Below are 114,210 nucleotides of genomic sequence, written 5' to 3'. Positions count from 1 at the left end.
CGGCCGGCGTAGAATACGGGCCCATCCTACCGGGTAGCGGTGTTTGGATTTCGCCGATTTGCCCGCATTCTGGGCACACCGCAATCGCTCCCGGCCCGAGAAGAAAACAGGTGCCATCGTGTCCGTCCTTACGATCCTCGAATTCCCCGATCCCCGCCTGCGCACCGTCGCGGCGCCGGTGACCGTGTTCGACGACAAGCTGAAGCAGTTCGTCGACGACATGTACCAGACCATGTACGAGGCCAATGGCGTCGGCCTGGCCGCGACCCAGGTCGATGTCCACCAGCGTGTGCTGGTTGCCGACATGAGCGACGACCGCAACGAGCCGCTTGTACTGATCAATCCCGAAATCGTCGAGAAGGACGGCAGCCAGGTTTACCAGGAGGGCTGCCTGTCGTTCCCCGGCGTCTATGCCGACGTGACCCGCGCCCTCAGCGTGAAAGTCCGTGCGCAGGACGTCACGGGCAAGGAAATCGTCGTCGAGGCGGAAGGCCCCCTCGCCGTGTGCATCCAGCACGAGATGGACCATCTCGCGGGCAAGGTCTTCGTCGATTACCTCTCCCCGTTAAAGCGCGGCATGCTGCTCAAGCGGATGGAAAAACAGCGTCGGGCAAGCGCCTGACCGATGACCGACCGCCCTCTGCGCCTGGTATTCGCGGGCACGCCCGATTTCGCTGTCCCTTGTCTCGAAGCCTGCCGCGCCTCCGGCGCTGACGTCGTCGCGGTCTACACGCAACCCGACCGCCCCGCGGGCCGCGGGCGCAAACTGACCGCCAGCCCGGTCAAGGAAGCGGCGATCGCAGCGGGTATAGCGGTCGAACAACCCGAATCCTTCAAGGCCGAGACCGAGCGCGACACCCTCGCCGCCTATGCTCCCGATCTGATGGTGGTCGTAGCCTACGGTCTGATCCTGCCGCGCAAGGTACTCGCCATTCCGCGTCTGGGCTGCTGGAACGTGCACGCCTCGCTGCTGCCGCGCTGGCGCGGCGCGGCTCCGATTCAGCGGGCCATTCTCGCGGGCGACACCGAGTCGGGTGTCGACCTCATGCAGATGGAAGCCGGCCTGGATACCGGCCCCATGCTTGTCGAACGCCGCACGCCGATATCGGCGGACGACACCGGCGGTAGTCTGCACGACCGCCTCTCCGTACTGGGTGCCGATGCCCTGGCCGAGGGGCTGCGCCGGATCACGGCCGGCGAAACCCTGGTCGCCACGCCGCAGGCCGACACCGGCGTCGAATACGCGCACAAGCTCGACAAAGCCGAAGCGCTGCTCGACTTCGCGCGGCCGGCCATCGAACTGGAACGCAAGGTACGTGCCTTCGATCCCTGGCCCGTCGCCGAAGCCGAGGTCGCGGGCGAACGCCTGCGTATCTGGTCGGCCGTCGCCATCGCGGGCGAGCCCGGCGCCGTGCCGGGTTCGCTTCTCGCAGCCCGTCGCGACGGGCTGGATATCGCTTGTGCCGAAGGCGCACTGCGCCTGCTCGCCGTACAACGCGCGGGTGGAAGACGGATCGGTGTCGGCGACTATCTCAACGCGCGGCCGGAACTACGGCAGGCCTGTTCATGAGCACGATGTCGACCCGGGCGCTCGCGGCCGAAGCACTGGCCGACATCGCGCTTGCGGGTCACTCGTTGCGCGAGGTCGCCGACCGGGCGACCAGAAAACTTCCCGACTCCCGCGATCGTGCATTGCTGACGGCGCTGCTCAATGAAGGCGCGCGCTGGTGGCCTCGATACGACGCCGCGATCGACCGCCTACTGGACAAATCGCTGCGGCGTAACGAACCGGCGATCCATGCACTGCTCGTCCTGGGCTTGATCCAGATCGAGGTCCTGGAAATGCCGGGATACGCCGCCGTGGCCGCCACGGTCGAAGCCACACGCGAATTGCGCCGCCCGCGATTCGCGGGACTGGTCAATGCCGTGCTGCGTCGCTGGCAACGAGAGCGCGTATCGCTGATCGAAGCACTCGATGCGACACCGGCGACACGTCACGCCCATCCCGCATGGCTCGCAAAGACCATCGCCGGGGACTGGCCGGGCAGGGCCGACAGCGTGTTCGCCGCCAACAATCAGGAACCGCCGCTGATGTTGCGGGTGAACCGTCGACGCGCCACGCGCGAGACGGTGGCCGAAGCATTGCGGGCGGCGGGCCAGAACGTGACATTGCATCCATGGCTGGTCGACGGGCTCGTCCTGCCGCACAGCACCGACATTACCCGGCTGCCCGGCTTTCCCGAAGGTCACTTCGCGGTACAGGACGGCGCGGCGCAGGTGCCCGCCGACCTGCTCGACGTTGCCGACGGCCAACGTGTGCTGGACGCATGCGCCGCACCCGGCGGCAAAGCCTGCCACGTGCTGGAGCGCGCCGATATCTCGCTGATCGCCGTGGAATCGGAAGCGGGACGCGCACCACGCATCCAGCAGAATCTCGACCGCCTGGGCCTCGCCGCGACGATCGCCGTCGGCGATGCGGGCAACCCCGATAGCTGGTGGGACGGGCATCCTTTCGACCGGATCATGATCGACGCCCCGTGCTCCGCGACGGGCGTGATTCGCCGTCGGCCGGATGTACGCCTCCATCGTCGTGCTACCGATATCGACAACCTCGTCACACAGCAGAAGCGCATCCTCGAAGCGCTCTGGCCGCTGCTGGCCCCGGGTGGAAAGTTGCTGTACGTGACGTGTTCGCTGCTGCGAAGGGAGAACGAAGGCGTGGTGAGTGCTTTCATCGACTCCCACACCGATGTCGTCGCGGCACCGCTCTCGTTGCCCGTGGGACAGGCGGCCGGCATCGGCTGGCAGATCCTTCCCGGCGATGGCGATCTGGACGGTATGTATTACGCGCTCGTCGAGAAGCGCAGCACACCTTAAGGCTGTTCTCAGCTGTATTATTTCTACTGAAGCCCCACCATGCGCCGCACTAGCGGTAGCCGTCGAGCCAATCGAGATATGGACGCAGTACACGATTCGCAGGAGCGCCGCTATTTCTGGTTTCTGATGATTGCCGCATTCGTGGTGATCGGCGCAGGAATCGGATGGCGCGATCCCTGGCCCTCGGACGAACCGCGATTCACGCTGGTCGCGCGGCAGATGTTCGAAAGCGGGGACTGGCTGTTCCCTCGCCGCGGCATCGAGCTATACGCCGACAAGCCTCCGATGCTGATGTGGCTGGAAGCGGGCTTCTACGCCTTGCTGCGCAACTGGCGTGTGGCGTTTCTCCTGCCATCCCTGCTCGCGTCGGTCGGAACGATTGCCCTGGTCTACGATCTCGGCCGTCGCCTCTGGACCCGCCAGGCGGGTCTTTATGCGGGCGCCGCGCTGCTCATCACTTTCCAGTTCGCGTACCAGACCAAACGCGCGCAGATCGACCCGCTGGTGATGTTCTTCATCACCCTTGGCAATTACGGACTCCTTCGACATTTCCTGCGCGGCCCCGACTGGCGGGCGTTCTGGCTCGGCTGTTTTGCCGCGGGGCTCGGCGTCATCACCAAGGGCGTCGGCATCTTGTCGCTGTTCCTGTTCATTCCCTATGTCGTCGCTCTCGTCGCGCGCTTCGATGGCGTCACGCGGGTGCGTGGGCATGTCGGCCACTGGCTGCTGGGGCCGGTTGCGTTCCTGCTCGCCATCGCCTTATGGCTGGTGCCAATGCTGCTGACCGCGCAGGCCCATTCGAGCGATCCCGCGTATGCCGCCTATGTCAACGACATCCTGTTCCAGCAGACAGCGAAGCGGTACGCCCATTCCTGGGATCACGGCCAGAGCGTCTTTTATTTCCTGCCCGTCATCATCGGCACGTGGCTACCGCTGTCCCTTACCTACTTCGGTACCTTCCCGCGCTGGTGGGCGAAGCTGAAAGCCCGCGACGCCCGATACCTCCTGCCCCTGGGCTGGATCGTGCTCGTACTTATTTTCTTCAGCATTCCCCACGGCAAGCGGGACGTCTATGTGATGCCGGCGCTACCCATGCTGGCCCTGGTCACCGCGCCGCTGCTCGACGAACTCCTCGGCAAACCGTGGTTGCGACGCCTGGGGCTGGCAACGCTGACGGTCATCGGCGCCGCCCTCGTCGCCGGCGGCGTGCTGGCTCTCACGACCCATCCGAAATTCGCCGTGAACTTCATCGAGCAGCGCGGCCTGGAACAGGGCGATACGTCGATCTGGTGGATGGCGATCACGATCGGTGTCATTCAGCTTGCCCTTGTCGCGACGATGCGCATGAAACGCGCCGTTACCGCGGTCGTGGCGGGCATGGTGTCGTTATGGCTGGTGTTCTCGCTATGGGGTTACCCGGCGCTCAACGCATCCAGTTCGTCGGTCGAAGTCATGCAGCGTACGCGTGAGCTGGTACCCCAGGGCGACCAGTTGGCCATGGCGGGATGGAAAGAGCAGAACATGCTGATGTACCCGGGCCACGCCACCGACTTTGGCTTCACGGTGCCCTGGAACGAACAGTTCGCCGCAGCGGCGGCATGGCTCCAGCAGGACCCGGATCGGCGCTGGGTATTCATCCAGGATGCCGTCATGGGAAACTGCGTCGACGTGGCAAAAGCCACATTCGTCGGTACGGCGAACCGTCGTGGGTGGTATCTCATCCGTGCCGGCTCACTCGTTCCGGGTTGCAAGCCCGGCGAGGATGTCAACGAAAACGGGTCCTCGAGCGATTCGTAACGAGTCGGGCTGGTTCAGGTTCGTGATGTACCATTCGGTCGGATAATGCACCAATCAAGCACCCGCCCGTCCCGGAGCCCCTCCAGGAGACGGGCAGTACGGCGACAGGACTGACCCGCTTCAATGACCGACACCACGCCGTCCAAAGACAACCGAGCCTCCTGGCGCAGCCTCGCCCTTAGTGCGCTGGTGGCCATCACACCGTTCAGCGTGGCGGTGCCCTCGAAAATGAAAGCGCTGTCCATGCTGGCGCTCCTCATCGTCGGGCTGGTCCTGCTTATCACCCGTACCGAAACGCGGCAGCGCTATCGCGTGGCCATCGCCATTGTGATCGTCTGCCTGCTGCGGTTCGCGCTTGCCGCGACCAACATCGCCTGGCACGGCCTTGGCTGGACCGAACTGGACCTTCCCGCCCAGACGCTGATGTTCCTGGGAATCGCCGGGGTCTTCACCGTCCCACTTAACTGGCGCTTCATCTGGTGCGGCTTTGCCGTTACCGCCATGGTGTTCGGCAGCGCCTGCATCGTGCAGCACTTCTTTTTGGGCGCCGACCGGGCATATGGCCTCAATGGCGGCCCATGGAGCGCCATCGAATTCACCATGATCACGCTGACGATGGTGCTCTTCAGCATCATTCAGTTGATGGCTCGCGAGCCGTCCATGCCGGAGCGCTGGCTCCACGGTGCCGCGATCGCCATCGGTCTTTACGGTGCCTTGCTGACCCAGAGTCGCGGCCCACTGCTGGCTTTCCTGCCGGCGCTGGCCATCGCGATGATCGTGACCGTGCGGCGAACGGGACGCCTGCGCCAGGCCATCGCCTTCGTCGTCATCCTCATCGCAGGGGCAAGCGTGGCCACGTTCAGCCTGCACCGCGAGCTCGTCGACCGCTTCGGTCAGGTACAAGGCGAAGTCGCCACATTCAGCCGGGACAATGCGCAGGGCCCGGTACGCGAGCGCCTCGAAATGTGGATTACTGCCTGGCAGGCGTTCGAGGAACATCCGGTGATGGGCGTCGGGCTGGATAAATTCGGCCAATATGCGCGCGATCAGATCGCCCAGGGCCAGGTCAGCCCCGTCATCGAGAAGTACGACCATCCGCATAACGAATACCTGGAAGCGGCCGCAACTGGCGGTGTTCCCAGCCTGATCGTCCTGCTTCTGCTGTTCGCCGTGCCCATCGTGTATTTCGCGCGACGGGTAAGCCAGCCCGACGAGCAACGCGCCCTCATCGCGACCGCGGGACTCGTCCTGGTCGTTACGTATTCGCTCTGCGCGTTGACCGACAACGTGTTCTACCGAGCCATGCCGCAGTCGGTTTTCCTGTTCCTTATGCTCGGCTTCACCCTGGCGACCGCCTATCCCGTCAGGCGTATCGATACGACCGCGCCGCCGGTCTGACATGGCTCGTATTCACCTGATCGCGTGGGACAACCAGCGCGGACTGAGCCACGACATCCGGGTGATGGCCGATGCGCTGGCCATTCTCGGTCACGACGTGCACATCAGCCGACTGGGCTCCAAACGGCGCGACGGAACGTGGACCCTGCACGCCCTGCGCCTGCGCCGGTGGCTGGGCTGGCTGTTCAGCGGCGGACGGCAACCGGCGAGGTTCGATATGAACCTGTCGCTGGAACACGTGCGACCTGCCAGCTTCGGACTGGCGCGCATCGACGTCCTCATGCCCAACCCCGAATGGATGTCGCTCCGCAGCCAGCGCTATCTGCCGCGGTTCGATGCGTTGCTGACCAAGACCGCCGAGGCCAGTCGCATCTTCTCGTCGCGAGGCCTGCGCACGCTGCATGTCGGATTTCGCAGTCGAGACTGCTACGACCCCGACGTCACGCGCACGCCGCTTGCGTTTCTGCACGTCGCCGGCGCCAGCGACCTGAAGGGTACGGCGCGCCTCATCGCGGTCTGGAAGCGTCACCCGGAATGGCCACGCCTGCGTGTACTGCGCGCGGGCGCCAGCGAGGAAGACGCGCAGACCGGATCCGCGAACATCGAGGTGGTGCGGACGTATCTGCCTGCCGACGAAGTGCGCCGTCTTCAGAACGAGTATGCGTTCCATATATGCCTGTCCGAAACCGAAGGCTGGGGCCACTACCTCGTCGAGGCCATGAGTTGCGCCGCCGTAGCGATCACCTGCGACGCGCCCCCCATGAATGAACTGGTCACCGCGGATCGGGGGCTGCTGGTCGCGGTCGGCGAGCCCCGGCCGTTCAACGCCGCGCTGGCCTATCCGTTCGACGAAGCTTCGCTGGAACGCACGATAGCGCGCGCCATCGCCATGCCGGACGACGAACGGGAACGACTGGGCGCGAATGCCCGGGCATGGTTCCTCGACAACGACGCCGGATTCACCGATCGCCTCGACCGCGCGTTACGCGATCTGCTCTGAGTTCCGCGGCCGGATATCGGCGGGCGGTTCGGAGAATTCCGCCAGATGCCGGTCCACGCCGTTGTCGCAACGGACGAGCTGCCGCTGGCGCGTATCTTCCAGAAACCGGTCGTTGGGATTGTCGACGACATTCTTGCGCGTGCGGTGATACAGATGAGTGGCCAGCGCGCTGAAACGCAGATCGCGGCGACGGATCCCGGCGTGGAAAGCGCGCGCCACCAGTTCGGTGTCTTCGCGCCCCCAACCCGTCATGCTCTCGTTGAAGCCATTCAGCCGAAGCAGGTCGTCGCGCCAGAAACCCATGTTGCAGCTTTTGATACCACGCGTTTTCTGCGAAGGCTTCGCGTACCAGCGCGCCAGCGCGGGTAGCCGCAACGTGTGCCGGCGGCGCTCGATGCCCGGGGTGAAGAACGAGGCGCGCACCGTGCCGTCCCCCAGCATGCGCCGGGTCAGGGTCTCGTCGCTGAGCACGCGGGAACCCTGCACATAGCAATCGGCCATGGCGAATGCCTCGTGGTCGGCGATGAAGTGCGGCTCGGCAACCATGTCGCCATCGAGCAGGATGATGTAGTCGCCGGTAGCCGCCGCGATGGCCCGGTTACGTGCGCGGCTCATACGGGCACCATCGTCGGGCTGCCAGAGATGGACCAGTCTTACCGGAAACCAGGCGGCCACACGGTGCATGACCTCGGCCGTAGCCTCGCCGGAACCGTCGTCGGTCACGATGACCTCGTCGGGCAGACGCGTCTGCCGGGCCAGCGACTCCAGCACGCGTTCCAGCGCGGCGGGCCAGTTATAGGTGAGGATCGCAACCGTGATACGCATAGCGAAAGTCTAACCGAATCGCCGGAAATACCCGCCACGAACCGGGCTCCGTGGCGATTCGGTTAGACTTTCACGATGGCGAACCTCCCCCTCTCCCTTGTGGTCATCACCTATAACGAGGCGCATACGATCGCCCGTTGCCTGGACAGCGTGCCTTTCGCCGCGGAGAAGATCGTCGTCGACAGCGGGAGTACCGACGACACCGTCGCGATCGCGATCGCCCATGGCGCCCGCGTGGTGCATCAGGACTGGCTTGGCTTTGGCCCCCAGCGCAACTTCGCCACCGGTCAGGCCAGCCACGACTGGCTGCTGGCACTGGATGCCGACGAGTTCCTTTCGCCCGAACTCGCCGCCGAACTCAGCCAGGCTTTGCCGGGCATCATGGCCAGTTCCGCGCCCGCCGCCTGGCTGCGCCGCCGGACCATCTACATGGGCCGCCCCATGCGCTGGTACCGCCCGGCCGTCGGCGAAAAGATGGCGCGTCTGTGGCATCGCGACCGTGCCCGCTGGACCGACGCGCGCGTACACGAGTCGCTGCGTTTCGAAGGCTCGGCGCCGACGCTTCGCGCGCCCTTCGACCACGTGAACAATCCCAGTCTGGCCGAGAAACAGCTCAAGGTCCTGCGCTACGCCGAACTGAAGTGCCGCGACTGGCTCGACAAGAACAAGCCCGTGCGCATGTGGCAAACCCCGTTCGTGTTCGCGCTGGCCTTCATCAAGGATTACATCTTCCGGCTAGCGTTCCTCGATGGCTGGCGCGGCTACGCTATCGCACAGACCGCCGCGAGCTACGCCGTTTACAAACGGATGCGCTACTACGAAATGCGCAACAACCCCCTGTCGCGCGATACCGCCGCGACAGCCCTCCATCGACACGGACTCGACCGTTGAAAAAGCACTATCTTCTCTACGGCTCCGAGCGCTACGCGCTGGCCATCCTGCGACCGCTACAGGAAGCGATCCGCGCGCGTGGCGACGAAGCGGCGTGGTTCTTCGACGGTCCGGGCGGCGAAGACCTGGTCTCGGGCGAAACCTGGCTGCGCACGACACAGGAGGTTCGCCGTTTCGACCCGATCGCCGTGGTGACCTCCAGCAACGCCGTGCCGCATTTTTTCCCCGGCGTGAAAGTCGAAACCTTCCATGGTTTCGATGCGGGTAAGCCGCGCCATATCTATATCCGCGGGTTCTTCGACCTGTACTGCACCACCGGCCCGAAAGACACCCGCGCGTTCGGCGAGATCGCCGCGCGCCTCGGCCACTTCGCCGTCAAGGAAACGGGCTGGCCCAAGCTCGATCCGTTCCTGAAGGACATCGGCGAAGGTCCGGTGCCCCCCGTGCGCCAGCCTCCGACGATCCTTTACCACTCGACGTTCTCGCCGTCGTGGAGCGCCGCGGAAACCCTTTACGACAAGGTGCGCGAACTGTCGCGCGACGGCCGCTATCGCTGGATCGTGACCTTCCATCCGAAGATGAACCCGGAAACGACGGCGAAGTACCGCGCACTGCAGAACGATCACCTGCGCTTCGCCGACGACGACAATATTCTGGATCTCTTCGGCCAGGTCGACATGATGTGCTCGGACACGTCCTCCGCGTTGAGCGAGTTCCTGCTCACCGGAAAACCGGTGGTCACGTTCAAGAACCGCCGGCCGGGTCCGCAGCTGATCGACATCGACGACGCTGCCGACTTCGAGCCGGCGATCGAGCGCGCGCTGTCGCGTCCGCCCGAACTGATGCGTGCGATCCGCGAATACGCCGACTCGATCCATCCCTACCGCGACGGCCGCTCAAGCGAGCGGGTGCTGGACGCCATCGACCAGTTCATCGCCGAAGGCGGTCGCAGCCGCAAGCGCAAACCCCTGAATCTTTGGCGCAAGCTGAAAATCCGGCGCCGGATCGGCTACTGGGGTCCGGCCTGACGGCCAGGCTCCACGCCAGCTCCACGCTCCGAGCTGTACGCAGGCGGTCAGCCGTACGGACCGTCATGCGTTTAGACTGACCCGACCAACGACCCGGTGAAGACAACCTTGCCTTCCAGCGCCTATACCCGTTCCGAACATCTTCGCGCCCTGTGGCCCTGGCTGCCTTTGTGGGGTGCGATGGCCTTGCTGGCCATCTTCTCGCATGGCCCGATGCCGATGTTCTCCACGCGAACCCTCGCCGTGGCATGGGAAATGTGGGCACACGGACACTGGCTGGTGCCTTACATCAACGGCCAGCCATACAGCGAGAAAGTCCCGCTGCTCTTCTGGATGATCCACGCCGGCTGGTTCGTTTTCGGCGTTACCGACGTGTGGCCGCGTTTTCTGGAGGTCCTGTTCGGGGGCATCCAGCTCGTGCTGGCCTCGGTACTCGCCTCGCGCCTGTTCCCCTCGCGCCCGTGGGTCGCCAAGGCGACTCCGTGGTTGTTGATGGGACTGACCTACGCGTTCCTGTTCGGCCAGCAGATCATGTACGAGGTGCTGCTTGCCGTCTGGGTATTGGGGGCCATCCTGTGCCTTACGCCCACGTCGCGGCGCGCCGAACCCCGCTGGTGGCTGTTCGGGCTGCTGGTCGGCGCGGGCCTTCTCACCAAAGGCCCGGTGATGCTGCTGCATGTGGTGTTCCCACTGCTGCTCGGGCCGCTCTGGAACGACTGGGCACGACGGAATCGTGCCCGCTGGTATGGATTCGGCCTCCTCGGCCTGTTGCTCGGCTTCGCCATCCTGCTTGCCTGGGCCATCCCGGCGGGTTTCGCCGGTGGCGACGAATACCGCCAGCGGCTGTTCTTCACCCAGACAGCCGGCCGCGTCGTCGATGGCGAGCACGCTCGCTCGCTGCAAAATCATGCACGCTCCGCATGGACTTACCTGGTCTGGCTGCCGCTCCTGCTGTTTCCCATCACCGGCTGGTTGCGCGCGCTGGTCGCCGTACCCCTCACACTGTTTCGCCGCCCCTGGGACCGGGCCGTCGTGCCGGCGCTCGTTATCGCCGCCGTGGCCGCATTCGCGCTGCTTGTCATTGGCAATCTCGACCTGAACGTGCCGGCCGGCATCCCGCAGTTGCTGGTCTGCCTGCTGATCGTCCCGTTGCTGGTGGCCATGCTCCGCCAGCCCCTCGAGCCCGGTCTCCGGCTGCTCGTCTGCTGGCTGCTGCCGACCCTGCTGGTGTTCTCGCTGATCACGGGCAAGCAGGGTTACTACGTGCTTCCGGAACTCGGCGGGGCCGTGATGCTGATCGCCGCCGCCATTGCGCATCTTCGCGAGCGCCATCTCAAGCTGGCGGCGCATTACGCACTCGGCACGTGGCCGCTCGCCCTGGGCGGGTTCTGCCTGGCGGCCTTCCTGTTCGCCATGCCGGCACTCGTGGCCTCCGGCCGGCTGACCAATGTCTGGATGGTCGACATGGCGCCTTACGCGCGCTTCTTCGCCGTGGTGTTCATCGTGCTTGGCGGCCTGCTGCTGCTTTCGGGACGCGGCGAAATGCGCCGGCTCGCTTTCGCGGGCCTGATCGGCACGCTCGCGGTCAATTCCCTGTGGACGCTGGGTGCGTGGCACAACTACGACTTCCAGCCGACCGCCCAATACCTCGGGCAGGCCGAAGCCGCAGGGCTCCCCATCGCCAATCTGGGACGCGGCTACAACGGCCAGTACCATTTCGCCGGGCGGCTCATGAATCCCATCGTCAGGCTCAACGAGGGAGCGGGTGCGCCTCCGGACGACGAGGATGACGACGACAATCCGGCGATCCACGATGGCGATACTCTCGACGAGTTCGCACGCAAACACCCCGATGGCGTGGTGATTTCCTATACCAGCAGCCTCACCCAGAACGATCTGCGTTATGCCCATCTCATCCAGCCGTCCTTCTCCAGCTGGCTGCTGATCTGGGACGCGCGCACCATCTCGGCGCTACGCGCCGGACGTATTCCGCCGGAACCGAAACTGCCGACCCTCATGTATCCGCGCGATTACTGGCGCTACAAGGTCGTCCGTTGAACGACGAACTCATCCAGCGGCTTCGCACACAGGTCGGCGGCGTCCGCGACGGGGCGCTGTTGCGGTTCTCCATCGGCAATGCCTTGCTGGGCGACGCGCGATACGTGGAAGCCGCTGCGGAGTTCCGCGAAGCCGTCGCCTTCGATGCCGACTATTCGGCGGCATGGAAGCTGCTGGGCAAAGCCCTGCTGGCTCTTGACGACGAAACTGGCGCCGGCGCCGCGTGGCGGTCGGGCATCGAAGCATCCGAACGCCGGGGCGACAAACAGGCCGGCAAGGAAATGACGGTCTTCCTCAACCGGCTGAGCCGTAACGCACCGTAGAAACGCTTCGTCCACTTGCAGGATTGCTCTTGAGCGCTCGTACAGACGAATTAGCGGTACGGGCTGGCGCGATCGTTCGCCGTGTATCGCTTGTAGTGCCACTGATATTGCGGGAATGCCCGCTCCACGCACGATTCCACACCACGATTGAGCGCGGCGCAGGCCACTTTCAGATCGGCATCGGCCACGCTGGCGGGCGCCGGAAGGATATGGATGCGGTAACCCGCCCCCTCCGGCAACCGCTCGGCGAAGCTGAAGAGCACCGTGGAACCCGTCCTCGCCGCAAGCCGGGGCAGCAATACGCCAGTCAAGGCATCCACGCCGAAGAACGGTGCGAACTCGCCCTCGCCCTCGCGCGGCTTCTGGTCGGGCAGGATGCCCACCGTGCCACCGGCGGCCAATCGTTTGTACAGCGTACGCACGCCGGCGCCCTCGGCGCGGACCTGCTCCGGAGCCAACGCGCCGCGGACTTTGCGCAGCAACGCCTCGATGGCCGCGATGCGCGGCGGACGGTAAAGAATCGCCATGGGCGTACGGCTGCACAGCCAGTAATTCAGCAGCTCCCAGCAGCCGAGGTGGGGCGCGGCGATGATCACGCCCTTGCCGGTCGCCAACGCCGCCTCGAAAAGTTCGCCGCCACGCACCTCGCGCACCAGTCCGAGGGCACGTTCCGCACCACCGCCCCAGATGCTGGCGATCTCGGTCAGGGATTTGCCGCTTTCTTCCATGGTCCGCGTCAGCAACGCCTTGCGGTCGTCCTCTGCAAGGTCCGGTTGCGTAAGCCGGAGGTTGACCTCGGTGTAATGCGCGGCACGCGTGCGACGGCGCAGGGAAAAACGCCCTATGGCCGCGCCGATGGCATGCACGGTACGCAGGGGCAGCAGGCTGACGAGCCGCAACAGGAGATAAACGAGATAGATATCCGGGCGCATGCCACAAGTTTAGGGCATGGACAGGTTCACCCCGTCCCCGCGGGCCAACCTTCCGTTAAGCTGTCGGCCACTCAGCCGTTACATCATCCATGATCGCACTTATCCAGCGGGCCGAATCCGCGCGAGTCGATGTCGATGGCCTCACCGTGGGTGCCATCGGAGCGGGCCTGCTTGCCCTTGTGGCCATCGAGCCCGGCGACGGAGAAGCCCAGTGCGCCCGCATGCTGGAACGTCTGCTGGGTTACCGGATCTTTTCGGACGACCAGGGCCGCATGAACCTCGGGCTGGCCGAAACCGGCGGTGGACTATTGCTGGTCAGCCAGTTCACCCTGGCCGCCGATACCCGGAAGGGCATGCGCCCCAGTTTCACCACGGCGGCGCCGCCCGAACACGGCAGGCGCTGGTTCGACCGGCTGGTCGACCTGGCTCGCGCAGCACACCCGGGGGTGGAAATCGGACAGTTCGGTGCCCATATGAAGGTTCACCTGGTCAACGATGGTCCCGTCACTTTCTGTCTGGAAGTGCGTTGAGCCACGCATGGCATCGAAGCCACCCTTTCCTCCCGCCTTCGCGGCGCGCTCCGACCGTACATGGCTGTCTGGCGCGATTCTTGCGTTGCCGCGTGGAGGCCGATCCACTTGAAAACTGGTCAAAAAATCATCAAATGACTATACTGATCGGTTCCTGTAACCCGCGGCGGTCGGCATGACTAATAAAGCTCACGAGCAGCAGTCGGAAATCAAACAGCTCATCTCCAAGGGTTTGGAGCAGGGCTACCTGACCTATGCCGAGATCAACGACCACCTCCCGGACGACATCGTCGATCCGGAGCAGATCGAAGACATCATGGCGGTGCTCAAGGGCGTCGGCATCGAGGTCCATGATTCCGCGCCCGACACAGACACTATCGCCGACGGCGCCGCCCCGGGCACCAGCACGGACGACGAGTCCGCCGCCGAGGAAGCCGTGGCCCTGTTGTCGGCCGTCGATGCCGAGGTCGGCCGCACCACCGATCCCGTCCGCATGTACATGCGCGAGATGGGCACGGTCGAGCTGCTGACGCGCGAAGGCGAAATCGCCATCGCCAAGCGCATCGAAGAAGGCCTCAACCAGGTCCAGACCGCGCTGGCCAGCTTCCCGCTGACCATCCAGCTGCTGCTCGAGGAATACGACCAGCACGTCGAGGGCAAGCGCCGCCTGAGCGAAATCCTGGCCGGCTTCGCCGATCTGGAAGAAGCCGCCGATGCCGCGCAGGCCGCCGCTGCCGAACTCCCGGCCGCCGACGCCGAAGACGCCGAAGAAGAAGAAACCGACGACACGGCCGCCGAGGAAGAGGAAGCCGGTCCCACCGGTCCCGACCCGGAAGAAGTGAAGCGTCGCATGGAAGAACTGCGCTCGCTGCACCAGAAATTCCAGAAGGCGGCACCGAAGGCCGAAATCAACGACAAGAAGGTCACGAAAATCCGTGAGCAGATGTCGGAAGCCTTCCTCAAGCTCAAGCTGCCTTCCGCACTGATCGACAGCTTCGTGCGCAAGCTGCGCGAAGTGGTGAACGACATCCGTCACCACGAGCGTCTGCTGATGGATATCTTCGTCAAGCAGGTGAAGATGCCGCGCGCCGAATTCCTGAAGACGTTCCCCAGCAACGAGGGCAACCTCGAGTGGGCCGCCGACCTGTCGCGCAAGCGCCAGAAGTGGTCGCCGAACATCAAGAACTTCCGTGAAGTCATCGATGGCGAGCAGGAAAAGCTGGCGCAGATCGAGCGCACGCTGTACCTGCCGCTTACCGACATCAAGGAAATCAATCGCGCCATGTCGGTCGGCGAGGCGAAAGCCCGTCGCGCCAAGAAGGAAATGGTCGAGGCCAACCTGCGTCTCGTCATCTCCATTGCCAAGAAGTACACCAACCGCGGCCTGCAGTTCCTCGACCTCATCCAGGAAGGCAACATCGGCCTGATGAAGGCGGTCGACAAGTTCGAGTACCGTCGCGGTTACAAGTTCTCGACGTACGCCACATGGTGGATCCGTCAGGCCATCACGCGCTCCATCGCCGATCAGGCCCGCACCATCCGTATCCCGGTGCATATGATCGAGACGATCAACAAGCTCAACCGCATCTCCCGCCAGATGCTCCAGCAGTTCGGCCGCGAGCCGACGCCGGAAGAACTGGCTAAGGAAATGGAGATGCCGGAAGACAAGATCCGCAAGGTCCTGAAGATCGCGAAGGAACCGATCTCCATGGAAACCCCGATCGGCGACGACGAAGATTCGCATCTTGGCGACTTCATCGAAGACACCAACGCCAGCTCGCCCGTCGAGTCGGCCACGGAAACCGGTCTCATGGAAACGGTGCGCGACGTACTCGCCGGCCTCACGCCGCGCGAAGCGAAGGTGCTGCGCATGCGCTTCGGTATCGACATGAACACGGATCACACGCTGGAAGAAGTCGGCAAGCAGTTCGACGTCACCCGCGAGCGCATCCGCCAGATCGAAGCCAAGGCCCTGCGCAAGCTGCGTCACCCGAGCCGCTCGGAAACACTGCGCTCGTTCCTCGATATCGATTGATCGGGGTTACCACGCAGAAGTGAAAACGCCCGCGAAAGCGGGCGTTTTTTTGGCTCTTCCCGCATTAGCGGGGACGGCGTGAGGTGTCTTGTCGAGCTTCGGTCGAGGACAGCCGCCTCACGGTCGTGGCTTGAGGAAGCCGCGACCGGGTTGGCCCTTGGGGCCTTCGGCGCCGTCCCTGCGGGAGCGGGCCGTAGTGCCGCTTTCGCTCCAACTAGTCATCGCGGCCCTCGGCTAAGGCGGCCCCAAGGACCAACCCGGCCACGGCACCGTCGGTTGCGGTTTGTTGTGGGGAGAGCGCAAGCCGAGCAGGTGATGGGACCGGACCAGATACGGTCACCACCGGTCATGCGTCACGCGCTGCCTTCCTCCACGTAACCGCAACACCCGGAAGAGCCGTCGGCCACCGCCCTCGACGCGACTTGCGGAACCGAGCGCGGCGGGCGGAAAAGGCCCGAAGGGGGCGGACCCGGACGGTCCGCCGTTTTCGCTGAGGCAGGAGCCGAATCGAAAACCCCCGCCCGCCGCGCGGGCGCGACGGGGCGCAGCCATTAAAACACCAGCCGCGCAGCGGCTATCCCTTCCCGAGCGACGGTGAAGCCGGAGCGTCGAGGGCGGTGGCCGACGGCTCTCCCCGTAACGTCCGAGCGCGAACGCGATGGCAAAGCCGAGCCCTCCCCGACAATGCGTGAAGAACCTTTTTTTGCGTGTGTTTCAGAGCGTGGTCGTGCGCGTCAAAGATGCTCCGGCCCAGACGCAATCGACCACGACCGATCAGCGTCGAAACAGCCAAGAAATTTCTCAGCACATACCGTGACCACGCGCGCACAACGCGAGCGACACACCCCGTATCCTCGCCGGCCCGCGTTCACCGGAAGAACGATGCTCGTCCCCATTACACCGACCTCGCGCCAGTACCTCGAGCACACCCTGCGAATGTTGGATGCGCAATCGATGGGCGGCCTCTGTCAGGGTGCAACGGCGCACTGGCTGATGGATGTCATGTCGGGAAGGTTGGCGACATTCGACCTGGCCAGGCTACCCCGGGCACTTCTGTACCAACGGCATTACGAAGCACTGGTAGATCCGTACGCCGCCATCCGGGCCGTCTACGCCGCCATTGCGTATTACCTCGATAGCTTCCGCTGTACGACGTCATTCGAAAGAAGCACCCGGAAAATCGGCGGTGCGTTCAGTTCACCGTGCAATGTCGCCGCCATGCTCGGCATGGATGCTCCGACAGGAGGCAGCCATTCCATCGTTCTCTTCAAGGCAAAAAGCGGACGACGGTTTGTGTATTGTTCCAACGCAGGAATCTACGAGTGGGCATGCTCGCCTCACAACGCCATCGGTGTGCTTCTGTCTGAATACAACACGCGCTTCGGCACCAACTACGACAAGATCAGCGAAGCGATCATATCCACGACGCCGCACGATCTTCCCATCAATGCCTACGCCTGACGCCCGACCTCGTCGCTCAGCGAGCGCGCTTCAGGCGGATCAATGCCGAAATATCGTCGTCGCCATAACCTTGCGACATCAGTTCGGCGAAGTCGGCGAGCGACTTCTCGATCACACCGCGATCCGTGCCGGCTTCCTCGGCGATACCCCGCACGATGCCCAGGTCCTTGTGCAGCAGTGCCAGCTTGAACCCGACCGAAAATTCGTTGCGCAACATCGTCGCGCCACGTTTGTCGAGGAACCAGTTGCCCGCGGCACCGGCGGCCAGCGTGGGAATGAGGCGGTCGGCTTCGAGGCCCAGCGCATCGCCCAGCGCGAGACCTTCCGTCACCGCCTGCGCGATGCCGGCGACCAGCACCTGATTCACCGCTTTCGTTGCCTGCCCCGAACCCACCGGACCCATATGCGTGATGCGCGCGCCATAGGCTTCCAGAACCTGTCGCGCACGTTCGAGCACGTCCGCTTCGCCGCCGACCATCACGGATAGCTTGCCGTTCCTCGCGCCTTCCACGCCACCCGAAACCGGTGCGTCGAGGAAATGCGCGCCCACTTCGGCGAGGCGACGTGCGACACGCTTCGCCGTGGCGGGTGCCACCGTCGAGTGGTCGATGACAATCGCGCCTTTACGCAACGAAGGGGCCATCGCGTCGACGACGCCGATCACATCGGCATCGGCACTGACACAAAGGGCAATCACATCGCACGACGCCGCGATACCGGCGAGGTCCGGCGCGGCGACCTTCAGCTCGGCGGCGAGCGCGTCGGCTTTCGCCTGGGAGCGGTTGCCGACGGCCGCGAGCAGGCCCTTATCGTTCAGATGTCCGGCCATGGGAGCGCCCATGGCGCCGAGACCGATAAAGGCTGCTTTGATCGACATGTGCTTTCCCGTAGAGGAGATCAGTCGCCGGTGTTTTCGGCGAGGTAGGTGTAACCGGTCAGGCCCGCATCCAGCGCGGCATACAGACGCTCGCCTTCCGCGCCCGCGATACCCGCGGCCGCAAGCCGGTCGGTATAGGACTGACGCAGTGCCTTCAGGTCGTAGCCGACGTAGTCCAGCATCAGATCGGTGGTATCGCCACGACGGATATGGGCGAACTCGTAGCCGTCCGCAGTCGCGCGGACATTCACCGCATCGGTGTCGCCGAACAGGTTGTGGATGTCGCCAAGCGTTTCCTGATAAGCGCCGACCATGAAGATGCCCAACCGGTACGACTCGCCCGAGCGCAGCTCGTGCAGCGGCAGGCTGACGTCGACACCCTCGGCGTCCACGTAGTGATCGATGCGGCCATCGGAATCGCAGGTCAGATCCGCGATGACGCCGCGGCGCGTCGGCTCTTCATCCAGGCGCGCGATCGGCACGATCGGAAAAATCTGGTCGATCGCCCAGATATCCGGTACCGATTCGAATACCGAGAAGTTGACGAAGTACTTGTCGACCAGCTTCTCGTCCAGATCGTCCAGCGCCTGACGATGCGCGCGCTCGGCGGGCAACAGGCGGGGACGCACGGCATTGGCGATGGCGTAGAACAGTTCGTCGAGACGTGCGCGGTCTTCCAGGTGCAGCTGGCCCAGCGCGTACAGCGCCTGGCCCTCGGCGAAATGATGCTGCGCCTCGTGGAAGAGTTCCAGCGCCGGGCGGCTGTCCAGTTCGGCATGCGTCTCGCGCAGATGCCGCAATACCGTCGGTTCGCCTTCGCGCTCCGGCGGAATCGCACCCGTCGGCACGGCCTCGACCTCGCTGACATTCACCACCATCACGGCGTGGTGCGCCGTCATGGCGCGGCCGGACTCGGTGAAGATCACGGGTGCGGCCATGCCGTATTCGGTCACGGCCTCGGCCAGCGGTTGAACGATGCTGGCGGCGTACTGACCCAGGCTGTAATTGATGGAGTTGTAGCTGCGCGAACGGGTGCCTTCGTAGTCGACGCCCAGACCACCGCCCACGTCGACTATCTCGATACCGACACCGAGGCGGTGCAGTTCGACGAAGTAACGTACGGCTTCGCGCATGCCCGCCGCGATGTCGCGCACATTCGAAATCTGCGAACCCATGTGGAAGTGCTGAAGCTTCAATGTGTGCTTGAGGCCGGCCGCGTCGAGGCGAGCGATCAGTTCCAGCACCTGGCCCGGGCTAAGACCGAACTTACCCTTGTCGCCACCCGTGTTCTGCCATTTACCGGCGCCGATCGAGGCAAGACGGACACGCACGCCGAGCAGCGGCTCCACGTCCAGCGCTTTCGCCTCGGCGAACACGTGATCCAGCTCGGACAGCTTCTCGATAACGATATGCACGCGCAGGCCAAGCTTCAGGCCGATCAGCGCCAGGCGTACGTATTCGCGATCCTTGTAGCCGTTGCACACGACCATGCTGCCCGGACGGGCATGCGCCAGCACCGCCATCAGCTCGGGTTTGGAACCCGCTTCCAGCCCGAAACCCTGTTCGCCGGCCGCAACCAGCTCGCTGACGACGCCGCGCTGCTGGTTCACCTTGATCGGGTAGATAGCCGTATAGCTGCCGGCGTAGTGGGCATCGTCGATGGCGCGGGCGAATGCTTCCTGCAGCCGGGCAAGCCGGTCGGCAAGGATGTCCGGGAAGCGGACAAGCAGGGGAAGGCGCAAACCCTGCGCCTTGGCCTCGTCCACGATGGCCGACAGGTCCAGCGCGGGGCCTTCGCTGCCGCGCGGACGCATCAGCAGGTTGCCATTGCCGGCCACATCCACGTAGCCGTTGCTCCAGTGCGGGATAGCGTAAGTCTGTCGCGCACGTTCGATGTTCCAGGTCGCCATGGGCGTCCGATCTCCTCGTCGATAGTCGTGCCCCCTCGGGGGCCAGAAGCAGTCGCAGCGGCGAACCTTGACCTGAAGCGTGTCTGGCGGCCGGGAGCCTCGCACGCCGCGGGGCCGGTCAGACAGGGCCTGACCGCGGCCATGGCAACGGACAGACCGCCTATTGTAATAGCCGTTCGTGACGCGTGCGTATCGTCCCAGCCCTGGGTGTCATAGCGCCGGCAGGACGGCGTGCGCCCGCGATAGCCGGTACAATCACGGTTTTCCGTCCTTACACGATTCCCAGGAACAGCGTCATGTCGCAGCTCAGCTGGTTCACCGAAGCTCATCAGGCTTCCGGCTCCTCCATCGGTTTCCGCGTCGAGCGACTGCTGCATGCCGAAAAAACGCCCTTCCAGACGATCGAGATCTACCAGACGACCGACTGGGGCAACCTGATGGTGATCGACGGCTGCGTCATGCTGACGGCCCGGGACAACTTCCTGTATCACGAAATGATGACCCACCCGGCGCTGTTCACGCACGCCCGCGCCAAGCGCGTCGTGGTCATCGGCGGCGGCGACTGCGGCACGCTGCGCGAAGTGCTCAAGCACGAGGAAGTCGAATCGGCCGTGCAGGTCGAGATCGACGAGCGCGTCACCCGCCTCGCCGAGGAATACTTCCCGGAACTGTGCGAGTCGAACAACGATCCGCGCGCCGAGCTGCTCTTCATCGACGGCATCAAGTACATGGCCGAAGCCGAGCCCGAGTCGCTCGACCTGATCATCGTCGACTCCACCGACCCGGTCGGTCCGGCCGAAGGCCTGTTCAACGCGGCCTTCTACGCCAGTTGCTACAAAGCCTTGCGCCACGGCGGCATCCTGGTCCAGCAGTCCGAATCCCCGCTGGCCCACATCGAACTCATCAAGGCGATGCGTTCGGCCATGCGCACCTCGGGCTTCCAGGCCGTGAAGACCCTGCCGTTCCCGCAGCCGTGCTATCCCACCGGCTGGTGGAGCTGCACCATGGCCCGCAAGGGTGGCGACCTGTCGGGCTTCCGCGAGCGCGGCGCCCTCAGCAAGAACTTCCCGACCCGCTACTACAACGCAGACATCCACAAGGGTGCACTCGCCCAGCCGGAATTCATGCGCGAAGCCCTGGGCGAATAACCAAAGCAAAAGCAGCGCGCTCTCTACTGTGGGAGCGCACGCTGCGCGCGAAAGCCAACGAAGCAAGAAAGCCGCAAGCCCCTTAGAGCGTGCGGAGTCCGGACATCACTCAGTCCGCACCCTCAAAACATCTTCGCCCGCACCTTCGGCAGCACGACCAGAATCAGCGTCGCGATCGGCCCGAGCAGCGCCGACAGCAGAAACCACAGCAGACCGCTGCGATTCTTGCCCTGGGCGAGTCCCGCGTTAATCAACATCAACGTGCCCCATCCGGCAAGCCAGCCACCACGATCGCTGGCAATAAGCGCGAATTGTTCCATCGTATTCTCCTGTTCTGTCGCAGGATTGGTATGAGCGTGGGGTACGAATACGCAGCACGCCCCCGACGTGAACGCCGATAGTAGCAAGACCCTGCGACACTGGACGTTTTGTCGCCCACGTTCCGTTCATGCAGAAGCCGTATCCTTACCCTTTTGTGACGGAGACGGATCCATGCGCGGATGGCGCCTTACGACCCTGGCCCTGATGGCCACGTTATCGCTTCCCGCACTGGCCGCCCCGACCAAGGCGCCGCCAGCCGCCTCGAAAGCCGAGGCGAAGGACCAGACCAAGGCCCTGCTCCAGTTCCAGCGCGATCTGGCCAGCGTCCTGGCCCTGCGCACGGACGCCGAGCCGCTGCTGGCCGCCGCCCTGCTTGCACGCCCCCTCCCGGATGCCCCGGAAGTACTCAGCTACCACGCGCTACTTGAGCGCGCCGCCCGTAACGAGGACGCCGGCCCCGCCGTGTCCTGGGCCCAGCTGGCCGATTGCAGCCGCAAGAGCGGCGACTGCCCCAATATCGATGCCCTGACGAAACTGGAACAGCAGGCGCCGGACAATGCCGCCGTATGGCTGCTGAAGCTTGCCGTCGACGACCACCAGGGCAAGAAGGACGGCGTGCGCGCCGACCTCGGCCGTGCCGCGAACGCCAAGGCCTACGACGACTATCTCGGTAACAGCCTGAAAGCCCTGGCCAACTCGGTCAGCCAGCTTCCGCCGCCGCCCGCGACCTTCAGCCCGCTGGCGGGTGCCGGCGCCGCAGGCGTCCAGATGGTCCTCGTCTTCGGCCTGGGCAGTGCGCAGCCGATGCCCGGCTTCCAGGTCACGGCCCGGTTCTGCGAGGAAAACAAATCCGACCAGGGTGTCGTCGACGACTGCCTGAAGCTGGCGAAAGTCCTCGAGTGGGGCAGCAGCCCGCTCGGTCGCTCGCTGGGGCTGCACCTGCGCGAAACGCTGTCGCCGGACGCCACGCAGCAGCAGGGTGCGAAGACCGCCCGCCTGAACCTCATCTGGCAGATGCAGCGCTTCGCCCAGTTGAACATGCAGGGTCAGGGCGACAAGGTAACGGCGCAGAAACTGCTCGCGCTGGCCCGTACGGGCGGCACGGAAATGAGCGTCATCCTTTCGGCCCTGCGCACCTACGGCATCCCCGCCGAGGCGCCGGCAGGCTGGGAGCCGGCGAAAGCCGAGAGCTGATAACCGCCCGTCATGCGGAAGCGCCCCCAGGCGCGCTCCCGCATGACGATTGCGCCTCGCGTTAGGCCACCTGCGTGGGTTAGCCTTGACCCATCCTTCGGGCAGGTGACGACGTATGCTCACGACGCTTGTGGCAAGCAGCAAGGGCGGATGCGGTAAGTCCACGGTGGTAACCCAGCTGGCGGCTTACTGGACCCAGGCGGGCAAACGCACCGCCGTCATCGACGCCGACCGGCAGCATTCCAGCCTGCGCTGGGCGGGAAGACGACCGGACAACGTCCCGGCCGTCGCCGCCATCGAAGGTAGCCGCAAGGCCCTCGATCGCGTACCGGAACAAACCGAGCGGGTCATCGTCGATACGCCGGCGGGTGTCACCGAGCGCGACCTCGAGCCATACATCGAGAAAGCCGACGTCCTCCTCGTGCCGGTGCTCCCGTCCAGCTTCGACCTCGACGCCACCCTCGATTTCCTGCACATGCTCCGGAACATCCCGCGTATCAAACGCGGCAAGTTGCCGGTCGGCCTGGTAGGCAACCGCCTCAAGCCCTGGACCAACGCCAGCCAGAGCGCCATCGCCGAACTCGCCGAGCGCGCGCCCTTTCCGGTGGTTGCGGAACTTCGCGACTCCCAGGCGTACGTCTTGCTCACGGCGCTCGGTAAGGGCATCTTCGACTACAACTCGGAAAACGTACGCGGACACCAGGACGACTGGACGAAACTGTTGCGCTGGATAAAACGTAACGGTTGAGCCTTAGGCTGGCGACGCGCGACACGATCCCGCCACGCTTGCGTGGCACGTAGGAGGCAACAACCATGCACGAACTCATCCTGTTGCGTCACGCCGAGGCCGAGCCTCCCGAGAAGGCGAAAGACGACCGTTCGCGAACCCTGACAGAACACGGCAAGCGCGAAGCCCGCGATACGGCGAAGTGGTTCGCCGACCACCACATCGAATATGACCGGATCCTCTGTTCGCCCGCAACGCGAACCAAAGAAACCGCCATGCTCGCCCTCACCCACGGCGAGCCCCAGTTTGTCGAAGAAATCTACGATGCCACCCCCGGCGACCTGATGGCCGTGCTCGACAAGCACCACGGTGTCGGACGCGTCGTTTTGGTCGGTCATAACCCCGGCATCGAACAGCTCGTCGCCTTGCTGGTAGACGGCCGCTCGGACGACTATCGCGGCATGCCCCCTGGCGGCGTGGCTCGACTGACGCTCCAGAAGAAGGGCTCCATCGAGCCCGGCATCGCGAAACTGGAAGCGTTCTGGTCGCCTAGTTTCAAAGAGTCGAAAGCTTCCTGATCACCTTGAAACGGGCCCTCCGCCACATTATCCCGGCGGCTATCTTTCTGTTCACGACGGCGCCGGCCGGCGCCGCCGATCTTCGTATCGATCCTGTGAAGTCGCACGCCGAATTCGGTGTGCGACTTCTTTGGGTGAGCACGGTATCGGGCGTTTTCGACAATATCCGCGGCGACATCGCCATCGACCGGATCAACCAGACCGCCGTAGTCGATGCCGTTATCGACGCGGACAGCATCCGCATGGAGTCGGCACGGCTGCGTCGCTGGGTGCTCGCTCCCGAATTCTTCGACTCGGTGCACTATCCGCAGATCCAGTTCGTATCGACGCCCACGCCGCTGGAATCGCTGACCCACGGCGGCACATTGCAAGGCCGGCTCACAATCCGCGGTATCACCCGCGACGTCGACTTCCGCCTGCTTCCCAGCCCATGTCCCACGGAATCGATGGACGGCTGCGTCGTACAGGTGCAAGGCACCATCGACCGCACGGATTTCGACATGCTCGGTCGTCGTGGCGCATTGTCCGATCGTGTGAGCCTCGGCCTGATCATCGTACTGGCGACGCCCGAGGCGAACTGACTCCACCTGTCGCGGCGTCCTCTCCCCTATCATGTCCGGATATGCGTCGCCTCGCGTTTGTCCTCATCCTGACCGCCACCGCACTCGTGCAGGGGTGTTCCCTGTCACGCGCCCATATCCAACGGGCGGACGTCATCGTGGCGCAGACCATCGACAGGGAATCGACCTGCGCCAGCGCCGATCATTGCGCGACCTCGTCGCCGCTTATCGCCGCCGCCGAGGAAGCGAATTCGGCATCCACCGCGGATAAGCCCGTACACGTGGCCACGCTGCTCGACGACGGCGAGGCGGCCATGGCTGCCCGGATCAACCTCATCCACGCGGCGCGCAGGACCATCGACGTCCAGACCTACATCTGGGAGCAGGACGATGCGGGCAACCTGGTACTGAATGAGCTGATCAAGGCCGCCCGGCGCGGCGTACAGGTCCGCATCCTGGCCGACCAGTTGTTCTCTTTCCGCGACCCGGAATTGCTTGCGAAGCTCGCGCGCGCGAACGAGAACTTCCAGATCCGCCTGTACAACCCGACCTTCCAGAGCGCGAAGACGCCGCCGCTGGAATTCGCCGCCGGCATTCTGTGCTGCTTCTACAAGTTCAACCAACGCATGCACAACAAGCTGTTCCTCGTGGACGATCTCGTCGGCATCGCCGGCGGCCGCAACTACGAGGATCGCTACTTCGACTGGGACAACACCTTCGATTACGTGGATCGCGACGTGATGATCGGCGGCCCCGTCGCGAAAACCATGGCGGCCAGCTTCGACCTCTTCTGGGCACACAAGCGTTCCGCTCCCCTTACCCATCTGCGCGACGTGAACCAGGCCATCGTCGCGGACGACGAGGGAAAGCAGCGCTGGACCGAGCCGGCATACGAAAAACCCGATCGTGTCGAACAACTGCTGTGGGAAGCGGACGATCCCGACTGGCTCGATCAACATATCGGCCGCGAAACGCTGCGAATGAACCGGGTCGAATACCAGTCCGATCTTCCGGGCAAGACCGACAACCCGAAGCGTCGTGAAGTCCGTGCGCTCACGCGGCACCTGATGGGGCTGATGCGCAACGCGAAAAGCGAAATCGTGCTGCAGACGCCTTACCTCGTCATGAGCAAACCCGCCCGCCGGATCTTCAAGGAGATTCACAAACGCGAGCAGCCGCCCCGGGTCATCGTGTCCACCAACTCGCTGGCATCGACGGACGCGTTCGCGGTGTATGCCGTGTCGTACAAGCACCGTAAACGCTACCTCATCGACTACGGTTTCGAGATTTACGAAATGAAGCCGCGTCCGGGCAACACCGATGGCGATGGGCTCGACAGGCGTCCCGAAGCCGGCACGCTCCCGCCTTACATGGCGACCGCCGGCGGTGGCAGCGGTAGCGGCAGCCGGGGCCGCCGTGGCGAGCGCGCAGGTGCGCCCAGCGAGGCCATCGATCCGTTCGCCTTGGGCAGCCGTTCTCGCAAGGGCGCGCGCAATCGACCCGCGCCGCTGATCACCGAGGGCGTCCGCTTCGGACTGCACGCCAAGTCGATCGTCATCGACGATACCTTCGCGATGGTCGGCTCGCACAACTTCGATCCGCGCTCGGACCACTACAACACCGAATCGGGCGTGATCGTCTACGACAAGCGCTTCGCCGATCGCCTGCGCCAGTCGATCATGCAGGACACGCTACCCGGCAACGCCTGGGTCATCGGTCCGCGGGAGAAAACGCTCGGCGTCCTCTCGGAGGTCAACGAGGCGATCGGAGACGTGTCCGAACGCCTGCCGTTCTTCGACCTGTGGCCCTTCCGCTATGCGACCAGCTACGACCTGAAACCCGGCTGCATTCCTATGCGCTGGACCGATCCGCGGTTCTTCGAATGCTACGAACCCGTCGGCGACTTCCCGGAAGTCGACGTATCGCTGAAACTCATCTACACCCGCATGATCACGGCCTTCGGCGCATCGGCAGCCGGCATCCTGTAGCTGCCACAAATGCCCGGCAACCCTGTGGGAGCGCGCTTGCGCGCGAAAAGCCAACGGAGCGGTGTAGCCAGGCCCTTCCTAGAGCGAGCCCGCACAGCGGGCGGCTGAAGGTCTCCTCTCGTCATAACGAAGCGCTCTTAAGAGCATGTCGATGTAGCGAGGTGAGACCTTCAGCCGCCGCTACGCGGCTCGCCCTAGGCGGTCTCCCGCACACCGCTCCGTTGGCTTTTCGCGCGCAAGCGCGCTCCCACCGAGCCCTCTCCGTCAGGGAATCTGAGGAAATCTCGCCAGAGCCCGTTACAAACCGCGCGTCAGTTCGAACCTGATCGGCAGTTCCGCCGTATACGAGGCGGGTCGCGACTCGACCTGCGCAAAACGCCAGGTACGGACCGCCTGCTCCGCCGCACGATCCAGCTCGATGTCGCCGCTGGACCTTCCCACGGCGACATGGGTGACATCGCCACTGGGCGTCACCGTGACACTCAACACGACCTGGCCCTCGCGCTGCGCGCGCAACGCCGACATCGGATAGCGCGGCGAAGGCATGTACACCGGCACCAGCGCGGGCACATCGGCCACTTTCGGTCCGGCGGCAACCACGGGGGTGGCCGTCGATGAAACCCTGGCGGCGGAACGTGACGGATCGTCGACGGCGTGCCGCGGCGACGTAGCGGCAGCGGCATGCCGGGTCGCGAGCGGCTCGCGATCGTAGGTAAGCGCCGTGAGCCAGGTCGTGCCGGCGATGCCGACTACCAGCCCCAGCAAGCTCAAGGCCGTCGTGCTGCGCATGGAAACCATGAAACCCTCTATAACGAAGACGCCCCACACGAGAACGCATGGGGCGCCGCATTAGCGAAGCGAAGAAGATCAGGGACGTTCGAGAATCGCCGTCACGCCCATGCCGCCAGCCGTGCAGATGGAAATCAGACCGCGGCCGGAGCCCTTCTGTTCCAGCATCTTCGCCAACGTCGCGACGATGCGTGCGCCGGTCGCCGCGAACGGATGACCCGTGGCGAGACTGGACCCAAGCACATTGAGCTTCGCCGGATCGATGCTGCCCAGCGGGGCGTCGAGGCCGAGGCGGTTGCGGCAATATTCTTCCGACTCCCATGCACGCAGCGTGCATAGCACCTGCGCGGCAAAGGCTTCGTGGATTTCGTAGAAGTCGAAATCCTGCAACGTCAGGCCCGCCTGCTTCAGCATGCGGGGCACGGCGACGGTAGGCGCCATCAGCAGGCCCTCGCCGTGCACGAAGTCGACCGCCGCCACCTGCGCGTAAGTGAGGTAGGCCTGGATGCCGAGTCCGCGAGCCGCCGCCCACTCGTCGCTGGCGAGCAACACCGCCGCCGCGCCGTCGGAAAGGCCGGTGGAATTGCCGGCGGTCAGCGTGCCCTGGCCCGATGTCTTATCGAACGCGGGCTTCAGCGAGCCGAGCTTTTCGAGCGTGGAGTCGGGACGCAGGAATCCATCGCGCTTCAGACCGCGAAACGGAACGACGAGGTCGTCGAAAAAACCGGACTCGTACGCCGCGCCCAGCTTCCGATGGCTCTCCATCGCGAGCTGGTCCTGCGCCTGACGGCCGATATGCCATTCCTTCGCCATCGTCTCGCAGTGATCGCCCATCGACTTGCCAGTGCGCGGTTCGGCCACGCCGGGGAACGACGGCTTCAGTTCCTTGAACGAGAACCCGCGCGTGGCCGCAGTGAACTTTTCCTTGAACGTCTTCGCGCGATTCATCGCCAGCAAGCGCTTACGCAGCCGCTGGCCATACACGATGGGTACGTCGCTGGTCGTGTCCGAGCCGCCCGCGATGCCGGCGTCGATCTGGCCCGTCGCGATCTTGTTCGCGACGATGATCGCGTTATCGAGCGAGGTGCCGCAGGCGCGTGCCGTGGTGATGCCGGGCGTCGTGGGCGCCAGACCGGACGAAAGCAGGGCTTCGCGCGCCAGGTTCCATTCCGAGGAATGCTTGATGACCGCACCCATGGCCACTTCGCCGAGTTCCACGCCATGCAGCCCGAACTTCTCGACCAGGGCGCCAAGCACCTTGACCGACATGCCGAAGTTACCTACGTCGGCGTAAGCCGTGTTGTTGCGACAGAAAGGGATGCGGACGCCACCCACTACACCCACGCGCTTTTGCGTCTTTTCCATGCTCAAGGACAATCCGAAACCGATAGGGGGCCGTTACCGGCCAAAAGGAGCCCGGACGCCGACGATCGCCGACGAACGCGTATCGGCAAGGCTAACCCGCATCACCCTACGACGAAAGCCCTGCGCGACGCACGGCAGTACTTTATTCAGGCGTCGTGAAATCCAGCGCACATCCGGCCCGATGCTAGACTTGTCCTCCTTTGCCGTTCGGAAACCGCGTCGTGAACGAGTCCCTTATTGCCTGCCCCGCCGTTCTGGCGCTGGAACTGGCCGAGGGCGAACGGCCTTCGCGGCTGGAGCTCACGCGCGACGAGGCACAGACCCTGGCCGCCCTGATCGCCGACGACCTCCGTGCCCTGCTACCCGGCGTCGAAGACTCGCGCTTTGCGCTGGCCGGCGCCCTGTTCGACGGCGTGGAACTGCTGCGCCCCGGCTTTCCGGTATTCGCGACGCTGGAGGAGCTCGCCCGCCGCGTTCCGCGCGTCACCACCGCGGGCGGCATCGTCTCGTTCGGCACCCATGAAGGCCACATGCCCGCCCAACCGCTGGTACCGGACATGGTTTACGCCGACGGCCCCATGCGCCTGATGCCGTGGATGCTGCTGGCCCCGGCCGATCTGGCCGAGTCGCTGACCGAGCGGATGGAAGTGGAGCTGGTGGGCCGGGGCGAAGCGAGCGCGGCCACGGCCGACTTCATCATGCGGACCCTTGGCATCCGCCTGGAGCACGCGCGCTATCTCAGCCGCGACGACCTGCTCGCGCTGACCTGCGTGCAATACGAACACGTGAACCTGGCGCCGCTGTGGACGGTGCTGGAAGCCGCCCTGCTCACGCCGTACCGCGAGGAAACCGCGCTCGGCTCGCGCGGCCTCCCCCTGCATTACGCCGATGGCCGCATCGGCATCCCCGGTCCTGCCGCCTGGTTCGCTGCGTCCGGCAGCCGTCGCGACAATCCGGCGCACGAGTTCGCGGGCACGATCTTCGAACTTCGCCAGTACGCGGCGCTGCTGGCCGCACACCACGTACCGCTTCATCTGGAGGGCGCCCCCGCCAGCACGGCCGGTTATCTGGTCGAAGCACTGGCCGAGCCCGATGCCAGCCTCCCCGCGCCCCAGTTCTACGCCCACGAAGCGATGGGTCTTGGCATCGCCGCAATCACGGTCGCGCAGCCAGTACCCGGCCACGCCCGCGTGCTGGCCCACGGTTATCCCCTGGCACCGGATGCGCTGGGCCCCATGCTCGACGCCCTGGCCGAACGGTATGGCTGCGCCCCGGACATACATGCGCTCGGCCGTGTTTTGCTCGACGATCGGGCAACACTGACGGCACCGGCACCCGCCCTGCACTGAATGCCGTCCATTCGGCGACGGAATTCGTGTCCTTAGCGATATACGGCCGCCGCCCCACAGATTAGAGTGCGTCATCGTCACGACGGCGTTTCCATGCACGATCCGGTAAACCTCCAGCGCGAGCCCATCGAAGGATGGCCGGCCTATGTACTGGCGCGCGCCCCCGCGCTCGTCGCCTACGTCGACGCCAATCTTCGTTACCGGTACGCCAACGACCGCTACCTGGAATGGATGGGCGTCGACTGGAGCTTTGCGCTCGGCTCCCATCTGGCCGATGTCCTCTCTCCCACCCTCTATGCCGGCATCGAACCCGATCTGCGCGCCGCGCTGTCCGGCCGCACCGTCGTGTCGGACCACGAAATCGGCGAGGGCGACAACACGCGCTACGCGCAGGCCACGTTCAACCCGGACGTCGCCGAAGACGGCACGATCCGCGGCGTCATCATTGCCGTCATCGACATCTCCGAACGGCGCGAGCTGGAAAACCGGCTGCTCGAAAGCCAGCGAAGGTTCTCGCAAGCCTTCCGCTACGCCGCCATCGGCATGGCGTTGGTGTATCCGGACGGGCGCTGGCTTCAGGTCAACGATGCCATCTGCTCGATGCTCGGCTATAGCGAAGACGACCTGCTGTCCTCGACCTTCCAGGACATCACCCATCCGGACGATCTCGCCGCCGACCTGGCGCTGGTGGGCAGGCTACTAGGCGGCGAACTCATGTCGTACCACATGGAAAAGCGCTACCTGCATCGCGACGGGCACGTGGTCCATGCACTGCTCAGCGTTTCGCTGGTGCGCGACGAAGCCAATCAGCCCCTGTACTTCGTATCGCAGTTGCAGGACATCACCGAGCGCAAGGCATTTGAGGACGCACTGTTCCGCGAGCGCGAGCTGGCCGAAGTCACGCTGAAATCGATCGGCGACGCGGTGATCACCACCGATCCGAACATGATCGTCACGTCGCTCAACCCCATCGCCGAGGCCATGACTGGCTGGTCCAACCACGAAGCCGTCGGCCGTCCGATGGACGAAGTGTTCCATCTGCGCGATCCCGTGACGCGCCAGCCCATTCCTAACCCGCTGATTTCCGCCGTTACCAAGAACGCGATCGTCGGACTGACCACCGATGCCATCCTCGTTCACCGCAATGGCTTCGACAGCCCGATCGAGGATTCCGCGGCACCGATCCACGACCACGCCGGCAACGTGGTGGGTGGCGTGGTCGTGTTTCACGACGTCAGCGAGACGCGCGCACTCGCCCTGAAGATGGCGCACCTGGCGCACCACGACACACTGACCGGCCTGCCCAATCGCGCCCTGTTGCAGTCACGCATCGAACTCGCGGTCACCGTGGCCACGCGTCGCGCGCAACGCACCGCCGTACTCTTCGTCGACATCGATCATTTCAAACAGATCAACGACACGCTAGGCCATGCCGCCGGCGATGCCATGCTTCAGGAAGTCGCACGCCGCATACGCATGAGCGTGCGCAGCGACGATACGGTAAGCCGCCTGGGCGGCGACGAATTCGTCGTCCTCCTGCCGCATATCGAATCGCAGCGCGATGCCGCCTCCGTCGCGGAAAAGGTGCTCGAAGTCTGCAGCCAGGCCGTCGCCGTCGAAGGTTCCGAGCTGGCCATCAGTTTCAGTATCGGCATCAGCGTTTTCCCGGACGACGCCCGCGACGCCGACGCGCTGATGCGAAATGCCGACACCGCGATGTACGAGGCGAAGATGCAGGGCCGTAACGGCTTTCGCTTCTTCAACGCGGCCATGAACGAACGCAACGCCGCGCGCGTGCGCATCGAAGTCGAACTTCGCAAAGCGCTGGCACGCAACGAACTGAGCCTGCACTACCAGCCCAAGGTGGACACCAGGCTCGGCATCATCATCGGCGCCGAAGCGCTGTTGCGCTGGCAGGTCGACGGCCAGGACGTGTACACACCCGAACAGTTCATACCGGTAGCGGAAGACTGCGGCCTCATCATTCCCATTGGCGAATGGGCCCTTCGCGAAGCCTGCCGGCAGACGCAGGAATGGCACACGATGTATCGGCCGCTTTCCGTATCGGTCAACGTGTCGCCATTGCAGTTTCAGCAAACGCGCTTCTTCGAAACGCTGCGCGACGCACTGGCCGAAAGCCAGTTGCATCCCACGCTGCTGGAACTCGAACTGACCGAGCGCATGGTAATGGAGGGGGGCGACCACATCGCCAGCCTGTTACGTCGCATCAAGGAACTGGGTGTCGTCCTCAGCCTGGACGACTTCGGCACGGGCTATTGCAGCCTTTCGTATCTGAAGCACTTCCCGATCGACACGCTGAAGATCGATCGCGCCTTCGTTCGCGACATCGCCTGGGACACCGACAGCGCGGCGATCACCAGCGCCATCATCGCTATGGCGCACAGCCTCAACAAAAACGTGCTGGCCGAAGGCGTCGAAACCATGGAACAGGCCACCTTCCTCGGCGCCGCGGGCTGCCCGCAGATGCAGGGGTTCCTGTTCGGCAAAGCGGTATCGGCGAAGGAGTTCGAGGCACGCATCGCGGCGATAAACACGGGCGACCTGACAGTCTGAATGCCTCACGATCCCGTCAGTCCAGCATCGCCTCGTACATGTAGTAATGACAACGCGCCATGCCCAGGCCCGCATACGTCGCCTGCGCCCGCTCGTTCTCCGTTTCGACGTAAAGTCTGATTCCCACGGCACCGGCACCCTCAGCCATGGCTTTCACATGGACGTACAGCTCACGAAACACGCCCGAGCGACGCGCGACCGGCACGACATACACGCTTTGGATCCACCAGAAATCGCCGTTGCGCCAGTCGCTCCATTCGTACGTGACCATCAGACAGCCCACCGGCACGCCGTCCATTTCGGCGACCAGATAGAACCCGCGACGCGGTTCGTCGAAGATCGCCGCGACGCCCTTCGCCAATACGTCGTCGTCGAGGCGCTTCGCCTCGGTCTCCCACGCCATCGCGGCATTCCACGCAGCGATATGGGCGGCATCGGCCGATTCGGCGCGACGAACGTAGAGGGTATTCAGCGGCATGATGTTATTCCGTCGAAGGACGCCGCTTGCGCGACGCACCGAGTTTGCGGGTAAGCGTATTGCGACCGACCCCAAGCGCCGCCGCGGCGTGCTGGCGATGGCCGTCATTGGCGATAAGCGCCGCCTGAAGAAGCGTGCGATCCAACGCATCGCGTGCACGCGCATGCACCTCCGTCTCACCCTGGGCCAGGGCATCCTCGACCCACCGGCGGAGCGCGTCGGTCCAGTCGGCATCGCGCGTGTCGCGCGCCGCCACGTCGCCGAGATCGGTCGCGAGAATTTCGGGGCCGGGCGCAATCACCGCCAGCCGTCTGCACAGATTTTCAAGCTCGCGAACATTGCCCGGATAATCGCGCTGCTCGATCAATTTCATCGCCCCACGGGAGAAACGCTTGGGCGGCAACTTCAGCTCGTTCGCGGCAGCCGCGAGAAAATGTCGCGCCAGCAGCGGAATATCGGCGCGGCGCTGACGCAGCGATGGCAGCGCGATGCGCACGACATCGAGCCGGTGTTTCAGATCGGCGCGGAAATGCCCACTTGCCACGCGTGCATCCAGGTCCTGATGCGTCGCCGCGATAATGCGCACATTCCCGCGCATCAACTCCCGGCCACCCACCCGATAAAACTCGCCGCCCGCCAGCACGCGCAACAGGCGCGTCTGCAAGGCGATGGGCATGTCGCCTATTTCATCGAGGAACAGCGTGCCGCCATCGGCCTGTTCGAAGCGACCGGCATGACGGCGCGTCGCACCCGTGAACGCACCCGCTTCATGGCCGAACAATTCGCTTTCCAGCAATTCGGAAGGAATGGCCGCCGTGTTGAGCGCCACGTAGGGATGTCCGCGTCGCGCACTTTCGTCGTGCAGCGCACGCGCCACCAACTCCTTGCCGGTGCCGGTTTCACCCGTGATCAATACATTCAGATCGCTTGCCGCCACGCGCCCGATCAGGCGAAACACTTCGCGCATCGCCGGACTCTCGCCGAGCAGCGCATGCCCATCCGTCGCTGCAACAGCCGGGGTCTCGACATCCGCAAGCGTCGCAAGCGCCCGCTCGACGGCCTCCACCGCCTGATCCAGATCGAATGGCTTGGCGATGTAATCGGCCGCGCCGGCACGATACGCCGCCGCGGTCGTGGCCACATCGGTGTACGCACTCATGACGATCACCGGACCGATACCGCGCGATGTCAGGTCTTCAAGCAGACGCAATCCATCCTCGCCCGGCATGCGCACATCCGTCAGCAACAACCCCGGCCGTCCTTCGGACAGCGCCGCGCGCACCGCATCGCCCGACCCGAATTCGCGCACGCCATGCCCCGCATCGCGCAACGCCTCGGCCAGCACGAAACGTACCCCACGATCGTCGTCCGCGATCCATATCTCAGTCATGGTGACGCTCCATGGGCAGGAACAACGAGAAAACCGTTTCGCCCGGTCGACTGGTGTAACGCAACTCGCCACCGTGTTCGCGCGCTATTTCGCGCGACAGCGCAAGACCGAGCCCCGTACCGTCCGGACGGCCGGAAACCAGCGGCTGGAACAACGAGTCGCGTATGGCATCGGGCACGCCGGGACCGTCGTCGACGATATCGACGCGCAACGCGCTACGCACCGTGCGCTCGCCAAGTCGCGCCCCGTGCTCCACACGCGTGCGCAACGTAATGCAACTCGCACCGGCCTCCGTCGCATTGCGCGCCAGATTCAGCAGCACCTGCAACAGACGATCCGCGTCGCCCGTCGAATCGGGAAGGCTCGGATCGAAATCGTGTTTCAGACGCGGCGCGTCCGGCTGCGCTTCAATCAGCGCCTCCAGACGTTCGAGCAATTCGTGCACATTGACCGGCGCGATGCGCGCCGCACCACCGTGCCGCAGCAGGCCATCGGCCAGAGCCGCCAGACGATCCGCCTCCGCAATCACCATCGCAGCCAACTGCTTCAGGTCCGCCTCCGCGACGCGACGCTCCAGCAACTGCGCCGCACCGCGTAAACCCGCGAGCGGATTCTTCACCTCGTGCGCGAAACCGCGCAGCGTCGCCGACAACGGCGTAGCCGCGGCATCGAGCCCCGCCGCCAACGGATGCAATTCCAGCAGGAGCTGCGAGTCGTCGAGCGGCTGCACCGCCAGATCGGCGGTCACCTCGCGACCACGCGCGATCCCGAACGTCACATTGCGCAGATTGAACGCACGCCGCTCACCCAATGCCCGAGCCAGTTGCCCCGGCAGCGAGGGTTCGCGCATCAGCAAACCCACGTCCTGCCCGACCGCCGTACGCGGCCCCACATCCAGCATTTCGCCCAGCGCGGGATTCAGCCAGACCACCCGCAACCCCGCATCGAGCACAGCCAGTCCCGTGCCCATCAAGGTCGTCAGGTCGTTCGGATCGGGTGCATGCATTGCACCAATGTAGGGATTTCCAGGTAAGGGTGCAAACTGGGAAAGGGGCCAATTTTTTGGACGGAATTGCATAGTTCCAGTTTGAACGAGCACTATGGTGAACGCGCCCGCGTAAATGCGAAGCGCACTTGGTCAGGGACGCGAGCTCAACTCGCGCCACCCCCATCAAACCGCGGCTGATTATAGTGCAACTCATTGATATGCCGCTTCTTTTTTGCGGGATGAGAATGCCCGAAACGCCCTTCCCTAGGTGTCGTTTTCGCCGTCGCCTGTGCTTGCCCGACAGAGAGGCCCGCTCTGGGCCAGGTCTTTGCCTTTTTGGCAAAGGCCACACGCGCTTAACTTCGGCGAGATGCAGTCCCGGCGCGCGTACCGCCAGAAAGCACATTGCCAAGGACCATAGAGCGCTGAGTCCTAAGATCGGGTGGGGCGAAGCGGATTGATCGAGTTGTAACGCGCGAGCGGTGGTCCGCAGGAGATGGCCGCCACTTGCATGCAAAAGGCAAGTGCGCTAGCGTTTTATGTATACCAGCGACCAGGAGTAGCTCCGGTCTAATGTCTGGTCCCTAGGGCGTTTCATCTATTTACGTATGCCCGGCCGCAGGTCTCCACCCGGCCGGGCATTTCGTATCCGCAGATCGCCAAGAGCAATCGGGTAGGCTTCCCGGCAACACTGCCCTTCCAAGGACGACTGATTCATGAGCCCCAGACCGTTACATGAGCTCTTTGACGCCATGTTTCATGGGAAGTATCGGTTTGATGAATTTTTGGAGCTTGATGCCAGCCAGCATTGCTCGCCGGTGCGATGGAACAGTCGGACCATCTACAAGGCTTCGCAGCAACTTCGCGAATTCCACTTCTTTCTAAACGGATTTTTATTGGATCACCTTCCAGTGAATGAAAGGGTGTCGTTTGCCTATCGAAAAGGTGCAGCGCTTCATCATGCAGTCGAACCTCATGCACATAGCCGTGCCTTCTATCGAACGGATCTCGAAAAATTCTTTGACAGCATCACTTCGGACCTGATTAAAACCACGCTGGAAAGCGCTGCGACGCCCATTACAGATCTACTGGTACACCTCGATCACATCATCGAACTGATGACAGTTGACGGCACTCTTCCTATCGGGTTTTCGACGTCTCCGGCGTTGAGCAACGCTTGCATGATTCGCTTCGACGACAAGCTGGAAGTGGCGAGCGCTGAGCGGCAGTGGATTTACACACGTTATGCCGACGACATCATGATCTCGGCACAAGGACGCGCAAGCCTGGGCGAAGTGGTCCACGTGATCGAAGATTGCCTGACCAACGAGCTCGGACCCGGCTTTCGTCTAAATCAAGACAAGAGCAAGCTAACGACGATTGGCAGGAAGGTAAAGATGCTCGGCCTCGTGATCATGCCGACTGGCCAAGTCACGATTGATCGGGAGGTGAGGTCAAAGATTGAATATCAACTCCACTTCTACGTGAAAGACCGCAACCGACTCGCCAAGATCTTTGAGGAAGACGCGAACGAGGGCATGCAGGAAGGGCTCGAAAGGCTGAGTGGGTTAATCAGTTACGCTCATTCAGCGGACCCTGCCTATCTGGCAAAATTGCGAGGCAAGTTTGGCATCACGGTGATCGATGGATTTCTGCACAGGTCGGTCTCATGAACAAGCTCACGGTGAGCCTCAGGTCCATCCAGCACATCGATAGCTTGACGTTCGAGGTGAACCTGACCACACATGGGTTGATTTGCCTTGTAGGTCGAAATGGCGTGGGCAAAACCACCCTCGTAAGAGCGCTAAGGAACCTGTCGAACTCAGACACGTTCCTGAAAACGGCGAGCCCAAGGGCCTTCACCGCCGTGAGTGAGATCACCTATGAGCTGGACGCCCATACCATTACATTTTCCTACGATCCTGCTCTGCGCTCCTTGAACTGCAAAGCGAACATCCCAAAACAGGCCCGACAACTCATATCTGCGGAACTGTCCATACCTCACGGTGCCCGGTTCCACTACTTCCAGAGCGCCAGCGAAGCAGATCTCGATATCAGAAAGGCTATCGCTCTTCGTAGCTATAAAAGCCCCGAGGAATTGATCGATTTCCTCGCCGCCGTCTATGATTCAGACAAGTATCAAAGCATGGCGGAGGTCAGGGTTAAGGGGAAAAACTATTACGCCATCGTCAAGGACGACGGCACCTACATCCGAGAGGACTACCTGAGTTCGGGAGAGTATTTTCTCGTCAATCTGTATCGCGCAATCAAGGGCTCGGCAAAGCTCATTGTCATCGATGAAATTGACCTTTCGCTCGACGCCGCGGCACAAGCTAAGGTTACCGCGTGGCTTCGCGAATTCTGCATCAGATATCAGTGCAAGGTGGTGTTCACGACGCACTCGCTAGCGGTGATGCAAACCCTCGGCGAGGGTGAGCTGTTCTATGTGGAAGGACTCGATGGCCACGTCTCAATCACAGAAGCATCGTTTAGCTATGTCAAAGCTAGGCTCTTCGGATTCACTGGCTGGGACAGATACATCCTCACGGAAGACGAAGTGTTACTTGGCTTCATTGAAGCGATCATTTCTGAATATTGCCCGAACCTTTTCTTCTCCTACAAAATCATCTTCGTTGGTGGTGGCTCGCAAGTCGTGAGCCTGATGAGGCATAACGAGAATGAGAACTTCTTGGCACCCCCCGAACAGGTGATTTCCATACTCGATGGCGACCAACGTGATGAAGCATTTGCCTCCTCGCCGGGCGTTCACCTGATTCCGATCGACAGCGTGGAAAAGGCACTTTTTTCCGACAGACAGTCCGATGCCAATTTCCCGTTCATGACCACACGAACCAACTTCAGTCGCCCGAAAGAGTTCTACAATCATCTCTGGCAAGCGCGCATCGCGTCCCAAAGTCAGATCTATCAATATCTGATGACGAAGAACACCGAGTCTTTGCAGCCCTTGGTTGAGATCTTTCGGTCATTTCTATACAACCCGGGACGGGAAGGCTAGTCGTAGGCACCTTCATGCGGAGCAGGTGAGAAAGTGACCGTCATGGCTTATTCCCCACTGATCGCCTATGCGGCCGCGCCAGCACCAGCGCCCGCCCACGATTACACTGTGCTGATTTCGATCATCACCGTCGTCCTTACCCAGGCAGTAGCACTCTTTATTTTCTGGCGCAGCGGTCGGCAGGCGAAGATCGCCGATAGGGAGAAGCGCGCCAAAGATGCCAAGAAGGACGTGCTGCTGGAAGTAGCGCCCTTGATCCAACAGATCTACGTGTCACTGGCTGAACTTACTGAGCCGACTGCGCGTGTAGATCAGTGGACCCAACGGTTGACCGAAGCCAACGGCGCGATCGCCAAACTTACGGCCGTGGCTAATGATGACACTCTGGCGGCTGCCCGCGCAGCGATGACGGCCATGGGCGTCGCGATGGTGAGACTCATGAAGAGCCGCATTGAACTTGCGTCCGACCCGAATGCTTATAAGAAGTTGATCGCCTGCTGGCATGCGCAAACCGCTCCCATCCCGGATCTGTTGGCGGACTTCTCGGATAAAGCCCGCAGGGAGATCGACCTGAGCTTGGACCAGAAACGGTTCGCCGACGGTTTGAAGAAGTCTCGCGACGACATGCATCAGGAGATCCAGGCGTTGATCCAAACCGTAGAGACCTTACAACCCGGTGACGCTCAAAATCAGGCGCCGGAGCAGCCTAACCACTTGATCAGTCTACCCTCCCTGCAGCCTCAGAACGCTGACACCATCCAGCCTGCTGACTTGGCATCGGGACAGCCCACGGCACCTGCGGTCAGCGAGCTCGTGCAACTGCGCCAACGCTCACTCTTCTGGGAATACAAATTCCTCAACATGTTCCTGGTTTATCGCACCCAATGGATGTTGGGGTGGCTCATAGACCAACAAGCCCGCGGACAACAAACGCCTCTGGCGGCATTCGATGCAGAACTGGCCGGACAACATGTCGCAATGGAGGAACGCGTCGCCGTGCTCCAAGCCCTTGAAGCCCATCTACTGGTGACACGGGAGAATGACCTTTTGAGAGTCACGGACAAGGGACTGGATTACGCTCGTTGGCGGGGGCCTTTGGCTCAACCTTCTGCCTCAGCGTGATGGTCAACCCGACGTTCCCCCAGATTTGAGTAGCACCCCGGTTTCGAGTTCAATCCCCCACGAGAAGGAGATTGGACGTGAAGAAGCGTTTTTCCGAAGAGCAGATCATTGGTTTCCTGCGTGAAGCCGAGGCCGGCATGCCGATCAAGGATCTGTGCCGCAAGCACGGCTTCAGCGAGGCCTCGTACTACCTGTGGCGAAGCAAGTTCGGCGGCATGAGCGTGCCCGAGGCCAAGCGGCTGAAGGACCTGGAGTCGGAGAACGGCCGCCTTAAGAGGCTGCTGGCCGAGCAGCTTCTGGAAAATGAGGTCATCAGGGAAGCTCTGCGAAAAAAATGGTGAGCGCACCGGACCGGCGCGAGCTGGTGCGTTATCTGATCGGCAAGGAACTGAGTGAACGCCGGTCGCTGGCGATCGCCGGCATGAGCGCAAGCGCTTACCGATACGAACCGCGGCCCGACCCCAACGTCGAGCTGCGCGAGACGATCTGCGCGCTGGCTAATCGCCATAAACGCTACGGCGTCGGCATGATCTACCTCAAGCTCCGCCAGGCCGGACAGATGGTCAATTACAAGCGAGTTGAGCGCCTGTACCAGGAGGCGAACCTGCCGGTGCGTCGGCGCAAAAGGAAAAAGGTGCCTCCGGCCGAAAGGCAGCCACTGCTCCGGCCCGCGGCCGCGAACGAGGTTTGGTCCATCGATTTCGTCTTCGATCGCACCGCCGAAGGGCGCGTCTTGAAATGCCTGACGATCGTCGATGACGCCACGCATGAAGCTGTCGCCATCGAGATTGAGCGGGCGATCTCAGGTATCGGCGTAACGCGTGTCATGGATCGCCTGGCCGTCACTCGGGGGCTGCCGAAAATCATTCGCAGCGACAACGGAAAAGAGTTCTGCGGCAAGGCCATGGTCGCATGGGCGCACGAACGCGGTGTGCAGCTGCGATTGATCGAGCCTGGCAAGCCAAACCAGAACGCATACATCGAATCGTTCAACGGAAGGCTTCGCGATGAATGCCTCAACGAACATTGGTTTCCCAGCCTGCTGCATGCCCGAACCGAGATCGAAAACTGGCGACGGGAATACAATGAAGAGCGACCGAAGAAGGCACTCGGCGGACTGACTCCCGCTGCTTACGCGAAACAGTTACATTAATCCCGGACTCAAAATCGGACCGCTACTGAAGGCGGGGGGACGTCGAACCTACCCCCTGATCAAGCCGAGAACAACAACGAGCGCCGGTTCTCGTCAGAGCGTGCAATGGGACCCGCATCCGTGACCGCCCCCGGCTTGCGCCATGTCCGTGATGAGAGGATCGCCGGATGAGATGCCAGGCTCGCGGAATCGAGAATTCGTTCTCCGGGGTGCGGGGTCCGAGGATATCTCGACCGATCAATTCAGCGGCGCACGCTAGCTGACCGGCGGACAAAAATCCGCCGCATAACGCTCCAGGAACTCGCGCCCGACTGCACCGCTCATATGCGCCGCAAAACCTTGGATATCGTCGTTCTTCGATGCGTCAGCAAAGTCGCAAACCGCCTTGATGCCACATACCAGTGGACGGGGCCAAGATGCGGATGCTGCCGCGCAAAAAACGCCATACAGCTCCATTTCAATCGCCAAGGTCTTTCTTTGTTGCTTAAGAATCTCTTGTACGATGGCGTCATCGGCCAATACTGCCGATCCACTACCAACCGGTCCCCGCCGCAGGCGCGGAGCTGCCCTGCGTTCCCCCTGCCACGTCATGGTCAGGTCCTGGATTTTCACCGCATCGCGAGCCAACAGATCCCAGCGCGACATAAGGGCGGGCTCGGCGCTCAAAAAATGCGGATCCATCGCAAAGCCAGACGCATTGGCACCGCCAGTGTGCTTGCCGCTTTGATAGTCCCAGCACGCGTCGGCAAAAATGACGTCACCAAGATCGGTCTTGCCATGGACTCCCGCGCAGATTCCAGGCATCACTACGATTTTCGGACGAAGGGCCTGAATGAGCTTCGCCGAAAGCACGGCCGCGGAGACCATGCCCATCCGCAGCGCAGTTGCGCCAGCAACGCTGATCGATCGCCCTTTGCTCGAAAACTGTCCTCGAGCGTAGTAGTTGGCATCATCAAAGGGCTCATCGGATTCCCATGTCCACCCGCGTTGAAACGCTGCCATTTCCGACTCAAGCGCTGCGACCACGAGCACATCAACAGGGGCAGGAGCGGTATGGGTATTGTTCTCGCGTCCAACGAGATAGCGGACCGACGCGGCGAGCACGGGCAAGTAAGCATTGTTGACCTCGTCGGCGCGCAACACGCACCACGAGTATCGCTCGAAAAACTGAATGACCGCTTCCTTAGCATCCGCGTACGCCGTGATGCCGATGATCTGGCCCGGGCGATGCAATGCGTCGGTCTCCGTGAGTTCAACCAATAGCGCTTGGGACGTTTGCACATCTGGCTCGGATTCTGGCCTCTGTCGCAGCACCAAATCTATTATGAGCAGGTCGTAATGGGTCGCCTTGAGGCACTGCCGCGCTTCCAGCCCTGTTGTCGCAGTGTGGATAGCGTCCCGTGAAATGCCGCCATCTTTCATGAGATGGTCAATCACGCGCGCCAACCGAATGTCATTATCGTCGACGATGAGTATCTTCACTTAGAATCCCTTCAATTGATTCCTTAAGAGCGGTTCGCCAAGCAGGGCTCGTCGAGCCGCTGTAGTGAATCATGGCGCGAAAATTTTCAGGGTGTTCCAGCTGAAGACGAGCCTCTACCTTACTCACCGCCACATGCTTGCCGCCCTCAGAAAAATAACCGTACTGAGTGACAATGACCACGGGACAGCTCACTTCATAAAATTCCATGAACCGCAATACCTCCTCGCCGCCAAGATTCTGTGCCCGGCCACCCTTTTCACCCGGCCCGACATCAAAGGTCGGCAGCGACATATCGAGTACTAAGGTGGACACACCGCCTTGGCGCATACGGGTGATGGTCGAACGGACCGATCGTGTTCGTTCCAATTCCGCATGTGGGAAGCTCGCGCCGATAAACTCGGCGATGCTCTCCAGCTTAGGGCTCTCGTCGTCGGCGATGAGCAACTTCACGGCGCATCCTCCAACTCCCGATACGCGAAGGTGGGCACCTCGGCAAATACCTCAAACGTATCGGCGGTCGCACTGAACTCAACGCGGCCTCGAGCCCCCATCGTGACGATGCTCGCAATCTTGTGCAGCCCAGAGCCCTTATCGTGACGGGCACGAACTTGCTCATCGGCGATTTCGATTCGCAGCCGCTCAAGCTTCCCTTGCACCTCAGCTAGCGTACCTTTCGGCACGAAATCATTGCGCATCCGGAGAGTGATGTAACCCGTCTGCGCATTGACCCCTGTTTCGACCCATACGTCAGGGTGGTGCCCCGCCCCGGCGTGCTCGGCCACATTGCCGAAGGCCACATACAGTACGTCGATGAGATAAGGGAAGGTCTGCTCGCTGACCGTAGCCTGTAAATCGCCCGCGTGCGTGAGCTTCGGATTGAAATTACGCGTCACGGCACGCACCGATGCGTCGGCAATGGTGACCACCTCGGCGAGCGTGTAGGTCCGTGGAGCCAGGTCCGCAGGATCGAACCAAAGCGACGCGGAGGTCACCGCTGCTTGCATAGCTGCCGAGGCGGCGCCTGCTGCGGAATCGAACGCAGCGCGCTCATCATTGCTCGTCAAAATCTGACGTGCGCGCCCTCTTAAGGTCTCAAATTGCGCCGACACGAAATGCAGTAGGTCGGTTCCAATCATGTCACCGACGGCAATCAAAGACGGGCGCAACTGGCGCCGATGGAATGCCAGAAGCCAACGAATGAACAAATCCAGCGGAGGCTCGGCCTCTGCAACTGCTGCGATGGCCGCGTATTCCTTGCCCGTGAGTTTTACATCAATCATCCCGGCCGGTCGCTCCTCGCTGCGCACGTGCAACAACACATCGCGCAAGCGAATGAGGTGGTCGTCCACAGCGCGACTGAAGGAAACGATGGCATCCGTAAGCGCCGCACGCTGACTGATGTCGGAGACTGTGTCTGCCCAGGTGTCGTGCCGGAGGTACGTGCCGTCCTCCGTGCGCTGGGCAACCAGACCGTCTCGCTCCGCTGGTGAACGAATGAAGCCAACGATCGAGCCATGACGGATGCGCTTACTGAGGTAACTGTCCAAGCCGTGGGGCACGTTGAAGAGAAACTGTTGAAGAGAGCGATATGCCATCGAAATCATCAGCTCGTCGGACTCCCGAACGGATAGCGCGAGCATGTTCTTGGCCTGTGATTCGCGCTTGATGATCTCTTTGATCGCCAATTCGAACTGCTCAGACGACCGCGCGTCATTCTTGTCGAGGGACTCATAGCGCTGATAGCTCTCAGCAATTTCCTTCTTAACCACGTGGAACAGTGCATCCATGTCCACATGCACTCGACTGCCGTCAAAGGTTTGAAGCCCCTCCTGAATAGTCAGCTCCCGTGAAATCACCAGCACTTCAGACTCCCACGCCAGACTGTTTCGCGGGTCGATTGCCACCAATGCGCCGCAAATGTTTCGCCGCTCTTGCAGTACGTCAATCGTCCGCTCTAGCTCCGGCAGCATGTCCAGCATGGGCGGCGTGCAAACGCGACCGAGAAAATAGCTAATTTGCGGGTTGGCAATGTCGATGGCGGACCCGTCCAGCTGAGAAGGCATTGTTAAGCCGTTCGTTCGCAGGAAGGTTTCCAGCGCGAACCTGCGATAGGTTTTAATTCTATCGTCTGCCGTTTTGGCTGAAATCAGGGACATAGCGTTCGACAGCTCGACCGAAGCAGCGCCATCCTTCAGATCGCGCCATACCACGCCGTCGAACACCTGCTGCACAGGAAGAGCCGCCGGGTCAACGTTTTGGTCGATGACTTGAGCAGCAAGCAGGTGCGCCGCGGCGGTGATTTCGCCTTCGCCGGCTAACAAAGTGAGCACCAGGAACGCGGCTTGATTGCGCGCCCATTCGGCGCGGGCAGCCCCGCCGTCAGCCCACCTCGATTGTGCCTCCCCGACGCGACTTGTCATCGCGGCCGAAGCTACATCGGCAAACCAGCGCGCGTCGGGCATGAGCAGATCGGTATCGGACGGCAAGCCGTGGATTCGGTCGACGAACTCGAGCGTTGCTCCTGTAGGTATAGCGCGTCGAATCCGCTCATAGGTGACGTTCGTATCGGCTGCTATGGCATCAATCACCCCACTGACGGCTATGGTCAGCGCGGCAAGGCCCAATTTCCGTCGGACCTCCATGGGAACCGGGCTGTACAAGGCGGACAATAAGTGTCGGACCGCCGCGCCAGTGTCAGTGCCCGCAAAGACATGGCCGTGCTTGCGTGCATAGTCGCCCACTGCAGTGCGCTCAGCGGTCGAAGTTTGGCGCTGGCGAAGAATGCCGTAGCCCACGGCACGAACAAGATTGTATCGATGATGGCGAGGTGTCCGTGGCCGTATGGCGTGGCTGTGCCGGCGCAGCCGAGACGCGTAGACACCGCCGACGGCTAAGAGATCGTGTGTCGCGATCTGTCCCATCACGTCATTGAGTGTGAGCGACTGCCCCGCGATGACGCGCTCGAAACGGCCAGGCTCTAAGGTCGTGGCGATCGAAACCTGCTCGGGTTGTCGAATCGCAGACGCGACAAGCTTGCGCAGGCGTGGGTCATCCACGGCCCTCAACGACTCCAAACACCTGGCGAGCGTGGCTTGTTCCGCCAGGTCAATCGGATGGACGGCGACCTGCTGCATGACCCGGACCAATGTTTCGTACTGATCAATGGGGTTGTGATTTTGCTCGATGCGCAGGACGGCTGCTGCATCCTTCCGATCATCCGGAAACTCATCCAGCAGCTTGTATTTGAGATAGGTGCGAATCGCACCGCTCGGCAGTCGGGCTAAGCGCCTAGACATGTCGTCCGTGAACCAGCCGATGGACGTCGTGGGCTCCGCGCGTTGGCTCACATAGAACGCGTAGAAAGCCAACACAGATTTAGGAGAAATGTCCCGTAATGCCTTGGTGATACGCTTTTGTTCGTCCTTGCCGCTATGAGCCTGCACGACCGGCACGCGAAGGCCCGTTGACCATAGCGAGCGACCATGGACCTCTTCATGTTCGTCCAAGGCAGCTAGCGCGGCCGCCCAATCCATGGCTTCGATAAGCGCATCCAGTTGACTGCGTCGCGCCACGTGCGCGCTCAGTTGCGAAGCGTCATAAGACAGGCGCACCGCCAGCCACTGCAGTTCGCGATCAAATGTTACAGCGTTGGGTTCAACGAGGCCGCGCAAATAGGCATCGCCGATTGGGAAACGGTTAAAGCGCGCGCGCTCCAAAGCGGTGGCTTCGTGAAGCAGTCGGAAAAACCCAGCAGCCGACTCGGTGATGCGGTCGGTGCGCGACTTAAGGATCGCGTATTGCAACCCGGTGCGAAAATCGGCAGCGCGTTCCAAGTCCGAGATACCGTATTGCGAGGACCGTGCCCGGCCGATGATGCCCCGGATCTGGGCAGTCATCGCGACACCCTCGGTCCGAACTGATTGCGTGCGTTCCCCTGCCATGTGAGTCTCCTTGCCCCTGTCTTCGAAGTGTAGCCCCCCTCCCTTCTGGTCGGAAGAGAGCATCACCACAATCAACCGGACGATCCCAATGAACGCGACACCGCCCAGCCGAACCACGCTCACCCTCGTCGCGACCGGTAGGAGCGCGCGTGAAGTGACGGGGTCTACAATGCCGCCTCAAGCCACACCCTCGACGGCAAGTACGTGCCCGGCATAAGCTCGGCGCCACGGCCTTGAGGGCCCGCAGCAAGGGAGCGCCAGGCTCGTGCCCAAGTCATGCATGCTGTATTTCCCGGACAAGCGCCGACTGGCTTGCTTGCTCGTCATGACTTTCGCCGTACCCGCGATGGCCGAGCCGCCGCCATGGTTCAACGCGATGAGCGCTTATCGTTTGAGCAACGCGGGCCCGAAGGAAGTGCCGCGCGTCATACGCTACGGCGTGACTGCCCAGCCTGACAACGCGGACAGCATCCCCTGGTTGATGCGATTTACGCGCGGACCAAGCAGGCCTTTCATGGTCGTTTACGATGAAGTAACCGGGAAAGCGTGTCAGGTCGTCGAGCCTGGCGACTGCGTGGCCGCGCCAGACTCCGTCCCGGTTTCTGGAATCCGGAATACGCCCCACGATGGAGTCAATTAGGAGTTAGGCCTTAATGAAGAATGCTCCGCCCGGGTACGAGTGTCCGTTCTGCCGTATTGCTGAGACGCTTCCATCGCCTGCCCCAGAAACTGCCATTGTCTTGGTGGATGCGAACGTGTTCGCTTTGGTTCCGACTCACCACTATGCCGGAATAAAAGGCAACTGTTTGGTGGTACCCCGGAGCCACTATGAGAACGTGTTGGACATCCCGGACAACCTTGGCAGCGACTTCTTTCGTGCCACGCGTCGGCTGGCGCACGCTATGCGGAATGCCTTCCGGTGTGAAGGAATCTCCACTCGCCAACACAACGGGCCAGCCGGCGATCAAGATGTGTGGCACTTTCATCTTCATGTATTTCCTCGCAACTCAAACGACGGACTGCATGCGGGGCAGAAAGTGCTCTACACCACCGAGGAGCGCATTGAGTTGGCAGCCAGTCTCCGGGCTGCTTTGCGGTAGCGTGCGCTTGCCGACGAAAAAGCCGGGCCACCTCAATATGATTTATCACTTACCGATAAATCATATTGCCACCTTTGTTCTGCGGCCTGCCCGGCCACTGGCAAGTCAAGTTCATTGACGACGCGTGTAGCTGTAGCGCTTGCCGAGCCACTTGACTGGGGCTCCCCCGGCCGCCGTGAAGTACTGCTCCTTCATGTCATGGTCGGCGTCCTGGCGGACGATCACCTGCTCCATGCGCCACATCTGCCCGCCAGCGCCGGATCCGGCGATGCCCGTCGTCGCGAAGGGCAAGAAGCTTACGAAGATGCGCTGCTCCGGGTCGGCATCGAGGCTCCACGCAGACATCAACCCGGATGGGACACGGCTGTCCATCGACATGTACTGCCAGCGGCCCTCCAGCCGATTGAAGGTCAGAAAGTCGGCACGACTGAACGGCGCGTCTGTGGCGCCCGGACCCGGTCGAACGATCTCTTCGAGCATCGGCCCGATCATTCGGCGCTCGGCCACAAGCCCGGTCGTAACGACCGGCGCAGCGCCTGGCGCCGCCCAGCTGGTGACCGTGACGTCCCAGGTTCCGACACGTCGGGCCAGGGCCTGGGCTTCCGGGCCCGGCTGGTTCAGCCGTTCGATCAACGTCGGCGGCTCTTCAGCCGCTGCGTGCACGCCGACCAGACTCGACGACACGGCCAGAATGGCCGCAAGGGTGCGGAGAGAGCAATTGAGGTTCATAGGAAATCCAGGTGGCAATATAGATGCACTGCATCAGACAGGTGACTCGAACGTGCCCGGGCTGTTCGCGGTCGCGGACCACTCGGCGCTACGCTCTCGCCGAGCCTGTTGCAACGCTGCACGCACTCCAGCTGAGTCCAAGTCCTTCAGGTAGCCCGGCGTGCCCGGTTGCTGGCGCCAGGAGTCGGCGATCGTGCCGGCATCCACGGTGTCGAACCCGATGTCGTTAAGCAGCTTCATGACCACCGTTTTTTCGTCGGCCTCGTCGCCAGCGACCGACAGCGCAATCCGCCCTGGCGTGCCTCCGGGCTGTCCGTTCTCAAGGAGACTCTGCGCCAGGATCGAGTTGAATGCCTTGACGACGCGGTGCCCGATACGTTGCTGCACCCAGCCACTTTCGGTGGCGCCGGCTTCGATATCGCCGATACGACCATCGCGCTGACGCGGGTAGTAGTTGCCGGTGTCGATGACGATCGCGCCATGTGCCGCACGGGCAAACAGACCCGTAGGCAAGGACTCGACGTTCTTCAGAGGTATCGACAGGACCACGACCTCGGCGGTTTGCACGACCTCGTCGACCGAAGCAGCGCGTGCACCCGTCTCGCGCACCAACTCGGCCAGGGAAGCCGGGCCACGCGAGTTGGCAACGGCGACTTCGTAGCCGGCCGCGCGGAAAAGGCGCGTCAGGGCGCCGCCGATGTTGCCCGATCCGATGATTCCAATTTTCATGCCCATTCCTTCGCTGATGTCGACATGACATCCGATAGGATGGAGTCTATTGACTATATATTCGGCAATAACTCGCCAATAAAGCATCAGTCTCCCCACCCGGAGTTGTGAATGGACCGACTTGCCAGCATGGCAACATTCGTCAGGGCCGCGGATCTGGGATCGTTCGCCGCGGCCGCCTCCGCCCTGGCAATGTCGCCACAGATGGTCGCCAAACATATCGGTTACCTCGAAGCTCGCCTCGGGACGCGGCTTCTCAACCGCACGACCCGGCGCCAGAGCCTCACCGAGATCGGCAAGACCTACTACGAGCGCTGCAAGCTGGTGCTGGCAGAGGCTGAATGGGCAGATGCCGCAAGCGACAACGCCACCGGCATCCCGCGCGGGCGCCTGCGGGTCAATGCCCCGGTGTCGTTCGGCACCCACACGCTTATGCCTCTCGTGACCCGCTACCTGCGGCAGTATCCCAATGTCGAGATCGAGTTGATCCTCACCGACCGATATGTCGATCTGGTCGAGGAAGGTTTCGAGGCCGTCTTCCGGATCGGCCAGCTGGCAGACTCGTCGCTGACGGCACGCGCGCTGCGTCCATTCCGTCTGGTCGCCTGCGCATCGCCGGTGTACCTCAGTCAACGCGGAACCCCGCGCGACCCGACAGATCTGAAGGCACATGAATGTCTTGGCTATGTCAGCACACGGGTACCGTCAGCCGATTGGCGATTCTTGCGCGACGGTCGCAAAATCGACGTCCAGGCTCGCAGTCAGCTACAAGTGAACAATGCCGCTGCGTTGCTCTCGGGAGCGCTCGAAGGGTTCGGCATCGCCTTCATCGCTGAAGATCTCGCGCGAACTGCCCTCGCCAGAGGCGAGCTCGTCCGGATTCTTCCGGACTTCGACACCCCTTCGCTACCGATGCACCTGCTGTTCCACGCCGACCGGCGGCTGACCACGAAGCTTCGCAGCTTCGTGGACGTTGTCGTGCGGGAACTCGGCGCCGAGGATATTGCGAAGGCGCCTTGAGCGGGCTGGACAGTTGCTCAGCGCGCTGCCTCGTACGGCACACGTCTTCGGACAACCGTCATTCATTAAAAGGGCGCAAGTCTAAGTTAGCTTGAGCGCTTCTTTCTTACTAAGGCGCCGTGATGCACAAGCGATACATGGTTGTGCTGGCGCTATGGGTAGCGGGCCCCGCACTCGGCACTACCGGACCACTGGCAAGCGCGCCCATGTCGTCGCTCCCTCCGGCTGTCGACCGGACCTATCCCGGCACGGTGACGCTCGACGTAGATGCAACGGATACCCGGCACAAGATTTACCAGGTCCACGAGTCGATTCCCGTTGCGCCCGGGTCCGTGACGACGCTTCTGTATCCACAGTGGGAAACCGCATCGCATGCGCCAACGGGTTCGGTCAGTCGGTTGGCGGGCCTGATGATTCGCGGTGGCGGCAAGGATCTGGACTGGACGCGCGACCCACACAACACGTACGCGTTTAAAGTTCGCGTGCCTGACGACGTGCACATGCTGGATCTTCAGTTCCAGTTCCTGTCCCCGGCGACAAAACGTGAGGGTGCGTTGTCGATGACCCCGGCACTCATTAACGTGCCATGGCAATCGATGCTGCTATATCCAGCGGGATATTACGTCCGTGACATCCCGTTTATTGCCGTGCTGACACTACCGCATGGGTTTACTGCTTTCTCTGCGTTGAACACAAGCCATGTATCCGGCGACACGCTGCATTTCGACCCTGTTTCACTTGAAACGCTGGTCGATTCGCCGGTATATGCCGGGCTACATACCCGGCGCATACAGCTCACCACTGGCTCGCATCCGGTGTTCCTCGATTTGCTGGCGGACGCGCCGTCGAATCTGGCCATCGGCGATGCGGCGATCGCCCGGTTCAGTCAAACCGTCGAGGGGACCGAACGCCTTTTCGGTGCGCCGCCGTGGAAGCGATATGACATGTTGGTCAGCTTAAGCGATGTGTTTCCCGGCCCCGGCGGCACCGAGCACCTTGAGTCCGCCGAGAACAATCTCTCGGCGGATTTCTTTACGAATGAGCGAGACCATCTGCTTGATCGCGATCTGATATGGCACGAGTTAGTGCATGCGTGGAACGGGAAGCACCGCGTGCCCGAAGGCCTGTGGATGCCGGACTTCAACACACCTTCCGACGACAGCATGCTGTGGGTTTACGAAGGCCAGACGCAGTTCTGGGGCGAAGTGTTGGCGGCGCGTTTCGGTCACCGTTCGCGCCAGGACACACTGGATCAATGGGCCTTTGAGGCCGCCATGGTGCAAGCACGCAAAGGCAGGGCGTGGAAATCGTTGGCGGACAGCAGCCTCGATCCCGTCTTTGACGCCGGCCACCACGTCACCTGGACAGACTGGCAACGGCGCGAGGATTACTACCTTGAAGGTCCGCTGTTCTGGCTGGATGTCGACGCCGTCGTGCGCCGGAAAAGCGGAGGCCGGCGGTCGCTGGATGATTTGGCACGCACCTTCTTCCAGGGCGCCGACGCGACTCAGACCAGTACGTATTCGTTCGCGGACCTCTGTCGTGCGCTGGATCGCATCGCACCCAATGACTGGGCGGCCTTCCTGAAGAAAAAATTGAACAGCCATGACGATAGCGGCTTGCTGGATGGCCTATCGAAAAACGGCTATGCGCTGACGTTTACCGAAACGCCAACTCCCTATTTTTTGCAGAACGAACAGGACAATGGCACGACCGATTTCACCTTCAGCATCGGGCTTACGGTCGATGCGAAAGGCAATGTGCGTTCGCTGGCCTGGGAAGGACCGGCTTTTCGTGCCGGTCTCGGCATAGGTACGCGCATCGCCGAGGTGGATGGCAAGCCCTTTTCTCCAGAGAGCCTAAAGGCAGCGATAGCGACTTCCACGCAGAAGCCGATTCGTCTTTCCATCGACGTCGACGATGAGACATCCACGGTCGAAATCCCTTATCGGGGTCCGTTGCGTTATCCGCATTTGACGCGTGTTCCGGGCACGGCGGACGGGCTCGCTGCCGTTTTGGCGCCGAGATTAAGGTAAAGTGAAGGGAGAACCGGGACGGTGGTAGTGAATGAGCTTAACCGCCTCCGTCCCGGTTTCGCTGCCCCCTTATGTCCCTTTGCCCACATTCCCAATGTCAACGCATGAGGATTTGTCCGAGTCTCGGACAGCGCCCCGACCAGCGCGACCACGCCGCGTAAACTCTGCGCGGCGTCACACATCAATGGTCATGCGGCAGCGACACTAAGCACCGGACAATGGGGAACGTGCATATGGATTGCCCTTGCAGAATGCGGATCCGCTGGCTTCTGGTTTGCGCCCTGATGTGGCCAGCCATCAGCGTGCAGGCCGCGATACCCGACATGCGCGTACACCTTCCGACGTGTTACGCCGGGCCTGACACCTATGCCGGCGTGACTCGTCGGCGCGATCAGGGCCGTCCCATGGATACTCAGTTTCAAAAGGCCGTCTTGCCGCCACCAGGCAGCAGCGTCGATCTGTCCGCCATCCAGACCCGTGTGCATAACCGGCTGGTCCGGGAGATTTATGAGCATCCGGAATGGACACCCGATGAGGTCGCTAAGCGTTGGCTGGACCGATGCAAGGCCAACACCCAGAATCCGAACGTGCACCTGCCCCCAACTATAGGGGTCGAGACCCTGTTGTAAAAACCTCCCGCTCTCCGCGTCAGACAAGGATGAAGTGATGATGCAACGTCTTGCCTTGGTACTTTTCGGATTGGTCGCCTGGACCACTGTGACAGCTACAGCACAGGCGTTCCCCGCCCTGACTACCGGTGCGTCCAGTCAGCGGGTCAAACTCGAAGGTTCTCATCGAGCACTGCGTCCTGAACTCATCCGCCCGGTTCGTCCCGAGACCATCCTGCGCGGGGTGACACTGACCTTGAGGCGGTCGCCGGAACAGGCTGAGGCCCTCGAATCCTTACTCCAGCAACAGCACAATCCCCGCTCGCCGAATTACCGTAAGTGGGTAACCGCTGAGGCCTATGGCGAGGCCTTTGGCCCCTCGCGTCAGGACGTGGCAACACTCGCAGCGTGGGCGAAAGAATACGGTCTCACTGTCTCCTCGATCAGCAAATCAAGGAGGAGTCTTATGGTCGAGGGCACGGCGAGCGCACTCGAGCACGCCTTTGGATCGAGTATCGTTGAGGCGTCGGCGAGCCGGTTTCACGTGCGCGATTTTTCCGCAACCCCTTCAGTCCCATCATCCGTGGCAAGACTGATCGAAGGCGTTGCGCTTAGTCCACCCGTTGTCGAAGCCCAGGCCCGTCTCAGTGGCCAGCGCACCACTGTCCAAGAGGCCTTTGCACGTTCTGGAAAGGACCGGGTGCAACCGCAGCTGACCATACCTTACTCGGGCTCAATCTATACACTCGTCACCCCACACGACCTGGCACGCGTCTACAACATCGAACCGCTGTGGAATCAGGGGCTCCAGGGCAGCGGGCAGACGATTGCCGTGGTTTCGGCCTCGGATGTGCGCGACGATGACTGGCAATCGTTCAGATCGGTATTCGGACTACCACCATCCTCCCTGCAACGCGTCCATCCAGGAAACTGTACGGCGCCTTCGCTGGCCGGGGCGACCATAAATGACACCCTTGAACCGACGGTTGATGTGGAATGGGCGGGTGCCGCCGCGCCCCTGGCCACCATCCAGCTGGCATCGTGCGCCCATGTGCTCGACAGCAGTGGGAACCTCGCCTACGACGGGCGTACGGTGGCCATCCGCAATCTCGTCGATTCCCCAACGCCACCCCATATCATCAGTGTCAGCTACAGCACTTGCGAAAAGGACATCCTGCAGACCTCCTCAAGCGACATTGGCGAAGTGTGGAAGCAGGCCGCTGCGGAAGGTGTTGCTGTCATCGTCTCGTCAGGAGATTTTGGTGCGGGGATGTGCGCGGAAAACACCGCTTGGGCGACGCAGGGAAAGAGCATTAATGCCTTTGCGGCAAGTCCGCACGTGGTGGCTGTTGGCGGCGCCGAATTCTCGGACGATTTCAAGGACGTCGTATCGCAATACTGGGATGTGACGGTCGGCGGAACACCCGCAAACGGCTATCAGTCTGCGCTGTCTTATATTCCTGAGATGGCGTGGAACGCTAGCTGTATGTCACAGCAGGGATACTCTCGGTATGCCTCGACTTTCTCGACGCGTGAGCAGTTTTGCAACAGCGGGTTTGCTCCTGGGGGCACCTATGCAGGCGCGGGAGGTCCAAGCACACTGGTCAGTCGTCCACCGTGGCAGATGGGCGTACTTGGCGTCCCCGCAGGCTCAAATCGGGTAGTACCTGATGTGTCATTGTTCGCGGCTGACAGCACGTACTGGCACCACGGTCTTGTCCTATGCATCACCGATCCGAGCCAGGTCAATCCTGGATGCGAGAACAACCTCAGCTGGTCGGGCGGAACATCCTTCGCTGCGCCTGCCTATGCAGGCATTCAAGCACTCATCAACGAGCGTATTGGTGGCAGGCAAGGCAGCCCCGGATACTCGCTCTATCAAATTGGCCGTCTCCAGTACAACGGTTCGGGTACAGGGTACGGAAGTGCGGCGACTTGTGACTCGGAGCTTGGTACCAGCAGTGCTGGGGGTTGCGTGTTCCATGACATCACGCTGGGAGCAACGACGATACCCTGCTTCGTACCTTCTACTGACTGCTATGCGGGCCAGGTAAACAATCAAATGGGAAGATTGTCGGCAGACGGCGCAGGTTCGGAAGCATATTCCGCGACACCGGGTTGGGATTACGCCACCGGCCTTGGCAGCATCAACGCCGCCAACCTCGTCGCAGCAGTTGCCGTGGTGGACAATTTCGCTAGCACTTGGCATGTAGCCGGCGACATCAACGCCGATGGATTTGCTGACCTGACGCTTATCGATACGACGCGCGGCCTCGCCGGCATCCTGTCCCTACAGTCGGGCACACTCCTGAAATCACGATACGAACCGCTACCGGCAGGTTCGCTTGTGCGCGCGTTCGGCGACCTCAATGCCGACGGAAGCGCCGACTTACTTGTTGTCGATGCCAGCGGTGGCGTCTCGGTATGGTTCTCCGAGGGTGAGGGCGGCTTTAACAAGCTACCCCTGGGCGCACCTCCAGCCGGGTCGACCTTGTTCGGGTCCGCCGACTTCAATGGTGACGGGTTCGATGACCTTGTCTTCGAGAACCCTGCCACTGGCGTAGTCACCATCTGGCTGATGACCAATCTTTCCTCACAGACCATCACGCACGACATCGGTGTCGGGTCACACCTTGCCGGTCTCGGAGATCTCGATGGCGACGGCCTGGCTGACCTTGCGGTTGTCACATCCAGTGGGCAAGTGCGGGCCGTTCTCTCACTGCCAGACAATTCCACGAGGAATGTTGCGCTCGGCACGCTTCCCACCGGCAGCTCACCTATCGGCGCAGCTGACCTCAACGCGGATGGGACGAGTGACCTGCTGTTCTTCAACACAACCACGGGGGCGGTGACTGCATGGCTCATTGACGACAGTGCGGCTGTGGCCTCGACCACCTCATTAGGCCTTGTTCAAGGCTACAGCCCCGTGAGCGTCCTCAACATGGACGGAAACGGACGGGCCGCCGTTTTGGCCAGCAGCACATCGGGGGACCTCGTCGCATATCGCCGAGCAGCAAACGGCCAATGGGACAATGGAACGGACCTCGCGGGTGCAAACAATCCGTGGCTCAAAGCTGGCGTGTCCGTCGTCCCCAATCAGGCGCATCCCTGATCTCAGCCACCCCATCCCCACTGGCTGGATGGGGTGGCTGCTTATGGTGAGCACCACCAGACACGCTCTTCAGTACGCGAAGATTTCATTACTGATGAAGCACTAGCGCATGACTGGAAAGGCGGACTGCCACCAGCGTAAGACCGGTCAATCGTCCGAATCCATCCGACCTTCCATATGGATATCTTCGGGCTCCAGTGCAAACAGAGCGGGGTCCGGATGGGCGGTCGGCACGCAACCCATGGCCAGATAGAAATCGATCGTGGCCTGCGAAGGTGTCGCCGATACATACAGAAAATTCGCGCCGAGACTGCGCGCGTAAGTCTTCGCCGCGCGATACATCATGGCGCCAAGTCCGCGACCACGGCAGACGTGACTGACATGCAGGAACTTCAGTTGCAACCCGTCCGCATGCTGCCCGAGCCAGCGGTTGTCGACGATCACCGCGCCGATCAACTTCTCGCCATCGAATAGCCCCGCACACCAGCCGCCACGGTCAAAGCAGTCGAGCAGCAACGGCGTGTAGTGCCCGGCTTCGCCTTCCGGCCAGCCGTCCATATCGAAGAACGCCGGATACAGGCGCAACTCGCCTTGCTCCAGGCGGTACATCCGATGGATGACTTCGCTGCGGTCGATGCTCCAGACCTGTTCGATCTCGTCGCGCCGTAATGGCCGCAGGTGGGGCGCTGGGGTGTCGTTGTCAGGTTTCATGGGTGATGGACGGGAGAAATGAAGCAGGTGGGTCGCAGGCCGGTGCTTGCTTGTCGTCACCGGGTCGGAGAGCATCATCTCATTGCCCGGCGCCGAAGCCACCCGAAGAGGGCTAGCAGATGGACTTATGCAGATTGGTTTATTGGCCGGAAGATGTCGCTCCCAAAATCGAAGCCATGGATGGTTATCTTTTCTTCGACAGATGAAGCACAGTCCTGGATGAATATCGTTCTGTTGGATGAATTCATACCTATGTCCCCGGTCTGTACACATACGCCGGGGTGACGGTGAGGGGGTGGCGGCGGTCCGCGGGTCTTGTGTAGGAGGGCGATTGAGCGCGATGTCTTCGAGAGTGCGGGAAGTGCTGAACCACCGTTCTCGCGATAACCCACTGCACCGCACTGGCTTCCTGCCTGCGTGTATGGACCGGAGACATGGTTAACAGATGTGCCAGGACATGGTGGACACTTTATCGCGGTCGTCGCAGGTCGACGACATCGAGCCAGTGGTGAGCAAAATAGAGGTCATACACACCGTCCTGATCGGGCCGGGGCCGGGCGGCGATGAGCTGACCTTTGAGCGCTGTCGAGACCACGAGCGGCCGCGTGAGTAGTTTGATCCGGCCGCGTTGATCGACCCCGATGACGATGTCGTCGGGGCCGTACTCGGTAATCTGATCGAGCCGTTCGGGGAAGGGGCGTGGGCTGAGGCGATAGCGTGTCACCGGCGGTACCATGCCGATGGCCTGATGCGGGCGCACGTGGTTGTAAATCTCGCGCCAGTGCGCGAAGGCCCGCTCCACCTCGGTCAGATTCAGGAAGTGGCGGCCACGCAGCAGCTCGATGTCCAAGCTTCGATGGAAGCGTTCGTCCTTGCCGTTGGTTTGCGGATGAAACGGACGGCTGAAGCTCAGGTGGATGCCAAGGCGGACCAACCATACGCCGAGCGTGGACAAGTGCCGGGAGGGGCCGTTGCCCATGCCCCACGGGGTGCCGTTATCCATGTTCATGCGCCGCGGCAGGCCGTAGCGGCGGAAGGCCTCGGTGAGCCAGTGCTGCACGGTGGCGCCGGTCATGTCGGCGTTATGGCCCAGGATCAGGTTAAAGCGGGAATGATCGTCGAGCACGGTCAACGGATCGCACCGACCGCGGCCGACACGGAGGGGGCCTTTGAAGTCCATCTGCCACAGGTCGTTCGGCTCGGCATGCTCGAAGCGCTGCCAGGGATGCACGGCCGGCTCGGTGGGCGACCACAGCAGGCCATGGCGCCGAAGGATGTGGGTGATCGTGCTCGGTGCCGGAGGCGCCAGGCCCTCGCGCTGAAGCAACACAAACAGCTTGCGGCCACCCCAGTGGGGGAACTGTCGGCGCAGGGCGACCACGCGCTCTTCGAGCGACTGAGCCGTGCGCGTTGGGGTGCGATGGGGACGCCGCGAGCGGTCGGCCAGGGGCTCGTGCGCCTGATCGCGGCCTAGCCATTTGTACGCGGTGGTTCGGCTGACGCCGAACCGGCGGGCCAGCTCAGTGATCGACTGACCGGGCTGCTTGGCCACCGCGACAAGCTCAGTACGAAGTGACATGGATGAGGTTTCCTTCCAGGGCATGGGCTGGGCCTCGAGTCGCCACAACTTGGCGGTCGAGGTGTAAACCATGTCCTGGCACATCTGTTAACCATCTCTCCGGTCCATACACCTGCGCAGGAATGACGGTGAGGGGGAGTGGATGCCTTCGATTCTTTATCGCCCGGGTCAGGCGGCTTGGGCCTGAGTGTCGGCGACATGACCTTTCTCGCGCCAGATCGCCACGACGAGCTCTGCCGCTTCGTCGACCAACCGCCGCACCGACGATAGCGCCTGCGACAGCGCGGTCGCATAGAAATCAGCGTGGGTCGAAAGCGCAAGCAGACTCAGGATCGACGTCGAGGCAGTAAGTCGCATCTGTGCCGCATCGTGCAACTCGTCCACGGAAAGGGCGAGGTCGCCGCGACACACGGGACAGGAAGAAATGAGGGAAGAGGACATACACGGCTCCATGTGACCGATGAGCCGCCACCCGTATTGCACGGGGTGGCGGACGTGTCGGGGTAGAAAACCGGTCACCAAACCAAACCCGGCCAAGCCGAAGCCTGCCCGACACGCCCGCCGTAAACACGCGGAAGTGAACGCAGGCAACGTGAGTTGACCTGCGTAGTTCAATGAATCGGGTTTCTACGCCCGGCCATCGAAGGAGTCGACGGCCCGGCAAGCATCGCAACCCCTCACCCACGCATCCATCCGATTATTCCGAAAAACGCGTGCGATTTATTGAGAGCAAAAAACTGCCGCTCTTCGCTACAACAAACCCCACCGTCCGGAAGAGCCTGCCGCCACCCTCGTCGCGACCGGTAGGAGCGCGCGTGAATCTGGAAGGACGAGGCAGTGATTGCGCGACGTGGGTAGCGGCAGGCTCTGTGCCGGGCGTTCCGATGTATGTCACCGCGAAGAGCTGATCGTGCGTCATCGCGACAACCTGATGCACCGCACTGGGTCCCTGCCTGCGCAGGGACGACGGTGGGGGGGTATCGAAGCTCGGCCGCAGCGCCTCACCCAGGTCGGCGGACGCTTCTCACTTTCCCGCTGCCCCCGCCGCCGCAGAAGAACTGATCTCCGCCATCGGACTCAAGCCCCGATACGCCTGTGCCAGGCGGCATGTCGAGTGTCTCCAGAACCTCGCCCGTGAGAGGGTCGATTCGCCTCAAGTCGCTTTCGTCACCTTCCCACGTGCCGTGCCAGAGCTCTCCGTCGACCCAGGTGACCCCGGTAACGAAGCGGCTGGAATCGATGGAACGAAGAATCCTCCCTGTCTCGGGATCGACCTGATGGATTTTCCGCTCCCGATATTCCCCTACCCAGAGCGACCCTTCGGCCCATGCCAGCCCCGAGTCGCCACCACCACCGGGTGCGGGGATCGTAGCGAGCACCTGGCCGGTATCCGGGTCGATCTTCTGGATGCGATCTTCGGCGATCTGAAAAATATGCTGGCCGTCGAAGGCCGTACCCGCATGCGCGGCGACATCGATCGAGCGCAGCGTCTTACCGCTCGCCGGGTCGAAAGCGTTCAATGTATCCCCGGCGGCAAGCCAGACTTGCTTGCCGTCATAGGTGATCCCGTGCACACGGTCGACACCCGGAAAGGGCCCATATTCGCGGAGGATCTTGGCTGTCGATCGTTTCATGTTCCCATCCTAGTCCCCCGGTAATGGCGCGGGGAGTAACAAGGTCGTCGCGAATCCCGGCACCGGCGGAGTCATCCAGCGACGCGCCCGCCCGTGACCGAACGACTGCACCTTACCTGCGACCGCAAGCGAGTCGAGTGCCCGCTGCACGGTGCGCTGGCTGGTTCCAAGCGCAAGCGCCAGGGCCGAGCTCGACCACGACTCGCCATCGGCCAGGAAGGCGAGCACCGCCGCATGTTTCTCTTCGACCGGACGCAGCAGAACGACGACCTCGCGTGCGCGATGGGGCACCAGTGCGAACCCACGCTTGGTCGCGCTCACGTCGGCCAGCGCGCCAAGCATCGCGCGAAGGCGCCCCACCTCGACGCGCAGCCGCGCGCGATGCGATTCGTCGGCGCGTTTTGCCCGGAACACCCGTGCGACAAGCGCGTCCCTCGACACGTCTCCCGGCCACGCTTCGCCCAGCACGCGTGCAAGCGCGAACAATATCGGGCGTCGTGCCAGAGGGATCACCGTGCGTGCGTCGCGCACGACATGACGGCATGCGTCCACGACAAGCGCCTTCGACGCCAATAGCACCTCAACGTCCTCGAGCAGAAGGAGGCGCTCCTCGCCACGAGCCATCAGGCGAGCAGACGGCGTGTTCAGAACGAGGGATGCGCTTTCGATCTCGGACGACAGTGCGGGAATACCCGCCTGGCGTGCGGCACGCGCGGCCCGGACCAGCGCCGCGCGCGCCGCCTTCGTCCGGAGGCGGCGCATCGCGAGCCCCGCGACGAGCAGTTCGCGGGCGGCTTGCGATGCGGGCGGCAGATGCGCGGGATCGCACTCGGCAAGCTTGCGCTCGGCCTCGTCGAGGTGACCGATAAGAAGCAGGCGCCGGACGTCGAGATAACGCGCATGCGCGGCGTTCACCCGGTCGCCATGCGCCTCGAGCGTCGCCCGTGCCGCATCGAGCGCCTTCGCAGGCCAGCCCAGGTCGCGCGAAACGAGCGCGATCTCGGCTTCGGCGACGACACATCGCGCGCGGGCTACGGCTTCTTTGGAACCGAAGGCGCGCGCCGCACTGCGCATGAGCGCCTTCGCCCGAACGAAATCGCCGAGCTGGGCCATCGCGATGCCCCGAAGCGCCATCGCAGGCGCATCGTCGCGCAAGGCGACGCGATTCAGTGCGCCGAAGGGATCACCCGCGGCGAGCGCGCGTGCCGCGGCCGTGATCAGCGAGTCCATCTGAATCCCGCCACACTTGTCACTCCCACCGTTCGGGTCCCCGGTTCCAGTCTATCTCACGACCACCAACCCACAGGTCTGGAGAGAAGACGATGACGACACACACGACCGGAACTCGCGAAGAATGGCTGGCAGCGCGTATCGATCTGCTTCGGGCCGAAAAGGAACATACGCGGCACGGCGACGAGATGGCGCGGCGGCGGCAGGAACTGCCGTGGGTTCGGATCGACAAGGACTACCGATTCGAGACTTACGAAGGAAGCGTTTCGCTGGCGGACCTCTTCAGAGGATGCTCGCAGCTTCTCGTCTATCACTTCATGTTCGGGCCCGACTACACGGCGGGGTGCCCGTCCTGCTCGTCGATCGCGGACGGCCTTAACGGCGTTGCCGTTCACCTGGCGAACCACGACGTCATGGTGTCGGCGGTGTCGCGGGCGCCACTCGCGAAGTTGCAGGCGTACAAGCAGCGGATGGGATGGACGTTTCCGTGGGCGTCCTCGCTTGGCAGCGACTTCAACTTCGACTTCAATATCTCGTTTACCGAGGAGCAAGATCGCGAAGGCACTGTCGAATACAACTACCAGCGCGGTGGCCATGCCATGGACGCGAAAACCGCTCCGGAGCCCGTCGTCCGGTTGGCGGCCAGCTGCGGAACCGACGCACCCACATACGCGCGCGACAGGCCGGGCTTAAGCGCCTTTGTTCTCGAGGACGGCGTCATCTATCACACGTATTCCACCTATGCGCGCGGCGTGGATGGTTTCTGGGGCATGTATCAGTGGCTCGACCGCGCACCCAAGGGACGTAACGAAACAGGCATCTGGTGGCGCCGCCACGACGAATACGACAAGGCCTGAGCGGAAGCCATGGCTTCCGAACGAGCTTCGCGGCAAGCGTTCTTTGGCGCCTCGGCACTGCTTTTCGCTGCAAGCGCAGCGATAACGATCGGCTGCTGCGCGTCCATGTCGACGGCAGGCGAGATGCCGATGCCCGGCGGCTGGACGATGTCGATGGCGTGGATGCGGATGTGCGGACAGACGTGGCCCGGCGTCGCGACATCGTTCCTCGGCATGTGGATCGCAATGATGGCGGCGATGATGCTGCCATCCCTGGTGCCAGGGTTGTGGCGCTATCGACAGGCCGTCGGCAGCGCGGGCGTGGCGCATCCGGGCCGACTGACCGTGCTGGTGGGCATGGGGTATTTCTCCGTGTGGACTGCGTTCGGCATCGCCGCATTCGTGCTGGGCGTCGCGCTGGCAGCGCTCGAGATGCGGCTGCCGGCACTCGCGCGCGCCGTTCCGATCGCGGTCGGCGTGGTTGTCCTGATCGCCGGCGCGTTTCAGTTCACCGCATGGAAGGCACATCACCTCGCCTGCTGTCGCGAATTCCCCGAGACACGATCGTCGGTACCGGCGGATGCCGTCACGGCGTTGCGATGCGGTCTGCACCTCGGCCTTCACTGCGGTTACTGCTGCGCTGGCCTGACGGCAATCCTTCTCGTCATCGGAGTCATGGACCTGCGCGCCATGGCCGTCCTGACGGCCGCCATTACCGTCGAACGCCTTGCACCGGCACCCGCAGGCGCGCATGTCGCGCGAGCCATCGGGGCCGTCGGCGGCGGCGTGGGGTTACTTCTGATCGCGCTGGCTGCCGGGCCTGCGTGACGCATCCGCATCGAATGCGGTTTAGCAGGTCAGCTCCCGGTAGCCTCGGGCAGCCTGGCAATCACCTTGATCTCGAACTGGAAACCATAGAGCCACGTGACGCCGACGGCGGTTAACGTTGGATGCGGCGCGTTACCCCAGAACTCCGGTACAACCTTCCAGATCGTTTCGAACGTCGATTCGGGATCGACGATGAAGACGGTTATGTCGATCGCGTCGTCGAATGTGCAACCGGCAGCTATCAGGATCGCGTTCAGATGATTGAACGCGAGCCTGACCTGAGCCTCCAGGTCCGGCTCGGGCGAGCCGTCTTCGTTGCTACCGACTTGCCCCGAAACGAACAAAAAGCCATTGGACCGGATCGCTGGCGAATAGCGATTGCGCTCATAAAGCGCCTGACGTCCGGGCGGAAAAACAACATCGCGCTTTGCCATGCATTGCCTCCATCAACGGGTCGAAGTCGACCCGGAATTAACGATGAGGGGACTCTAAGGGCTTGTACTTGAGCGATAAACGAGCAACCGTAGCTATCACTGTTTGTAAAATCCAAACAATCCGACCGGTAGCTGGGGCAGAAATGGACCGTTTCGATGCGATGCAGGCATTTGTTCGGGTGGTGGAAGCAGGCAGCTTCACCAAGGCGGCCGAAACACTGCACATGAGCAAGACCAGCGTGACGCAACTGGTGCAGCAGCTGGAGGCACGGTTGCGCGTCAAATTGCTCAACCGCACGACGCGCAAGCTCAACGTAACCGCCGACGGCGCCGTCTATTACGAGCGCGCGGTACGGTTGCTGGCCGACCTGGACGATGCCGAAACCAGCCTGTCCGGTGCATCGGTGCTGCCCAGGGGCCGGCTGCGAGTGGATGTGCCCAGCCCGCTGGCCAGCATGATCCTGGTGCCGGCACTGCCTGCGTTCCACGCTCGATACCCCGACATCCAGATCGACATGGGCGTAAGCGATCGTATCGTCGATGTGATCGGTGAAAATGTAGATTGCGTTGTGCGTGGCGGCGAGCTAACCGATCAGTCTCTGATGGCACGACGGGTAGGCGACCTCCAGCTTGGCGTTTATGCCGCGCCGAGTTACCTGGAAAGCATCGGTACGCCCTCGCATCCACGGGAGCTGGAAGATTCGCATCATCGTATCGTCGGTTTCCTGTGGGCGCGCGCAGGCAAAGCGCTGCCCTATGCCATGCATAGCAACAGTGAGAGCGTCCATATCCACGGTCGCTACGTGTTGGCGGTCGACGATGGCAACGCCTACCTCGCGGCCGGACTGGCCGGACTGGGAGTTCTCTGGCTTCCGGACTACATGGCCAAAGCCCATCAGGCGCACGGCGAGTTGGTGCGCTTGTTCGACGACTGGCGACTCGATCCGATGCCGTTATACGTGGCATTTCCGCCAAACCGGCATATCAGCATCAAGCTGCGCGTGTTTATCGATTGGGTCGTTGAGCTGATGGCGCAGCATGCGCCTGTCGCAGATCGGCATGGTTCGTGACGACGAAAACCGCACCGGGGTGAAACAGGCAACGCCCTCTCCATCCCGGTTTTCCGCTAGAGGCCAACGCACTCAAGCTTCCGACCCCCGAATTGATTGTCAGGAGATCAATCGCGCCACAGCATCGGCGATCGATTGCCGGAATACGTCCGTGGGAATCGTGCCGCTCTCGGCTTCCGGCGAACCCGGCGCGCCAAGGCGGGTAAGCGCGATGATCAACATCAATACGATCTCGGGCGCCACGCGTTTGGTTACCGCACCGGCGACCTGTGCCTCGCGAATGGCTTCGATCTTGTGGGTCGTGGAAGCCATGGCCGATTCCGGTAGCGCCTTGCCTTCAAGCGCGTACCAGGCCGCCAGCCGAAGCGCTTCCGGGTGCGCCTGGAAACGATCGAACAGACGCACGGCGTAGCCCGGCAGATCAAACGCGTCGATCGGCACACTTTCCAGGAAATCGACCGCCATCGCGTCCAGCACGGCGTCGCATAGGGATTCCTTGCTTCCGAAGTAGGCGTAGATCGCTTGCTTGTTGCACTGGGCGGCGGCCGCGATGCGTTCCACCCGCGCGCCGGCAATGCCATAGGCGGCGAATTCGGCGGCGGCGGCTACCAGCAGCCGTTTACGAGTGTCTTCGGAGTTTCTGATCATGGGTGGAATTTTAACCAACCAACCGGTTGGTTGACAACGAGCATGGCTGGATTTAGATTAAACCAACTGGTTGGTTTAATAATTGACTGCCCACCGAATCTACGTAAGGGACGTATCCCTCTTCCCGAAACCAGACGCCACAGGATCCTTCCCATGAACACTCCGTTGAACCAAAGAACCGCGCTGGTAACCGGCGCATCCTCAGGCATAGGCGAGGCAACGGCGCTGCGCCTGGCCTCGATGGGTATCGCGACTTATGCGGCCGCCCGCCGGGTGGAACGAATGCGGCACTTGCAGGACAAGGGTATCCACGTGCTCCCGCTGGACGTGACCGATGCGGAGTCCATCGAACGCTGTGTCGCTGAAATCGAAGCACGCCATGGCGGTATCGACATCCTGGTCAACAACGCCGGTTACGGCTCCTACGGGTCGGTCGAAGAAGTACCGCTAGACGAGGCCCGTCGCCAGATGGAGGTCAATCTGTTCGGCCTGGCTGCGCTGACTCAACGCGCGATCCCGCACATGCGCAAGCAGCGCTGGGGCAAGATCGTCAATGTCACCTCGATCGGCGGTGTGCAAGCCGCTCCTTATGGCGGCTGGTACCACGCCACCAAGTTCGCGGTGGAGGGTTTGTCTTCATCGTTGCGCCAGGAATTGAGTCCTTTCGATGTGGACGTGATCTTGATCCGCCCTGGTGCGATCAAGACGGAATGGAGCGGCATCGCAGCCGAGAGCTTGTTGAACGTGTCCGGCAACGGACCCTATGAACCGGCCGTGCGTTCTCTCTATAAGCTGTTCACCGGTCCGAATCTGGAAAAGATGGCCAGCGATCCATCGGTCATTGCCGATACGATCGAGCAAGCGATCACCGCGCGCCGACCGAAGAGCGCCTACACCGCCCCTCGCATGGCCCGGATCATGGTTGGGCTGGGCAAGCTAATGGGTAGCGACCGCCTGCGCGATCGCTCCGCCCGCGCCTTCATGAAATTGCCCGGGAAGATGTAAGGCAGTGCCGACCCAGAAACCGGGACGGAGGTGAAACAGGCCACGCCATCTCCGCCCCGGTAACGGCTATACCCACGCGATGAATGGCGCGACAGCCTCCTGCTCCGTTATGTGCGTCGCTTCGTCCACGACGCTTTCCGGGACCCATAGCGGAAAGGGAATCTCGCGATTCACGTGCTTTCCCGATGGCGTGTGTTCCTGATGAACCCGAGCAATCCGATCGGGCACGAAGTGTTCCGCCGCACGAACGAGCGACGGCCACAGGCGCCGGTGCACCATCGTCAACTTGCCGTCGACCAACCGACAGACCAATACCTGATCGGACTCGGCCACGGCACTGAGGATGGCGAAGATACGGCGACCTTCGGGATGCGCCCACCAGCTACCTCGAATCGACTCCCCCACGATGGCCTCGGTAAGACGAGGCGCACTGCCCTTCGCCGAGACGAGCACAACGCCATGCTCTCGTACGAACGTCAGGGCGTCTTCCGTGCGGGTGATCCGGTTCATAGGTTCGACTACATAACATACCGACCCACTGGGCTGAAAATCGGGAGCGGGGGAAGGCGAGCTTCACCACCCATCCCGGTTTCGGTTCCGCACGGACTTTTACCAGGTTAAGGCACTAACAGTCATTGAGCTGGAAAACGTCCCTGATGTGGCGGCCGGAATTAGTCTGTGGCAGCGTGATATACCCGATCACATAGTTCTCGATCACCCCCTTCGCACTGCTTCGCAATACTAGCGATTACTGCCAGACGATCTGCGGGAACGGTGTCGTCGATATGACGAATGACGAATGCAATGAACAGAGGATCTGACTTCTTAAGTGCACGAAGAGACGCCATAGCACTAGGGTCTGTCGCAATCACCCGCCCGACCCTCTCACTGTAACCTTCGGCGATAGCGCCATCATCACATCCAGCGAAATGCCGATACGCAGAGCGGAGACTCGACAAAGAAGGCAACGACGAGGCTTGCTGTTCCGCCGCAATAGCCATCGCCTGATCGCACTTTTTTGCCGCTTGAGCCACTGGGACGATCAGGATCATACAGGCAAGTACGAGTTGTACTTTCATCTTAGTGCTCCACAGTAAGCGTAGTAATCGGGTCACCCCGATGCTCAAGATCGCCCATTAACGCAGTTGCTGCATCGGTAGTTCGAATACATCCATTGGTCGCAAAATTGACGCCAGATCGACCCGCGCGATCGGTACTATTGGCACGCCCAGAATGGACGCCACACCCAACGCAACCTGGTACGTTGAATACGAGATTGCCATTGGAGCCGTCGCACGATAACGAAAATGAGTTCTGCGACAAAGCAATACTGACCTAGGCACTGGTATGTGGCGTCACGCTACGACTAATGCCAGGAAAATCCAACCAGAACGCCTACTGTCGAGTCCTTCAATGGCCGCCTTCGGGATGAGTGCCCTATGAGCATGTTGCATCAGCCTTTCTCACGCTCGGGCTGTCATCGAGGCGTGGCGACTCGAATACAACGGCGAGCGCCCCAAGCGAGCGCTTGGCGGACTAACGCCATCGACCTATTTCCGACCAGTGGCTGCTGAAACGATTACGATTACTGTCAGACTCCGAAGCGAAGCGCTACTAAAAACGGGTTGAAATCGCGGCGCTATCGTCTTGCACGCGAAAGCACTTAAGAAAGCACAGAAAATACAATGGCCGAGAAGCTTATCAGCCCGTCCGGTGAGGTTAACTGTATTAATGACTTCAATGTGGAGGGCGGCGTTGCCTCATCCAATTCAAGTGCAATACAAAACCGACCACGTTCAAAGCGAAAGCAGCGACGAAAGTAATCACACCAAGGCTAGAAAATCCCGCGAGGAAAACGCCAAATGCGATAAAAGCGAGAAGAACCCCAAGGACTCCAAACCGGAAGCCCTTGAAGCGCGGCTGGTTCAATATTTCTTTCAGATCGAACTTATATTCCGGCGTCATCGGCAACTCTTTTCCGTTTTGGGCTCTGGCTCGCGCGCGCAGAGGAATTGAGTATGGCAAACAAAAGCACCTAAATAAGTCCCACCCCCTATGCCAAAGATACCTCTACTAGCCGAAACCTGACCAGTCGCCCCATCGATCTCAACTCCGGCCCCAGCAGTAAGACCACTCCCGACATCAGCAGTGATCAAAGCAGTCGTCTGGGGCCCGGAGCTAAGGGCACCGGTACCTAGGCCTCCAGCGACGGAAACGTTGGCGGCAACTCCTACTCCAGTAGCCGCCATTGCACAGAGTTTGGTGTAAAAACACATATTGGGTGTCGAATCGACAGCGATACCAAATTCGCTCTGCTCGCCCAGAAGTGCGCCGACGGCAGTTTCATTGAGACCAATAGACCCATTCGCAACAGCTGGTGCGCCCTTACCCCATCCGCACCACGAAGCGTCGATCCTACAATAGGTATCATCAAGCCCCAGGGGATCGATTTTTCGGAACGGATTTCCGGAAACGTAGCCGTAGGTACTGGGGCCGGCCAGCATCCCTATGGGATCACTCTGATGATAACGCCCTGTCGATGCCTCATAGTTGCGATTGAGGTTGTAGCTCTGCCCTGACTCGATGTCGTAGTACTGCCCCGGATTTTTTGATTGGGCGAAGGGAAGGGGCTATTACCCTAAATTTGCGAAAGATGACAATCCGACAGTCGGGCAGATTGTCTACGGCACGCGCGAAAAGCGTGCGCGGCGCAAGCACGGGTTCAAGGCGTTTCCGATAAACGATATACAGCGTCGCACGAGCCGCCCATGGGCGCCCCCTGAGTGACCGATGCGATACCGCCAAGCATGACAGCAATTGTCGTCGCGGCGATGTAGCTCTCCCCCAACACCGCAAGCGGTGCGAGGAAGAGCAGCGTGGCGATTTCCAACCCTGCGCACGTGAGGTCGAGTTTGCGACTGCTACTCAAGGAGACGACGCACTAATCGAGCTCAGGCAAGCTTTGGCCAGACCACGCCAATGACGCTCACCAAAATGAGGCACGCGATCCACATTATCCCTATGGATCTCCACATGGCTCCTCGGAGCGCCAGCCCTTCGTTGGTCAGCAAGCGGTCGATGAAAAAAGCATTGAGGGGGTTCCCCATGGTCAGTTGCTCGTATTCAGTGCTTCCCTTGGAAGCATATTTGTTACCGCCAGCAAGGAATCGAACCACGAAGAAAGACAGGCAAAGCAGCGTGGCCGCAATCGTGCCGAAAAGTAAGTAGCTGGTCATCGTTTCTGTCCCGAAAGCTGTCTCTCTAGTCAATCCTATTACCTTTGATCGGTTCCTTGTTGCTGCGCCGCACCCGCCGACGCCGCCTGATTCATGGCATTCCAGTAAAGCGAGGCTGCTGTATTGGCGGCATCGGAAACGCCGTAGGTCTGCGTCGTCGTCGTAGAGAAAGTACCGCCTCCGGGAATGCCAGCAGACCATCCTGCCGTCACCGAGCTGACCCCGCTGTCACCCGTACTGTACGTGCCCTGGACCGGCCCGACGGTGAGACTGGCGTCGTACGTGCGACCGGCAAGCCCCGAGGCAGGGCCATACAACACCCCGCCATAGACGCCACCCCCAGCGCTGAACCCTGCAGCGATGGTTTCGCTTGAGTAGACACCCACGTCGAATTTTTGTCCGCAGGTCAGGCCAGGGTTGAAGTAGAGACCCAGCGCACCGCCACCACCGCCAAGGAATGTTGCGCCGCCGTTGACACCTGCAAGGTAGGTATCCAGACCCAGCCTGTCTATCGCTGTCAGAGGCTTCGCAGTCACATACGAAAAAGTGCTCACGCCGCCAGCCAGGCCAATCGGGTCACTCTGGACGTACCGGCCTGTGGCCGCCTCATAATCCCTGTTGACGTTGTAGCTCAAGCCCGACTCGGCATCGAAGTACTGGCCGGGAAAACGAAGATTAAAAGTGTAGCCGCTGCTCGATACGGGCCGCTGCTCCCCAAACGGATTGCCCTGATAAGGCCACTGCCATTGCGTCACACCACTGGCATCACTGACAACTCGGGGCGTTCCCAGCCCATCCGCAACTACATAGTTCATTGTGCTGACGGTGCCAGTCGTGCCCACTACGGCCACAGGCAGATCAACCAACCAAATATAGTCGCGATTGTTCGTGCCATATTCGCCGATTAGCTGACTATTTTGATCGTACGCAAAGCGTTCATTGATGGTCTGCGGCAACGTGGCCGTCTTGGCAATGCGCTGACCCAAGACGTTATAGGTATAGGTTCCCACCGTGACGCCATTACGTTGTACCACCGTCAAACGGTTCCGGCCGTTGTAGCCGAAGCCAAAGGTTTCGCCACCAACCGCACTACCGGTGGTGTTGCCATTCGGATCGTAGGTATGCGCAGCATTGCCGATGGTGATTAGCCAGTGCGTGCTGCTCTGATAGCCATAGCTGCCGGTAGCCAGGCCGCCGCTCGTTTTACCCAGACGGTCGCCTGTCTTGCTATAGGTGTAAGCCTCAAGGGCCGCACCCGCCGAGTCGTTCACCGCACTGAGACGATACAGCGGATCGTAGGTGTAACTTTCGGCCGCCAGAGTAGCGCCAGCCGTCGCGCCCAATGCAATGATGTTACCCATGGCATCGCGTGCGAAATGCAGGCTAAACGCAGGACTGGTGAGATCGGTCAATTGGTAGTTTGCGTCGTAACTACGCGTGATGACCTGACCGTTGCCCAGCGTATAACTGACAATGGGACCGAATGGCAGGTAGCTGATCGCACTGACCACCGTTTGTCCTGCACCTCCTGACGGCGTCACCGAGACCCCACTGATCCTGCCGAGTCCATCGCGACTGTACTGCGTGATGGTCAAGCCCGGACTGGTGATGCCACTCAGGCGTCCAGCCAGGGTGTAGCTGTAGCTCGTGATGTCAGTTATCGCGCCCTGAATCTGTCGCTTTTGCGCGATATTGCCCTGAGCGTCATAGCAGAACACGGTCGTGACCGCCGCCTCGACGATCCGGGTCAGGCGACCCACAGGATACGAGTTGGCGCATCCCGTGGTGCCATTGGCCTCGTCGTAGGCATAGGTGACATTAAGCGCCGTGTCGGCATAACTCACCGAGGCCGCCCGATTAAGGGCATCGTAGGTAAACGTGCTGACGATGCCCTTGGCATCGGTTTGCTGTACCCGATTGCCTGCCGCATCGTACACGTAGCTCGTGGAACCGGTGTCCGGACTATGCAGCCCGGTCAGATTACCCAAACCATCGTGATCGTATACGGTGTTCAGACCATCGGGATCGCTAACACCTTCAAGATTGTCACTCGCGTCGTAGGAAGAAACAGCGTGTGCGTTCTGCGTCGCCGTATCGGTGCCGTTGTAGTTATCTATCGTACTAACCAGACGGTTCAGGGCATCGTAGCCTCGCTTGCGCTGCACGCCGGCCGCATCGGCGCTATGCGTCGGGTGACCCTCTGCGTCATAGCCGTCTGCCGTCTCGAAGGCAAGAATCGTCCGATTTAGTGCATCAACGACCGTTAGCAACTGGCCGAGACTATTGTAAGTGCGCGACACGGTTCGCCTCACCGCACCTGAAGTGTCAAGAGTCTCCTCTTTGGTCTTATTTCCCGCTGCGTCCAGGGTGTAATGAATATGGTTACCCGCGCCGTCGGTGATGTCAGTTACCCGACTCGCGCCATCGTAAGTGTATTTCGTCACAACGCCATCGGCGTCCTGACTTCGGGTGACGTTGCCGATAGCATCGTAGGCAAATGAGGTCGTCGTCGCACCACCATTCGCATCGCGTGTGGTCGTTGCAAGCCAGCCCTCGGACGTATACGTCATCGTCGTGACCACGCCGTTCGGGTCAACGATTCGGCCCGGATGCCCGTACATATCGTAGCCACCGTACGTTTCCACATGACCCAAGGCATCGGTGACCGTTGCCAATCGCCCTTGCCCGTCGTACGTGTACTTCGTCACATCCGCGACATCGGTTCTCGGACCATCAAGAGCCTCGATCAAACCATTCGCGTTATAGGCGACTGTCGAGACCCGGTCTGCGGCGGTCACTTGGGCACCTGCTGTCATCAGAGCCAGCACAAGGGATAACCAGCACAATCCCTTCTTCATGACATCACTCCTTGATCGAATGGACGTTGGTGGAAAGCAGCCGTCCCTTGGGATCGTACGAATACGTAATGATCCGATCGACGCTCGTCACGGTCGCTGGACGAAAGCTTTCGCCATCCCAAGTCGTGCTTGTAGTGCGAGCCTGACTCGAACCCTCAGCCTCGACTCGTCGCGTTTCACGTCCGAGCACATCGTAGGTGTACGAGGTTGCGTGCCCCAGCGCGTCTGTCTTTGTCGCGACCTGTCCATTCACGGTGTATGTATAACTAGAATTGGCCGCAGGGCATCCAGGTGCTGGCTCACCCTCAATGGCGGTAACACGCTTGACGCCATGCACGACGCTGTATCGATACACGACGGTATGGCCAAGCGCATTCATCACTGTGGCTGAGCCATCGTCGCCATAGACAATCGACATTTTGCCGACGCCACCGGCCAGCTCGTTCGAGAGTGCTCTGCCCCGCGAATCGTAAGTCCAGCTCGCTGAGCGGACACCTCTCTCGTCGATAAGACCGGTGATCTTATTGGGATTGGCCTCATCTTCGTACAGGTATGTACGCGTGGTGGTGTGCCCAGGCCAACTGCGCGTTACCGACGCAAGACGTGCCGATGCGTCGAACTGGTAGCTAACAACCAGATCGCCTGCGGTCATCTTCGACAGTCGGCCGCTAACATCGGCCATGAAAGTCAGCTTATGTCCACGTGAATCCGTCACCGTCGTTGTCGTGTTGTAGGCAGCGTCGGTTACGTAAACCAACGTCTGAGCCAGGCCGTTTGCGTTCTGCCACCTGATCAAGCGACCTCGGGGGTAATCGAAAGTCATTTTTTCATTAGTTGGAGCTGCGTAGGTCCACTGACCGCCCTGGTAGGTTGCCGTCCCCATTTCGCCTGGCTCAGCGGTGGCTACATTGTTCTCCAAGGCGAAGACGGCCTGCCGACCATCCGCGAAATTCATTGCAATGGAATGTGAATCCGCGGCAAGCAGCGCCGCATAACTATGGCTCCAAGCGCCTATCTCACTGTTATAGATACGACTAAAGCGGAGCTCACCATCCGTATCTTCGTAATCCACCTCCTCCTCGAATACGTTGCCTGTACCAACGTTGATCGGGTCGCCACAGGACACTACACCTACCACCGCAGGGTTACTTGGGTTGCCTAGTTCCTTATACGGCTGTTCCTGATCCGAGGTTTGGCAGGCACCGGAAACGGGGTTGTAGTACTGCCCGTCCTGGCAGTTGTTACCTTCTCGACTGATGTAGTAACCATTACTAGTCACTGAAGTCGAGGTGACATTGCCGTTGCTATCCAGGAAGGAAATTTTCGCGGAGGTATCGCACCCGTACACCAGTACTTTGGGCGGGTAGGATTGGAAAACCGCAGGAGGTTGATAGGGAAGAGGCGTGACCGGATTTTTTCCAGCTCGATTAGGGAATATGACAGATTGACTATAATCGTAGGCTGCGTGACACGCTTCATCGGCACTCGCGAAACGCGCCCCGTCCAACGGGGGAATGTTGGAGACGACATAGTAATAGTCATTGGCTGAAACAGAACCTGCGACCAACAGCAGTAATGAAAAAATCACGAGTCGCATATTGGCCCCTGGATATTTACTGTGCGATGGCATTGATTGCCCCTTATTCGCTCTCACGAATGAAAGGTGAAGCGGAATTGTCTGGACGCTAATACAGAGAGACGGGGCACATCTGTAGGTGATAACTGACAGTTGTGTAAGCGTTCCCCGGGCTTCATGGTTGCGTGACCGCGTTCACGTTCTGGCAGTAATTGTCGTCTACGCAGTTAGGTAGAGCGCAGCACAGAATGTGGTGTGGAGATAAGTAGTGGTTTAACCATCTCGGGGCGATTTACTACCACGAAGTCACCGCCCAGCCGCCGGAACCCACATCCAACGGGTAGCCGTGCCGAGACCGCCAAAAAATGCCTCGTCGTGGGAAACAACAACGATGGCACGGGGAACGTAGAACGCATATCCGGCGAAGGAGAACACCGCTCCGCCGGCACGCGCTTCATACGCACCGTGCCATTAGTCACGACATTTACCCCTCGGGAGCAATTTGCCAGACTGCGCCGATTACCCCAAAAGGCCACGCCATGCGCCCGCTGCGCCCTGCCCTGTCTTCCGTCGGAACCGCATTGTCGTTTGGCGCGGCAACGTTCCTTCTCGCACTGGTCCAGCCCGTCGCGGCGCAGGCCGTTCAGACGCCCGAACAGAAAGCCCTCGTCGCCAAGCGCAACGACATCGAGAAGCAGCTGGGGGACATCGCCGTCATCGATCGCAAGGTGATGGTGAAGATGCGCGACGGCAAGCGCATGGCGACGGACGTTTACCGTCCGAAGGACGCCACCGGAAAAGTCCCCGCGATCTTCGTTCGCACGCCGTACAACTTCAATTTCTGGGATGTAAAGATCGGCGCGCCGCGCGACATGAGCCGCGAACTGGCCGCCGTGAAACGTGGCTATGCGTACGTGGAAATGAACGAGCGCGGCCATTACTTCTCGGAAGGCAATTACGAGATCCTGGGCGCACCCGTCACCGACGGTACCGACGCGGTCCGCTGGATGACGTCGCAGCCGTGGTCGAACGGCAAGGTCGGCACCACGGGCTGCTCGTCGACCGCCGAGTGGCAACTGGCCGTGGTGGCCCAGGACGAACCGGGCCTGGCCGCGTTCAACGTGCAAGGCTTCGGTGCCGGTGTGGGTCGCGTCGGTCCCTACTACGAGCAAGGCAACTGGTATCGCGGCGGTGCCGTGCAGATGCTTTTCATCGACTGGCTGTACGGCGAGCAGAACCAGGTACGGCCCATGTTCCCGTCCAACGCATCGCAGGCGGATCTCATCCGCGCCTCGAAGGCCTTCGATCTCGATCCGGCCATGCCGCCGGTGGACTGGGACAAAGCGTTCTGGCACCTGCCCGTGAAAGACATCATGACGTCGATCGATGCGCCGAAAGGCATCTTCGCCGATGCAATGGACGTGCCCACCGGCGGCAATATGATCGCCCGCACACCCAACAGTCCGGCCTGGTACAAGGGCGGCCTGTGGCACGACAACATGCGGGTGAAGAAGCCGGGGCTGTGGTTCATGAGCTGGTTCGACGTATCCGTCTCGCCGAACCTGGCCGCTTATAACCACGTGCGCGCCACCGCACCCAAAGCCATCGCCGATCAGCAGTACGCCATCGTCGCGCCGGTACTGCACTGCGCGTACACGCGCGCCACCGAGCACACGATGATCGGCGACCTCGACGTGGGCGATGCCCGCTTCGATTACGACGGACTAGTCTACGGCTGGTTCGATCGTTTCCTGAAGGGCCAGGACAGCGACGTACTCGCGAAGCAGCCGAAGGTCATGTACTACGTGATGGGCGAGAACAAATGGCGCAACTCCCCCACTTGGCCGCCCGCGGGCGCGATCACGCGCGACCTGTTCTTTACCAGTGGCGGCAAAGCCAACACCCTCTACGGCGATGGCAAACTTGTCGCGGTCACCGGCGATACCGACCGTCCCGACACCTTCGTCTATGACCCGGCCAATCCCGTACCGACCTTCGGCGGTGGCGGCTGCTGCCAGGGCAACGCGGTAAAATTCGGCTCGTTCGACCAGACCTCGCAGGAAGCACGCAACGATGTGCTGGTCTACGACTCCGAACCCTTCAGCGAAGGCACCGAAGTCAGCGGCCCGATCACCGTGACGCTTTACGTATCGTCAAGCGCGAAGGACACCGACATCACCTTCAAGGTGATGGACGTCCATCCGGACGGCAAGGCGTTCAATCTCACCGAGAACATCCAGCGCATGCGTTACCGCGAAGGTTACGAGAAACCGCCCGTGTGGATGAAGGACGGCGAGGTCTACAAGGTGACCTTCCAACCCATCGACACGAGCAATTTCTTCTTCCCCGGTCACAAACTGCGAGTCGCCGTATCGAGCAGCAACTTCCCTCGTTTCGATCGCAATCTCAATACGGGCGGCAACAACTACGACGAGGCCAAAGGCGTCATCGCGCACAACGCGGTGCATCACGACACCGCGCATCCGTCGAAGATTACTTTTACCGTGGTTCCGCGTGCCCAACCGTAGACCCGTGCTACCACAAAAGACCTGCGCGCGAACCGCCGCCTTTCCCTCACCGTCACGCCGGGGTCCGCAGCAGCCACGTGGGGGCAAGCCCGAACGCTAAGGTTTCCGCTTGAAAACGACCATTGCTGTCGCGACCACCGACCGCCTCGCCGCGGGTTCCGGCGTACGCCGGAACGACGGTGAGGGGGAATGGACGCTTTCGGCTTGATCGAAAAAATGCGTAAAAATTAGTAAGATCGCAAGTTCATCGCTCTTTGCCACAACACGCCCCATCATCGATATATTCAGGGCTTGGGCAGCAAATCCATCAGCGGTTTAATCAGGTCCAGTGGCAGCGGAAAAACGATAGTCGAAGCCTTGCCGCTGCTGGACATATCGACCATCGTCTGCAAATAGCGCAACTGCAAAGCCTGCGGCTGCTGCGACAGCATGGCGGCGGCATCGCGTAGTTTCTCAGCCGCCTGCAATTCGCCTTCGGCATGAATCACCTTGGCGCGGCGTTCGCGCTCGGCCTCGGCCTGGCGGGCGATAGCACGCACCATCGTTTCGTTGAGGTCGACATCCTTGATCTCGACATTGGCGATCTTGATGCCCCACGGATCGGTCGCCTCGTCGAGAATCTGCTGCAGACTGCGATTGATCGAATCGCGCTGGGCCAGGATTTCGTCCAGCTCGTGCTGACCGAGCACCGAACGCAGACGCGTCTGCGCCAGCTGGCTGGTGGCCTGCAGGAAGTCCGCCACCTGCAGCACCGACTTGTCCGGTTCCATCACGCGGAAGTACACCACGGCGTTGACGCGCACCGAAACGTTATCGCGCGAGATCACATCCTGTGGCGGCACATCCATCACCGTGACGCGAAGATCCACGCGCGTCATCCGCTGCACGATCGGAGCAAGAATCACCAGGCCGGGGCCTTTGATTCCCGTATAACGACCGAGCGTCAGCACGACACCACGCTGATACTCCGGCAACACCTTGATCGACAGAAACAGCAGTGCCACCACGATGGCTACGACAACGCCAGTGAATCCGATCATGAAAGTTCTCCTTCGCGCGCCGGCACAGGTATTACCTGGAGCAACAAGCCCTGACGACTCGTCACGCGCACGCGCGTACCGGCGGGAAGCGCCGCCTCGCTATGCACGCGCCAGCTCTCGCCACCGATGCGTGCCCAGCTTTCGCCACCGGCCATGACCGCCTGCAGCAATTCGCCGGTAGCCCGCAACATCTGTTCGTCGCCGTTGAATACGTGGGCGCGGCGCGCACGCATCGCCAATCGCAACAGCAAAGCGAGCAAAACGATCGCACTGCTCGCGATGCCGGCGATCACACCCAGGTTCACCGCATAACCGGGCACACCCGTACGGAACAACATGATCGATCCCAGCACGAACGCGATCACTCCCCCGATGCCAAGCACACCCGCCATGGGCACGAATACCTCCGTCAGAAGCAACGCAATACCCAGCGCCATCAGCGCCAGTCCGGCGTAATTCACCGGCAGCAGTTGCAAGGCATACAGACCGATCAGCAAGCAGATGCCTCCGACAACGCCCGGTAAAAACGCGCCGGGATGAAACGCCTCGAGAATCAGGCCATAAATGCCGACCATCAGCAGGACGTAAGCGATGGTCGGATTGGTGATGATGGCAAGGAAACGCTCGCGCCAGTCCGGCAGATAGTCGCGCACCGGCAGGTCGCGCAGTGTCAACGTGATGGTTTGTCCGCCGGCCTGCACGCTATGGCCATCGGCCTGCGCCAGCAACGACGCGACATCGGCCGCGACGAAATCGATCACGTGCTGATCGGCCGCTTCGCTGGCGGTCAATGTGGCAGCGCCGCGCACCGCCCGTTCCGCCCAGGCGGCGTTACGGCCGTGCAGCTGAGCCAATGAACGGATAGACGCGATAGCGTCGTTGAGAACCTTTTGCGATTCGGCGTCGGTTGCCGGCTCGTGTTGCGCCGGCGCACTAGTCGATTTCGCGGGCGCCAACGGATTCTGCAACGGCGCAGGCATCGGTGAGCCGCCGCCCAGGCTGACCGGCGTCGCCGCGCCCAGATGCGTGGCCGGCGCCATCGCCGCGATCGGACAGGCATACAGGATATAAGTGCCCGCCGAGGCCGCCCGCGCACCACCCGGCGCGACATAACCAAGGACGGGCAGCTTCGCCGCGAGGATGTCGGCGACGATGCCGTCCATCGATTCGGCGAGGCCACCGGGCGTATCCATCTGCAACACAACCGCCGCGGCACCGTCTTCGGTGGCGTGCCGCAGCGCACCGTGGACATACTCTTCCGTGGCCGGCCCGATGGGCCCGGTCAGTTCGATGCGGGCAACGAAACCGGCGCCTGCACGTACCGGCACAGGGGATTCGCTGGCGAAGGCCACCAGCGAAATGCCTATCGCAACCACGCAGATGAGCCAGAGCACTCGTGACATCTCGCCCGCCTCCTGTCGTCACAGTGCGCCGTCGAGTGTTGTCGCAATGTCTAAACCCTGCCTGCTGTCGCGAACCGGGTATCAGGCGTGCCTGTCCAGGAACGGCAACATCAACGCCGCGATGTCTTCCGCATGGGTTTCCAGGGCGAAATGGCCGGTGTCCAGCAGGTGGACCTCGGCGTCGGGCAGATCGCGCCTGTATGCCTCCGCACCCGCCGGAAGAAACGCCGGATCGTGTCGGCCCCATGCCGCAAGGAAGGGTGGCCGGTGGCGACGGAAGTATTCCTGGAACGCCGGATACTTCGCCACGTTGCTTCGATAGTCCAGTATCAGGTCGAGTTGAATCTCTTCGGCATCCGATCGCGCCATGTAGGCGATATCGAGCGTATAGCCGTCCGGCGACAGGCGTTCGGGACCGGCGCCCGTGGTGTACTGCAAGGTAATGGCCTCCGGAGACAACGATCCGCGACATGCTTCGCGATGCTCCGGCGTCGGCTCGCGCCAGTACGTCTGCCACGGCTCCCACTCGTCGCTCAGGCCCTCGACGTACGCATTGCCGTTCTGACTGACAATAGCCGTGACGCGTTCGGGATGCGCCACGGCAAGCCGGAAACCTGTGGGTGCGCCGTAGTCGAACACATACAACGCATACCGCTTCAGACCGAGCGCGACCGTAAAACCATCGACGATGCGTGCCAGAGCATCGAACGTGTAGTCGAACTCGCCGCGAGGCGGCGCCTTCGTTTGCCCGAAACCCGGCAGATCGGGGGCGATCACACGATAGCGCCGAGCCAGAAGAGGGATCAGGTCGCGGAACATGTGACTTGCCGTCGGAAATCCATGCAGCAAGAGAAGGACGGGTGCGGTGGGATCGCCGGCTTCGCGGTAGAAAACGTCGACGTTCTCGACTCGCTGCGTACGATAGGACAAACGATGCTGTGTCATGGCGATCTCCTGTGACCGGTCATCATGCGGTGGGTAACCAGCGTCAACGATAGGCGCGAGGTATAAGAACGCCTATGCGCCAGCGTCGCGCTCCGTTGCCCTATCGTCTCAACCGCACTATCAAGGTCTCCGCGTCATGGATATTCTCAGCGAACTGATCGAGGCCCATCCCGGGCGAGGGAATATGGATGCCCGTTGCCAGTGGTCGGGGCATTGGTCGCTGATTCACGAGGCCGAGGCGCCGGGCACCGTGCGATATCACGTCGTCGTCGACGGCGAGCTTTACGTCGAGATCGCAGGACAGCCGCCCTTCGTCGCAGGAGCGGGTGACGTCATCGTGCTGCCGGGCGGAGACAGGCACACCCTCGCGGCGAACGCGAAAGACGAAGGCGCCGCGCCGCCGGCTTACCGGCTAAGACCCCATCCGCTGGTGCAGTGGCGCAAGGGCGACGACGAAAGCGCTCCGGCACTCGATCTGTTCTGCGGCCTCATCGACTTCGGCGAAGGCGCCACCGTGCTGCTTCGCGCACTGCCTCGCCTACTGCATCTGCCCGTGGGGGAAGGCCCCTGCGCCGAGGCCGCACGGTCGGTCGTGGCATTGATGCGTTACGAGATACAGAACCCTTCGGATGGATCGCGCGCGCTCATGGGCTCTCTCTCCCTGACGCTATTCACGCTTACCCTCCGTTACTGGTGGCGGACCGACAGCCATCTGCAAGGCATTCTCGGTTTGTTGCGCGAACCGCGCCTGCGGCCGGCCGCCGTGACGATGCTGACGCGATACATGGACGACGTGACGGTTCCCGCCCTTGCGGACGCATGCCACATGTCGCGCGCCAGCTTCATCCGTCTCTTCGAAAAGACGACACAGGACACACCGGCGGCCATGCTTACGCGCATGCGCATGGATGCCGCGGCGGTCAGGCTGTCGCGCACGAAAGAGAATGTCGGCCAGATCGCCGCGTCGGTTGGCTTCCAGTCGGACTCCGCCTTTATCCGCGCCTTCGAGCGCGAAAAGGGTCAGTCGCCCAGCGCTTATCGCCGCCAACTCAGCGGCAACGATTGAGACGAATGGGCAATCGACCGCGGCGACAAGCGATGTCGCCGGTTTCCCCACGAGTCCATAGTATCGACAGCGGCGAGCAACCCGCCCACCGCATCGCGATCGATGGAGACATCCCATGCTCGACTGGCTGACATATCGCAACGAACTGATGAGCAAGATAGGCGAGCTCGGCAAGCTCACCCCCGATACGATTGCCGGCTACCAGACGCTTTCCAGAGCTGGGCAGAAAACCGGCCATCTGGACGCCAAGACCCGTGAACTGATCGGACTGGCCGTGGCCGTGACCACGCGTTGCGACGGCTGTATCACCGTGCACACTGGCGAAGCGCTGAAGCATGGTGCCAGCCGCGAGGAAATCGCGGAGGCACTGGGTGTCGCCATCGCGCTCAACGCGGGCGCGGCGCTCGTCTATTCGGCACGCGTGATGGATGCCGTCGAGCAGCACGCCAAAGCGTGAAGCATAGCGTCAGGGGGTGAGAGACGCTCTCTCACCCCTGCGACTCGCAACCCCAACCGTCGTTGCTACCGCCAAGCGGTTCGGCGCCGTCGGCGAGCAACGTCTCGAAACCCGAGATATTTTCTACCGTCGGCAGCATGAAGGGATGAACCCGAACTTCCCACGGCAGTTCTTCGTTTTCTTCATATGCCGAGAACGACACTTTAAGATCGTTCCGAAGCAGATGAATCGCGAACTCGAGGGCAGCGCCCTCCGTCGGAAAGAGGATGGAAAAATCCATCTCGCGCGGAATGGAGAGATCGTCGCCCTGCTCCACCATCTCCCGAAGCACGGCACGGTTTTCGTCGTCGGCGGCGGACGACACAATATCGTTTGTCATAAAAGTCCCGCTTGTCGGTTCAGCGGAGCTTAGCGCGCCATCGTCAAACTCAGAAGTGCCACGAGATATTGAAGCTTGGTCCGCTCAAGCGGACTTTGCGAATGAACTTCGCATCGCTGTTCTCGTGATACTCCACGTCGCGGTAGTTCAGTGCGATATCGCCCCAGTGAAATGCATAACCGATGCCAAGCGCGTACTGCTCGGTATGATCGGAATCCCCGGTACCGATATCGAAGTAATACGGAATGAAAATCCTGTGGCTTGGAAACGGCGTCCACTGGCCACGCACGCCGACGATGCCGTCCGTGACATGCGTCTGTCCGTGAACGTGGCCACTATCGGCGATATCCAGTCGACCGCCGTTTCCCGCCAACCCGAAATCCCAGGACACATTACCCTTCAGCCACAGATAGCGCGCGCCGACCAGCAGATCGACATAGCCCTGATCGCCGTGACCCAACGTATAGATACCCGCCAGGGTGACCATGCCGCCCTTGGCATTCCAGTTGGTATCGAGGCTCCCGTTAGCGCCGATACGCTCGCCGCCGATCGAAACGACGCGGCCTTTCCTGTCGCTGAACTTCACCCAGTCGATATCGCCATAAATGCCCCAGTTGCCCTTTCTGATGTCGCCCGACAACATGAAGGCTCCGCTGAGCTTGCTGAAAATATCGCTGTCCGAATCGTTCTGCACGACAGAACCATCGGGCACGCGGAAGCGCGTCTGCCCGGTAATGCCGGGCAACCATCCATAGACGCTGATCGTCGAATGCAGGTTGCCGTCCCACGGGTCGGCCCGGTCGGCGTGGGCAGCGGGAGCCGCGAAAAAGGTCAGCGCGACGAGGCCGGCGACAGCCACACGCGACAGAAAGAATGGCGCAAAGTGGGTATGCATCTGCGTATGTCCGGGGAAGCGAAGCGGTGATCCAATGAGGCACCATCGCCACGCATCCCGGTACCGCAGTTCCACCTACGCATGGCAACGTAGAAATACGCATGCCTTCGCCGCCACGGCTCCACGTGGACGACGGTCAATTGGCGGCGAAACGTGCCCTGTAGCTGGTGGGACTGGCGCCCAGACGTTCCCGGAAATGATGACGCAACGTCATCGACGTTCCGAATCCGCTTTGCTGTGCGATCCGGTCCATCGACAGGTTCGTGGTTTCCAGCAGTTCGCGCGCGCGTTCCAGCCTCGCTTTGACGAGCCAGTCGCCCGGCGTCTCGCCTGTCGCCTGACGGAAACGGCGGAGGAACGTGCGCTCGCTCATCGTCGCGCGCGATGCCAGCGCCGCGATGGTGAGTGGTTCGACGGCGTGTCGCTGCATGTAGTCGAGTACCGAGGACATCGCATCGCGCTCGCGCGTGGCGACGGGCCGCTCCACGAACTGCGCCTGCCCGCCTTCGCGATGGGGTGGAACTACCAGTCGACGCGCCACCGCGTTCGCGATTGCAGGTCCGTGATCGCGGCGCACCAGATACAGACAAAGGTCGAGGCCCGCCGCGCTTCCCGCCGACGTCATCACCTGGCCCTCGTCGACGTACAGCACATCGGCATCCACTTCGATGGCGGGATAACGCGTGCGCAGCGCATCGGCATAACGCCAGTGCGTGGTCGCCCGGCGGCCATCGAGAAGGCCTGTCGCCGCGAGTACGAATGCTCCCGAGCAGATCGACACCAGTCGCGCGCCGCGTTCGTGCGCGGCGCGCAACGCGCGAATCAAAGCCGGAGGAACGGGAACATCGATGCCTTTCCACCCCGGCACGATGATCGTCCCGGCCTCGGGCAACAGGGAAAGGCCGTGGTCGGCCGCGATACGCATACCGTATGCCGCGCGCAGCGGTCCGGATTCCGTCGCGCAGGTCTCGAAGCGATACCAGCTCGCGTCGAGCTCGGGGCGTGGAAGTCCGAAGACCTCGGCCGCGCAAGCGAATTCAAAGTTGCACAACCCGTCGTAGACAAGGGCCATGACAAGCGGATTGGGCATCTTCGCGGGCATCGGCATGAATGGCCTGATTTGATCGAACAATGGCAATACCGCCACTGTAAGACCGAAGGGCCCGGGGGAACAATGGGCCCACATCCACTACCCGGAACCCGCCCATGCCCACCGCAGTCACCCGCGTTCCCGCCGCCCCGTCCGCACGGGCTCTGGCGCATTTCGAGGCCGGCTTCGCATTCGAAACCGACTGCTGGGATACCCACGACGCCATGGCCCGGCCGGACGCCGATTTCGTCCTGCTCGACGTACGGTCGCCCGCGCTGTACGAACGTGGCCACCTGCCCGGCGCCGTCAGTCTTCCGCACGGAAAGATCATCGCGTCTCGCATGGCCGCCTGGCCGGCCGATACGCTTTTCGTCGTCTACTGCGCGGGACCGCATTGCAATGGCGCGGCAAGAGCGGCGGTACGCCTGGCGCAACTGGGACGTCCCGTAAAACTCATGGCCGGCGGCGTGACGGGCTGGCTGGACGAGGGTTTCCCGCTGGAAGAAGCGTATTCGCCCGCGTAATTTCAGCCACCCACCGCCCCGGTGTCCGGCTCGGGATGCTTCCCCCGGCGCCAGCGCGCGAACAGGACGACCACGCCCGGCATCAACACCAGCGGAAGATTGCTGAATCCGGGCCAGAAGAAACCAAGTACGAAGGCGATGGACGCCATGATCGGCAACGCAAGGCTGCGGCGGCGGATCATGGCGATATCGGCGGCGGATACGTCGGGCTTCAGGAAAGGCTCGCGCAGTGCGCGCCGGATCAGGCGTATCTGCAACAGCCCGGCCACGATCAGCGTGAACGCATAGAAGAGTTCCGGCACTCTTTCCGCCGAGTGGGAACTCATCAATGCCGTGGAAAACGGCATGAAAGCAACCGCCATCAGAAGGACGAGGTTCGGCCAGACCAGGGTGGGATCGAGGCGCCGCAGCATCCCGAACACCCGATGATGCGCGACCCACATCGCTCCGACCACGATGAAGCTGAGTACGAAACCGGCGAAATTCGGAATGAGATTCGCGAGCGTAATGAGCCATTCCTTATCCGTGGACACCTCCGGATGCGGCACATGGATCTCGATAATCAACAAGGTGATCGCGATCGCGAACACCGCATCCGAAAAAAACGTCAGCCGCTCGAGCTGCTGATCCTGACCGGTCGACATGTATTTCCCCCAAGTGATGCTTCCCCGGTCGGCATTGTACGGCCATATAACTGTGCCGCAGATCGAATGAAAAACCGGAAGCCGACCTGCCCGATTTCCGTTGGCATGCCTCCCCCTCACCGTCATTCCTGCGCAGGAATGACGGTGAGGGGTGAGGTGCGTGAGGGAACGTCAGCGGCTCGCTTTGCTCGTCACACCCATGGCCTCACCGCTCGGCGGAACCAGCCGGCCCCCTCGCCGGGCCCGGTAGGAGGGCGAGGGGGCCGGCTGGTTCCCCACGACACCACCGCACACCGCAACGCTCTTAAAGCACAACCAATACGATATGGTTCGCTCCGAAGGAAGGCCAAGGAGACACCCACCCGTGCACATCATCGTCGTCGAGGACGACCTCCAGCTGGGCGCAGCCATTCAGCGCGCGCTGGAGCGCCTCTCCTACACGGTTACCTGGCTTCGCAACGGTGGCGAGGCGCTGATGGCGCTTCGCGACCAGACCGCCGACCTGATCCTTCTGGATCTCGGCCTGCCGGGTAAAGATGGACTGGACGTGCTGATCGAGGCCCGCCGTGCCCGGGTCGGCACGCCCGTAATCGTCATGACCGCCCGCGACGCGCTGGAATCGCGCATTCAGGGACTGGATGCCGGTGCCGACGACTACCTCGTGAAGCCCTTTCATCTCGACGAACTGGCGGCACGCATTCGTTCGCTGACCCGGCGCGCCCAGGGTCTTGCGGACAATCTGGTGGAAGCCGGTGCCCTGTCCATGAATCTCGCGACATCCGAAGTCAACTATCGCGGCCAGCGGGTGGACCTGACCCGTAGGGAGTTCTCGCTGCTGCAGATTCTGCTCGAACGGGCGGGACGGATCGTGCGGCGCGAAACGCTGGAAAATTCCATTTACGGACTCGACAGCGCCATGAGCGCGAACGCGCTCGAAGTACTGGTGCACGCCGTGCGACGCAAGCTCAGCTTCGAAGCGATCCAGACCGTGCGCGGCTTCGGATACATGATTCCGCGGGACGCCGCATGAAATCCATGAGTATTCTGACCCGCCTGCGCTGGCTGATCATTGGCCTGATGATGGTTATCGTCGTGCCGCTCGGTTTCTTCAGCTTCAAGAAAACACTGGCGGAAATCGACGAACTTTCCGACGGCCGGTTGGCCCAGGCTGCGCGAACGCTGGATGTGCTGGTCAGGCATATCGGTGTGGATGCACTGCGCGAGCAAGTGGACAGCCGGCTTCACGTGCCTATTTCCGGGGTTCGCGACAATCCGATCACGGTGCAGGGACACACGTTCGAATCGGAAGTCGGCTACCAGGTGTTCGATCGTCAAGGCCGCGCCATCCTCGCTACCGACAATCTCCTCGCGCTGCCTCGCCCGGACGGCGCCGACGCGGATGGCGATTTTCAGGACACGAGAGCCGACGACCATCTGTGGCGCGTGTATACGCTGGCCGATCCGGATGAGGGCGTCACCATTCGCGTGGGCGAGCGCTACGACAGCCGGCACGACATTACGCATGCGTTGTGGATCGAACATGGACTGCCGCCGCTGATCCTGCTGCCGTTGCTTGCCTTGCTTATCGGCTGGGCGGTCCGGCGCGGACTGCGTCCTCTCGATGCCCTGGTCGGCGCGCTGACGGCGCGCGAGCCCGGAAGCCGCGAGCCTATCGTGCTGAACGATGCGCCCCGCGAACTCGAACCGGTCGTTGCCGCACTCAACGCGCAGATCGGCAGTATCGAAGACGCACTGGAGCGCGAACGGCGTTTCAGCGCGGATGTCGCGCACGAACTGCGCACGCCGCTCTCCTCCACCATGATCAACCTCGAAAACGCCATGGCTGTGCCGCGTGGCGAGGACGCCAGTGTCGCGCTCGGCTCCGCGCGCGAATGCCTGGAATCGCTTGCGCGACGCATCGAGCAGTTGCTGGCCCTCGCCCGCCTCGAAGCCGGTGCGGCCGCGGGACCGCGCGTGGCGGTCGATCTGGGGCGCGTCGCCCGGGACACCATCGAAGAATTGTCTCCGTTGATCGCCGATAGCGACGTCGAACTCAGCGTGGCGTCGCTGCCCGAACACATTCCGATGCTGGGTTACGAGGCGGCGCTCGGGGCCATGCTGCGCAATCTGCTGGAGAACGCGCTGCGCCATGTGCAGGCGGGAGGCCAGGTGTCCCTGTCTATTGCGCAGGACGCGAAGGAAGTCACTATCGACGTCGTCGACGATGGCCCCGGCATCCCTCCGGAGCGTCGCGAGCTGGTATTCGCGCGTTTTCACCGTGAGCCGGGAACCGGCGGCGACGGATTCGGCCTGGGGCTTTCCATCGTGCAGCGTGCCGCACATTTCCACGGCGCGACGATCGATTTGCTGGATTCGCCACTGGGGCGCGGACTGCGTGTCCGCGTGCGCATTCCCAATAACGGACAGGCGGCCTGACGTCGCTTTCACGGTGCATCGGGAGATGATGTTTCGATGGACGCTTCCTGGCTTTATCGCATCGATGCCTTTGTCCTTTGCATAGGCCTTGCCGTCGCCATGCTGCTCGCTACCCTGGCGGGCACGGTACTGGCACGTCGTGCCAGAAGGCGCGGCATGCGGGATAGTTCGATCCGTGCCGTCGAAGGTGGCCTGCTGGGTCTGTTGAGCCTGCTGCTGGCGTTTACTTTTTCGGGCGCCGCATCGCGCTACGACGCACGCGGCGCGACGATGATCGATACCGCGAACGCGATACGTACGGCAATCCAGCGTACCGAACTCTATCCCGACGACGCTGGAGCGGCGATCCGGGCCGACCTGGCGCGATACGTCGACGGGCACGTGGCGCTTTATCGCGCGGAAAAGGACCCGTCGACACGCGAAGAGATCGCGGCCCGGTTGACCATGCTCGAAGACGAAATATGGAGGCGGGTGGCAACGCTCTCGCACGATCCTTCCAACACGCTGGCTACCAGCCAGATGTCCCCTGCGCTGGAGCGTATGTTCGGCCTGTCGCACATCCGGCAGGTCGCGCTCGCCATCCATATCCCCGACGTCATCGTCCTGCTGCTGTTCGTGATGGCGACGGCTACCGCCCTGACCAGCGGCTATGCCTCGGCGCTGTCCGGCGTCGTACATCCCTTTGGCCATCTTGGTTTCGCCTTGCTCACGGCGCTCGTCGTCTACGTGACGCTGGATCTGGACCGGCCCGGACGCGGCATGATTCGCCGCGATGCGCAGGAGCAGGCGTTCGTAACACTGACAAGACCCCCCTGAGACGGGCACGAGCTACAATCGGTCCCGACTCAACGAATAACGATGCAGATGCGTAACCCTTTGCAGGAACAATTACTTAAGGCCGGCCTGACGACCAAGGGCAAGGTAGCCCAGGCGGTTCGCGAACAGACGAAGCAGCGTCAGGGCAAGGCGCCTGTCCCACCGGCTGCGGAACAGGTCGATGCGCAGCGCCTGAAAACCGAGAAGGCCGAACGCGATCGGGCCATCGAAGCCGAACGCAAAACGCAGGCCCAGGCAAACGAAGTACGCGCGCAGATTCGCCAGATCATCGGCGCTCACAAGGTCAAGCGCGAGGGCGAACTGGAGTACCGCTTCACCGATGGCGACAAGATCAAGACGCTGCTGGTCAACGAAGCCCTTCGCGTACAACTGGCGAAAGGCGTCCTGGTCATTGCCCGCGACGACAGCAGCTATGCGCTGCTGCCGCGCCCCGCTGCCGACAAGATCTATGCACGCGATGCGTCCGTCATCCTGCTCGACCACGGCACACCCGGCGAAAGCACCGGCGACGAAGACGACGAGTATTACAAGCAGTTCCAGGTACCCGACGATCTGACCTGGTAACTACGCCGGCTTACGATTTCCGCGCCGCCGGCTTGCAGTCGGCGGTGACCGTATCGGGCTGCTGCGTTACGCATTGCACGAAGTCGTCGGGAAGTCCCACCAGTTTCAGATCGTCGCCCGCCGCAAGCGAGAAGGTCCGGAACGAACGGCCATTGACGAACAGCGCGTAGTGACATTGTCCCGACGCGCTGTGCAGGCAATGAAATGCCGCCGTACCAAGATCGAGATCGGTACGACTGTCGAGTGTGGTGTCGCCGTTGACGCTGGAGTTCACGACCATCGTGCGGCCGCGTCCATCCGCGCAACCCGCGAGCGACATCAGGCAATAAACGAACGCGACCAGGATGCGCATGACTTTTGCTCCCTTCGATTGGCGCCCGCGCTACATCGCACGGAACAACACCATGAACGGCTGGCTTACGCTCAGCGTTTCCGGCCGGTTGCGCAGTCGTAGCGCACCTTTGCCGGTATCGTCGCGAATCACCGAAGCAATCTGCCGGAGATTCACGATCGTCGAACGGTGGATCTGGCGGAACATTCTCGGATCGAGCTGACGCAACAGGTCGCGAAGCGGCCGCGTCAGCAGTGCCTCGCCTTCCGCCGTCGCCACCATCGTGTACTTGCTGTCCGCCCGGAAATACACAACGTCATCGATCAGGATCAGGCGCGTTTCCCGGCCTGCGCTGGCGGTGATCCAGGTCAACGGCTCATTCGCGGCATCCGGCTCCGGATCGTGCAGTTCGTTGGCAAGCGACGCCAGCGCGGCCGGGTCGCGACGCCCCTCCGCGAGCCTGGCGCGTACGCGGGCCAACGTGCGTTCCAGGCGTTCGGCTGTGACCGGTTTCAGCAGATAGTCGATGGCGCCACGATCGAACGCTTCGATGGCGTGCTGGTCGTAGGCGGTGACGAAGACGATCAACGTGGACGGACTGGCTTCCGCCGCGGCCGCGGCCACCTGCAAACCGTTCAGTCCCGGCATGCGGATATCGAGGAAGGCGATGTCGGGATGGTGCGTGGCAATGGCATCGAGTGCTTCGCCACCGTCCTCGCACGACTGTGCGATATCCAGCGAAGGCCACGCGTCGCGCAACATACTGGCGAGCGCGTCGCGCAGCAACGCTTCGTCTTCCGCGATGATGCAATCAGGCATGAACGACACCCTCCTTCGTTCCGACCGGCACCGCGATCGTCGCGGCGACGCCATTCGGGAAGTTCGCGACGATGACGAAGGTCGCCGCGGCGCCGTAAGTCAGGCGCAGACGTTCGCGCAGATTCTTCAGGCCGATGCCCGTTCCCGCACCGTCGCTGCGGAAACCCAGGCCGTCGTCCGCCACGGTAAGCGAAAGCACGCTGCCCTGCCGTGTGGCGCGAATCCACACGCCGCCACCGCCAGTCTTCGGTTCGAGACCATGTTTGATGGCGTTTTCCACCACGGTCTGCAACATCATCGAAGGCAACGGATCGCCGCGCAGATTCGCAGGTACGTCGACATGCACGGCCAGCCGGTCGCCCATGCGCAGCCGCAGGATTTCGAGATAGGCCAGCGAGCGGTCCAGCTCCTCGCCTAACGTGGACAGCGATCCGTCGACGCGAGGCAAGGAACGGCGCAGGTAGTCGATCAGGTGCCCGAGCATCTCGTCGGCGCGGGGTGGGTCGATGCGCACCAGTTGCTGGGCATTCGCCAAGGTGTTGTAGAGAAAATGTGGCTCGACCTGGGCTTGCAGCAGACCAAGCTGCGCGACGGTCAGTTCTTTTTCGGTCGCGGTCTGTCGCGCTTCGGCCTGTTCGCGACGACGCCGCTCGGCGACACGACGCGCGATGGCACGGACGATTGCTTCGGCATTCTCGAGGCTGCCGCCGCCGTCGGCGATGAACCAGTCGAACCATGCGCCATGCTCGGGTTCGCAGATAAGCGTGACGCTGCTGCTGCCGTCGCCCGGCGTGACCGTGGCCTGGAGCATGAAACGGTGCTCGCGCCGGCCTTTGCCTTTGCCAGCCGGCTGCTCGCGGCTGAAGGGTTCGACCTGACGAATGCGGGCGCGAACCTGCAGACTGTCGCGAGCGCTTTCCACATGGGTAACGCGCGGCAGTTCGCGCACGGCTGCGTCGATAATGTCGAACGCTTCGTCCGCGTCGTACGGCACCTCGATATGACGGCGCTGCCGATTCGCCAGAAGGCTGCTGTCCTTGCGGCCGGCGATCAGCTGTATGCGATGCAGGTGGCTGACCGCACGAATCAGCAGAAAGCCCAGCCACGCGAAGCCGGCGGCGAACAACACCCAGGGCGGATCGCCGAACCAGCCGATGGCCAGCCACGCGACGATCGCGATGGCCATCGCCACCGCCCATGCGAACACGATCCGTGCAAGGAAAAACAGGCCGCTCATCCGGTTAGCTCCCCGATCAATTGCCGGCGAGCATAGCGCCAGGGCCCAGGCAGGGAAGGCCTCTTCCGACGAAAGGCCCTCCAGGCGGGGCGAAACCTCGTGTAACCCGATGTCTCTGGCAACCCCCTCCTGTAGGAGCCCGCTTGCGGGCGAAAGCCAACAGGGCGACGAAGCCTGATGCTCACATCCGCCAGCCCGATATCCTGGCTGCGGATGTCGCCCACGGCATCGCCGCTCCGTTGGCTTTCGCCCGCAAGCGGGCTCCTACAAGGATTCAGCGTGGCGTTGCCGCTGACTCAATCCAGCGACGACGGCGACCCGAAGAACCCGTAACGAACCCGCGCATCCGGCACGCCCAGCTCGCGCAGCTGGGACCGGATGGCTCGCATGAATGGCCTGGGGCCGAGAACGTATACGTCGACATCGCGCGTCGACGGCATCCATGTCGCCAGCAGGGCTACATCGAGAAAGCCTGTTGCATCGGGCATAGATTTCTCGCCGTCGTGTACCTCATAGCAGTAATAGCGTTTCAACCGGGGATGACGCCCGGCAAGATCGTCGATCCAGTCGCGGAACGCATGGGCATCGCCGTGCCGTGCCGCGTGGATGAAATGAACCGGACGATCCGCGGCCAATGCCGCCTGAAGCATCGGCAGGGTCGTCGTAATGCCCACGCCACCACTGATCAGGACGAGCGGCTTCCCGCTATCTTCCAGCACGAAATCGCCGGCCGGGGGAAACAGTTCAACGGTGTCACCGGTATGCACGCCATCGTGCAGGTACTTCGATGCGACACCATCGGGGCGACGCTTCACGCTGATGCGATAGCGCTTGCCGTCCGCGATGGACGAAAGCGAATAACTGCGATGCACTTCCGCACCGTCGACGAACGCTCGCAAGCCAACGTGCTGTCCGGGCTCGTGCGCGACGACGGCATCGCCGTCCGTCGGCTCGAGCCAGAACGAAGTGATCTCGCTGCTTTCCCGGATCTTCGCCATCACGGTGAACGATCGTCCACCACGCCAGCCGCCCGGACTGTCGGCGACGCTGTCGTAAGCCGTTTTTTCCGCACCGACGAGAATGTCGGCCAGCTGGAAATACGCCGCACGCCATGCTTCGATCACCGCGTCGGTGGCGATGTCTTCACCCAGCACCTCACGCATGGCTCGCAGCAGGCAAGCCCCCACGACCGGATAGTGCTCGGCACGTACCTGCAATGACACGTGCCTGTTCACGATCGTCGTCACCAGATCGCCCAGGTGCTGCAAGCGGTCGATATGCCGGGCATACATCAGCACGCCATGGGCGAGCGCTCGCTGCTGTTCGCCGCTTTGCTGGCTGGCCTGATTGAAATAGGGCCGCAGCTCCGGGTGGTCGGTCAGAAGCATCCGGTAAAAGTGGGTCGTCAGCGCCTCGCCTCCGGCTTCGAGCAACGGAACGGTTGCCTTGACGATGGCGCGGTGTTCGGGAGAAAGCATGTCGTGATCTCAACAGATGGATACGGGGCTGTATCAACGACCATGCCAAACACGAGCTACGTATCCGCTCAATGACTTATCCGTCGACCGGGTCGTTTTGACCGGGTCAGTGGCCAGGTCGGCGAGACTCCTGACAACGTCGTTATGACCTCATCGTCGTCAGGCAACCCCGGTCACCTCGCGCTTGCCCTGTTCAAGACCCCGTCGCGGGCATCCCGCACCCTGCGAAACGCAAAGTCGCCCCTGATGTCATGGCCGGACGCAGGTCCCGACGACTGGCATAACGCATGACCTGCGGGAGCGTTGAGGGTATGGTCGTTCCTGCGCCCTGACCGTAGCGGGGACGACCTTCCGCTCAGGGGAGCCTGCGATGAAACTGTTGGGATCGGCGAGCCTGCTTCGTGCGCGTGACGGCCACGAGGCGAAAGTCTCGAACATCGAATTATTTTTCGACCTCGTCTATGTGTTCGCGGTCACCCAGCTATCGCACCATCTGCTTACGCACATGGATGCCGTCGGCGCGCTGCAGACGCTGGTCCTCTGGTTCGCCGTCTGGCTGGGCTGGCAGTACACCTCCTGGGTGACCAACTGGTTCGATCCCGAACGGCTTCCCGTCCGCGTACTGATCATCACGATCATGCTCGTCGGTCTGGTGATGGCCGCCTCCATACCGGAAGCCTTCGCCGGACGCGGCCTGGCTTTCGCCGCGTGCTACGTCACGATCCAGGTCGGACGCACGCTGTTCGTCCTGCTGCACCTGGGGCGCGATCATTCGCTCGCGGCCAATTTCCGACGCATGCTCGTCTGGTTGTGCATCGCCGCCGTGTTCTGGATTGCGGGCGCGCTCGCGACCGGGAGCACCCGCATGATGCTCTGGATCGTCGCGGTACTCTGCGAGTACATATCGCCCATGACCGGCTTCCGCGTGCCCTTTCTCGGCCGGTCGAGTACGCGCGACTGGACCATCGAAGGCGGACACCTGGCCGAACGCTGCCAGCTGTTCGTGATCGTCGCACTCGGCGAATCCGTCCTCGCCGTGGGCGCCAGCTTCGCGCATGTCGCATGGGACATGCCGATCCTGATCGCCCTGCTCACCGGCTTCATCGCCAGCGTCGCTATGTGGTGGCTGTACTTCGACACCAGCAGCGGCGACGGAAGCGAAGCCATCGTGCGCTCGACGGACCCCGGTCGCGTCGGTGCGTACTTCCACTATGTGCACGTCACGCTGGTGGGCGGCATCATCGTCGGCGCGGTGGGCAACGACCTGATCGTCGCCGAGCCCGCCGCGCATGCGGAACCCGCGGCACTCGCCGTACTGGTGGGCGGACCGGCGCTTTATCTGATGGGAAACCTTGCGTACAAGGCCGTGGTTTACGGTCGCGTACCGCTATCGCACCTCGCCGGACTCGCTGCGCTGGTGGTCGTCGCCGCACTGGGCGGACTGACCGACCATCTCATGGTCGGCGGGCTCGTTACCCTGGTTCTTGTCGGCGTCGCGATATGGGAATCGTGTTCGCGGCGAATGTTTAACCAGCAAGAAAAAACTTGACGACCACTCGCATACGGCTGTGTTAGCTTGGTGAATTCCTGCATTGCCGCCCTCGTCATTTGGCCACCCAGAACAAAAACGACAACGTTCCGGCGGCCGATCCTACCTTGACGACGCGGGATGCCGCGGAGTTACTGGGCGTGTCGGTCAGCACCGCGCAGAAGTGGATCGAAAGCGGGGATATCGCTTCGTGGAAAACGCCGGGCGGCCACCGTCGGATGCGGCGCAGCGCCGTACTCGGGCTGCTCGACGAGCGCACGGCCGGTGGCACCCAGCCAACGGACGTCCACAGACTCGCTGCCGACGTATCCACCGAACTGCATGCCCTGGACGAGCCCGACTATCCCGTGTCCGATGACGAGAAGGCACGCCTGCGCGCCGTTGCACGCACCGGATTGCTCGACACGCCCGCCGAACCCGCATTCGATCGCATCACCTGGCTGGCGGGTCTGATCGTGGGAACGCCGGTCTCGCTGCTGACCCTGCTGACCGGGCAACGGCAATGGTTCAAGTCGCGCCAGGGCACCGAGATGCATCAGACGCCGCGCGACTGGGCCTTCTGCGATCACGCCCGTTCCGACAACGGCGTACTCGTCGTCGAAGATGCACGCAAGGACATTCGTTTCGCGAACAACCCGCTGGTGACCGGCGATCAGCACATCCGTTTTTACGCGGGGTATCCGGTCCGGTCGCCCGACGGGCATACGGTGGGCGTCCTGTGTGTGCTGGATCGCAAACCGCGTTCGCTCGATGCGGTACAGGATCGCGGCATGCGCGCGCTGGCCGCCATCGCGAACGATGCGATCCGGCTGCGGATGGTCGAGCACGGGATGTCATAAGCCGCCACACAGCGCATGCACCATAATTTGGCGCACAATGCCGCGGCTACCCCCCGTCATGGAGTTCGTTATGCGCCTGAACGCTATCGCCATCCTGATCGCCCTTGCCCTGCCCGCCGCCGCCATCGCCTCGTCTCCCGCGAAAACGCCCGGCGCGGTACCGGCTTATGTCACCGCCGCCGTGAACGACCCAGACCGCAAGGACGACACCAAGAACGACGCCCGCCGCAAAGTCGCCGATCTGGCCACGTTCGCGGGCATCAAGCCCGGTCAGCGCGTCGCGGAACTGATCCCCGGCAGCGGCTATTTCACCCGCGTCTTCAGCGGCATCGTCGGATCGCAAGGCCGCGTCTTCGCCATCTGGCCCACCGAGTACGCCAAGGAAGCCCAGTCGGACGTCGACGGCTCGAAGGCCCTGGCGGCTAAGCCGCACTACGCCAATGTCGTGGTGCTCGTGCAGCCCGCGGCGGCCGTGAGCCTGCCCGAGCCGGTGGACGTCGTGTTCACCTCGCAGAACTACCACGACTATCCCGATCCCTTCATGGGCAAGGTCGACCTGACCACCTTCGACAAGCAGGTGTTCGACGCCCTGAAGCCCGGTGGCACATTCGTCATCGTCGACCATGTGGCCGAAGCCGGTTCGGGTCTTCGCGATACCAATACGCTGCATCGCATCGACCCGGCGCTGGTACGCAAACAGGTCGAATCCGTCGGCTTCGTATTCGACGGCGAGAGCAACGTGCTGCGCAACCCGGCCGACACCCACACCGTCAAGGTGTTCGACCCGTCGATCCGGGGCAAGACGGACCAGTTCGTTTACCGGTTCAAGAAGCCGGCAAAGTAACGTTTCGTCCCGCTACGACCCCGGCCAGGGGTCGTAGCTTCCGAACGACCACAGGTGGCCTTCCGGATCGCGCGCGCCATAGCCGGCGCCGCCGTAGTCCTTTTCGGCGTAGTCGTCCACGATCGTCGCGCCCGCGGCTTTCGCCGCTTCGTAATGGGCCCGACAGTCGACGACGACCACATAGGCACACTGCGTTTCCTTTCCACCGGTCTCGTCCGGCTGGACGATGCGCTGGCCGAAATCCGTATCCGGACGTACCGAGCCGAGCATGATCATGCCGGCTCCATAGGTCAGCTGGGCATGCTGCACCTCGCCTTTGTCGTCCTCGTAGACCGCCTGACGTTCGAAGCCGAACGCGTGACACAGGAAGTCGATGGCGGCATGCGCATCGCGATAGCGCAGACACGGAATGATGGTGCTGCCGTTCTTCATGGGGTTCTCCGGCTTAGGTTTCGTTGAGCCGATCCTGCGCCATGGGGCACGCGGCGTATTGTAGTTTTTCCGGGCCTCATGCCAGTGGCACGTGATTGACGTGTTCGCCCCGGCGGCGCAGGTAATCGCCAGGAGTCATCCCGGCGAAGGAACGGAACTCGTGGACCAGATGCGCCTGGTCGCAGAAACCGCCATCGGCGGCCACCCCGGCCCAGTCCACGGCGCGGCCATGGCCAAGGGTCGCAATGACGATACGGAAGCGCTGGAGCCGTGCGTACTGCTTCGCACTCAGTCCGACCTGCGCGCGGAACAGCTGCCCGAAGCGCTGTGACGACAGCCCGGTAGCGGCGACGACATCGCCGATCCGGACGACCGCCGGATCGGCGTCCAGCAGACCCAGCGCCCCGCCAATGACATCGCTCGGCCCCGTTCCTCGCGCCCGACCGATCAGCCACGCCTGCAATAACGCAATGCGTCGCGCCGGATCGACCGTGTGCAGGAGTCGCTCGCGCAGTGCCCGCGCCGATGCGCCGCAGACCGCGTCCAGCGCGACATCGTTGTTGCTCAGGACATCGAGGTCGGTACCGAAGAACGGCCACGCGCCTCCGGGCCGGAACACGATACCCATCACCCGCTGCTGTTCATGCGTGTCGATAACGAAACTGCGCGTGTACGGGCCGCTGACCACGCTACCCGCCGAGCGCGTGCATGAAACACCCAGATCGTCCGCATAAACACGGGTTTCGTCTTCCAGGAGATTGAGGATCAACGACGCGCCAGGAGCGGGAAGGATGCGTTCGAAGGCATGCGCCACGGGCGCGCAATCGTAGTCCCAGATCGATTCGATCAGCGAGTCGAAGGGCCTTGGCGGTACGTGGTGGACGAAACCCATGGCGTGGCGCGTTCCGGGTCCGGCGGATGCCCCAAGATAATCCTTCGCCATCCGGGCCGCCACGGGGGCGCGATTTGGGACGAGGACTTGTTAAGCTTCCCCCATCAGACAGGGCGGGAAACCATGAAAGTCGCCATCGTAGGCTACGGAACGGCCGGGCAAGCGGCTGCCCTGTTTTTGTCCGCTCAGGGTCACGACGTCACCGTCTTCGAAAAGAGTCCCGTACTCGGTCCGGTGGGCGCCGGATTCCTTCTCCAGCCAACGGGCCTCGCCGTGCTTGCGCGACTCGGCCTGCACGAGAAGGCGCTCGCACTCGGGCAACGCATCGACGAATTACACGGCGCCACGCCGCGCGGTCGCGCCGTCATGGCCATGCGCTACCGGGACCATCGCGACGATTGCTTCGGTGTCGGCATGACGCGCGGCGCGCTTTTCGAACTGCTCCGCGAATCGTGGCCGGGTGCCGCAAGCATACGCACCGGCGTGTACATCGATTCCTATGATGCCGATGCGCATACGCTGCGCGATAGCGATGGGTCTATCCACGGTCCGTACGAGCTCGTCGTCGCTGCCGACGGCGCGCATTCGGCGTTGCGTGCCGGCTGCGAGGGACACGTAGCCCGCGAGACCATTTATCCGTGGGGCGCCGTATGGTGCCTGCTGCCCGCCGACGACTGGCCGACACCGACGCAGCTTCAGCAGCGCTATTCCGGTACGCGCTCGATGATCGGCATGCTTCCGGTAGGCAAGCGACCGGGGCACGAGGGCCACTGGGCGACGTTCTTCTTCAGCCTGCCCGGCGAGGCGGTGGATCGTTTCGACGACGAGGCCGTTGCCGCCATGCGGGACAGCATCGCCGCCATCTGGCCCGAACTGGGGCCGCGCGTTGCCCATCTCGTCAGCGCATCGCAATTGCAGAAGGCCCGCTATCGCGATGTGGTCCTGCGCTGTCCGCACCATGCACGCTTGGTCGTGATCGGCGACGCCGCGCATGCCATGAGTCCGCAATTGGGCCAGGGCGCCAACATGGCACTGCTCGACGCGGCCGCACTTGCCGACGCACTGGGGGACCATAGCGACGTCGACAAGGCGCTCGATGCTTACCGGCGCGAACGACGCGGCCATGTGCGTACATATCAGTACATGAGTCGCTGGCTCACGCCGCTGTTCCAGTCCGACCACGGCCTTCTCGGCTGGTGGCGCGACGCGTTCTTCGGTCCGATGGGGAAGCTGCCCGGGGCGAAGTCGCCGATGCTGAAAATCCTGACGGGCGAGGCAAGTTTTCCCCGTTCGAAGCGGCGTCGATCCTGAGAGATATCCTCAGGCCCACGCCGCAACTTTCGAACGAAATTGCGACATATCAATTCATGCCCCATTAGCGCAAACGCGGTGACGATGCGCGCTGAAAGAGCCGTGCGCGTGCCGCCATCGGGCGCCGTCTTTACCTGGTAACGAACCGACTAAGGACATGGATCGATGTACGGAAAATTCTCTCGGATCGGCTTTGCCGCATCCGTTGCAATGGCGCTGACTGTCCTGATATCGGCTCCCATACATGCCCGCACTTCGGATCGAGCGGAAGGCGGCCGGGAAGAACGGACCGACAAACACGGTGCCGACACCCAGGTATTCAACCTTCAACTGCGGGGTGGCGGCTCACAGCGTGTGCTCTACACCTCCCCCGCGCGACCGCGCGCCACGCTCGTGATGCTGCCGGGCGGTTCGGGCGACGTGGGCATCGAGTCCAATGGAGACGTCCGTCATGGCGATAACTTCGTCGTGCGAACAACGCAGGACTGGGTCGATCGCGGCTTCGCGGTGCTGATACCCGACGCACTCGATCGCGACAACCTGCGCGGCTTGCGAAGCTCGCCGGAATACGCATCGCTGGTAAGCGATCTGGTCGCCGCGGCACATGATCGCGCCGATGGACCTGTCTTTCTGCTGGGAACCAGCCAGGGTTCGATTGCGGCAATGAATGGCGCGGCACATGCCCGCGAAGGAAGCGTCGCCGGTGTCGTACTCACCGAATCCGTCTCCATCATGGGCGGAAGCCACGAAACGGTATTCGATGCCGATCCCGCACGCGTGCGCATCCCCGCACTGGTCGTCGCCAACCGCAGCGACCAGTGCAACGTCGCGCCACCTGGCGAAGCACCGCACATACTTGCTTCCATGACGCATTCGCCCGACAAGCGAATCATTTACGTCGAAGGCGGAGAGAAGAAATCCAAAAAGGCATGCGGCTCCCTGACGCCGCATGGCTATTACGGCATCGAGCAGGCGGTTGTCGGCGAAATCGCGAACTGGCTTATGGCGCATGTCGAGGAGACATCCGGGAATCGCGCCAGATAACACATCCGGTAACGGCGATACAGCGCGCCCGTTCGGCGCTGGCGAAGCCAGTGCATTGGAGTGATGTCTATGCGAACATCATCCCGCCGTTCGCACAGGGGAGGACGGTCCAGCTGTCGATGTCTTCGCGCTCCGCGGTACTGAGGGAGGGTAGCGCGTGGATATCCCCTGTCGGTCGAAAACCGGATTTTCAATCAATATCGGGGGGCAGGACATGATTCATAAGTACATCGCCGCGGCAATCGTTGCCGTAGTTCTTGTCGTGAGCGGTTGCGCGAGCGTCCCCATGGCAAACAAGGGAGCCGATGCCGAAGCCAAGCAATTCGTTCCCATCGCGGATAAGGCTACTGTCTATATCTATCGCGATGAGATCCTGGGTGCGGCGATCAAGATGCATCTGCTCGTCGATGGCGCCGCCGTTGGCGATACGGCCGCGAAAACTTACGTCCAGGTCTTTCTCTCTCCCGGACAGCATGTCATTACGTCGAAAGCCGAAAACGAAAAAACACTCTCCGTCGATGTACAGGCCGGTCGTTCGTACTATGTCTGGCAAGAAGTGAAAATGGGCATCCTGTACGCTCGCAGTGCGCTGCATCTGGTCGATGAAGGCAAAGGTCAGGCGGCGGTCCGGGAATGCGACCTGGTCAGGCCCACAGATCCATCGCTGCATGCGCCCGCAAGCATTGCGCGCGTACCGGCACCGGCAACAATGCAATCCGTTACCAACGACAGTCCGTCACCCATACCGTCCGTCAGTTCGGGTGCGACGGCCCCGGCGACGGGTGGGCCCGCAAGCCTCGACCCTCGCGTCACGGTACCGATGTTCAACGCTGCGCAGGATGTCGCGGCGGTACATCAGTGCGATCGCATGATTCGCGTGGAAAGCATAGAGGGTGAGCATGCGCGATTCTTCACATCATGCCCGGCCACGACAGCTCGACTGGACATTGAGTGCAACGGCAACCGATGCACCGACGTGAACTAGCGCGGTAGATGATCGCGTGACATCCGTACTCGATGGGCGAGTCCTCATCGCGAGGCAGGAGAAAAACAAAAGTAGGATCGGACATAGTCAGGCTCTTTGAACTTCCGTCTTTCCATTTTTTGCAATCCCAGCGCACACGTCAGCGGCAGCACAAAAAAGTTGCCGTTTGTTTCTGACATGAATAAACGTGTTCGGGTGCGCCGCCGCCAGAACCTTCGGCGCCTGACGATCTGGATACCGCCAGATGATCGCGGCAACGCGCGGAAGCACCAGCACTTCGGGACAGCCTTCCGGCAACCCTGGCCGTGAACGAAACAGATAGGGAAGGCTTCGCCAGAACACCCGCCACATGCAGCGATAGCGCGGTACGTCCAGGAAGATCACGGTGTCGGCGGCGGCCAGGAGTACGTCAGAAACGCCGTCGACAATCCATGACGGAGATTGTGCGATAACGTGTTCCGCCTGGTGACGATCCTTCGCATCCGTCTTTTTCCAGCCACGCTGCCATACGATGCGATCCAGACCGATGTATGACGTACCGGTCATTGCGGCGAGCTGCTTTGCGAAGGTCGTCTTGCCCTAACCCGCATTTCCGGTAACAAGGACACGTCGCATCCGTTGAGTTCTACCTGCGTCGATGTAGGAGGGGCTAGTTACTACCGAGATTGACTATCGTCGCCCCATCGCCATTTGGGTGGCTCGCCTTTGAACCAGCACACGGCAACAAGAATGCACGTCGCCACAAAAATGCCAGCAACGAATCCGACTGTATGAATGCCCGGCTGAAAGAACCATTTGATCAGGGCTAAAGAAACGACGTAAGCGGCGATCACAAACCAACCCTGCCACCGAGTCGGAACCCCCCAACCCCATCCGTACTTCTTGGCGGGAAACCAATAGTCTTTATCGCCAAGCATGGCATCTACTCCACGGGAAGGTTCGTAACCAGCCTGAATCCAACGGTCGTAGCTTGCTGGTCCGACTGCCCGATTGCAATCTCCGCCAATGGGCAAAGAACGGGTACGGAGATAGGCAGCTCATCTATGCTACCTCCGCCCCTTTCGAAAGCACGTCCTGGAGGTCTCATGCTAATCAAGCTCGCAGGTCTTACGCCATTGCTACAGGTATTCGACATGCCGACAGCACAGGCTTTTTACTGTGACAAGCTGGGCTTCGAAGTCGTTTCGGCATCACCCTTCGTCGAAACGCCGGAAGGCCGCTTCTCCCATTGGATGTGGCTACGTTCTGGAAACGTCGATCTCATGCTCAACACGGCTTACGACTCTGGCGAGCGGCCAAGTATGCGCGATGCATTGAGAGTCGCCGGGCACGCCGACACATGCTTGTTCATCGGATGCCCGGATCTGGACCGTGCCTACGCCGCGCTCATTCAAACGGGTTTGACGATCGAGCCCCCAGCAATGTCTGGATACGGCATGAGGCGATTCAGCCTGCACGATCCCGATAACTTCGAACTAGTGTTTCAGGAGACCTGATGTGGCCTCATCCACTTTCGACCCAGAGCGCACACTCCTTCAGTACCCAACGAAAAGCTATCAGGGGGACCGATGAAGAAAATTGGCTTGGCGGAAGCTTTTGTCGCCATCGGCCTTAGCACGGCAGCCCTATCGTGTCGGGCGACAACCAAGACGCCGAAGAACCAGATGTGCGCTCCTCTTAAAACATTTGTCGCATCGGTCAAGGCGAATGAAACCAGAAAACTGGAGTTCCATACCTCATGGGGCCAGAACTTCAAGGATTCGGCGGATTATGCAATCCTGGCGAAACGCTGCATACATGACAGCTACGCACCTGCTCAAGCAGCCTGCGACTACTTGATGGAACACGGCGCCGTTGAGTTCTCCGACAACAATGCAATGCGCGCAATCGCCTGCTTGTCGCCTGGCACCCGTTTTGGCTGGCCCTTCCAGATGAATCGTGTAGAGGTAAGCTTTCCGTACGGCAGCGAACAACGTGGTAGCAACGTCACGATCCAATTTGGTCAAGACAGCGAACTTGGCGGAATGGTCCTGAAAATCACGGCGAACGGATACTGACCCTTCTACCGGGACCGGCACCTCGACTTCAGGACTCCGGTACTCGTATGCCGGGCACCTTCGGATACGGAACGCGAGGTCGTCGTGACGACAACAGCCACGATGACCGGCGGCTCCGGCAACGCCCGACCAGTCCGCCGCTGTCGATCATGCGGAAGTAGCGTTACGATGCCACTTGATCGCCGCCGTGGCGGACGATCACGCATGCGCGCCACTCCATGGTACGCACGTTTTCGAAGTAGCCCGGCTGCCCACGCGACTTGAATCCACGTATCCATCCCCATTCAGGAGAGCCAAGATGGTAAGCAAGAACACCGTTTGTCTCTGGTACGACGGCGCAGCGTTGGACGCCGCGAAGTTCTACGCCGAGACGTTTCCGGACAGCAAGCTGGGAGCTGTCCATCGCGCACCTGGCGACTATCCCGACGGCAAGCAGGGCGATGTCTTGACGGTCGAGTTCACCGTGATGGGCATCCCTTGTCTCGGCCTGAACGGGGGGGCGGCGTTCAAGCATAACGAGGCGTTCTCGTTCCAGGTTGCGACCGACGACCAGGCCGAAACGGACCGCTTGTGGAACGCGATTGTCGGAAACGGCGGCCAGGAAAGTGCATGTGGCTGGTGCAAAGACAAATGGGGGCTGTCGTGGCAGATTACGCCGCGCGCGCTAACGGCCGCGTATACCGACCCTGACCGAGCGGCGGCCAAGCGTGCGTTCGACGCCATGATGGAGATGACTAAGATCGACATCGCTGCGATCGAAGCGGCGCGGCGCGGCTGACACCACCGATCCGACCCGCCTTCGGCGCCAGGAACGGGAACGGGAACGGAGATAGTGGGGACATCTTAACTATCTCCGTTTCGTTTTTCGGTGCCTATCCAGATCCTGTACGTGGCAAACCGGTTTCTGCCGAAGCGCGCCATCGTGTTCATGGACTTATCGCTCAGGCATTTCCCGTTATCCCGGCGCCGAACGCCGACGCCGCGACAGACGATGCATAGCATGGCTCAATAGACGAATGAAGAAGCCCACGCTGCCCGTACAGAATGACTTTCCTTCGGGATCGCTCTTTGCGATCAAGGAATTCGACGTGCCGCTCGTTCACGTGCCCGGGGAAGGTTGGTTCAACTGGTTTGGTGGCACGCCCCGGCCTTACGACGCAACGTGGCTTAAAGTCGATAATCACTGGTCCGCCGAGTCTTTCGAAGCATGGGTCGCGATCATTGCCGATTCCCTCTGACAGGAGGAGTCCCGGTGTGCGGGAACGCACTGTGTTTATCGGGACGAATCGGCGACTTGCATAGGGCTTAGTCCAAGCACGCGCCGCATGCAGCGGGCCATGTGGCTCGAATGCGCGAAGCCTGCTTCCAGCGCAATGTCCGTCAGACTCATTCCGCCCTCAAGCAAGCGTATCCGTGCGCGCTCTACGCGCCGTTCGAGGACAAAACGATGCACCGGCATACCCACTGCCTGTTTGAACAGCGGCTTGAAATGCGACAGGCTGAAGCCCGCTACGCCCGCAAGTTCGGCGAGCGTGAGGTCTTCGTCGAGATGCGCTTCGATGTACTCGATCACATGGCGCAGTCGCCATGCCGGCAACGCGCGACCCGGCCGGGACGTCGACGCTCCGCGACGCGATTGCAGAGCAAGCAAACGCGCGGCAAGTGCCGAGGCGAGGCTGTCCGCGAACAACCGCCCACCCGGATACGCATCGTGATCTTCGGCCTGCATCATCCAGCCGATGCGTTCGATCTGGGGATCGCGGATATGAATCGAAGGCGCGAGCTCGGCGTCTGGCGAGCGCAGGCCCATGGCATCCGCCGTGTCCCGAAAGAGCGAGGGTGTCAGGCGGAGAAGCAGCGATCGCGCGGGCCGCGATACGGTCCATCGCGTACTGGACTGTGCGGGCACGACGCAGAACTGACCATGGAGCCGGACACCTTGCCGCTCATGGTTTCCCGCGCGGTAAGAAACCGGAACCGGGTCGCCGAGGTGAAGACAAAGCACATGACGGTCATCCACCGGCGAATCGAATAGTCCGGGGGCAACCGGTGAGGTGAGTACGTCGAGCAGCGGCAAACGCTCCCGACCCACGCTCGACAGCAGCGCGGCCGGGGGGCCGGGGTAGCACGAGGGACGGTCGGTCATGGCCCGATCCTTCTACTCGCCCGGGCTTTTTGCAAGTACCGGAAATCATCCGCCTGTGCCCAGCGGCAGCCGTTTGTGCGAGCGCCGTTGGGGGCGGCGGTGCCAGCATGCTTTCAGGCGGCGGCACTCGCTCGCATGGAGACCCGATAGTGAAACGTAGACAGTTCCTGGCATTGACCGGCGCCACCGTGGCCGCCGCTGTCGTCGGCGCGAGCGTATCGCGCGCGGCTCCCTATCTCGGCGCAGCGGGCGCCGGTGCTGCACATCCCACCGATGCGGCGGCATTTCGTGCGGCACGACGTTTCGCCGACCTCCCCTTCGGCAAGATCGCCTATGTCGAACGCGGTTCGGGCGACGCGGCTCTGTTCTTGCACGGCGCACCGCTCAATGGTTTTCAATGGCGCGGGGCGATCGACCGGTTGTCACCCTACCGCCGGTGTGTCGCACCCGATTTCATGGGCCTCGGATACTCCGGGGTTCCCGAGCATCAATCGTTGAGAGCGGACGCACAGGTAGCCATGCTTGCCGCACTGCTCGACACGCTCGCGATCTCCCGGGTCGATATCGTCGCCAGCGATAGTGGCGGCGCGGTCGCGCAGTTGTTCGCGGTCCGTTATCCCGAGCGCGTGCGGACAATGCTTCTGACGAACTGCGACGTCGAACCCGATAGTCCCCCGCCCAAGGTCAAACCCGCGATCGAGATGGCCCGCGCCGGCACACTCGCGGATGCCACCGCCAGGTGGCTGACCGATAAAGCGCTGGCCCGCTCGACGTTCGGTGCGGCTGTCTATCGCGATCCGAGTCGTTTCGCCGACGAGACCATCGAGTACTACGTCACGCCGCTCGTCGGTTCACCGTTACGCAGGGCGCAATACCACGCGTTCCATATCGCGCTGGAGCCCAATCCGCTGGCGGGTATCGAAGCGTCGCTCAAGCGCAGCACGGTGCCAGTGCGGATCGTGTGGGGTGCAAGCGATGACATCTTCTCGCAGGCGGATGCCGACTATCTCGATCACACGTTCCCACGGTCGCAGGGCATCCGCCGCGTGCCCGGAGCGAAACTGTTCTTTCAGGAAGAATTCCCCGACATCATCGCCGAGGAGGCGAAGCGGCTATGGCGTGTCGCCTGATGCCCGAATCGGGGCGAAGGTGGTTTTGATGACGTAGCCACATCCGCCCCGGCAGTCGTAAAAAAGAAACGTGCCGCTTTACTGAGATAGTTCGAAGGTTCCCATGGGAATCGATGGTGGCTGCACTCGCATAATCGACCTCACCACAAGTCCGCACAGAAGAACCGACACGACGAACCAGGTGAGCGCTACCAGTGCGCTGAAGCCCAGGCCCGGCGCGAAGTCATCGGCAACAGCCTGGCCAATCCGAACCATGGCATACGTGACGACGACCATGGCCAGGGCACAAACCACCCATGCAGCCACGCTCGCGAGCAATAGTCGCAAGGGCCGTGTCAGTGGCATCGTTTTTGGCAGGCCAAGCAATGCGCCGATGAAGGCTGGCAGTACCAACCCCGTGGAGCCTGCATAGACTGCCAACGGAAGGATTCCCGCGTCGTACCCGTAAGACGCGCCAAGCGAAAGGCCAACGGGAACGGCAAACTGCATGATCATCAGAACCCACGACCAGACAAGCAGACTGAAGAACAGCAACGCACGCAAGCGAAGATCGACAGGATGAGATGCCGGCGTCTCGTATTTGCGCAGCAAACGAAAGACCAGCAACACCGGTAAGACAGCGAAAAGCATCTTGAGCATGTGGCCCGCGACCGCGTTGACGATGACCAATATATTCATGCCCACGGAACCCGCGTTTTTCGTAATCGCCTGCGTGATGAACCACCATGCAAAGCTCAGCAGCACGGTTAAAATCGCATAGCCGACACCTACGCCTATCGCTGTATATCCCGGCAAACCCCCGATGCGCCGCCGCTCCAGAAGCCATTGCGTGCAGGCCCCGCTGAAAGTTACGGAGACCACCATGGCGACAAACTCATTACCCAGCATGCTGTACAGCGCATGTTGGGCAAAAGAGTCGTCGCCGGACATGTCGGGCATATGGAACAGGCGATAGACGCTGATGGCGTCGAAGGCCAGGTTCACAACAACGATGGCCAGCATTACCGCATAGGGGAGCAGCAACGGTTTTGTCCTTGAAGATTGCACTATCCGAATTCCTCTATGGATATCTCGCTTGAATCCAATGGTCGTTTATTGAAGCGTGGCGGTCCAACATCCCGACTGAAATCGTGAAAATCGGAACGGAGGTAGTTTAAATAACATAACCTGCTCCGTCCCCGCCTTCCGTTCATGGCTTACATTCGCCATTTGCCCCGTGATATCCCAGCCGGACCGCCAGCTTCTGGTCAAAAAACACAAATCCAACGGAAGGATTTATGAATTTCCCAGCCAAGCGCCGCGTGTGAGACTCGATGTTCTCAGAGCTATCGAAGGATAGGAAGTGAAGCGTCTTTTACTTGGCGCGATAAGCGCACTGGCCTTCACTGCAGCGCATGCCTCCGTGGTCGTCAAAGAACTAAGCTACGCCGGCGACGATGGCGGCCCGGCTCCTTCGCAGACGCAGTACCGCAATCCCGTGCTGGCCGGCTTTTATCCCGATCCTTCGGCAATCCGGGTCGGTGACGACTTCTACCTGGTCAACTCCTCGTTCGGCTACTTCCCCGGACTTCCGATCTTCCACAGCCGCGACCTGGTGAGCTGGACGCAGATCGGCAACGCGATCGACCGGCCAGGCCAGATCGATTATGGCCACCATGAGCTGACCCGTGGCCTGTTCGCCCCGACGATCAGTTACCACGACGGTACGTTCTACATCGCTAATACCTGCTTCTATTGCGATGGTGGAAATTACATCGCGACTGCGAAAAATCCAGCGGGTCCGTGGTCCAACCCGATCTGGCTAGGGGTCGAAGGCATCGATCCCTCGCTGTTCTTCGCCGACGATGGCACAGCGTGGTTGGTGAACAACGGCTTGCCCGACGGGAAACTTCGCTATGACGGACACCGTGCGATCTGGATCCAGCAGTTCGACGTGTCCTCGATGAAGTTGGTCGGCGTACGCAAGGTGATCGTCGATGGTGGTGCGAATCCCGCGGCCAACCCGGAGCATGTCGAAGGTCCACGCTTGTTCCAGCATGAAGGCTACTACTACCTGACCGCGGCCGAGGGCGGCACCGGCGAACAACACGCTCAGATGATCTATCGCAGTCGCCAGGTCACCGGCCCGTACGAGGCGTGGACTGGTAACCCGATACTCACCCAGCGCGATCTCCCTTCCGAACGCGCCCTTCCCGTGACATCGACGGGACACGCACAGTTCGTAGCACTGAAAGACGGTTCCTGGTGGGCGGTATTCCTGGGGGCCAGGCCCTATCGCGATAACCAGTACAACCTCGGCCGCGAAACTTTCCTGCTGCCAGTGACGTGGCGCGATGGCTGGCAGGCGATCCTTCCGCACGGCGAACGCGTCTCCCTTGTGGAGAAACGGCCGCCTTTGCCTCGCGATCCACAGGCAACTCCGGCAAGCGGCCCTTTTCACTGGACCGAACGCTTCCGCACACCAACATTGCCGATGCAGTGGATGACGATCAATGTTCCGCGTCAGCCCTGGTATGTCGCCAATAGCGACGGGCTTCGCATCATTCCGTCGACGACGCCATTGGGCGATAGCGAGTCAGGCCAGCCTGCCTATATCGCCCACCGGCTGCAGCACCACAAGGCCACCATCAGCGCCAGACTGGACGTACACGATGTGACTCCCGGGGAACAAGCGGGACTCGCATTGCTGCAGAACGAAGCGCACTTTTATGCCGCGGGCATGACACGCGACGCGACAGGCAGTTCGCTCGTGCTCTACAGGCGCAACGGCAAGGACGATCCGCTCGCTGGCGTCGCACTTCGTCGTATCGCCGTACCCGGCAACGTCACTTCCGTTTCTATCCGGTTCCAACTGGATGGCCCGCGCCTGGACGTCTTCTACGCCATCAACGCGAATGAATGGCATCCCCTTCTACAGGGACAAGACGCCAGCCTGCTGAGTACCGCGAGTGCGGGTGGTTTCACCGGTGTGACGTTCGGACCCTATGCCTACCTGACACGCGAAGAATAAGACGGTGACCGCTGCACCATCGAGGGAGGCCGTGTTTGCGCCGTGGCTTTCGGCGCCATTGGCATCGACTATGTCGACATTCGTCGTCCACCAGCGGAGGTCGCATGCACGACCGCTCCGATGGAGTGGGTAAAAACGCCCCGGCATTTAGTCCTTGACGATGTCGATCGTCCGCAGCCACACCTCGGCCAGCCGGGGCCAATCCGTAATCGGAAGCGGCGTCTGCCGCAGGCCGAAAGCATGGCCGCCGTGCGCGTACAGATGCATCTCCACCGGCACGTCGGCTTTCTTCAGCGCGGTGTAGTAAACCAGCGACTGGTTCACACCGTCCACGTTGTCGTCTTCCGCCTGTACCAGGAACGTGGGAGGCGTTTCGCGGGAGACCGGAACATTGGAATTGAACGCACCCTTGTCGGTCACCAGATGGCCCGGATAGATAGGCATGGCAAAATCCGGGCGAGCACTTTCCTTATCGGCAGCGTCTACGGGCGAATACAAGCGTCGCTTATAGTTTGTACTGATTTCCGCCACCAGATACCCACCCGCCGAGAACCCGAGCACGCCAATCTTATGGGGATCGATGTGCCATTCCGCAGCATGAAAGCGCACCAACCTCAACGTTCTCTGGGCATCCTGCAACGAAGGCACGGATAGTTCAAAATTGTGCGGACGGCAATCGCATTTCCAGACATAAGGCACACTCGGAACGCGATATTTCAACAGTACGCAGGTGATGCCCCTGGATGTCAGCCAGTCGCAGATCTCGGTGCCTTCGAGATCCATGGCCAGGATCTCGAAGCCGCCACCCGGAAACACCACGACCGCAGCCCCCGTGTTCTTTCCCTTTGGGGCATAGACCGTCATCGTGGGCTGGGTCACATTCGTCACCGCCGTCACGGGTTTGCCAGCAATCGGATGATCCGGCCCCACGGTCATGGTTTCCGGCCCTGGCACGGGCTTTACGTCAGGCGCCGCTCCCGGCCACAAAGGCAGTTGCGTGTTCCCGGCGGTGGGCTGCCAGACCATCGTCTCCGCATATACGCTTCCGCTTGCAGCCAACAGGCACAGGGCAATCGCCCACAGTTTCATGACGTTTCTCCGTGTTGGCGCTCGGCCAGGGTTGCACGATCAAGGCAGGAAATCAGCTGAAACCCCTATCCCTCATCCTGCCCGCTGCTTCGGGCCCGTAGCGGTGGCTCCCATGGTTTTTTTCGGGCAAGCCCGCACATGCTTCCCCGACTTCCAACAGGAGCAGGCCTGAAGAAGTCGGTGCGCCACGCATGCCCGACAAACGTTCGGCGATGGCTTCATGGACATCGCCGCGCCTCAACGCGCGACGGCCTTCGCGTAACGGGCAGGGAATGGACAGGTCGTGGCCGGTCGCAACAGACATCCGGCCGCGCCCGGCCCCAAAAGCGCCATAACGTCTCGCCGGGTTCCTTGTAGACTTTCCATCAGGGAAACAGGGGACAGACCATGACATGCAGATACCTTATCGGGGCGCTTGCCCTGATGTTGCCGATCGCAAGCCACGCGCAGCTGCGCGTCGAACAGCTGAAGTCGCCGGTGGATCCGAAGGAAGCGGAGACGTACAAGGTCCCGCTCATCGTCGGTACGCCCCAGGATGTCGCCGAGCGCATCAACCTCTGGTTGCAGTACGAGCAACTGGATGTCATTGCCGGACACTACAAGAAGTCGCCCTTCGAGCACGAAGACGGAAACTCGGGCACGACAAGCCTCGATTACAGCGTCCTGGACCAGACGCCAAACACGCTGTCGCTCGAGATCGCGGGCGAATACATGGGCGCCTACCCGAGCACGGGTCGCACTCGTTACGTTTTCGATCTCAATACCGGACGACCTGTCCGTATCGGCGATCTGCTTTCACCCGAAGGCATGGCTCGTTTCAGCAAGCGCGTAACTCGTGAGCGGATTGCGATGATCAATAAGACGATCGCCCAACCGGACCCCATGCGCGTGAACGGCAAAGATCCCGAAGCCATGGACGATCTGAAGATGCAGCGAGAGCAGTACGAGGAGTGCGGCCAGAGTCTGGCTAAGGACGGTCTGGGCTATGACGCCATGGTCCTTGCCGACGGCCACGTGAAAGTTCTCAGGGAGTGCGGCTTCCCACACATGATCCAGGCGCTGGACGATCTCGGCGAGATGGAGCACAGCGAGACCTATGCCGCCCTCTCCCACGACCTCAGCGGTTATGGTCGATGCCTGCTCATTGAAAAGAAGACCGACTGCAAACTCGCCTCCAGCGACGTTCATGCGGGCGTCTATCGTGGCAAGCTCGGTGGACGTACGCCGATCACGTTGATGTTTGTGTCGAACTATTCGAACGGTTACACGTCGTTCTATTTCTATGATCGCTACGGCACGCCGATCGGCCTCGAACTCGCGCAGCCATCCCCGGGGAAAGTACACCTTGAACGCCGCGACGATGCCGCCGCCAAGGATACCGAAGGCAACGCGCCGATTCTTGAAACCTTCGATCTGACCCTCGGCGCGGACGGCGGCCTCACAGGCCAATGGATACAGCAGGGCAAGCCACCGATGGCGGTTACGTTGCACTGAGCACTATTAGTGGCAGGGCCTAGCCCTGCCCCACTCTGAAAGTCTGGGACCGGGATGTTCATGGCTATGCGTATCTGGCTTTTGCCCTGCTTTCTTGCCTGCATGTTCGTTTCGGCGACGCATGCAACCGATGCGCCAGCCGTTCCGGCATTGCCGGTACCGGCCGTGCCGCTTTTCGAGCATCTCTACATCCCGGATATGCAGCCGCTTAACGCGAATGCAGCCGGCGAATTCGAATGGCTCGGCATCCGTATCGGAGCCGGAGCCGCTGCCGACTATCGATGTACCCGATACGCAACCTTGCACATGCACTGGAATCCCTCGACGGGAAAAACCAGTGAGGACCCCGTTCTCCATGACGGCAAACCGGTGGAAGGATCTCCCGAGGGCCAGGTCGCGCTGGAAAACGGCGTGCTCTGGCTGACGAACAACACGTGTCCCGGCCAGGAGAAAGCCCAGTTCCATTTCCTTGGCAAGGACGGACGGCTGCTCGCTGTCGATACCGATCCCGGGATGCTGCAGTATCCCCTGCAAGTTCAGGTACTTTCGGCGACGTCCGCCGCCCTTGTCATACCCGATCCGGTCTCGCGGTATCTGCGTGTGCATGTCGTCGCCGTGCGTGGGGACAAGCTGGTGGACGAAGCCATGCCGGAGCTTGCCATTCCCTATCGCCGGGACTTCGCGGCGACCGCCTATGGCTCCGGCAACCTGATGATTCTGGGCGGCTCCAATAGCGAATACCGTGGCTGCTCGCCATGCCGTGCGGACACCCACATCCTCGATGTCGCGACCCGGACCTGGAAGGACGGCCCATCGATGCTCGAATCCCGTTCGGAACTCGACGCGACAACCCTGCCCGATGGCAGCGTGCTTGTCAGCGGCGGTTACACGAGGATGGCCAACTGGAGTACTGGTCCCTCGCGCACGGCCGAACGGCTGTTCCCGATGGCCGACCATTTCGAAGCCATCGCGCCGATGCCCGTGGGCAATGCGCGTCATCACGGCGTCTGGATGCCGGGAAGTGGGAACAAGATCCTGCTCATGGGCGGTGGCATCGGGAAGCATATCGCGGCCTATGACATCGCCAACGGCACCTGGCGCGTCGTCGCTTCGAATACGCGGTCGAACAACGGTGGCGGTTGCGGCTTCTTTCCGTTTATCGCCGGTGACCAGATGTATGCGTGGATACGTAATCAGAACGAGGCGAACGGCAAGTTCTACGATTGCATCGAACAGAAACAGGCGGGGTTGGTATTACTTCGCCCGTTCGCGGACGATGTGCGCACAGCCCCTGTCGCCGACCCGCGATTCCTCGCCATCAATCGCGGCTCGGCGGCTTTTCTCCCCGCTCAGGGCGAACTTCCCGCGCTTGCGATCGGTGGCGACAATACAGCCATGGTCGATGCCTTCGGCACCGACGGCCGCTTCGGTCCAGCACCCGAACTGCTGGATACGCGCAACGAGGCGCGGGTTCTGCGAATGCATGGCGGCGTGTTCGTGTTCGCCGGACGCGTCCACCAGGACGAGAAGCCCGACGCGGCGCCGATGGAGTGGCTGGAGTCGGGCGATCTCAGGCATTTCGGACGCTGGCGTCGCGTGGAGGGCACGCCACCGGCGAAGCTCAGCGCCGTCGCCGCGCTGAACGACGGAAGCCTGATCGAAGTCGATGCCAAGGGTGAAATTCATATCATCACGCTGGACACCGCGCACGATCCCGTCACGCTGAAGCGCACGCCGGGTCCCGCGTTCGACGTTTCGAGGCGTCCGTCCGAAAATGCACCGATTCTGGTCAGGCAGCTCGCCGACGGCAGGATCGTCTTTGCGGGTGGCGAAACGAATGCGTTCCGCGTGGCAACGATTACGAGCGACATCGACCAACCGCAGGCCCACGATGCGTTTGCCTTCATCGGCGACTTCCAGCCGGCGAACACATATACCGTCTACGATCCAAAGACGAAGCAATGGACTGAATCGATGCCGGGCCGGGTAGCCGACGGCAACATGAGTATGCTCGGCAACGGACGTCTGTTCTGGATCGGTGATCCACCCGGTGACGAGAAGCCCAGGTCCATCGCGATATCCAGCAAAACCGGCGATCGCTGGATTCCGCTGCAAGACAAGTCGCTGCCGCATGTGGACCTGAATGCCAACGTCGACGCGTTCACGCTCGATGGGGAACTGTTCGTCCGGGGAAATTTGCCGGCATCCGACAACGGACCGGGCAAGTCCGTGGTGGAATGGTTCAACCCGGAAGCTCTGACGTGGACCACCGTGTGGACTATCGACGACCAGCCCAGCGTCATCGCTACCTATAATCGCGTCAAGCTGTGTCGTTTGCCCAACGGCAAGACGGTCCTGTTGCCGGAGACGCGCTCATGAAGACACTGACCCTCTTTATCGCCATGGCCAGCCTTGGCCTCGCAACGGTTGGTCACGCCGCCGACGACGCCACGGCATCCGGCAAGGTGCGCATGATCGTCGGCAACGACATCGCCACATCCGACGAAGACTATGCGAATGGAAACAACTGGCTGGCTCTCGATTGCGTCGCCAAAGATTGCCGGCTTCTTCCCGCAAAGCTTCAGATAAACCCCGGCCAGGACGGCATGCACCGGCTTCATTTCAGCCCGGTCAAAGGCGACGACGCCCATGTACAGGCATGGCTGCGTGTGGACGCCGCTCAACCGTGGATCAAACCTGGCCCCCTCGTCACGTACGTCTCCAGCGAAACCGACATCAAGCGTCCTGTCGGCGATATGTCCGTGACTATCCCCGCTCCCGGACATCAAGCCATGCTTGTCGGCTTGCTGGATCGCGATCGCGAAACCGTGATGCTGCAATTGCGCGAGCCGGCTACACGGCAAATGCTCGACGCATTGACCACGTGCGTTTCACCCGGCGACACCTCGTGGCTACGCTGGGCTGGCGATATCGATGGCGACGGCAAACCCGATTACCTGATTGTCTATCCACGCAGCGACAACGGCGTGCACGCGGTACTTTATCTGTCGAGCGTCACCGCGGCCGGGCAACTCGTCGGCGAAGCCGCCGCATTCGACTCGTCCGTGGCATTTTCACGATGCAACGGCGAGGAATGGTCCCTGCCTCAGTGATGCGACTGGCCGATCGGCCGCAGCGTGCTGCGAAAAAGTGCGGGCCGATCGGTTTCCAGCGCACCCACCGTTTGCAGCCATGGCTCCCGCGCGATGGTGGGAGTGCAAGGCCCGAGCGTGCAGATGCGAATGTCGCGGTCGATCGCTTCCGTCCTCAGCTTGTTCAGAACCTCGCGCAGTATCGCGCCCGTGAATGGCGTGTACAGATAGAACACCGTACCTGTCGACAAATCGGCTTCGCGCGCGTCCTGCTGTATAAAAGTCACGCGACCGAGGTTCAGGGTTTGCGCGCAACGGCGTGCGCAATCGACATAAGCCCCTTCCCATTCGATGCCTGTGCTGCGAGCGCCCGTACATATGGCGGCAAGCAACGGAACGTGACCCAGACCGGAGCCCAGGTCGATCAATACGTCGCGTTCGTTTAGCGCACTGCGCTCCAGCATCCCGAGTATGTGGCGAGCCGGCGTGGGTTGGTAGAACACCATCTCCGCCGCCAGCTCGGCAATTTGCGCATCGG

General features: G+C 61.9%; 105 protein-coding genes (1 of these 105 running past the window's edge). 58 read left to right on the top strand and 47 right to left on the bottom strand.

All coding sequences use genetic code 11. The annotated features are described in order from the left end of the window. The first annotated feature begins 118 nt into the window (after nt 1-118). The 6 genes from def (at nt 119) to AC3IR3_RS01225 (ending at nt 7,072) form a co-directional block, all read left to right on the top strand. Nucleotides 119-622, top strand: a complete 504-nt coding sequence (gene def, locus AC3IR3_RS01250; RefSeq protein WP_489195253.1) for a peptide deformylase — start codon at nt 119-121, stop codon at nt 620-622. A gap of 3 nt (nt 623-625) precedes the next feature. Beyond that, nucleotides 626-1,570, top strand: a complete 945-nt coding sequence (fmt, locus tag AC3IR3_RS01245) for a methionyl-tRNA formyltransferase (RefSeq protein ID WP_489195252.1) — start codon at nt 626-628, stop codon at nt 1,568-1,570. Beyond that, complete coding sequence (gene rsmB / locus AC3IR3_RS01240) at nt 1,567-2,877, top strand: 16S rRNA (cytosine(967)-C(5))-methyltransferase RsmB (RefSeq protein ID WP_489195251.1); 1,311 nt, start codon at nt 1,567-1,569, stop codon at nt 2,875-2,877. The genes fmt and rsmB overlap by 4 nt, the downstream gene beginning before the upstream one ends. Before the next feature lie 78 nt (nt 2,878-2,955). Then, on the top strand, nt 2,956-4,674 hold the full coding sequence (locus AC3IR3_RS01235) for an ArnT family glycosyltransferase (RefSeq protein ID WP_489195250.1): 1,719 nt from the start codon (nt 2,956-2,958) through the stop codon (nt 4,672-4,674). Nucleotides 4,675-4,797: 123 nt separating this feature from the next. Beyond that, entirely contained in the window at nt 4,798-6,072 is a 1,275-nt protein-coding gene (locus tag AC3IR3_RS01230) for an O-antigen ligase family protein (protein ID WP_489195249.1), read from the top strand. A gap of 1 nt (nt 6,073) precedes the next feature. Further along, entirely contained in the window at nt 6,074-7,072 is a 999-nt protein-coding gene (locus AC3IR3_RS01225; protein ID WP_489195248.1) for a glycosyltransferase, read from the top strand. On the opposite strand, the gene AC3IR3_RS01220 is transcribed toward AC3IR3_RS01225, so the two are convergent. Continuing rightward, complete coding sequence (locus AC3IR3_RS01220; protein WP_489195247.1) at nt 7,055-7,897, bottom strand: glycosyltransferase family 2 protein; 843 nt, start codon at nt 7,895-7,897, stop codon at nt 7,055-7,057. The genes AC3IR3_RS01225 and AC3IR3_RS01220 overlap by 18 nt on opposite strands. Nucleotides 7,898-7,972: 75 nt before the next feature. On the opposite strand from AC3IR3_RS01220, the gene AC3IR3_RS01215 reads away from it, so the two are divergent. From AC3IR3_RS01215 to AC3IR3_RS01200, 4 genes are all read left to right on the top strand, one after another. Then, complete coding sequence (locus tag AC3IR3_RS01215) at nt 7,973-8,788, top strand: glycosyltransferase family 2 protein (protein WP_489195246.1); 816 nt, start codon at nt 7,973-7,975, stop codon at nt 8,786-8,788. Next, the gene (locus AC3IR3_RS01210; RefSeq protein ID WP_489195245.1) at nt 8,785-9,816 is read left to right on the top strand and encodes a CDP-glycerol glycerophosphotransferase family protein; all 1,032 of its coding nucleotides are present in this window, start codon (nt 8,785-8,787) and stop codon (nt 9,814-9,816) included. The genes AC3IR3_RS01215 and AC3IR3_RS01210 overlap by 4 nt, the downstream gene beginning before the upstream one ends. Before the next feature lie 108 nt (nt 9,817-9,924). Further along, nucleotides 9,925-11,874, top strand: a complete 1,950-nt coding sequence (locus AC3IR3_RS01205; RefSeq protein WP_489195244.1) for an ArnT family glycosyltransferase — start codon at nt 9,925-9,927, stop codon at nt 11,872-11,874. Beyond that, complete coding sequence (locus AC3IR3_RS01200) at nt 11,871-12,197, top strand: hypothetical protein (protein WP_489195243.1); 327 nt, start codon at nt 11,871-11,873, stop codon at nt 12,195-12,197. Before AC3IR3_RS01205 ends, AC3IR3_RS01200 begins: the two co-directional genes overlap by 4 nt. A gap of 50 nt (nt 12,198-12,247) precedes the next feature. Here AC3IR3_RS01200 and AC3IR3_RS01195 read toward each other — a convergent pair whose 3' ends face one another. Further along, a complete protein-coding gene (locus AC3IR3_RS01195; protein WP_489195242.1) occupies nt 12,248-13,129 on the bottom strand; it encodes an LpxL/LpxP family acyltransferase in 882 nt (293 codons plus the stop codon). An 89-nt stretch (nt 13,130-13,218) separates the two neighbouring features. On the opposite strand from AC3IR3_RS01195, the gene dtd reads away from it, so the two are divergent. From dtd to AC3IR3_RS01180, 3 genes are all read left to right on the top strand, one after another. Beyond that, nucleotides 13,219-13,659 carry a D-aminoacyl-tRNA deacylase gene (gene dtd, locus AC3IR3_RS01190; RefSeq protein WP_489195241.1) on the top strand — a complete coding sequence of 147 codons (441 nt, stop codon included), beginning with the start codon at nt 13,219-13,221 and terminating at the stop codon, nt 13,657-13,659. Nucleotides 13,660-13,834: 175 nt separating this feature from the next. After that, complete coding sequence (gene rpoD, locus AC3IR3_RS01185) at nt 13,835-15,694, top strand: RNA polymerase sigma factor RpoD (RefSeq protein ID WP_132142514.1); 1,860 nt, start codon at nt 13,835-13,837, stop codon at nt 15,692-15,694. 882 nt (nt 15,695-16,576) lie between these two features. Beyond that, nucleotides 16,577-17,155, top strand: coding sequence for a hypothetical protein (locus tag AC3IR3_RS01180; protein ID WP_489195240.1), 579 nt, complete (start codon nt 16,577-16,579; stop codon nt 17,153-17,155). Nucleotides 17,156-17,171: 16 nt separating this feature from the next. Here AC3IR3_RS01180 and AC3IR3_RS01175 read toward each other — a convergent pair whose 3' ends face one another. Continuing rightward, complete coding sequence (locus AC3IR3_RS01175) at nt 17,172-18,032, bottom strand: NAD(P)-dependent oxidoreductase (RefSeq protein WP_489195239.1); 861 nt, start codon at nt 18,030-18,032, stop codon at nt 17,172-17,174. A 20-nt stretch (nt 18,033-18,052) separates the two neighbouring features. Beyond that, on the bottom strand, nt 18,053-19,942 hold the full coding sequence (gene speA, locus AC3IR3_RS01170) for an arginine decarboxylase (RefSeq protein WP_489195238.1): 1,890 nt from the start codon (nt 19,940-19,942) through the stop codon (nt 18,053-18,055). A 296-nt stretch (nt 19,943-20,238) separates the two neighbouring features. Between speA and speE the strand changes: the two genes are divergently transcribed. After that, the gene (speE, locus tag AC3IR3_RS01165; RefSeq protein WP_489195237.1) at nt 20,239-21,090 is read left to right on the top strand and encodes a polyamine aminopropyltransferase; all 852 of its coding nucleotides are present in this window, start codon (nt 20,239-20,241) and stop codon (nt 21,088-21,090) included. 122 nt (nt 21,091-21,212) lie between these two features. On the opposite strand, the gene AC3IR3_RS01160 is transcribed toward speE, so the two are convergent. After that, a complete protein-coding gene (locus AC3IR3_RS01160) occupies nt 21,213-21,410 on the bottom strand; it encodes an antitermination protein NusB (protein ID WP_132142519.1) in 198 nt (65 codons plus the stop codon). Nucleotides 21,411-21,582: 172 nt separating this feature from the next. Here AC3IR3_RS01160 and AC3IR3_RS01155 point away from each other — a divergent pair, with 172 nt between their 5' ends. The 5 genes from AC3IR3_RS01155 (at nt 21,583) to AC3IR3_RS01135 (ending at nt 26,458) form a co-directional block, all read left to right on the top strand. Then, nucleotides 21,583-22,605: a hypothetical protein gene (locus AC3IR3_RS01155; RefSeq protein ID WP_489195236.1), complete on the top strand. Its 1,023-nt coding sequence runs from the start codon at nt 21,583-21,585 to the stop codon at nt 22,603-22,605. 115 nt (nt 22,606-22,720) lie between these two features. Further along, complete coding sequence (locus AC3IR3_RS01150) at nt 22,721-23,353, top strand: nucleotide-binding protein (RefSeq protein WP_132142521.1); 633 nt, start codon at nt 22,721-22,723, stop codon at nt 23,351-23,353. 65 nt (nt 23,354-23,418) lie between these two features. Continuing rightward, a complete protein-coding gene (locus AC3IR3_RS01145; RefSeq protein WP_489195235.1) occupies nt 23,419-23,910 on the top strand; it encodes a SixA phosphatase family protein in 492 nt (163 codons plus the stop codon). A 5-nt stretch (nt 23,911-23,915) separates the two neighbouring features. Continuing rightward, nucleotides 23,916-24,491, top strand: a complete 576-nt coding sequence (locus AC3IR3_RS01140; RefSeq protein WP_489195234.1) for a YceI family protein — start codon at nt 23,916-23,918, stop codon at nt 24,489-24,491. Nucleotides 24,492-24,532: 41 nt separating this feature from the next. Then, on the top strand, nt 24,533-26,458 hold the full coding sequence (locus AC3IR3_RS01135) for a phospholipase D family protein (protein ID WP_489195233.1): 1,926 nt from the start codon (nt 24,533-24,535) through the stop codon (nt 26,456-26,458). Nucleotides 26,459-26,755: 297 nt separating this feature from the next. Here AC3IR3_RS01135 and AC3IR3_RS01130 read toward each other — a convergent pair whose 3' ends face one another. After that, on the bottom strand, nt 26,756-27,256 hold the full coding sequence (locus tag AC3IR3_RS01130; RefSeq protein WP_489195232.1) for an energy transducer TonB: 501 nt from the start codon (nt 27,254-27,256) through the stop codon (nt 26,756-26,758). A 69-nt stretch (nt 27,257-27,325) separates the two neighbouring features. After that, nucleotides 27,326-28,612: an acetyl-CoA C-acetyltransferase gene (locus AC3IR3_RS01125; protein WP_489195231.1), complete on the bottom strand. Its 1,287-nt coding sequence runs from the start codon at nt 28,610-28,612 to the stop codon at nt 27,326-27,328. Between the two features lie 221 nt (nt 28,613-28,833). Here AC3IR3_RS01125 and AC3IR3_RS01120 point away from each other — a divergent pair, with 221 nt between their 5' ends. After that, nucleotides 28,834-29,961 (top strand): hypothetical protein, encoded by a 1,128-nt coding sequence (locus AC3IR3_RS01120; RefSeq protein WP_489195230.1) that lies wholly within the window; start codon nt 28,834-28,836, stop codon nt 29,959-29,961. A gap of 93 nt (nt 29,962-30,054) precedes the next feature. Beyond that, the gene (locus AC3IR3_RS01115; RefSeq protein ID WP_489195229.1) at nt 30,055-32,535 is read left to right on the top strand and encodes a sensor domain-containing protein; all 2,481 of its coding nucleotides are present in this window, start codon (nt 30,055-30,057) and stop codon (nt 32,533-32,535) included. Nucleotides 32,536-32,551: 16 nt separating this feature from the next. On the opposite strand, the gene AC3IR3_RS01110 is transcribed toward AC3IR3_RS01115, so the two are convergent. Genes AC3IR3_RS01110 through AC3IR3_RS01100 form a run of 3 tightly spaced genes read right to left on the bottom strand, consistent with a single transcriptional unit; the run spans nt 32,552 to nt 35,409 of the window. Continuing rightward, nucleotides 32,552-33,013 (bottom strand): GNAT family N-acetyltransferase, encoded by a 462-nt coding sequence (locus AC3IR3_RS01110; RefSeq protein ID WP_489195228.1) that lies wholly within the window; start codon nt 33,011-33,013, stop codon nt 32,552-32,554. A gap of 4 nt (nt 33,014-33,017) precedes the next feature. After that, nucleotides 33,018-34,403 (bottom strand): nitrogen regulation protein NR(I), encoded by a 1,386-nt coding sequence (gene ntrC / locus AC3IR3_RS01105; protein ID WP_489195227.1) that lies wholly within the window; start codon nt 34,401-34,403, stop codon nt 33,018-33,020. Next, a complete protein-coding gene (locus AC3IR3_RS01100) occupies nt 34,396-35,409 on the bottom strand; it encodes a two-component system sensor histidine kinase NtrB (RefSeq protein WP_489195226.1) in 1,014 nt (337 codons plus the stop codon). Before AC3IR3_RS01100 ends, ntrC begins: the two co-directional genes overlap by 8 nt. A 698-nt stretch (nt 35,410-36,107) precedes the next feature. Here AC3IR3_RS01100 and AC3IR3_RS01095 point away from each other — a divergent pair. The 4 genes from AC3IR3_RS01095 (at nt 36,108) to AC3IR3_RS01080 (ending at nt 40,682) form a co-directional block, all read left to right on the top strand. Further along, nucleotides 36,108-37,064, top strand: a complete 957-nt coding sequence (locus AC3IR3_RS01095) for a reverse transcriptase domain-containing protein (RefSeq protein ID WP_489195225.1) — start codon at nt 36,108-36,110, stop codon at nt 37,062-37,064. Continuing rightward, entirely contained in the window at nt 37,061-38,407 is a 1,347-nt protein-coding gene (locus AC3IR3_RS01090) for an AAA family ATPase (RefSeq protein ID WP_489195224.1), read from the top strand. Before AC3IR3_RS01095 ends, AC3IR3_RS01090 begins: the two co-directional genes overlap by 4 nt. 42 nt (nt 38,408-38,449) lie before the next feature. Next, nucleotides 38,450-39,529, top strand: coding sequence for a hypothetical protein (locus tag AC3IR3_RS01085; protein ID WP_489195223.1), 1,080 nt, complete (start codon nt 38,450-38,452; stop codon nt 39,527-39,529). A gap of 77 nt (nt 39,530-39,606) precedes the next feature. Continuing rightward, nucleotides 39,607-40,682, top strand: a protein-coding gene (locus AC3IR3_RS01080) for an IS3 family transposase (RefSeq protein WP_489192523.1) whose coding sequence is annotated in 2 segments (ribosomal slippage) — nt 39,607-39,865 and nt 39,865-40,682 — 1,077 coding nt in all. Because the reading frame shifts where the segments join, the coding sequence is not laid out codon by codon here. Nucleotides 40,683-40,937: 255 nt separating this feature from the next. Here the strand turns inward: AC3IR3_RS01080 and AC3IR3_RS01075 are convergent. The 3 genes from AC3IR3_RS01075 to AC3IR3_RS01065 are packed head-to-tail and all read right to left on the bottom strand — an operon-like array spanning nt 40,938 to nt 46,106. Then, complete coding sequence (locus tag AC3IR3_RS01075) at nt 40,938-42,164, bottom strand: phosphorylase family protein (RefSeq protein WP_489195222.1); 1,227 nt, start codon at nt 42,162-42,164, stop codon at nt 40,938-40,940. Further along, entirely contained in the window at nt 42,139-42,615 is a 477-nt protein-coding gene (locus tag AC3IR3_RS01070) for a hypothetical protein (protein WP_489195221.1), read from the bottom strand. The genes AC3IR3_RS01075 and AC3IR3_RS01070 overlap by 26 nt, the downstream gene beginning before the upstream one ends. Then, complete coding sequence (locus AC3IR3_RS01065) at nt 42,612-46,106, bottom strand: hypothetical protein (protein ID WP_489195220.1); 3,495 nt, start codon at nt 46,104-46,106, stop codon at nt 42,612-42,614. Before AC3IR3_RS01065 ends, AC3IR3_RS01070 begins: the two co-directional genes overlap by 4 nt. 653 nt (nt 46,107-46,759) lie before the next feature. Between AC3IR3_RS01065 and AC3IR3_RS01060 the strand changes: the two genes are divergently transcribed. After that, complete coding sequence (locus AC3IR3_RS01060) at nt 46,760-47,206, top strand: HIT family protein (RefSeq protein WP_489195219.1); 447 nt, start codon at nt 46,760-46,762, stop codon at nt 47,204-47,206. A 111-nt stretch (nt 47,207-47,317) separates the two neighbouring features. Here the strand turns inward: AC3IR3_RS01060 and AC3IR3_RS01055 are convergent, their stop codons facing one another. Beyond that, complete coding sequence (locus AC3IR3_RS01055; RefSeq protein WP_489195218.1) at nt 47,318-47,935, bottom strand: DUF1579 family protein; 618 nt, start codon at nt 47,933-47,935, stop codon at nt 47,318-47,320. Between the two features lie 33 nt (nt 47,936-47,968). Further along, a complete protein-coding gene (locus AC3IR3_RS01050) occupies nt 47,969-48,664 on the bottom strand; it encodes an NADPH-dependent F420 reductase (protein ID WP_489225034.1) in 696 nt (231 codons plus the stop codon). Between the two features lie 111 nt (nt 48,665-48,775). Between AC3IR3_RS01050 and AC3IR3_RS01045 the strand changes: the two genes are divergently transcribed. The 4 genes from AC3IR3_RS01045 (at nt 48,776) to AC3IR3_RS01030 (ending at nt 55,440) form a co-directional block, all read left to right on the top strand. Beyond that, complete coding sequence (locus AC3IR3_RS01045) at nt 48,776-49,684, top strand: LysR substrate-binding domain-containing protein (protein WP_489195216.1); 909 nt, start codon at nt 48,776-48,778, stop codon at nt 49,682-49,684. 122 nt (nt 49,685-49,806) lie between these two features. Next, nucleotides 49,807-51,720, top strand: a complete 1,914-nt coding sequence (locus tag AC3IR3_RS01040; RefSeq protein ID WP_489195215.1) for a M61 family metallopeptidase — start codon at nt 49,807-49,809, stop codon at nt 51,718-51,720. A 404-nt stretch (nt 51,721-52,124) separates the two neighbouring features. Beyond that, nucleotides 52,125-52,349, top strand: coding sequence for a hypothetical protein (locus tag AC3IR3_RS01035; RefSeq protein ID WP_489195214.1), 225 nt, complete (start codon nt 52,125-52,127; stop codon nt 52,347-52,349). 37 nt (nt 52,350-52,386) lie between these two features. Continuing rightward, nucleotides 52,387-55,440 (top strand): protease pro-enzyme activation domain-containing protein, encoded by a 3,054-nt coding sequence (locus AC3IR3_RS01030; protein WP_489195213.1) that lies wholly within the window; start codon nt 52,387-52,389, stop codon nt 55,438-55,440. Between the two features lie 147 nt (nt 55,441-55,587). On the opposite strand, the gene AC3IR3_RS01025 is transcribed toward AC3IR3_RS01030, so the two are convergent. The 5 genes from AC3IR3_RS01025 to AC3IR3_RS01005 all read right to left on the bottom strand — a co-directional run bounded on the left by AC3IR3_RS01025 (nt 55,588) and on the right by AC3IR3_RS01005 (nt 60,594). After that, a complete protein-coding gene (locus tag AC3IR3_RS01025; RefSeq protein WP_489195212.1) occupies nt 55,588-56,151 on the bottom strand; it encodes a GNAT family N-acetyltransferase in 564 nt (187 codons plus the stop codon). A 469-nt stretch (nt 56,152-56,620) separates the two neighbouring features. Beyond that, a complete protein-coding gene (locus tag AC3IR3_RS01020; RefSeq protein ID WP_489195211.1) occupies nt 56,621-57,754 on the bottom strand; it encodes an IS481 family transposase in 1,134 nt (377 codons plus the stop codon). 144 nt (nt 57,755-57,898) lie between these two features. Further along, on the bottom strand, nt 57,899-58,171 hold the full coding sequence (locus tag AC3IR3_RS01015) for a hypothetical protein (protein ID WP_489195210.1): 273 nt from the start codon (nt 58,169-58,171) through the stop codon (nt 57,899-57,901). A 560-nt stretch (nt 58,172-58,731) separates the two neighbouring features. Continuing rightward, complete coding sequence (locus AC3IR3_RS01010; protein ID WP_489195209.1) at nt 58,732-59,364, bottom strand: Vgb family protein; 633 nt, start codon at nt 59,362-59,364, stop codon at nt 58,732-58,734. A gap of 9 nt (nt 59,365-59,373) precedes the next feature. Beyond that, nucleotides 59,374-60,594 (bottom strand): helix-turn-helix domain-containing protein, encoded by a 1,221-nt coding sequence (locus AC3IR3_RS01005; RefSeq protein ID WP_489195208.1) that lies wholly within the window; start codon nt 60,592-60,594, stop codon nt 59,374-59,376. 92 nt (nt 60,595-60,686) lie between these two features. On the opposite strand from AC3IR3_RS01005, the gene AC3IR3_RS01000 reads away from it, so the two are divergent. Further along, the gene (locus AC3IR3_RS01000) at nt 60,687-61,451 is read left to right on the top strand and encodes a DUF899 domain-containing protein (RefSeq protein WP_489195207.1); all 765 of its coding nucleotides are present in this window, start codon (nt 60,687-60,689) and stop codon (nt 61,449-61,451) included. A gap of 9 nt (nt 61,452-61,460) precedes the next feature. Then, on the top strand, nt 61,461-62,258 hold the full coding sequence (locus AC3IR3_RS00995; RefSeq protein WP_489195206.1) for a DUF2182 domain-containing protein: 798 nt from the start codon (nt 61,461-61,463) through the stop codon (nt 62,256-62,258). Nucleotides 62,259-62,287: 29 nt separating this feature from the next. Here the strand turns inward: AC3IR3_RS00995 and AC3IR3_RS00990 are convergent, their stop codons facing one another. After that, complete coding sequence (locus AC3IR3_RS00990; protein ID WP_489195205.1) at nt 62,288-62,692, bottom strand: RidA family protein; 405 nt, start codon at nt 62,690-62,692, stop codon at nt 62,288-62,290. Nucleotides 62,693-62,835: 143 nt separating this feature from the next. On the opposite strand from AC3IR3_RS00990, the gene AC3IR3_RS00985 reads away from it, so the two are divergent. Further along, nucleotides 62,836-63,762, top strand: coding sequence for a LysR family transcriptional regulator (locus AC3IR3_RS00985; protein WP_489195204.1), 927 nt, complete (start codon nt 62,836-62,838; stop codon nt 63,760-63,762). 99 nt (nt 63,763-63,861) lie between these two features. Here AC3IR3_RS00985 and AC3IR3_RS00980 read toward each other — a convergent pair whose 3' ends face one another. Continuing rightward, nucleotides 63,862-64,410 (bottom strand): TetR family transcriptional regulator, encoded by a 549-nt coding sequence (locus tag AC3IR3_RS00980; protein WP_489195203.1) that lies wholly within the window; start codon nt 64,408-64,410, stop codon nt 63,862-63,864. Between the two features lie 153 nt (nt 64,411-64,563). Between AC3IR3_RS00980 and AC3IR3_RS00975 the strand changes: the two genes are divergently transcribed. After that, nucleotides 64,564-65,415 carry an oxidoreductase gene (locus tag AC3IR3_RS00975; RefSeq protein WP_489195202.1) on the top strand — a complete coding sequence of 284 codons (852 nt, stop codon included), beginning with the start codon at nt 64,564-64,566 and terminating at the stop codon, nt 65,413-65,415. Nucleotides 65,416-65,481: 66 nt separating this feature from the next. Here the strand turns inward: AC3IR3_RS00975 and AC3IR3_RS00970 are convergent, their stop codons facing one another. Continuing rightward, on the bottom strand, nt 65,482-65,925 hold the full coding sequence (locus tag AC3IR3_RS00970; protein ID WP_489195201.1) for a hypothetical protein: 444 nt from the start codon (nt 65,923-65,925) through the stop codon (nt 65,482-65,484). A 161-nt stretch (nt 65,926-66,086) separates the two neighbouring features. After that, nucleotides 66,087-66,494, bottom strand: a complete 408-nt coding sequence (locus tag AC3IR3_RS00965) for a hypothetical protein (protein ID WP_489195200.1) — start codon at nt 66,492-66,494, stop codon at nt 66,087-66,089. 373 nt (nt 66,495-66,867) lie between these two features. Between AC3IR3_RS00965 and AC3IR3_RS00960 the strand changes: the two genes are divergently transcribed. After that, nucleotides 66,868-67,044 carry an integrase core domain-containing protein gene (locus tag AC3IR3_RS00960; RefSeq protein WP_489225043.1) on the top strand — a complete coding sequence of 59 codons (177 nt, stop codon included), beginning with the start codon at nt 66,868-66,870 and terminating at the stop codon, nt 67,042-67,044. 108 nt (nt 67,045-67,152) lie between these two features. Here AC3IR3_RS00960 and AC3IR3_RS00955 read toward each other — a convergent pair whose 3' ends face one another. The 5 genes from AC3IR3_RS00955 to AC3IR3_RS00935 all read right to left on the bottom strand — a co-directional run bounded on the left by AC3IR3_RS00955 (nt 67,153) and on the right by AC3IR3_RS00935 (nt 73,106). Next, the gene (locus AC3IR3_RS00955) at nt 67,153-67,380 is read right to left on the bottom strand and encodes a hypothetical protein (RefSeq protein WP_489195199.1); all 228 of its coding nucleotides are present in this window, start codon (nt 67,378-67,380) and stop codon (nt 67,153-67,155) included. Beyond that, nucleotides 67,377-68,000 carry an RHS repeat-associated core domain-containing protein gene (locus tag AC3IR3_RS00950; protein ID WP_489196993.1) on the bottom strand — a complete coding sequence of 208 codons (624 nt, stop codon included), beginning with the start codon at nt 67,998-68,000 and terminating at the stop codon, nt 67,377-67,379. The genes AC3IR3_RS00955 and AC3IR3_RS00950 overlap by 4 nt, the downstream gene beginning before the upstream one ends. Nucleotides 68,001-68,366: 366 nt before the next feature. Continuing rightward, nucleotides 68,367-68,651 (bottom strand): hypothetical protein, encoded by a 285-nt coding sequence (locus AC3IR3_RS00945; protein WP_489195198.1) that lies wholly within the window; start codon nt 68,649-68,651, stop codon nt 68,367-68,369. A gap of 38 nt (nt 68,652-68,689) precedes the next feature. Continuing rightward, a complete protein-coding gene (locus tag AC3IR3_RS00940; RefSeq protein WP_489195197.1) occupies nt 68,690-71,509 on the bottom strand; it encodes an RHS repeat-associated core domain-containing protein in 2,820 nt (939 codons plus the stop codon). A 4-nt stretch (nt 71,510-71,513) separates the two neighbouring features. Beyond that, nucleotides 71,514-73,106, bottom strand: a complete 1,593-nt coding sequence (locus AC3IR3_RS00935) for a DUF6531 domain-containing protein (protein WP_489195196.1) — start codon at nt 73,104-73,106, stop codon at nt 71,514-71,516. A gap of 518 nt (nt 73,107-73,624) precedes the next feature. Here AC3IR3_RS00935 and AC3IR3_RS00930 point away from each other — a divergent pair. Beyond that, a complete protein-coding gene (locus AC3IR3_RS00930; RefSeq protein ID WP_489195195.1) occupies nt 73,625-75,613 on the top strand; it encodes a CocE/NonD family hydrolase in 1,989 nt (662 codons plus the stop codon). Between the two features lie 284 nt (nt 75,614-75,897). Here the strand turns inward: AC3IR3_RS00930 and AC3IR3_RS00925 are convergent, their stop codons facing one another. The 3 genes from AC3IR3_RS00925 to AC3IR3_RS00915 form a co-directional block, all read right to left on the bottom strand. Further along, a complete protein-coding gene (locus AC3IR3_RS00925) occupies nt 75,898-76,653 on the bottom strand; it encodes a slipin family protein (protein WP_489195194.1) in 756 nt (251 codons plus the stop codon). After that, nucleotides 76,650-78,056 carry an NfeD family protein gene (locus tag AC3IR3_RS00920; protein WP_489195193.1) on the bottom strand — a complete coding sequence of 469 codons (1,407 nt, stop codon included), beginning with the start codon at nt 78,054-78,056 and terminating at the stop codon, nt 76,650-76,652. Before AC3IR3_RS00920 ends, AC3IR3_RS00925 begins: the two co-directional genes overlap by 4 nt. An 81-nt stretch (nt 78,057-78,137) precedes the next feature. Then, complete coding sequence (locus AC3IR3_RS00915) at nt 78,138-79,001, bottom strand: alpha/beta fold hydrolase (RefSeq protein ID WP_489195192.1); 864 nt, start codon at nt 78,999-79,001, stop codon at nt 78,138-78,140. A 136-nt stretch (nt 79,002-79,137) separates the two neighbouring features. Here AC3IR3_RS00915 and AC3IR3_RS00910 point away from each other — a divergent pair, with 136 nt between their 5' ends. After that, complete coding sequence (locus AC3IR3_RS00910; protein ID WP_489195191.1) at nt 79,138-80,067, top strand: AraC family transcriptional regulator; 930 nt, start codon at nt 79,138-79,140, stop codon at nt 80,065-80,067. A gap of 115 nt (nt 80,068-80,182) precedes the next feature. Next, the gene (locus AC3IR3_RS00905; RefSeq protein ID WP_132142551.1) at nt 80,183-80,524 is read left to right on the top strand and encodes a carboxymuconolactone decarboxylase family protein; all 342 of its coding nucleotides are present in this window, start codon (nt 80,183-80,185) and stop codon (nt 80,522-80,524) included. Between the two features lie 31 nt (nt 80,525-80,555). Here the strand turns inward: AC3IR3_RS00905 and AC3IR3_RS00900 are convergent, their stop codons facing one another. The 3 genes from AC3IR3_RS00900 to ftrA all read right to left on the bottom strand — a co-directional run bounded on the left by AC3IR3_RS00900 (nt 80,556) and on the right by ftrA (nt 82,900). Then, complete coding sequence (locus tag AC3IR3_RS00900) at nt 80,556-80,903, bottom strand: ribonuclease E inhibitor RraB (RefSeq protein ID WP_132142552.1); 348 nt, start codon at nt 80,901-80,903, stop codon at nt 80,556-80,558. Between the two features lie 49 nt (nt 80,904-80,952). Beyond that, nucleotides 80,953-81,798 carry a hypothetical protein gene (locus AC3IR3_RS00895; protein WP_489195190.1) on the bottom strand — a complete coding sequence of 282 codons (846 nt, stop codon included), beginning with the start codon at nt 81,796-81,798 and terminating at the stop codon, nt 80,953-80,955. A 136-nt stretch (nt 81,799-81,934) separates the two neighbouring features. Continuing rightward, entirely contained in the window at nt 81,935-82,900 is a 966-nt protein-coding gene (gene ftrA, locus AC3IR3_RS00890) for a transcriptional regulator FtrA (protein WP_489196992.1), read from the bottom strand. A gap of 104 nt (nt 82,901-83,004) precedes the next feature. On the opposite strand from ftrA, the gene AC3IR3_RS00885 reads away from it, so the two are divergent. After that, entirely contained in the window at nt 83,005-83,412 is a 408-nt protein-coding gene (locus tag AC3IR3_RS00885; protein WP_489195189.1) for a rhodanese-like domain-containing protein, read from the top strand. Nucleotides 83,413-83,414: 2 nt separating this feature from the next. On the opposite strand, the gene AC3IR3_RS00880 is transcribed toward AC3IR3_RS00885, so the two are convergent. Continuing rightward, nucleotides 83,415-84,056 (bottom strand): TMEM175 family protein, encoded by a 642-nt coding sequence (locus AC3IR3_RS00880; RefSeq protein WP_489195188.1) that lies wholly within the window; start codon nt 84,054-84,056, stop codon nt 83,415-83,417. Between the two features lie 364 nt (nt 84,057-84,420). Between AC3IR3_RS00880 and AC3IR3_RS00875 the strand changes: the two genes are divergently transcribed. From AC3IR3_RS00875 to AC3IR3_RS00860, 4 genes are read left to right on the top strand one after another with little or no spacing between them, the layout of a single operon-like run. Further along, a complete protein-coding gene (locus AC3IR3_RS00875) occupies nt 84,421-85,086 on the top strand; it encodes a response regulator (RefSeq protein WP_489195187.1) in 666 nt (221 codons plus the stop codon). A gap of 5 nt (nt 85,087-85,091) precedes the next feature. Continuing rightward, nucleotides 85,092-86,492, top strand: coding sequence for a sensor histidine kinase (locus AC3IR3_RS00870; protein WP_489195186.1), 1,401 nt, complete (start codon nt 85,092-85,094; stop codon nt 86,490-86,492). A gap of 36 nt (nt 86,493-86,528) precedes the next feature. Then, on the top strand, nt 86,529-87,308 hold the full coding sequence (locus AC3IR3_RS00865) for a bestrophin-like domain (protein WP_489195185.1): 780 nt from the start codon (nt 86,529-86,531) through the stop codon (nt 87,306-87,308). A gap of 48 nt (nt 87,309-87,356) precedes the next feature. Next, complete coding sequence (locus AC3IR3_RS00860) at nt 87,357-87,893, top strand: DUF2058 domain-containing protein (protein ID WP_489196991.1); 537 nt, start codon at nt 87,357-87,359, stop codon at nt 87,891-87,893. A gap of 10 nt (nt 87,894-87,903) precedes the next feature. Here AC3IR3_RS00860 and AC3IR3_RS00855 read toward each other — a convergent pair whose 3' ends face one another. From AC3IR3_RS00855 to hmpA, 4 genes are all read right to left on the bottom strand, one after another. Next, a complete protein-coding gene (locus tag AC3IR3_RS00855) occupies nt 87,904-88,245 on the bottom strand; it encodes a hypothetical protein (protein WP_489195184.1) in 342 nt (113 codons plus the stop codon). A gap of 30 nt (nt 88,246-88,275) precedes the next feature. Beyond that, on the bottom strand, nt 88,276-89,043 hold the full coding sequence (locus tag AC3IR3_RS00850) for a LytR/AlgR family response regulator transcription factor (RefSeq protein WP_489195183.1): 768 nt from the start codon (nt 89,041-89,043) through the stop codon (nt 88,276-88,278). Continuing rightward, the gene (locus tag AC3IR3_RS00845; RefSeq protein ID WP_489195182.1) at nt 89,036-90,280 is read right to left on the bottom strand and encodes a sensor histidine kinase; all 1,245 of its coding nucleotides are present in this window, start codon (nt 90,278-90,280) and stop codon (nt 89,036-89,038) included. The genes AC3IR3_RS00850 and AC3IR3_RS00845 overlap by 8 nt, the downstream gene beginning before the upstream one ends. Before the next feature lie 296 nt (nt 90,281-90,576). Next, on the bottom strand, nt 90,577-91,758 hold the full coding sequence (gene hmpA / locus AC3IR3_RS00840) for an NO-inducible flavohemoprotein (protein ID WP_489195181.1): 1,182 nt from the start codon (nt 91,756-91,758) through the stop codon (nt 90,577-90,579). Nucleotides 91,759-92,128: 370 nt separating this feature from the next. Here hmpA and AC3IR3_RS00835 point away from each other — a divergent pair, with 370 nt between their 5' ends. The 3 genes from AC3IR3_RS00835 to AC3IR3_RS00825 all read left to right on the top strand — a co-directional run bounded on the left by AC3IR3_RS00835 (nt 92,129) and on the right by AC3IR3_RS00825 (nt 94,990). After that, entirely contained in the window at nt 92,129-93,307 is a 1,179-nt protein-coding gene (locus AC3IR3_RS00835; protein WP_489195180.1) for a low temperature requirement protein A, read from the top strand. 107 nt (nt 93,308-93,414) lie between these two features. Then, a complete protein-coding gene (locus AC3IR3_RS00830; RefSeq protein ID WP_489195179.1) occupies nt 93,415-94,146 on the top strand; it encodes a helix-turn-helix domain-containing protein in 732 nt (243 codons plus the stop codon). A gap of 70 nt (nt 94,147-94,216) precedes the next feature. Next, nucleotides 94,217-94,990 (top strand): class I SAM-dependent methyltransferase, encoded by a 774-nt coding sequence (locus AC3IR3_RS00825; protein WP_489195178.1) that lies wholly within the window; start codon nt 94,217-94,219, stop codon nt 94,988-94,990. 12 nt (nt 94,991-95,002) lie between these two features. Here the strand turns inward: AC3IR3_RS00825 and AC3IR3_RS00820 are convergent, their stop codons facing one another. Both AC3IR3_RS00820 and AC3IR3_RS00815 read right to left on the bottom strand, forming a co-directional pair. After that, nucleotides 95,003-95,422: a VOC family protein gene (locus AC3IR3_RS00820; protein ID WP_489195177.1), complete on the bottom strand. Its 420-nt coding sequence runs from the start codon at nt 95,420-95,422 to the stop codon at nt 95,003-95,005. A gap of 76 nt (nt 95,423-95,498) precedes the next feature. Beyond that, nucleotides 95,499-96,314 (bottom strand): DUF6597 domain-containing transcriptional factor, encoded by an 816-nt coding sequence (locus AC3IR3_RS00815; RefSeq protein ID WP_489195176.1) that lies wholly within the window; start codon nt 96,312-96,314, stop codon nt 95,499-95,501. Nucleotides 96,315-96,437: 123 nt separating this feature from the next. Here AC3IR3_RS00815 and AC3IR3_RS00810 point away from each other — a divergent pair, with 123 nt between their 5' ends. From AC3IR3_RS00810 to AC3IR3_RS00800, 3 genes are all read left to right on the top strand, one after another. After that, complete coding sequence (locus tag AC3IR3_RS00810) at nt 96,438-97,625, top strand: FAD-dependent oxidoreductase (protein ID WP_489195175.1); 1,188 nt, start codon at nt 96,438-96,440, stop codon at nt 97,623-97,625. Nucleotides 97,626-97,835: 210 nt separating this feature from the next. After that, nucleotides 97,836-98,669 carry an alpha/beta hydrolase gene (locus tag AC3IR3_RS00805; RefSeq protein ID WP_489195174.1) on the top strand — a complete coding sequence of 278 codons (834 nt, stop codon included), beginning with the start codon at nt 97,836-97,838 and terminating at the stop codon, nt 98,667-98,669. 286 nt (nt 98,670-98,955) lie between these two features. Then, on the top strand, nt 98,956-99,654 hold the full coding sequence (locus tag AC3IR3_RS00800) for a DUF2846 domain-containing protein (protein WP_489195173.1): 699 nt from the start codon (nt 98,956-98,958) through the stop codon (nt 99,652-99,654). An 87-nt stretch (nt 99,655-99,741) separates the two neighbouring features. Here AC3IR3_RS00800 and AC3IR3_RS00795 read toward each other — a convergent pair whose 3' ends face one another. Beyond that, on the bottom strand, nt 99,742-100,200 hold the full coding sequence (locus AC3IR3_RS00795; RefSeq protein ID WP_489195172.1) for a P-loop NTPase family protein: 459 nt from the start codon (nt 100,198-100,200) through the stop codon (nt 99,742-99,744). Between the two features lie 539 nt (nt 100,201-100,739). Between AC3IR3_RS00795 and AC3IR3_RS00790 the strand changes: the two genes are divergently transcribed. From AC3IR3_RS00790 to AC3IR3_RS00775, 4 genes are all read left to right on the top strand, one after another. Beyond that, the gene (locus tag AC3IR3_RS00790) at nt 100,740-101,150 is read left to right on the top strand and encodes a VOC family protein (protein ID WP_489195171.1); all 411 of its coding nucleotides are present in this window, start codon (nt 100,740-100,742) and stop codon (nt 101,148-101,150) included. Between the two features lie 72 nt (nt 101,151-101,222). Next, nucleotides 101,223-101,711, top strand: a complete 489-nt coding sequence (locus AC3IR3_RS00785) for a hypothetical protein (protein ID WP_489195170.1) — start codon at nt 101,223-101,225, stop codon at nt 101,709-101,711. Nucleotides 101,712-102,009: 298 nt separating this feature from the next. Beyond that, nucleotides 102,010-102,489 carry a VOC family protein gene (locus tag AC3IR3_RS00780; protein ID WP_489195169.1) on the top strand — a complete coding sequence of 160 codons (480 nt, stop codon included), beginning with the start codon at nt 102,010-102,012 and terminating at the stop codon, nt 102,487-102,489. Between the two features lie 238 nt (nt 102,490-102,727). Then, on the top strand, nt 102,728-102,949 hold the full coding sequence (locus tag AC3IR3_RS00775; RefSeq protein WP_489195168.1) for a hypothetical protein: 222 nt from the start codon (nt 102,728-102,730) through the stop codon (nt 102,947-102,949). A gap of 35 nt (nt 102,950-102,984) precedes the next feature. On the opposite strand, the gene AC3IR3_RS00770 is transcribed toward AC3IR3_RS00775, so the two are convergent. Beyond that, nucleotides 102,985-103,857, bottom strand: a complete 873-nt coding sequence (locus tag AC3IR3_RS00770) for a helix-turn-helix domain-containing protein (protein WP_489195167.1) — start codon at nt 103,855-103,857, stop codon at nt 102,985-102,987. 149 nt (nt 103,858-104,006) lie between these two features. On the opposite strand from AC3IR3_RS00770, the gene AC3IR3_RS00765 reads away from it, so the two are divergent. Beyond that, nucleotides 104,007-104,987, top strand: coding sequence for an alpha/beta fold hydrolase (locus tag AC3IR3_RS00765; protein WP_489195166.1), 981 nt, complete (start codon nt 104,007-104,009; stop codon nt 104,985-104,987). A gap of 78 nt (nt 104,988-105,065) precedes the next feature. Here AC3IR3_RS00765 and AC3IR3_RS00760 read toward each other — a convergent pair whose 3' ends face one another. After that, the gene (locus AC3IR3_RS00760) at nt 105,066-106,010 is read right to left on the bottom strand and encodes a hypothetical protein (RefSeq protein ID WP_489195165.1); all 945 of its coding nucleotides are present in this window, start codon (nt 106,008-106,010) and stop codon (nt 105,066-105,068) included. A 319-nt stretch (nt 106,011-106,329) separates the two neighbouring features. Here AC3IR3_RS00760 and AC3IR3_RS00755 point away from each other — a divergent pair, with 319 nt between their 5' ends. Further along, nucleotides 106,330-107,997: a glycoside hydrolase family 43 protein gene (locus tag AC3IR3_RS00755; protein WP_489195164.1), complete on the top strand. Its 1,668-nt coding sequence runs from the start codon at nt 106,330-106,332 to the stop codon at nt 107,995-107,997. 147 nt (nt 107,998-108,144) lie between these two features. On the opposite strand, the gene AC3IR3_RS00750 is transcribed toward AC3IR3_RS00755, so the two are convergent. Next, nucleotides 108,145-109,086 (bottom strand): alpha/beta hydrolase, encoded by a 942-nt coding sequence (locus AC3IR3_RS00750; protein WP_489195163.1) that lies wholly within the window; start codon nt 109,084-109,086, stop codon nt 108,145-108,147. Nucleotides 109,087-109,473: 387 nt separating this feature from the next. Here AC3IR3_RS00750 and AC3IR3_RS00745 point away from each other — a divergent pair, with 387 nt between their 5' ends. The 3 genes from AC3IR3_RS00745 to AC3IR3_RS00735 are packed head-to-tail and all read left to right on the top strand — an operon-like array spanning nt 109,474 to nt 113,693. After that, nucleotides 109,474-110,580 carry a hypothetical protein gene (locus AC3IR3_RS00745; RefSeq protein WP_489195162.1) on the top strand — a complete coding sequence of 369 codons (1,107 nt, stop codon included), beginning with the start codon at nt 109,474-109,476 and terminating at the stop codon, nt 110,578-110,580. A gap of 60 nt (nt 110,581-110,640) precedes the next feature. Further along, nucleotides 110,641-112,959 carry a Kelch repeat-containing protein gene (locus AC3IR3_RS00740; protein WP_489195161.1) on the top strand — a complete coding sequence of 773 codons (2,319 nt, stop codon included), beginning with the start codon at nt 110,641-110,643 and terminating at the stop codon, nt 112,957-112,959. Continuing rightward, nucleotides 112,956-113,693 (top strand): hypothetical protein, encoded by a 738-nt coding sequence (locus tag AC3IR3_RS00735; protein WP_489195160.1) that lies wholly within the window; start codon nt 112,956-112,958, stop codon nt 113,691-113,693. The genes AC3IR3_RS00740 and AC3IR3_RS00735 overlap by 4 nt, the downstream gene beginning before the upstream one ends. Here the strand turns inward: AC3IR3_RS00735 and AC3IR3_RS00730 are convergent. Then, nucleotides 113,687-114,210, bottom strand: partial view of a class I SAM-dependent methyltransferase gene (locus AC3IR3_RS00730; protein WP_489195159.1) — the 3' portion only. It continues 349 nt past the right edge of the window; 524 of the gene's 873 nt are visible here — the last part of the coding sequence; the start codon falls outside the window, past its right edge; the stop codon is at nt 113,687-113,689. The genes AC3IR3_RS00735 and AC3IR3_RS00730 overlap by 7 nt on opposite strands.

The organism is Luteibacter sp. GL_149 (genome assembly GCF_057834065.1).
Note: the sequence above shows the minus strand (reverse complement) of the source record. Positions and strands in the feature narration are given on the sequence as shown.

Coding starts and splice junctions, on each gene's coding strand:
- AC3IR3_RS01040 (WP_489195215.1), top strand. CDS start 49,807: ATGCACAAGCGATACATGGTTGTGCTGGCGCTATGGGTAGCGGGCCCC.
- AC3IR3_RS00850 (WP_489195183.1), bottom strand. CDS start 89,043: ATGCCTGATTGCATCATCGCGGAAGACGAAGCGTTGCTGCGCGACGCG.
- AC3IR3_RS01230 (WP_489195249.1), top strand. CDS start 4,798: ATGACCGACACCACGCCGTCCAAAGACAACCGAGCCTCCTGGCGCAGC.
- AC3IR3_RS01045 (WP_489195216.1), top strand. CDS start 48,776: ATGGACCGACTTGCCAGCATGGCAACATTCGTCAGGGCCGCGGATCTG.
- AC3IR3_RS00790 (WP_489195171.1), top strand. CDS start 100,740: ATGCTAATCAAGCTCGCAGGTCTTACGCCATTGCTACAGGTATTCGAC.
- AC3IR3_RS00800 (WP_489195173.1), top strand. CDS start 98,956: ATGGCAAACAAGGGAGCCGATGCCGAAGCCAAGCAATTCGTTCCCATC.
- AC3IR3_RS01135 (WP_489195233.1), top strand. CDS start 24,533: ATGCGTCGCCTCGCGTTTGTCCTCATCCTGACCGCCACCGCACTCGTG.
- AC3IR3_RS01225 (WP_489195248.1), top strand. CDS start 6,074: ATGGCTCGTATTCACCTGATCGCGTGGGACAACCAGCGCGGACTGAGC.
- AC3IR3_RS01235 (WP_489195250.1), top strand. CDS start 2,956: ATGGACGCAGTACACGATTCGCAGGAGCGCCGCTATTTCTGGTTTCTG.
- AC3IR3_RS00835 (WP_489195180.1), top strand. CDS start 92,129: ATGAAACTGTTGGGATCGGCGAGCCTGCTTCGTGCGCGTGACGGCCAC.
- AC3IR3_RS00735 (WP_489195160.1), top strand. CDS start 112,956: ATGAAGACACTGACCCTCTTTATCGCCATGGCCAGCCTTGGCCTCGCA.
- AC3IR3_RS00750 (WP_489195163.1), bottom strand. CDS start 109,086: ATGAAACTGTGGGCGATTGCCCTGTGCCTGTTGGCTGCAAGCGGAAGC.
- AC3IR3_RS00780 (WP_489195169.1), top strand. CDS start 102,010: ATGGTAAGCAAGAACACCGTTTGTCTCTGGTACGACGGCGCAGCGTTG.
- AC3IR3_RS01085 (WP_489195223.1), top strand. CDS start 38,450: ATGGCTTATTCCCCACTGATCGCCTATGCGGCCGCGCCAGCACCAGCG.
- AC3IR3_RS01150 (WP_132142521.1), top strand. CDS start 22,721: ATGCTCACGACGCTTGTGGCAAGCAGCAAGGGCGGATGCGGTAAGTCC.
- AC3IR3_RS00935 (WP_489195196.1), bottom strand. CDS start 73,106: ATGCGACTCGTGATTTTTTCATTACTGCTGTTGGTCGCAGGTTCTGTT.
- AC3IR3_RS00955 (WP_489195199.1), bottom strand. CDS start 67,380: ATGACGCCGGAATATAAGTTCGATCTGAAAGAAATATTGAACCAGCCG.
- AC3IR3_RS00820 (WP_489195177.1), bottom strand. CDS start 95,422: ATGAAGAACGGCAGCACCATCATTCCGTGTCTGCGCTATCGCGATGCG.
- AC3IR3_RS00775 (WP_489195168.1), top strand. CDS start 102,728: ATGAAGAAGCCCACGCTGCCCGTACAGAATGACTTTCCTTCGGGATCG.
- AC3IR3_RS01100 (WP_489195226.1), bottom strand. CDS start 35,409: ATGCATGCACCCGATCCGAACGACCTGACGACCTTGATGGGCACGGGA.
- AC3IR3_RS00900 (WP_132142552.1), bottom strand. CDS start 80,903: ATGACAAACGATATTGTGTCGTCCGCCGCCGACGACGAAAACCGTGCC.
- rsmB (WP_489195251.1), top strand. CDS start 1,567: ATGAGCACGATGTCGACCCGGGCGCTCGCGGCCGAAGCACTGGCCGAC.
- AC3IR3_RS00985 (WP_489195204.1), top strand. CDS start 62,836: ATGGACCGTTTCGATGCGATGCAGGCATTTGTTCGGGTGGTGGAAGCA.
- AC3IR3_RS00865 (WP_489195185.1), top strand. CDS start 86,529: ATGGACGCTTCCTGGCTTTATCGCATCGATGCCTTTGTCCTTTGCATA.
- AC3IR3_RS01005 (WP_489195208.1), bottom strand. CDS start 60,594: ATGGACTCGCTGATCACGGCCGCGGCACGCGCGCTCGCCGCGGGTGAT.
- AC3IR3_RS00965 (WP_489195200.1), bottom strand. CDS start 66,494: ATGAAAGTACAACTCGTACTTGCCTGTATGATCCTGATCGTCCCAGTG.
- AC3IR3_RS00910 (WP_489195191.1), top strand. CDS start 79,138: ATGGATATTCTCAGCGAACTGATCGAGGCCCATCCCGGGCGAGGGAAT.
- AC3IR3_RS00810 (WP_489195175.1), top strand. CDS start 96,438: ATGAAAGTCGCCATCGTAGGCTACGGAACGGCCGGGCAAGCGGCTGCC.
- AC3IR3_RS00920 (WP_489195193.1), bottom strand. CDS start 78,056: ATGTCACGAGTGCTCTGGCTCATCTGCGTGGTTGCGATAGGCATTTCG.
- AC3IR3_RS00885 (WP_489195189.1), top strand. CDS start 83,005: ATGCCCACCGCAGTCACCCGCGTTCCCGCCGCCCCGTCCGCACGGGCT.
- AC3IR3_RS00975 (WP_489195202.1), top strand. CDS start 64,564: ATGAACACTCCGTTGAACCAAAGAACCGCGCTGGTAACCGGCGCATCC.
- AC3IR3_RS00745 (WP_489195162.1), top strand. CDS start 109,474: ATGACATGCAGATACCTTATCGGGGCGCTTGCCCTGATGTTGCCGATC.
- AC3IR3_RS01050 (WP_489225034.1), bottom strand. CDS start 48,664: ATGAAAATTGGAATCATCGGATCGGGCAACATCGGCGGCGCCCTGACG.
- dtd (WP_489195241.1), top strand. CDS start 13,219: ATGATCGCACTTATCCAGCGGGCCGAATCCGCGCGAGTCGATGTCGAT.
- AC3IR3_RS00815 (WP_489195176.1), bottom strand. CDS start 96,314: ATGGGTTTCGTCCACCACGTACCGCCAAGGCCCTTCGACTCGCTGATC.
- rpoD (WP_132142514.1), top strand. CDS start 13,835: ATGACTAATAAAGCTCACGAGCAGCAGTCGGAAATCAAACAGCTCATC.
- speA (WP_489195238.1), bottom strand. CDS start 19,942: ATGGCGACCTGGAACATCGAACGTGCGCGACAGACTTACGCTATCCCG.
- AC3IR3_RS01175 (WP_489195239.1), bottom strand. CDS start 18,032: ATGTCGATCAAAGCAGCCTTTATCGGTCTCGGCGCCATGGGCGCTCCC.
- AC3IR3_RS01215 (WP_489195246.1), top strand. CDS start 7,973: ATGGCGAACCTCCCCCTCTCCCTTGTGGTCATCACCTATAACGAGGCG.
- AC3IR3_RS00970 (WP_489195201.1), bottom strand. CDS start 65,925: ATGAACCGGATCACCCGCACGGAAGACGCCCTGACGTTCGTACGAGAG.
- hmpA (WP_489195181.1), bottom strand. CDS start 91,758: ATGCTTTCTCCCGAACACCGCGCCATCGTCAAGGCAACCGTTCCGTTG.
- ftrA (WP_489196992.1), bottom strand. CDS start 82,900: ATGCCCGCGAAGATGCCCAATCCGCTTGTCATGGCCCTTGTCTACGAC.
- AC3IR3_RS01125 (WP_489195231.1), bottom strand. CDS start 28,612: ATGGAAAAGACGCAAAAGCGCGTGGGTGTAGTGGGTGGCGTCCGCATC.
- AC3IR3_RS01060 (WP_489195219.1), top strand. CDS start 46,760: ATGAAGAATGCTCCGCCCGGGTACGAGTGTCCGTTCTGCCGTATTGCT.
- AC3IR3_RS01130 (WP_489195232.1), bottom strand. CDS start 27,256: ATGGTTTCCATGCGCAGCACGACGGCCTTGAGCTTGCTGGGGCTGGTA.
- AC3IR3_RS01145 (WP_489195235.1), top strand. CDS start 23,419: ATGCACGAACTCATCCTGTTGCGTCACGCCGAGGCCGAGCCTCCCGAG.
- AC3IR3_RS00855 (WP_489195184.1), bottom strand. CDS start 88,245: ATGCGCATCCTGGTCGCGTTCGTTTATTGCCTGATGTCGCTCGCGGGT.
- AC3IR3_RS00995 (WP_489195206.1), top strand. CDS start 61,461: ATGGCTTCCGAACGAGCTTCGCGGCAAGCGTTCTTTGGCGCCTCGGCA.
- AC3IR3_RS01220 (WP_489195247.1), bottom strand. CDS start 7,897: ATGCGTATCACGGTTGCGATCCTCACCTATAACTGGCCCGCCGCGCTG.
- AC3IR3_RS00930 (WP_489195195.1), top strand. CDS start 73,625: ATGCGCCCGCTGCGCCCTGCCCTGTCTTCCGTCGGAACCGCATTGTCG.
- AC3IR3_RS01015 (WP_489195210.1), bottom strand. CDS start 58,171: ATGTCCTCTTCCCTCATTTCTTCCTGTCCCGTGTGTCGCGGCGACCTC.
- AC3IR3_RS01030 (WP_489195213.1), top strand. CDS start 52,387: ATGATGCAACGTCTTGCCTTGGTACTTTTCGGATTGGTCGCCTGGACC.
- AC3IR3_RS00895 (WP_489195190.1), bottom strand. CDS start 81,798: ATGCATACCCACTTTGCGCCATTCTTTCTGTCGCGTGTGGCTGTCGCC.
- AC3IR3_RS00795 (WP_489195172.1), bottom strand. CDS start 100,200: ATGACCGGTACGTCATACATCGGTCTGGATCGCATCGTATGGCAGCGT.
- ntrC (WP_489195227.1), bottom strand. CDS start 34,403: ATGACTGAGATATGGATCGCGGACGACGATCGTGGGGTACGTTTCGTG.
- AC3IR3_RS01065 (WP_489195220.1), bottom strand. CDS start 46,106: ATGGCAGGGGAACGCACGCAATCAGTTCGGACCGAGGGTGTCGCGATG.
- AC3IR3_RS01020 (WP_489195211.1), bottom strand. CDS start 57,754: ATGCCCTGGAAGGAAACCTCATCCATGTCACTTCGTACTGAGCTTGTC.
- AC3IR3_RS00915 (WP_489195192.1), bottom strand. CDS start 79,001: ATGACACAGCATCGTTTGTCCTATCGTACGCAGCGAGTCGAGAACGTC.
- AC3IR3_RS01035 (WP_489195214.1), top strand. CDS start 52,125: ATGGATACTCAGTTTCAAAAGGCCGTCTTGCCGCCACCAGGCAGCAGC.
- AC3IR3_RS00990 (WP_489195205.1), bottom strand. CDS start 62,692: ATGGCAAAGCGCGATGTTGTTTTTCCGCCCGGACGTCAGGCGCTTTAT.
- AC3IR3_RS00880 (WP_489195188.1), bottom strand. CDS start 84,056: ATGTCGACCGGTCAGGATCAGCAGCTCGAGCGGCTGACGTTTTTTTCG.
- AC3IR3_RS00845 (WP_489195182.1), bottom strand. CDS start 90,280: ATGAGCGGCCTGTTTTTCCTTGCACGGATCGTGTTCGCATGGGCGGTG.
- AC3IR3_RS01195 (WP_489195242.1), bottom strand. CDS start 13,129: ATGCGCCCGGATATCTATCTCGTTTATCTCCTGTTGCGGCTCGTCAGC.
- AC3IR3_RS01155 (WP_489195236.1), top strand. CDS start 21,583: ATGCGCGGATGGCGCCTTACGACCCTGGCCCTGATGGCCACGTTATCG.
- AC3IR3_RS01115 (WP_489195229.1), top strand. CDS start 30,055: ATGCACGATCCGGTAAACCTCCAGCGCGAGCCCATCGAAGGATGGCCG.
- AC3IR3_RS00925 (WP_489195194.1), bottom strand. CDS start 76,653: ATGATCGGATTCACTGGCGTTGTCGTAGCCATCGTGGTGGCACTGCTG.
- AC3IR3_RS01180 (WP_489195240.1), top strand. CDS start 16,577: ATGCTCGTCCCCATTACACCGACCTCGCGCCAGTACCTCGAGCACACC.
- AC3IR3_RS01055 (WP_489195218.1), bottom strand. CDS start 47,935: ATGAACCTCAATTGCTCTCTCCGCACCCTTGCGGCCATTCTGGCCGTG.
- AC3IR3_RS01090 (WP_489195224.1), top strand. CDS start 37,061: ATGAACAAGCTCACGGTGAGCCTCAGGTCCATCCAGCACATCGATAGC.
- speE (WP_489195237.1), top strand. CDS start 20,239: ATGTCGCAGCTCAGCTGGTTCACCGAAGCTCATCAGGCTTCCGGCTCC.
- AC3IR3_RS00945 (WP_489195198.1), bottom strand. CDS start 68,651: ATGACCAGCTACTTACTTTTCGGCACGATTGCGGCCACGCTGCTTTGC.
- AC3IR3_RS01010 (WP_489195209.1), bottom strand. CDS start 59,364: ATGAAACGATCGACAGCCAAGATCCTCCGCGAATATGGGCCCTTTCCG.
- AC3IR3_RS00980 (WP_489195203.1), bottom strand. CDS start 64,410: ATGATCAGAAACTCCGAAGACACTCGTAAACGGCTGCTGGTAGCCGCC.
- AC3IR3_RS00825 (WP_489195178.1), top strand. CDS start 94,217: ATGCGCCTGAACGCTATCGCCATCCTGATCGCCCTTGCCCTGCCCGCC.
- AC3IR3_RS00940 (WP_489195197.1), bottom strand. CDS start 71,509: ATGAAGAAGGGATTGTGCTGGTTATCCCTTGTGCTGGCTCTGATGACA.
- fmt (WP_489195252.1), top strand. CDS start 626: ATGACCGACCGCCCTCTGCGCCTGGTATTCGCGGGCACGCCCGATTTC.
- AC3IR3_RS01110 (WP_489195228.1), bottom strand. CDS start 33,013: ATGCCGCTGAATACCCTCTACGTTCGTCGCGCCGAATCGGCCGATGCC.
- AC3IR3_RS01000 (WP_489195207.1), top strand. CDS start 60,687: ATGACGACACACACGACCGGAACTCGCGAAGAATGGCTGGCAGCGCGT.
- AC3IR3_RS00785 (WP_489195170.1), top strand. CDS start 101,223: ATGAAGAAAATTGGCTTGGCGGAAGCTTTTGTCGCCATCGGCCTTAGC.
- AC3IR3_RS00860 (WP_489196991.1), top strand. CDS start 87,357: ATGCGTAACCCTTTGCAGGAACAATTACTTAAGGCCGGCCTGACGACC.
- AC3IR3_RS01095 (WP_489195225.1), top strand. CDS start 36,108: ATGAGCCCCAGACCGTTACATGAGCTCTTTGACGCCATGTTTCATGGG.
- AC3IR3_RS01160 (WP_132142519.1), bottom strand. CDS start 21,410: ATGGAACAATTCGCGCTTATTGCCAGCGATCGTGGTGGCTGGCTTGCC.
- AC3IR3_RS00740 (WP_489195161.1), top strand. CDS start 110,641: ATGGCTATGCGTATCTGGCTTTTGCCCTGCTTTCTTGCCTGCATGTTC.
- AC3IR3_RS00805 (WP_489195174.1), top strand. CDS start 97,836: ATGGCGCTGACTGTCCTGATATCGGCTCCCATACATGCCCGCACTTCG.
- AC3IR3_RS00770 (WP_489195167.1), bottom strand. CDS start 103,857: ATGACCGACCGTCCCTCGTGCTACCCCGGCCCCCCGGCCGCGCTGCTG.
- AC3IR3_RS01025 (WP_489195212.1), bottom strand. CDS start 56,151: ATGAAACCTGACAACGACACCCCAGCGCCCCACCTGCGGCCATTACGG.
- AC3IR3_RS00905 (WP_132142551.1), top strand. CDS start 80,183: ATGCTCGACTGGCTGACATATCGCAACGAACTGATGAGCAAGATAGGC.
- AC3IR3_RS00870 (WP_489195186.1), top strand. CDS start 85,092: ATGAGTATTCTGACCCGCCTGCGCTGGCTGATCATTGGCCTGATGATG.